The following is a 115343-nucleotide window of genomic DNA, read 5'->3' on the forward strand; positions in this document are numbered from 1 at the left end:
CCAATCGCTGGGCAATGTGAGCGTCAATCGCAAACTGGGGCTGGGCTTCGGCCTGGTGCTGCTGTTGACCCTGGCTATTACCCTGACCGGCTGGCACGGCATGGACAGCATCATCGACCGTGGCGACAAGCTGGGGAACATCTCGGTCATCCAGCAAAACACCCAGGAATTGCGCATCGCCCGCCAGCACTATCAACGCCAGCGTGACGAAGCCTCGGTGGCAGAGCTGGAAAAGGCCCTGACCAGCCTCGACCGCCAGGTGCAGTTGATGCTTGGCCAGATCGAACTCCCCGCCGACCGCCAGCGCCTGGAACAACAGCGCGAAGCTGTGCGCATCTACCAGCAGTCGTTCAACGAGCTGAAGCAGGCCGGCCAGCGCCGCGAAGCCAGCCGTGGCGTGCTTGGCGACAGTGCCGACAAGGCTGCGGACCTGATCGGCCGCGTGCAGCGAGGCCTGCTGCAAGGTGGCGATATCAACCAGTACCAGCATGCGGTGGATGTAAGTGCCCTGCTGCAGCAGGCACGCTTTCAGGTGCGCGGCTACACCTACAGCGGCAACGCCGACTTCCAGCAAACGGCGTTGAAGGCCATCGACCAGGCACTGGTCGAGCTGCGTGCGCTGCCGTCCAAGGTGCCTGCCGAACATGCCGCCAGCCTGGACGATGCCGCCACCGCCATGGGCGGCTATCGCGATGCAGTGACCCAGTTCGGCAATGCCCAGACCGCCAGCGAGCAAGCCCTGCAACACATGGCCGAACAAGGCACGGTACTGCTGCAGACCAGCCAGGCGATGACCACGTCTCAAACCGAGGTGCGCGACGCCGCTGCAGCCCAGGCCAAAACCCTGCTCGCGCTTGCCACCGTGCTGGCCCTCGCCTTCGGCCTGGTGGCCGCCTGGGCCATTACCCGGCAGATCATCATCCCGCTGCGCCAGACCCTGCGCGCCGCCGAGCGTGTGGCCAATGGCGACCTGACCCAGAGCCTGCCAGTACAGCGCCGCGACGAGCTGGGCCAGTTGCAGGCCAGCATGCAGCGCATGACCCAAGGCCTGCGCGAGTTGATCGGCGGCATTGGCGACGGAGTAACGCAGATCGCCAGCGCCGCCGAACAGCTCTCTGCCGTCACCGAGCAAACCAGCGCCGGGGTCAACAACCAGAAAGTCGAAACGGATCAAGTGGCGACCGCCATGAACCAGATGACCGCCACTGTGCATGAAGTGGCGCGCAACGCCGAGCAGGCCTCGGAAGCCGCCCTGATGGCCGATCAGCAAGCCCGCGAAGGTGACCGTGTGGTGGGCGAGGCCGTGGCGCAGATCGAGCGCCTGGCGGGCGAAGTGGTCAACTCCAGTGAAGCGATGAACCAGCTCAAGGCCGAGAGCGACAAGATCGGCAGCGTGCTCGACGTGATCAAGTCGGTGGCTCAACAGACCAACCTGTTGGCCCTGAACGCCGCCATCGAAGCCGCCCGCGCCGGCGAGGCCGGGCGTGGCTTTGCCGTGGTGGCCGACGAAGTACGCAGCCTGGCCCAGCGCACCCAGCAGTCGACCGAAGAGATCGAAGAGCTGATTGCCGGCCTGCAAAGCGGCACCCAACGGGTGGCCACTGTGATGGACAACAGCCGCCAGCTGACCGACAGCAGCGTCGAACTGACCCGCCGCGCCGGCAGTTCGCTGGAAACCATCACCCGTACCGTGTCGTCGATCCAGGCGATGAACCAGCAGATTGCCACGGCTGCAGAAGAACAGACAGCCGTGGCCGAAGAGATCAATCGCAGCGTGATGAATGTGCGGGATATTTCCGACCAGACCTCGGCCGCCAGTGAAGAGACGGCCAGCTCCAGCGTGGAGCTGGCGCGGCTGGGGACCCACCTGCAGGGGTTGGTGGGGCGGTTCAGGCTCTAAACCGAGGGCCGGAGAACCTTCCTACATACAGCAGTGAAATTTCCTACCTGATTATCAGGTCAAGTCCTACAGCTCCGCTGCCGATTGGCAGAGGTGTCATGCCGGCAATACGCCTGCATGCCCTCCCCCAATCGCACGGAGACTTCCCATGCTCGGCTACCTCAACCGCAAGCTCGGCAACCTCAATGTCGCCGCCAAGCTGGCCCTCGGCTTCGCCGTGGTCCTGCTGCTCACCCTGGCCACCACCATCAGCGGCTGGCGTGCTCTGGATGGCGCCATCAACCGCTCGCAGCAGCTCAGTGAAATTGGCCAGATCAACGATCTGGTCAAAGACCTGCGTGCCGAGCGCATCACCTTCCGCGTACTCAGCGACGACACCAGCAAGGCACGTATCCAGCAGGCCATCGAGCAACTGGAGCGCATGCTGAGCACGTTGCAGCAACGCAGCAACGTTGACGAGTCCCGTCAGTTGCTCACGCAGAAACTGCAATTGCTGCAACAGCTGCGCGAAGACTTCACCGAGCTGCAAAGCACCGTCGCCAGCCGCACGACACTGCGCCAGGCCATGCAAGCGCAAGCGCTCAAACTGGACGATGTCATCGACGACTTGCAGACCCAAGCCTTGCTGACGATGTCTGACAGTCAACAAGGCAGCGCGCTGGGCCTGATGGAAAGCCTCAGTCGCCATGTCGAAGGCGCCAACCAGCAAAGCCTTGTACCGGCCTACACCTTCTCGCCCGTCGAGGCGTTCGCCAAGGTCGGCGACGACGCACTGGACGCCGCCGACAAGAGCCTTGAGCAACTGCTAAAGACCCTTGCCCCGCTGAGTTTGCCACGATCACTGACCGAACAGCCCGGCGTCGAGTTGGCCAAGTACCGGGCCAGCCTGGATCAGTACCGCCGTGCAGCGGTGCGCGCCGAGCAGCTGCAGGGCAGCATGGAAAAAATGGGCGACGAACTGGGCGTGGCGAGTGTCGAACTGGCCGGGCGCAAAGTTGAACAACGGGACAGCGAAGCCCTGGCCGCCCGCTCGCTGCTGACCAGCGTGGCATTGCTGGCCATGGTGCTTGGGGTGATAGCCGCCTGGCTGATTACCCTGCAGATCACGCAGCCACTACGCCAGACACTGGCCGTGGCCGCGCGCATCGCCAAGGGTGACCTGAGCCAGGTTGACACCGTGCAACGCCGCGACGAAATGGGCCAACTGCAAACCAGCATGCGCGAGATGACCTTGAGCCTGCGCGAGCTGATCGGGGGCATCGACCAGGGTGTCGGACAGCTGTCGCAGGCCGCCACACAGCTGGCGACCAGCAGCGAGGACACCAAGCTGCGCATCAACCAGCAGCGTGAGGAAACCGACCAGGTGGCCACCGCCATGAACCAGATGAGCGCCACCGTGCAGGAAGTGGCACAGAACGCCGAGCAGGCCTCGCTGGCCGCGACCAACGCCGACCAGCAGGCGCAACTGGGCGACCAGGTGGTAGCCGAAGCCATCGGCCGCATCGAGCAACTGGCCGGGCAGATGGACCATTGCCTGACGGCCATGCAGCATCTGGCGGGCGAAAGCCAGCGGATTGGCAGCATCCTCGATGTGATCAAGTCGGTGTCCGAACAGACCAACCTGCTGGCCCTGAACGCGGCGATCGAAGCGGCGCGGGCCGGTGAAGCCGGGCGTGGCTTTGCCGTGGTGGCCGACGAGGTACGCGGCCTGGCCCAACGGACCTCGACGGCCACCGAAGAAATCGGCCAGCTGATCGACAGCCTGCACAACGGCACCGACGAAGTGACCCGCCTGCTGGACAACAGCAAGCACCTGACCGAGCAGAGCGTGGAACTGAGCCGCCGCGTCGGAGATGCACTGAGCCAGATCACCGACACGGTGTCGAGCATTCAGGGCATGAACCAGCAGATCGCCACGGCCAGTGAGGAACAGAGCGTGGTGGCCGAGCAGATCAACCGAAGCGTCATCAGTGTGCGGGATGCATCAGATCAGACCAGTGCGGCCAGTGAGCAGACGGCGGCTTCGAGTGGGGAGTTGGAGCAGTTGGGGCAGCAGTTGCGGGGGATGGTCGGGCGGTTCAGCATTTGAGACCGAGTCACCCTCTTCGCGGGACAAGCCCGCTCCCACAGGTCGATCACCAGCCTTGAGGGCGGTGCAGCACTTGTGGGAGCGGGCTTGTCCCGCGAAAGGGCCGGTGCGGTTACAGCACCTGGCGCAGAAACGCCTGCGCACGCGGGTCTTTCGGCGCAGCAAAAAACGCGGCCGGGGCCGAGTCTTCCAGCAACTTGCCATGGTCGAAGAACAGCACCCGGTCGGCCACTTCACGGGCGAAGCCCATTTCGTGGGTAACGCAGACCATGGTCATGCCTTCCTGGGCCAGGGTCTTCATCACGTCCAGCACTTCGCCGACCATTTCCGGGTCGAGCGCCGAGGTGGGCTCGTCGAACAGCATCACTTTCGGGTCCATGGCCAAGGCGCGGGCAATCGCTACTCGTTGCTGCTGGCCACCGGACAGGCGCGACGGGAATTCGTTGGCCTTCTGCGCAATGCCCACTTTTTCCAGCAGCGCACGGGCCTTGGCTTCACGCTCGGCCTTGTTGCGCTTGCGCACCACCTTCTGCGCCAGGCACAGGTTTTCCAGCACGGTCATGTGCGGGAACAGGTTGAAGTGCTGGAACACCATGCCCACTTCGCGGCGGTAGGCGTTGATGTCGGTCTTGGGGTCGGCCAGTTGCAGGCCGTCGATGGCCACATGGCCTTCGTCGAAATGCTCCAGGCCGTTGAGGCAGCGCAAGAAGGTCGACTTGCCTGAACCCGATGGGCCAAGCACCACCACCACTTCGCCCTTGGCGACCTGGGTGGTGACGTTATCCACAGCTCGTACCACTTGGCCACGGGTGTCGAAGACTTTCAGCAGGTCACGGACTTCAATCACTTTGCGCAAGCCTCCGCTCGAGCCGGCTGGCAATGTGCGACAGCGGCAGGTTGATCAGCAGGTACAGGCCTGCCACACAGAACCAGATCTCGAAGGTCGAGAACGAGGTGGTGATGGCCTCACGGCCGCTCTTGGTCAGTTCGGTGATGGCAATGACCGACACCAGCGAGGTGTCTTTGACCAGGCTGATGAACTGGCCGGCCAGCGGCGGCAGCACGCGTTTGAACGCCTGCGGCAAGATGACATGCCGCATCGACTGGCCGGCGTTCAGGCCCAGCGAGCGGGCCGCTTCGTTCTGGCCCTTGGCAATGGACTGCACCCCGGCACGGACGATTTCGGCCACATAGGCGCCAGTGAACAGCGCCAGCGCCGCCACCCCGGCAAACTCGCGGGACAGGTTGAGCACGGTGCCGATGAAGAAGTAGAAGATGAAGATCTGTACCAGCAGCGGCGTGCCGCGCACCAGTTCGACATAAACGGTCGACAGGTCGCGCAGGGTCGGGTTATTCGACAACCGGCACAAGCCGGCGAACAGGCCGATCACCAGGCCAAGCGCCCCGGACACCACCGAAATCCACAAGGTGGTCCACAGGCCCCAGGCCAGCGGGCCCGCTGCCCAATGGCGGGTTACGCCTATCGCGTCGCCTTCGGCAACATCGTCGCCACGGCTCAGTTGCAGGCTGTCCTTGGCGACATCGAGTACTTGTTCCGCGCCGCTTTCATCCTTCAGCGTGACGCGGGCGTTATCGCCGGAGATGACGATGTCCTGCACGGTGCCGTAATTGGCAGCGCGCTGCGTTTCCTCGGCCTTGTAGGCAAAATACTGCGGTACGCGGTTCCAGCGCCACTCGTAGGAAATCATCGAGGTGGCCATGTACAGGCTGAACGCCAGGCCCACCAGAACCAGGGCCGTCAGCCCATGCCAGGGCCACTGGGCTTTCTTGTGTTTGATCACGTGGGGTACTTCCGTAAATGCGAACGCGCAGGGTTTGCCTGCGCGTCGGGGTCATAAAGCCGGGCTTGTGGCCTGGGCCTTATTCCATTTCCTTCAGCCAGTCCTTGTTCTTGAACCACTTGTCGTGAATACGATCGTAGGTCCCGTCGTGCTTGATCTGGTGCAGGAAGTTGTTGATGAAGTTGATGCTGTCGTAGTCGCCTTTCTTCAGGCCGAAGGCCAGCGGCTCGTAGGTGAAGGGTTCCTCGAGGAACAGCAGCTTGCCAGCGCCGGCCTTCTCAACGGCCACCACGTTGTACGGTGCGTCGTAGACAAAGGCGTCAGCCTTGCCGTTGACCACGTCCATTACCGCTTCCTGCTCGTTGTCGTAGCCGTGGTACTTGGCTTTGCCGATCAGCTTCTTGGAAACCATTTCGCCGGTGGTGCCGAGCTTGGAGGTGAGGCGGTACTTCTCGTTGTTCAGGTCCTTGTACGACTTGATCTCGCCAGCCAGCTCCTTGCGGATCAGCAGGGTCTGGCCAACCACGATGAAGGGTTCGCTGAAGTTCAGGCGCAGGTTGCGTTCCTGGGTCAGGGTCATGCCGCTGCCGATCATGTCGAACTTGTCGGTCAGCAGGGCCGGGATGATGCCGTCATAGGCGGTGGATACGGCCTCGAACTTGACGCCCATGGACTTGGCCATGGCTTTGAGGATATCGACTTCGAAGCCGATGATTTCGCCACGCTTGTTGGTCATCTGGAACGGCATGTAGGTCGGGTCCATGCCCACCCGCAGGGTGCCGCGCTTGACTGCATCATCGATGGCGCCGGCCTGGGCCGCTGTCACGGCGACCAGGGCGGTAACACCGACCAGCAGTCGCGAAAGGTATTTCTTGATCATCACCAAGTCCCCTAGCAAGAAAAGTAGCGAATCTTATTGTGTTGGCACGGCCGTACTGGCCGAGGCGTCGTATCGGAATGGGATGCTAACGCATGGCGGCTCGGGGACCTAGAGCCGGGGGGGACTTTGTTGGCCAAAATAGGGGGTAGGCTCTAAAAGCTTCGCGGGCAAGCCCGCTCCTACAGGGAAATGTGTATCCCTGTAGGAGCGGGCTTGCCCGCGAAGAGGCCCGATCAGGCGCCGACGAGTGCCGGTTGGCCTTCGTTCTCCGGGTGCAATGGCAGCAACGGCGAATGCGGGTCGTTCTTGATGGAAGCACGCCACACATCGATCCACGCCGCATTGTGCTCGGCCCACACCTGCTCGTGCAGGCGGGTGAGCGCCACCGGGTCGCTGAGCAGGGCCAGGCGGGTATTGAGGTCCAGCCCTTTCGGCCCGACTTCCATCGCCTTGGCCACGCGCTCGGCACGCAGCGCTTCGATCGGCGCCGCCTGGCCATGACGGGCAGTGGCCATGGCGCACGCCAGGGCGTTCTGCCGTGGGTCGACCACGGCCCGCACGAAGCCGTCATGCAGGGCATGCCAGCGGTTCTCGTGGGTGTAGCGGTCGGTGGCCAGCAACTCTTGCGGGGTAGCGTATTCCTCGGGAATGAGGAACAGCTTCTCGTCTTTGGCTGCCAGGCCCAGGCGGGTACGGCTGGAAATCACCGAAACCGGAATCGACAGCACCAGCGAGCCAACGATAGGCGCCAGCCACCACAGGAAGCTCGGGTTCAGCCACGCCACCAGACCAGCCCAGGCGATACCCAGCAGGGTTTGCGGACCATGGCGACGCACAGCCTCGCCCCACGGGGTGGAGTCGTCGTCACGCTGCGGCGAATTCCAGGTCGCGGCCCAGCCGAGGAACGCGGCCAGCACGAAGCGGGTGTGGAAGATCATGCGTACCGGTGCCAGCAGCATGGAGAACAGCATCTCCATCAGCATCGACAAGGTGACCTTGACCCGCCCGCCGAACTCGACGGCACCTTTGGCCCAGATCAGGATGACACTGAGCAGCTTGGGCAGGAACAGCAGCACGATGGTGGTGGAGAACAGCGCCACAGCCTTCTCCGGGTGCCACTGCGGCCACAGCGGGTACAGCTGGTACGGCTCGATGAAGTACTGAGGCTCCATCAGGGTGTTGGTCGCCAGCAGTGCGGTCGACAGCACCAGGAACAGGAACCACAGCGGCGCCGACAGGTACGACATCACCCCGGTGAGGAACACCGCACGGTGCACCGGGTGCATGCCCTTGACCAGGAACAGGCGGAAGTTCATCAGGTTGCCGTGGCACCAGCGGCGGTCGCGCTTGAGCTCGTCCAGCAGGTTTGGCGGCAGCTCTTCATAGCTGCCCGGCAGGTCGTAGGCGATCCACACGCCCCAGCCGGCACGGCGCATCAGCGCGGCTTCGACGAAGTCGTGAGAAAGGATTGCACCGGCGAACGCGCCCTTGCCCGGCAACGGCGCCAGGGCGCAGTGCTCGATGAACGGCTTCATGCGGATGATCGCGTTATGGCCCCAGTAGTGCGACTCGCCCAGCTGCCAGAAGTGCAGGCCGGCGGTGAACAGCGGGCCGTACACGCGGGTGGCGAACTGCTGCATGCGCGCATACAGGGTGTCCATGCCCGAGGCTTTCGGCCCGGTCTGGATGATGCCGGCGTCCGGGTTGGCCTCCATCAGGCGCACCAGGCTGCTCAGGCACTCGCCGCTCATGACGCTGTCGGCGTCGAGCACGACCATGTACTTGTACTCGCCACCCCAGCGACGGCAGAAGTCGTCGAGGTTGCCGCTCTTGCGCTTCACCCGGCGCCGACGGCGGCGGTAGAAGATGCGGCCAAAGCCTTTGGTTTCGCGGCACACGTCCAGCCAGGCCTGTTGCTCGGCCACGGCGATGTCGGTGTCGTTGGTGTCGCTGAGCACGAAGAAGTCGAAACGGTCGAGGTTGCCGCTGGCGGCCACCGACTCGAACGTTGCACGCAGGCCGGCAAACACGCGCGGTACGTCCTCGTTACAGATCGGCATCACCAGTGCGGTACGCGCCTCGGGTGCAATCGGTTCGTTGCCGGCGCTGCTGCCCGAAATCTTGTACTTGTCGCGCCCGGTGAGCAGCTCGAGGAAGCCCATGAGCGCAGTCCAGAAGCCCGCCGACACCCAGCAGAACAGAATGCCGAAGAGGATCAGGATGGAGGTTTGCAAGGCATACGGCCACACCTGCACCACCGTATCCCACAGCGACTGGTTGAGGATTTCGTCAAGGTCGACGAACGACCAGCCCTGGTACGGCAGGATGCCCTTCATGTACCAGCCGGCGACGATGGTCTGGCCGATCATCAGGGCCAACAGGATGTAGCGGCGGATCGAGCCGACCGTGCGCCAGCGCGCCGGCGGCAGCTCGCGCTTGGGTGGCTGCGGGGCGTTGGTGCGACCGGTCATGCGCCGCCACATGCGGATCAGCACGTTGGTGCGCCAAGGCTCTGGCACCACTTTGGTGCGCTTGATCGGCGGGGCGATTTTCAGGCACAGGCGACCGCTGCCGTCGACGCCGAGCATTTCGGCGTCTTCCAGCTCGGCGGCGCTGCCCACGGTCAGGCGCGGGCCCACCGAGGCCTGCACGGCCTCGGCAGCGTCGGCGGCCGGTTTGGCCGCCAAACGTTGGTGCAGCTCACTGAACGACGTGCAATTGGCGAGTTCCGCCCGTTGCTCGTCACTCAGTGGTAGGTGGGCCAGGTACTCGCCAAGCGATACTGGCCTTGCGCTTGAGTTACTCATCGGCAGGCAACTGATAGCTCCAGGTCTCGGTCAACACCTTCTCGGTGGTGGCCGGGGCCCCGTTGGTGGGCGCCGCATCGGCGGCAGGTTGTTCGGCCTTGGCAGTTTGCTCAGCCTTGACGGCTTTCTCGGCCTTGGCATGCTTGGCTGCGGCCTTGTCCTGCTTGGCGTCCTGCGCAGGCTTGGCGGGTTCGACCGGCACATCGCGCACCAGCGCGGCACGCATTTCGGTCGATTTGTTGGCTTCCTTGACCTTCAAACGCAGGGTCAGGCGCCAGCCCTTGGTCTCAGGGTTATAGCGCAGATTGTTCTCGACCACCTCGGCGTTGTCACCCACGCTGATCTGGCTGCGCACGGCGGTGTCTTCCGGCAGTGCGGCCAGGGCCGGGCCGGCGAAGTCGACCAGGAAGGCCACGCTGCCGTCTGGCTGGCGAATCAGATTGGACTGCTTCACGTCACCGGTGGAACGCAGGGTCTGCTTGACCGAGCCCAACTCAGGCGCCTGGAACTTCGCCTCGTTGATGGTCCAGTGCAGGCGGTAGGCGTACTCGAACGGCTTGCCTGGCTCCGGCAGCTTTTCCGGGCTCCAGAAGGCAACGATGTTGTCGTTGGTCTCGTCGGCAGTCGGGATTTCGACCAGGTCGACGGTACCTTTGCCCCAATCACCCTTCGGCTCGATCCAGGCGCTTGGGCGCTTCTGGTAGTTGTCGTCGAGGTCTTCGTAGTCGCTGAAGGCGCGCTGACGCTGCATCAGGCCGAAACCACGCGGGTTCTCGACGCTGAAGTTGCTCACGGCCAGGTGTTTCGGGTTGTTCAGCGGGCGCCAGATCCACTCGCCGTTGCCGGCATGAATCGACAGGCCTTCGGAGTCATGCAAGGCCGGGCGGTAGTTGAGCACCTTGGATGGCTGGTTGGGGCCGAACAGGTACATGCTGGTCAGCGGGGCGATACCCAGGCGGCTGACCTGGTCACGCAGGAAGACCTGGGACTGTACGTCGACCACGGTATCGTTGCCCGGGCGCAGGGTCAGCTTGTAGGCACCGGTGGAGCGTGGCGAATCCAGCAGGGCGTAGATCACCAGGTGCTTGTCGGCCGGTTTGGGTTTTTCGACCCAGAACTCGGTGAAGCGCGGGAATTCCTCGCCCGACGGCAGCGCGGTGTCGATGGCCAGGCCACGGGCCGACAGGCCGTACACATGGCCCTTGCCGACCACGCGGAAATAGCTGGCGCCAAGCAGGGTCATGATCTCGTCCTGCTTGTCGGCCTTGTTGATCGGGTACAGCACGCGGAAACCGGCGTAACCCAGGTTTTTGGTGGTTTCCGGGTCGTGTGGCACGTCACCGAACTCGAAGCGGCTCGGGTCGTACTTGATTTCCTCGACCTTGGTGGCGGTGACCTCGTTGATTTTCACCGGGGTATCGAAGTGCATGCCCTGGTGATAGAACGACAGCTTGAACGGGGTCTTGTCCTTGGCCCACTCGGCCTTTTCCTGCAGGAAATGAATTTTCTGATAGTCCGCAAACTTCATGTCGCGGAATACGGCCGGCAGGTTGCTTTTGGGTGCTTCGTACTTCTGGCCGGCCAGATCCTTTGCCTTGGCTGCAACATCGTCAAGATTGAATGCCCACAGCTGGCCCGCGCTCATCAGGCCGACCAGTGCCACACTGGCCATCAAAGCCTTGCGCAGCCCGGTTCCGGGGATTCTTGATGCTTTTTGGGGACTAACAATCACGAGCAACCCTCGCCGAAAACAGATCATGAAACCAACGGCCAGCGACAAATGCCGGGTTGGCGAGCACTGTTCGGACCCCGTGAGGGCGTAATGATTCCCCAAACGGATCCAGACAATGCTCGAGTCAGAGTGAAACGAACCTGCGAACGCAGGTCCATGCAGCGCGCGATTATCCAGCAGGTCGCGTGACAACGCATCAGGCTGGAACAACTATTTATCGTACAAAACCCCTTGTTTTCCTATAAACAAAGGGTTTTTTGAGCTCACATTTGTAACATAAATGTTACGGGGCCATCATTGACCAGGTGCACCTGCATGTCCGCACCGAAGCGGCCACTGGCCACGTCGGTGTGCTGCGCGTTTGCCTGCTGCAAAAGATAGTCGAACAACTCGGCGCCGAGGGCCGGTGGCGCTGCCGTCGAAAAGCTCGGGCGCATGCCGTTGCGGGTGTCAGCCGCCAAGGTGAACTGCGACACCAGCAACAAACCGCCACCGACATCCTTGAGCGACAGGTTCATCTTGCCCTGCTCGTCGCTGAACACACGGTAGTTCAACAGCTTGTGCAACAGCTTATCGGCCTGTTCACGGGAATCTTCAGGCTCGACGGCCACCAGCACCAGCAAACCCTGGTCGATGGCGCCGACCACCTCGCCCGCAACTTCAACCCGCGCACCGCGCACGCGCTGGAGCAAGCCCCTCATGCTTCTTCCAGAGGCAGGTCGAGCAGGCGCCGGGCCATCTGGTCGGCCGCACGCACCAAGGCATCGGTAATACCCGGTTCGGAAGCCGCGTGGCCGGCGTCGCGGATGACTTTCAGCTCGCTGTTCGGCCACGCCTGGTGCAGTGCCCAGGCGTTGTCCAGCGGGCAGATCACGTCGTAGCGGCCGTGCACGATAACCGCCGGCAGGTGGGCGATTTTCGGCAGGTCGCGGATCAGCTGGTCCGGCTCGAGGAACGCATTGTTCATGAAGTAGTGGCATTCGATGCGGGCGATCGACAGCGCACGTTGTGGCTCGGAGAAGCGATCGACCACCAGCGGGTTGGGGCGCAGGGTGGCAGTGCGGCCTTCCCAGGTGGACCAGGCCTTGGCGGCGTGCATCTGGGCAATCTGGTCATTGCCGGTCAGGCGTTTGTGGAAGGCCTTGACCAGGTCGCCGCGCTCTTCCGGCGGAATTGGCGCGATGTAGTCCTGCCAGTAGTCCGGGAACATTCGGCTGGCGCCTTCCTGGTAGAACCACTCGATCTCCTGCGGCCGGCACAGGAAGATGCCGCGCAGGATCAAGCCATGCACGCGCTCGGGGTGGGTCTGGGCATAGGCCAGGGCCAGGGTGGAGCCCCAGGAACCGCCGAACAGCACCCACTTGTCGATACCCAGGTGCTCACGAATGCGCTCCAGGTCCTCGACCAGGTGCCAGGTGGTGTTGTTCTCCAGGCTCGCGTGTGGCGTGGAACGGCCACAGCCGCGCTGGTCGAAGGTGATGATGCGGTACAGCGTGGGGTCGAAGTAGCAACGGCTCTGTGCGTCACAACCGGCGCCCGGGCCACCGTGGATGAACACCACCGGCAGACCTTCTGGCGAGCCGCTTTCGTCGACATACAGCACATGCGGCGCTTCCACGGCCAGATCGTGCCGGGCGTAGGGTTTGATCTGCGGGTAGAGGGTCTGCATTGCGCACTCCGTGTGAGGATTATTCGGCCGTGGGCCATCATAAACCTGAATTGCACTTTCAGCACCGTCCTCGCTGACACGGCCAACCTTGCGGGCACACATATCTACCCCCAGCCGGCCAAGCGGCCCGGCGATAGTCCCTTGCCTCCTATCCTGCAAGGGCTCCTTCCATGCCAACGCCACTCACTGCACCGCCCAGCATTCATTACACCACCATCGAACGCAGGCTCCCTGCCTGGCTCAGGCAAGCCCCTGCCGAAACCCACCGTGCGATGCGTAACTGGCAGCAGGCCCCTGCCTGGCTGGCGACAGCGACCCGGCAACACCCGGAAATTGCCAAGGCATGGCAGGCGGAGCATGCCCGCCACCGTGAACACCAGGCACAGGTGCAGAAACTGTTCGAACAGCTACCCGACCTGGAAACTTACGCGACCACCGCCCTGACCGACGCCATCACGCAACGGTTCGGGCTGAACCTGGATGTTCGCAACACGTACCTGGTCGATGCCCGCCTGATCGACACACCCAACGCAAGCGACGCTCGCCTGGCGATCAACCAGGCCACCCGCTCGCTGCTTCACAGCGCCTTGCACAACTTCGACCTGGCCGCCTGCGCAGAGCACGGCATGGATGCACCCAAGGCCTTGTTGAAGAAATCCGTCATCCTCGATCACCGGCGCTTCATGGGCACCGTCCCGATCACCAATGCGGTCGGGATCCGCGCCGAAGACTTCGCCGACCTGTGCCGTACCCTGGACATCGGCGGTAAGTACCATGCGTTGGTGCATGCCATCTATTACCCTGCGGCCACAGCACTGCACAGCGCCGATGAAGCTGCCCTGGCCGTTTATGAGACCCTGGGGCGGGCCGAAGTCTCGGCCTACAGGCAGTCCCTGCATTTCGCCCGTTTGAAGGGCGACATCAGCGAGGCGCTTTACACCGCCGCCCTTGCCACGCCGCTCGATCAAGCGCCACAGGCCCGCTCGCCCGTGACGTTCAGCCTGCTCAACCTGTGGGAGGCCGAACTGACCGGCGTTGCGCTCATCAGCCTGCAAACTGCAGGGCACTCAGCCATGGCCCTGTACATCCCCGAGGACAGCACAACGCCGCTAAAAGAGTTCGCCACCTGGGACGCCTTGCAGGACGCATTGCGCGACAAGCTCCACGCCAACCTCCACTACCTGGACAAGCACCTCGCCGACCGCGACAAAGCGCCGATACTCGCCCGCCTAAAGGAACGGCTCACACCGCTCGGCTGGAGCACGCGCGGCTTGCATGAGCCGGTCCCGGACCCAAATGCCACCTTGCGCCCGGTCCCACAGCCCTTCACCCATGCCTTCCAGGGCGTGATGGCGTTCCAGAAAGCCCAACGCCACGAGAAGGATGTGCTGTACCACGCCATACCGACCGAAATCGTCGACCGGCGTACTGCCCAGGCGCACCGGGAACTGATTGCCGGCCGCGTGCTGACGGCGTTGAACATCGCCGGCTTCTTCGTGCCAGGGCTGGGTGAGCTGATGCTCGCCGTGTGCGTGACCCAACTGGCCCATGAGGTGTATGAGGGTATCGAAGCCTGGGAGAACGACGAACGTGATATCGCCTATCGATACCTCGTCGATGTGGTTGAGAACGTGGCGATCATGGCCGCCCTTAGCGCTGCGGCCAAAGCCTTGAAAGGCGGCGACGGTGGCAGCCTTGCGCAAGAAGCGGAAATCGAAGCGTACGAGGCAGACCGTATCCCGGTTGAAACACCCTCCTTCATCGAAGAGCTGGACGACATCGAGACACCGGATGGCCAACGCCGCCTGTGGAAGCCCGACCTTACGCCGTACCGCAACCCCCAAGTGCTACCCGACGACCTGATGCCGGACGAACACGGCCTGCTGCACCACCAGGGCAAGCGCTGGCTGGTGCTGGAGGGCAACCGGTACCTCGTCGAGCAGGCGCCCGCGACAGGCGAGTACCGCCTGCAACACCCGGAAAACCCTCGCCGCTACCGGCCACCCGTACGGCATAACGGTGCCGGGGCCTGGCTGCAGATTACGGACAAACCGCTGAGCTGGTCGGGAATGGCACTGTTGCGCCGCATCGGTCACTTGAATGCGCATTTCGACGACCCGACGTTGCAGCGCATTATCGCCGTCAGCGACACCCACGAAGATGTGCTGCGCAGGGCCTTGGCCGAAAACCAGCGGCTACCGGCCTTGCTGGAAGACACGCTGCAACGCTTCAAGCTGGACGAAACAGTCAGCCAACTGCCCGATGCCAGTACCTGGCAAGCCGGGTTTGCCAGCGCCTACGCCCGCCTTCCTGCCAGCCCGGCGCCGGGTGCCGCCGCCCTCCAGCGGGCGTACCCTGCCCTACCGGCCGCGGTCATCGATGAACTGGCACGCAGCGCCAGCACCCGCGAACTGCACATGCTCGACACCGGCAAGGTGCCCTTGCGCCTTGGCGAGGAGATCCGCATTTACCAGCAACATATCCGCCTGGCCCGCGCGTACGAAGGGTTGTACCTGTCCTGTGTGCCAAGCTGGGACAGCGACCGCCTGATCATGCATACGCTCCAGCACCTGCCGGGCTGGCCCGCCGAGACAAAACTGCAAGTGTTCCAACGCCTGTCCTGGCCGGCCCAGGAACATGCCATTGGCCCGCTGGATGCGCGCCCGTACACAACCATCACCCATGCCAGGGCTGGGTATATCGTCCACGATGAGCGCCAGCTGAGCACGGTAGTGACGGCCTACCCAAACCTTTTTGCCGCGTTGCATGAGGCGCTGCCAGCAGCCATGGCGCAGCTGGGTGCCACCGATCAACAGGCGTTGCAGCGCCTGGTACAGCAAAGCCCCCTGCTGCCCCGCCCATCCTTGAGGGCCGTACTGGGCATGCAACCCGTACGCCCCGGCTACCGTTCGCCCATGCGCCTTGCCAATGGCCGCCTGGGTTATCCGCTCAGTGGTGGAGGCCAAGCCGCGCAGGGCGTCACCCGCCAACAGTTGCTCGACGCTATCGAAGCAATAGGCCTGCCGACGCGAACCGGGCGGGCGGCGGAGCAAATTCTGCTGGCACTCGCCAGTCGCGAGCGTACGCAGTTGCAACTGTTCGAGCACCTGCAGGCGTTGCTGGAGCAGCGTAACGAGCTGCAAAGCAGGCTGGCCGACTGGAGCGAAGCCATCACGCCAACGACAGAACAGGCGGCACGCGATCATGAAAGCCTTGGCGATGCCATCTTGCAGCACTGGTACGACACGGCTCTGGAAGGGCCTCTGCACTCGGCCGAGTTACAAATAGCGCGTGTTCCGCTGGCGGACATTCCGCTTAACCTGCCCGACTTTTTCAACACGCGCGTTCATCGCCTGAGTTTGCTCGATCTCTCCTCGCAAGCCCTCGCCGGCTGGGCGCAGAACGAGCGCTTGCTGCAACGCCTGCTCAGGCTGATGCCGCAGCTGCAATCGGTGGAAATCAGCCGGCCTTACGACCCCGGTGCAACCCCTTCGTCCTTCCTTTTCAGCATCCCTACCCTCACCGCTAACCTGCCCGAGCTGCAGCGGCTGGTATTGACCAACCAGAACATCGCACTGTCCGAAAACGATCTGAACCTGCTGGCCGGCCTTGGCCAGTTGAGGCACCTGGACCTGAGTGGTAACCGGCTGGCACAACACAACAGCCCGAGCTTCCACGAACTGACGCTGGACTACCTTGGGCTGGACCGCATGCAGCTGGCTCAATGGCCTATCGGGATTGGCAGCGATGCCCTGAGCCGTATCGCCCACCTGTCGCTGCGCAACAACAATCTCAGGTCGCTACCCACGTTCTTGCTCAATGACACGGACGTCTTGCTCAACACGCCGCAGATCGCGCTGCAAGGCAACAGCATCAGTGAAAGCCACCTGCAACGCTTGCTGCTTAGCGAGCAGGCCGAGCGGGCCAACATTGCCGTTGATGTGCCGGCAGAGCTCACCGCAAGGCTTGCGCGCATTCGCAGTGAACGCCAGCAAATGCGCGACGCGATCGATGGCTGGGCGCAGGCCTCCAGCTCGAGCAACCCGCTGACCCAGGCCGCATTGGCCGACCGGCACAGCATCGAAACCGCCATCAGCCAATTCTGGGAGCACCAGGAGCAGGGCCAGTTGTACCTGCGCCTGCAACTCGAAGATGTAGCGATCGAGCATTTCCCCCGGCGGCTTCCATCCTTTTTTGCCGAGCGCGTGCAAGCCATGAGCCTGACACGCTTGCGCGGTACCGCCTCACAGCTCGATGACCTGCTCAGCCGCTTCCCCAATATCACCCGGTTGACCATCGATGCCCACGAGGTCGCCACGCCGTCGCTGGCCTATGCCTTGGCACGTCTCCCTCAGCTCTCTTACCTTGAATTTCGCAACATGGGCCTGGAAGTCGATCAGGCCATGCTGGAAACGCTTGCCGGCCTGGAGCACCTGACATCGCTGGACCTGTCGGGCAACCGCATGGGCACCATCAACAGGGTGCCGGCACGGTTGGCCAGCAACCTGCAGTCACTCGCGCTGACCAACATGAACCTGCAAGCCTGGCCAAGCTGGTGCGACAGCCTGCTGCCGCTGGAGCTTCTGGATTTGAGCTCCAACAGCATCACCCAGTTGCCCGAACACATCCTCACGAACCTGAACAACCCCATGCCGATCTCATCGATCGCCTTGTTCGACAACCCTTTGCCGCTTGAAACGATCCTGCGCGTACGCACCTTCTCGGACAGCCAGCACAGCTATTCCTTCGCTCTGGATATTCCGAACAACCTGATATCTGCCGATACATCGAGCGAGGGGTCACTGGACTTCGATCACCCGCACTTCCCGCTGCTGGGCGACGACAGGCCAAGGCTGGAAGACTGGATGTTGGGCAACCCACTGCAGAACGAGGCTCTGCAGGACTGCTGGCAAACGCTGGAAGGCAGCGACCTGTTGCGCCTGGTGGGCCGCTTGCACAATGCCGCGCCGTACGTCGACCCGAATACCCGGGCCAGCTTCTGCGAGCGGGTACGCATGATGCTGGTAGTGGCGGCGAGTAACGATACCGAGCGCCCGGTGATGGAAAGCATTGCCGCAGCCGCATTGCCAGACCCGGAAACCGGCTCGCAAACCTGCCACGATGGTGCCTTGCAGGAGTTCAACAATATCGAGCTGTACCTGATGGGCCAGCGATTGCTGGTCGATGCGGGAGATACGTTGCAAACGCTGCGTCAGCGCCTGTTGCAGCTATTCCGGATCGACCAGCTGGAGTTACTGGCCAACAAGCGCTCCGGCTCGGGTGACCTGGTGTCGGTACGCCTGGCCTACCGCCGCGAACTGGCCAAAGAACTGGACCTGCCGATCGCCGACAGCATGCGTTTTCGTGGCGCGGCGAACCTGGCGCGCAATGAGCTTTCCAGTGTGCTGGAAAAGGTTCGGAAAATTGAACGCAGTGATGCCCTTGTCGACTACATGCTGGCAAATACAGATTGGACGGCACGCCTGCGAGCCGAGTATGCGGACCGTTTCGACGAAATAGAGGCTCGCTTGCGCCTGCGTGTACTCGAACTGGCCGGCGCCGACTATCCGCTTGCGCAAGAGCTGGAGTTGCAAAAGGGCTTGCAACGCGACAAGGAACAGGAGGAAGCGGAGCTGCTGCGCGAACTGACCATTGCGCAGGTAGCCAACGACTGACCCCCCATGAAGCGGGGCGACGCCGATGGCGTCGCCCCTTCCACTCAACGCTTGTAACGCTCCGCGCCCCAAGCCAGCAGCGCCTGCAGAAGCTGCTTCAGTACGTCTTGCGTCGGCCTGGCCAAGTCTTCCCGGTAGGCAAACGGCTCGGTTTCGTCCATGTACGTGCTTTGTGCCAGCTCCAGTTGCACAGCATGGATATGGTTGGCCGGGTCACCGTAATGCCGGGTGATGTGCCCGCCTTTGAAGCGGCCATTAAGCACATGGCTGTACCCTTGCGCCTTGGCGCACACACCTTGCAGCCGCTCAGCCAATGCCGGATCACAACTGGCGCCGTTGAAAGTGCCCAGGTTGAAGTCCGGCAGCTTACCGTCGAACAAGTGCGGGATCAGCGAACGAATGGAATGGGCATCCCACAGCAGGGCGTAACCAAACTGCTCGCGCAACCGGTCCAGCTCGCTGCGGATCGTGCCGTGGTAGGGACGCCAGATCTGCTCCAGATAACCTTTGCGTTCTTCGCCTGAGGGCGCCAGCCCATCCTTGAACAGCGGCTCGCCATCGAACAACGTGGCCGGATACAGGCCAGTGGTAGCGCCGGCATACAGCGGCTTGTCGTCATCCGGGCGGTTGAGGTCGATGACGAAACGCGAATACTCCGCCGCGACCACGCTGGCCCCCATGTCGCGGGCAAAGTCGTACAACCGGGGGATGTGCCAGTCGGTGTCAGGCAAGCTGCGCGCCTCATCGACCAGGCCGTCGCGCACCGCGTTGCTCAGGCCCAGGCCGGCGTGCGGCATGCTGATCAGCAGCGGCAGGTGGCCTTGGTGAAAACTCAGTACCTTGTCCATCGTGCCTCGCTCAATTGGAGATTTCGTTGCCCTTGCGCACCACGCGCTTGGGCAGGTCGCCGCCCAGCCAGTAGGCCAGGTCGGCAGGGCGTTCGATGTGCCAGGCGACGAAGTCGGCCACCTTGCCCACTTCCAGCGAGCCGTGGCTGTCGCCCAGGCCCAGTGCCGTGGCGGCATGTACCGTCACGCCAGCCAACGCTTCTTCCGGGGTCATGCGGAAACAGGTGCAGCCCATGTTCAGCATCAGTCGCAGCGACAGCCCTGGTGACGTGCCGGGGTTGAGGTCGCTGGCCAGGGCAATTTTCACCCCGTGGCGACGCAGTGCATCCATGGGCGGCAACTGGGTTTCACGCAGGAAGTAGAAGGCGCCCGGCAGCAGCACAGCAACAGTGCCGGCTGCGGCCATGGCGATGGCGTCTTCCTCGGTCATGAACTCCAGATGATCCGCCGACAGCGCCTGGTAACGCGCTGCCAGGCTGGAGCCGTGCAGCGACGACAACTGTTCGGCGTGCAGCTTCACCGGCAAGCCCAGCTCACGCGCCTTGATGAAGAGCCGCTCGACCTGGGCCGGGGAAAACGCCAGGTGTTCGCAGAAGGCATCCACGGCGTCCACCAGGCCCTCGGCAGCCAAGGCTGGCAGCATCTCGTCGCAGATGTGCGCGATATAGTCGTCGGGCCGGCCTGCGTACTCCGGTGGCAGGGCGTGCGCGGCCAGGCAGGTGGCCCGCACCGCCAGCGGCAGTTCGTCGGCCAGGCGCCGGGCCACGCGCAGCATCTTGCGTTCGTTGGCCAGGTCCAGGCCGTAGCCGGACTTGACCTCGATCGTGGTCACGCCATCGCGCATCAGCGCCTGAACCCGCTGGCGAGCACTGGCGAACAGTTCGTCCTCGCTGGCCGCGCGGGTGGCCCGCACGGTGCTGGCGATACCGCCGCCCTGGGCAGCGATTTCGGCATAGCTCACGCCCTGCAGGCGCTGCTCGAACTCACCGCTGCGGTTGCCACCGAACACCGCGTGGGTGTGGCAGTCGATCAGCCCCGGGGTGACCCAGGCACCGCCCAGGTCCACCGTGCGGTCAGCGTCGACCGGCGCCAGCTCGGCGCGTGGGCCAATCCACTCGATCAGCCCGGCGCTGGTGACGATTGCCGCGTCCTCGATGGTCGAGTAACGGCCCTCGGCCATGGTTGCCACATGGCAATGCTGCCAGAGGGTTCTCATGCACAATCTCCTTTACTAACGGTGCAGCTCGACGGGTTCTGCGGCCGGCTTGCCCTGCCCTGCACGCGGCTTGCACCACAGCAGGTAGGACGCCACCAGGAACACCACCCAGACCACGCCGACGATCAGTGCCGCCTGGGTGTCCGGGAAGTAGCCAAGCACACCAAAGATGAACACCATGAACGCAATGGCCATGGCCGGGCCGTACGGCCAGAACGGTACCGGGAACTTGAGTTGGGCCACTTCCTCACGGCTCATGCTGCGGCGCATGGCCACCTGGGTGAGCAGGATCATCAGCCACACCCACACGGTGGCGAAGGTGGCAATGGAAGCGATGAGCAGGAACACGTTTTCCGGGATCAGGTAGTTGAGCAGCACACCGATCAGCAGTGCAGCGCCCATCACCACCACGGTCATCCACGGCACGCCATGCTTCGACAGTTTGCCGAAGCTGCGTGGCGCATGGCCTTGGTGGGCCAGGCCGTACATCATGCGGCCGGCGCCGAAGATGTCGCTGTTGATGGCCGAGATGGCGGCAGAAATCACCACGATGTTCAGCACGGCGGCGGCAGAGCCAATGCCCAGGTTGCTGAAGATCTGCACGAACGGGCTGCCCTGGCTGCCGATCTGCGGCCATGGGTACAGGCACATCAGCACGAACAGGGTGAGTACGTAGAACAGCAGGATGCGCAGCGGCACGGCATTGATCGCCTTGGGGATGACGCGCTGCGGGTCTTTGGCTTCCCCGGCGGTGACGCCAATGATCTCGATGCCGCCGAAGGCGAACATCACCACGGCAAAGGACGCGATCAGGCCACCCACGCCGTTAGGCATGAAGCCGCCGTGGTCGAACAGGTTGCTGACGCCGACGGCATGCGCGGTACCCACCTGGCTGAAGCCGAAGGCCATGATGCCGAGGCCGGCCAGGATCATCGCCACGATGGCGCCGACCTTGAGCAGCGACAGCCAGAATTCCATCTCGCCGAACACCTTGACGTTGCACAGGTTGAGGCCGCCGATCAGGAAGACGATGCCCAGCACCCAGATCCAGCGGGCCACTTCGGGGAACCAGAAGCCCATGTAGATACCGAAGGCGGTGACGTCGGCGATGGCGACGATGACCATTTCGAAGGCGTAGGTCCAGCCGAGGATGAAGCCGGCCATGGGGCCGAGGTAGGTGCTGGCGTAGTGGCCGAAGGAGCCGGCCACCGGGTTGTGCACGGCCATTTCGCCGAGGGCACGCATGACCATGAACACGGCAGCGCCGCCGATCAGGTAGGCCAGCAGCACGGCCGGGCCGGCCATCTGGATGGCCGAGGCGGAGCCGTAGAACAGCCCGGTGCCGATGGCGGAACCGAGGGCCATGAAACGGATGTGGCGGGCACTTAGCCCGCGCTTGAGACCTTGAGCTTGTTGCATGTCACGTCCTTAAATTGTTTTTGTGGTCGTGAGATCAGGGGGGCCGCCATGCAACCCAATCGCGAGCAAGCTCGCGCCTACAAGGGAACGCGTTGCCTTTGTAGGAGCGAGCTTGCTCGCGATGGGCCGCAACGCGGCCCTAGGGGCATTACAGGCTTGGCAGCACGCCCGCCGGCAGCAAACCGGTCAGGCTACCCTTGGCCAACAGTTCCACGGCCTTTTCGATGTCTGGCGCGAAGAAACGGTCACGGTCGTAGTGCGGCACTTCGCTGCGCAGCGCCTTGCGCGCCTGCTCCAGCTTGGCGGAAGTCTTCAGGCCTTTGCGCAGGTCCAGGCCCTGGCAGGCGCCCAGCCATTCGATGGCCAGCACGCCACGGGTGTTTTCAGCCATTTCCCACAGGCGCTTGCCGGCAGCCGGGGCCATCGACACGTGGTCTTCCTGGTTGGCCGAAGTCGGCAAGCTGTCGACGCTGTGCGGGTGCGACAGGGCCTTGTTTTCGCTGGCCAGGGCGGCAGCGGTCACCTGGGCGATCATGAAGCCGGAGTTGACCCCGCCGTTTTCCACCAGGAATGGCGGCAGCTGGGACATGTGCTTGTCCATCATCAGCGAGATGCGGCGCTCGCTGAGCGAGCCGATTTCGGCGATGGCCAGGGCAATGTTGTCGGCAGCCATGGCCACCGGCTCGGCGTGGAAGTTACCACCGGAAATCACATCACCTTCGGCAGCGAACACCAGCGGGTTGTCGGACACGGCGTTGGCTTCGATGCCCAGCACTTCGGCAGCCTGGCGCAGCTGGGTGAGGCAGGCGCCCATGACCTGCGGCTGGCAGCGCAGGGAGTACGGGTCCTGGACCTTGTCGCAGTTCTTGTGCGACAGCGACACTTCACTGGAATCGCCCAGCAGGTCGCGGAAGCAGGCGGCGGTGTCGATCTGGCCGCGCTGGCCACGTACTTCGTGGATCCGCGCATCGAACGGCGAACGCGAGCCCAATGCCGCTTCGACGCTCAGGCCACCGCAGGCAATGGCAGCAGCGTACAGGTCTTCACCCTGGAACAGGCCGCGCAGGGCGTAGGCGGTGGAAGCCTGGGTACCGTTGAGCAGGGCCAGGCCCTCTTTGGCAGCCAGGGTCAGCGGTTCGAGGCCGGCAACTGCCAGGGCTTCGGTGGCCGACAGCCACTGGCCTTTGTAGCGGGCCTTGCCTTCGCCCAGCAGCACCAGCGACATGTGCGCCAGCGGCGCCAGGTCACCGGATGCGCCCACCGAGCCTTTCAGCGGGATGTGCGGGTAGACTTCGGCGTTGACCAGGGCGATCAGCGCGTCGATGACCTTGCGGCGAATGCCGGAGAAGCCACGGCTGAGGCTGTTGATTTTCAGCACCATGATCAGGCGCACCAGGTCGTCATCCAGCGGCGCGCCGACACCGGCGGCATGGGACAGCACCAGCGAGCGCTGCAGGTTTTCCAGGTCGTGGCTGGCGATGCGGGTCGAGGCCAGCAGGCCGAAACCGGTGTTGATGCCGTAGGCGGTGCGGTCTTCGGCAATGATCTGCTCGACACAGGCAACGCTGACGTCGATGGCCGGCGCGGCGCTGGCATCCAATTGCAGGCGCACGGGCGCGGCGTGGATCGCGCGCAGCTGGGCCAGGGTCAGGGTGCCAGGCTTGAGGGTGAGTTCGGTCACGTTGCTACTCCAAATCGCGTGGAGCCGCAGGCCCGTTTTTCGGTGCCTGCGCGCTCCTTCTTGTTGTTCAGTATCACCCCTTGTGGGGTGTGATCCAAAGCGTGGCGATCAGCCAGTGATCATCGGCAGGTCCAGGCCCTGCTCCTTGGCACAGTCGATGGCGATGTCGTAACCGGCATCGGCGTGGCGCATCACACCAGTCCCCGGGTCGTTGGTCAGCACGCGGGCGATACGCTCGGCGGCTTCGTCGGTACCGTCGCAGACGATGACCATACCCGAGTGCTGCGAGAAGCCCATGCCCACGCCACCGCCGTGGTGCAGCGACACCCAGGTGGCGCCGCCTGCGGTGTTCAGCAGGGCGTTGAGCAGCGGCCAGTCGGAAACAGCGTCCGAGCCATCACGCATGGCTTCGGTTTCGCGGTTAGGGCTGGAGACCGAACCCGAGTCCAGGTGGTCACGGCCGATCACCACCGGTGCCGACAGCTCGCCGCTGCGGACCATTTCGTTGAACGCCAGGCCCAGCTTGGCGCGCAGGCCCAGGCCAACCCAGCAGATACGTGCCGGCAGGCCCTGGAAGCTGATGCGCTCGCGGGCCATGTCCAGCCAGCGGTGCAGGTGGGCGTCGTCGGGGATCAGTTCCTTGACCTTGGCGTCGGTCTTGTAGATGTCCTCGGCCTCGCCAGACAGCGCCGCCCAGCGGAACGGGCCGATGCCACGGCAGAACAGCGGGCGGATGTAGGCCGGCACGAAGCCCGGGAAGTCGAAGGCATTGGCCACGCCCTCTTCCTTGGCCATCTGACGGATGTTGTTGCCGTAGTCGAAGGTCGGGATGCCTTGCTTCTGGAAGTCCAGCATGGCTTGTACGTGCACGGCCATCGACTGCTTGGCGGCCTTGACCACGGCAGCCGGTTCGGTCTGCGCACGGTCGCGGTACTGTTCCCAGGTCCAGCCGGCTGGCAGGTAGCCGTTCAGTGGGTCGTGGGCGCTGGTCTGGTCGGTGACCATGTCCGGGCGCACGCCACGCTTGACCAGCTCAGGCAGGATTTCGGCAGCATTGCCGTGCAGGGCGATGGAGATGGCCTTGCCTTCGGCAGTGTACTTGGCGATGCGCGCCAGGGCGTCGTCGAGGTCGGTGGCCTGCTCGTCGACGTAGCGGGTTTCCAGGCGGAAGTCGATGCGGCTCTGCTGGCATTCGATGTTCAGCGAGCAGGCGCCGGCCAGGGTAGCGGCCAGTGGCTGGGCGCCGCCCATGCCGCCCAGGCCTGCGGTGAGTACCCACTTGCCTTTCAGGCTGCCGCCGTAGTGCTGGCGACCGGCTTCGACGAAGGTTTCATAGGTGCCCTGGACGATGCCCTGGCTGCCGATGTAGATCCAGCTGCCGGCGGTCATCTGGCCGTACATGGCCAGGCCTTTGGCGTCCAGTTCGTTGAAGTGTTCCCAGTTGGCCCAGTGTGGCACCAGGTTGGAGTTGGCAATCAGCACGCGCGGGGCGTTGCTGTGGGTCTTGAACACGCCGACCGGCTTGCCCGACTGCACCAGCAGGGTTTCGTCGTCTTCCAGGCGGGTGAGGGTTTCGACGATCTTGTCGTAGCATTCCCAGTTACGGGCAGCGCGGCCGATACCGCCGTACACCACCAGTTCTTTCGGGTTTTCCGCAACCTGTGGGTCGAGGTTGTTCATCAGCATGCGCAGTGGCGCTTCGGTCAGCCAGCTTTTGGCGGTCAGCTTGTTGCCACGTGGGGCACGGATTTCAACGTCACGGTATTTGTTGTTGTCGGTCACGGGAAAGGTCCTCTGCGGTCGTCCGCGGGCGGGTATGTCGTGGTCAATATACAAACACACCTTTACTTGTATGTACAAGCATGGACAACCAAAATTTTTGGACCTGTGCGTTCCTGGCTTGAGTTTTGTGGTGATGCACAGATCGAGCGCCGCCCGCGCGGCGCATCGCGAGCAAGCTCGCTCCTACATCTGTTTAGGGCCAATTATTCCTATGGGATTTGCGCGCGAACGCCTTGGCGCATGGCTCGATTCTCCGTCGTACAAACAAGACGATCGCGTACGTTGGCGCAGGCCTCACTGGCCCGAAACAGATGTAGGAGCGAGCTTGCTCGCGATGCGCCGCGCGGGCGGCGCTCGATTTCACAGGCGATGAAAATGTATTGCCATGCCCATCAGTGTGAAATGAGTTCGATCAGGCAGAACCGCCCCTGAACCTCCAGCCCAAGCAATTCGTCATTGCCCTCCAGCCGCAGGCAGTCATGCAACCCCAACCGCTGCGTTTCACGCCCCGCCATGGTCACCTCAACCTGGCTACTGGCCGCAAACAGCAACACCGTCGACGCCGAGCTGTACAACCGGCTGGTGCCATCGAACCACTGCAACCGCGCCCGATACCGCTGCGGCGCATAGATCAGGTTGAAATCGCGAATCGGCCCGCCCAGCAGCTTGCAACTGACCTGGCTTTCGCCACTGAAGGCAAAGGCATCCAACGGCAACAACGGTCGGCTGGCCTGACCATCGACCAGCAGTCGCATGCCATCGCCCTGCAGCACAGTGATGATCCGCTGGTAGCCGGCGAACGTGGAGAAGCCGCCCGACTCCTCGATATCGGCAATCGACAGGCGCCAGCCAAAGCCGTCCAGCCCTTCGCCACTGTCGCGGGTAATTTCTTCGGTGAAACCGCCACCGTTCTTCCACGGCATGCGCGGGTAATCCTGCGCACGCAACAACTGCAGTTGGCTCATTTACTGAAACGTCCTTCCAGGCGATGACGGGAACCGGGGTGTATCAACCGTGCAGCGGTCACCGGCTGGCGGCCGGACCAGGTGCGACGGCGGATCAGCAGGCAAGGCTCGCCCCGCTCGATCTGCAACAGGGTGCACTCGTCCGGCTCGGCCAGGATGGCCTCGACCACGTGCTCGCCCTCGGTCAGCGGCGCCACTTGGGACAGGTAGGCGTAAGGCGTCTGCCGGGTGAAGTCCTGCTTGAGGTAATCAGGGGCAATGGCCGCGTTGACGTAGCGGTCCTCGATCTGCACCGGCACGCCGTTCTCGAAATGCACGATCAGCGAGTGGAACACCCGCTGGCCTTCACGCATGTCCAAGGCCAGGGCCCGTTCGGAGCCGGCGGCCTCTTCGGCAAGGGTAATGACCTGGCAGCTATGCTGATGGCCGCGCGCGGCAATTTCGTCGGCAATGTTGTTGACCTCGAACAACGCCGATCGGCCCTTGGGCTCAGCCACGAAGGTACCCACGCCTTGCATGCGCACCAGCAGCCCTTCGGCCGTTAGCTCGCGCAGGGCGCGGTTGATGGTCATGCGGCTGAAACCCAGCTCGCTGACCAGTTCGCTCTCGGAGGGAACCCGGTGGTGTGGCGGCCAGCTGCCGTTGTCGATCTGCTGGACGATCATTTGTTTGACCCGGGCATACAGCGGCGCCGGGCCCTCGCCCATCTGGGCAACCAGCGCGGAGACAGGAGGTGTCGGCACGGCGTTGAGTCCTTTGCAATGGAATGAGCGGTAGCTTGCCGCAGTTTACCCGGCAGGCAAACGCCTGTATATGTATATACAAGTTAACAATAACAGGATTTCACCGATGTCCGCCTACTTCGCCGAACGCGCCCTGCTGCCAACGGGCTGGGCCAGCCATGTCCGTATCGAGGTCGCCAGCGATGGCCATGTAGCCAGCATCGAGCCGGGCGGTTCGGCCGAAGGGGCTGAACGCCTGGCCGGCCCGTTGCTGCCCGGCATGCCCAACCTGCACTCGCATGCCTTCCAGCGCGCCATGGCAGGCCTGGCGGAAGTCGCCGGCAACCCCAACGACAGTTTCTGGACATGGCGCGACCTGATGTACCGCCTGGTCGGGCAGATCACCCCGGACCAGCTGCAGGTCATCGCCCGTCAGCTGTACATCGAGATGCTCAAGGCCGGCTACACCTCGGTAGCCGAGTTTCATTACGTGCACCATGACAATGCTGGCAAGGCCTACGCCGACCCGGCCGAGCTTTCCCGACGCATCAGCGCGGCTGCGGCCGACAGCGGCATTGGCCTGACCTTGCTGCCGGTGCTGTACAGCCACGCCGGGTTCGGCGGCCAGGCACCGAACGACGGGCAGCGGCGCTTCATCAATTCCACCGAAGGGTACCTGCAACTGCAGGCGCAACTGTCCCCGATCCTGGCCGCGCAGCCTGCACAGCAGCTGGGCCTGTGCTTCCACTCGCTGCGAGCGGTAACGCCTGGGCAGATCGCCGACGTGCTGGCGGCCAGCGACAAGCAATGCCCGGTGCATATCCATATCGCCGAGCAGCAGAAGGAAGTGGACGACTGCCTGGCCTGGAGCGGCCTGCGCCCGCTGCAATGGTTGTACGAACATGTGGATGTCGCCCCCCGCTGGTGCCTGGTGCATGCCACCCATGCCGAGCCGGATGAAGTCACCGCCATGGCCCGCAGCGGTGCCGTGGCCGGGCTGTGCCTCACCACCGAGGCCAACCTGGGTGACGGGATTTTCCCGGCGGTGGACTACCTGGCGCAGGGCGGGCGCATGGGCATTGGTTCCGACAGCCATGTGTCGCTGAGCGTGGTGGAAGAACTGCGCTGGCTGGAATATGGCCAGCGCCTGCGTGACCAGCGGCGAAACCGCCTGTACCGCAGCGACCAGCCGATGGTTGGGCGCACGTTGTATGACGCGGCACTGGCGGGCGGTGCACAGGCGCTGGGGCAAGGGGTTGGAGATCTGGCCGTGGGCAAGCGTGCCGACTGGCTGGTGCTGGATGGGCAAGACCCTTACATCGCCCTGGCGGATGGCGATGCCATTCTCAACCGCTGGCTGTTTGCGGGTAGGGATCGCCAGGTGCGGGATGTGATGGTGAATGGGCAGTGGGTGGTGCGCCAGGGGCGGCATGCACAGGAAGAGGAAAGCGCGCGGGCGTTTGCCGGGGTGTTGCGACAGCTTCTGGGGTAAATGTCGCGGGGCCGCAAAGCGGCCCCAATCATTCAATGCATCTTGACGATCTGCTGGTCCGAAGCCCGCCAGATCAGTCGGCTGGTGTCATACCCCTGCTGTCGTGCCTTGGACAGCAGGTTCTCGCGCTCCCACGCCGGCAATGTCGGCGTACGCGACAGAATCCAAAGGTGCTTGCGATCCGGGCTGCCGACCACCGCCGTGCGGTAACGGTCATCCACATACAAAATCCAGTACTCGCCCCGAGCCACGCCCGGCACCAGCTTGGTAAACCAGTTGTCGAACTCTACCCACAGCTTGTCGGTATGCCCCGGCTCCTGAATGCTGGCGTGCCCCTCGGCACGCAGCCACTCATCCCCCATGGTGCGGCAGCGGTTGAGCACGCCAAAGGTGCCATCCGGCTTGAGGTTGTAGTGCGCCTCGGACTGCTCGCAGCCGGTCTGGTAGCGCATAGGCAGGCGTGCCAGCTCGAACCATTTGCCCTGATAGCGCTTGAGGTCGACATTGCCGGCGGTTTTCGGCGCCAGCGGGTCGTGCACGGAGCCTGCACAACCGCCCAGCAGCAACGCCAGGCATACCCCCATCAGCAGGTACGCACGCCTCATTTGAGACCCTGCCCTGAATACATCAGCACCTTGTCAGCTGCGTACTGCACGCTGATGAAGCTCTTCTCGTCCCCCCAGGTGCAGCTGCTCATGCCCAGCGCGCCAGAGCACTCGGTCGGCGTGCCGAGCAACTGCTCGACCTCGGCCTTGTTCATACCGGCCTTGATCTTGGAATAGTTTTCCTGGTTGATCTTGCTGCAGGCAGTCAGGACGACGCACAGCGACAACAGGGCGAGGGAACGCAACGACATGAAGGACACTCCTGGAGAGGGGATACAGGCGAGTGGCCTGCAGTGACCTTCGACGGAAAAAACCCTCCCGGGTTCCCTACCCCACCCCATTTACCCCTACACCATTGGTCGGGTGGCCACTACCGTGCGATTAATCACAAAGTAATAGCCATCTCCCAATAAAAAAGGCCGCCCCTTGCAGGAGCGGCCTTGCGTCGCGACAGCCTGCGCAGCAGGCCCAATGCCTCAGAACCTGGACCCGGGCTCCAGCAAAAAGTCCATCTCTTCACTGGTACTCGGCCGCTCCAGCACCAGATTGCGGTGCGGGAAGCGCCCGAACCGGGCAATCACGCGCTGATGCTGCTCGGCATAGTCGAGGAAGCCTTCAAACAGCCGGCGATGGGCCTCTGGCTGCTCGTCGAGCAATACCTGATAACGCTCGACACACAGGTTCTGCCAGTCCAGCACCTCGGCATGCTCCAGCACCAGCAGCACGAACACCCGCTGGATGGGCAGCAACTGGTAGTCCCAGCCCTTCTGCAGGCCCTGCATGGCCACCACCTGGGCACGCCGGTCGCCCTCGAAGGCGCGCGGCGTGTCGCGGTAGATCATGCGCGGCAGCTGGTCCAGCAGAATCAGCAGGCCCAGCCAGCCCTGCGGGCTTTGCTGCCACTCGTCGAGCCCGCCGGCCAAGGCCTGCTCGGTCAGGTCGCCAAACAGCGCATGGGCATCGGCATCGTGATGCTTGCCGAACCACAGCGTGCTCTTCTCGTCAGCCACGGCCTGGGGACTGGTGCCCCAACCGAACCACCATTCCAGCAACGGCTGCCAAGGTGCGAGCATGACTTACTCCTTGTGGTAGGCGGTAACGCGCTCGACCTCTTCCTTCGAGCCGAGGATCACCGACACGCGCTGGTGCAGGCTTTCTGGCTTGATGTCGAGGATGCGATCGTAACCGTTGGTGGAGGCGCCGCCGGCCTGTTCGATGATGAAGGACATCGGGTTGGCTTCGTACATCAGGCGCAGCTTGCCCGGCTTGCTTGGCTCACGGGCGTCACGTGGGTACATGAACAGGCCGCCACGGGTCAGGATGCGGTGCACGTCGGCCACCATCGAGGCGATCCAGCGCATGTTGTAGTTCTTCTTCAGCGGGCCGGTCTCGCCTGCCAGCAGCTCGCCCACGTAGCGTTGTACCGGGGCTTCCCAGTGGCGCTGGTTGGACATGTTGATGGCGAATTCGGCGGTGCTTTCCGGCACACGGATGTTTTCGTGAGTCAGAACGAAGCTGCCCAGCTCGCGGTCCAGGGTGAAACCCTTCACCCCATTGCCCAGGGTGAGGATCAGCATGGTCTGCGGGCCGTAGATGGCGTAACCGGCGGCGACCTGCTGGGTGCCTGGCTGCAGGAAGGCGTTTTCGTTCAGGGTTTCGTTCTGGCTCAGGTATTCGTTAGGGCAACGCAGTACCGAGAAGATGGTGCCGACCGACACGTTGACGTCGATGTTCGACGAACCGTCCAGCGGGTCGAAGACCAGCAGGTAGGCGCCTTTCGGGTATTTGCCCGGGATCTGGTAGGCGTTGTCCATTTCTTCGGACGCCATGCCGGCCAGGTGACCGCCCCACTCGTTGGCTTCCAGCAGGATATCGTTGGAAATCACGTCCAGTTTCTTCTGGACTTCGCCCTGCACGTTTTCAGTGCCCATGCTGCCCAGCACACCACCCAGGGCGCCTTTGGACACGTGATGGCTGATTTCCTTGCACGCACGCGCCACCACTTCGATCAGGAAGCGCAGATCGGCAGGGGTATTGTTGCTGCGGGTCTGCTCAATCAGATAGCGACTCAGGGTAACGCGGGACATGTATGGCTCCGAACGGATTGGGGGGGATGAAAAACCCCCGCAGTTTACAGGGAGAGTTGCAGGCTAGCGAGTGATGAGACTCGCCACGGCTCTCTGACGGCACAATAGGTCGCTAGTTCAGCCTTCGCCAGGCCGGTGGTCTGGTTGTGGGCCCATTCGCGGGCACGCCCGCGAATGGCCTCACATCAATCCAAAGCCTTCCAGATCTCGGTGGCATACTCCCGAATGGTCCGGTCCGACGAGAACCATCCCATCCGCGCCGTGTTCAGCACCGCCATGCGCCACCACTCCTGCGGCGTGTGCCACAGTTCCTCGACCCGCCGCTGGGCATCCCAGTAGGCATCGAAGTCGGCGCACACCAGGAAGCGGTCATACGCCACCAGCCCGTCGATCAACCCGGCGTAGCGCGAAGGGTCGTCCGGCGAGAACACACCGCTGCGGATCGCCTGCAGCACGTCATTCAGGCGGTTGGACGCGGCAATCGCCGCACTGGCACCAAAATCACCCGCCTTCTTGCGCGCCTCGACCTGCTGGGCGGTCAGGCCAAAGATGAACATGTTGTCAGCACCCACCTGTTCGCACATCTCCACGTTGGCGCCATCCAGCGTGCCGATGGTCAACGCGCCGTTCAGCCCGAACTTCATGTTGCTGGTACCGGAGGCTTCATAGCCGGCCGTGGAAATCTGCTCGGAAAGGTCTGCCGCCGGGATGATGCTTTCAGCCAGGCTGACGTTGTAGTTGGGCAGGAACACCACCTTCAGCAGGCCACGGACGGTCGGGTCGTTGTTCACCACCCGGGCAATGTCGTTGGCCAGCTTGATGATCAACTTGGCCTGGTGATAACTGGCTGCCGCCTTGCCGGCGAAAATCTTCACCCGCGGCACCCAGTTGGTGCCCGGGTCGTTGCGTATGGCCTGGTACAGCGCCACGGTGTGCAGCAGGTTGAGCAACTGGCGCTTGTACTCGTGGATGCGCTTGACCTGCACGTCGAACAACGCCTCGGGGTTTACCGTGACGCCGATGCGGTCCTGGATGATGCTGGCCAGGGCGCGCTTGCTGTGCAGGCGCTGGGCGGCGAACTGCTTGCGAAAACCGGGTTTGTCGGCAAACGGCACCAGGCCGGCCAGGCGCCCTTCAGGGTCGTCCTTGAGCTCTGGCCCGAGCGCCTCGACCAGCATGTCGGTCAACTGAGGATTGGACTGGTACAACCAGCGGCGGAAGGTAATGCCGTTGGTCTTGTTGTTGATGCGCTGCGGGTAAAGCTTGTGCAGCTCGGAGAACACGGTGCTCTTCATCAACTTGCTGTGCAGCGCCGACACGCCGTTGACGCTGTGCGAGCCAAGAAACGCCAGGTTGCCCATGCGCACGCGGCGGCCGTTGTCTTCCTCGATCAGCGACACGGCGCGCAGCACGTCGAAATCGTGCAGGCCTTTGGCGCGCAGCGAGTCGATATGGTAAGCATTGATGAGGTAGATGATCTGCATGTGCCGGGGCAGCATGCGCTCCATCAGCGCGACTGGCCAGGTTTCCAGGGCTTCGGGCAGCAGCGTGTGGTTGGTGTAGGCGAGCGTGCCGACAGTCAGCTCCCAGGCCTTCTCCCACGGCACTTCATGCTGATCCACCAACAACCGCATCAACTCCGCCACGGCAATCGATGGGTGGGTGTCGTTGAGCTGGATGGCTGCCGCATCGGGCAGGTTGAGCAGGTCTTTGTGCATGTTCAGGTGACGGCGGAGCAAATCCTGCAACGAAGCCGACACGAAGAAGTACTCCTGACGCAGGCGCAGTTCCTGGCCCGCCTCGGTGCTATCCGCCGGGTACAGCACGCGAGAAATGCTCTCGGCCCGCGCCACTTCGGCCACGGCACCCAGGTGGTCGCCCGCATTGAAGCGTTCAAGGTGCAGCTCTTCCAGCGCGCGCGCACGCCACAAGCGCAAGGTATTGACGCTGGACCCACGCCAGCCGACCACGGGCGTGTCATAGGCTACCGCCCGCACTGTCTCACCCGGCGACCAGACCTGGCGCTGCGCACCGTTGCCATCGTGCACCGTTTCGACGCTACCGCCGAAACTGATCGGGTAGATCACCTCGGCACGCTCGAACTCCCAGGGGTTGCCGAAATCCAGCCAGTTTTCGGTCTGCTCCTGCTGCCAGCCATCGACCACGGCCTGACGGAACAGCCCATGCTCGTAACGGATGCCGTAACCATGGGCGGCAATGCCCAAGGTGGACATACTTTCCATGAAGCACGCTGCCAGTCGGCCAAGGCCTCCGTTACCCAGCGCGGCATCGGGTTCGAGCAGGCGGATGCGCTCCAGGTCCACGTCCAACCCTTCCAGTGCATCGCGGGCGATGTCCAGCAGCCCCAGATTGCTCAGGCTGTCGTACAGCAGGCGCCCGATAAGGAATTCCAGGGAGAGGTAGTAGACCCGCTTCTGGCTGCGTCGATAGGCCTGGCGGGTATGGTCCATCCAGTGGTCGACCATGTGATCGCGCGCAGCCAGGGCAATGGCTTCGAACCAGTCGTGGTCGAAGGCGTGCTCCGGGTCCTTGCCGACCGCATAGGTCAGCTTGTTCAGTACGGTGGCGCGAAAATCCGCGACTTCGGCGTCACGTGCTTTGGGTTCCTGGGACATGCGACATCCTCGGGCAAGTTGACGAAAGCGGAGGGAGATTGTTGAGACTAGACCCTTCGACCGGGAGTGACAGTTACGGTTCGCAGTTTTCATGCCGACTCTGCGATTCCGGCAAAAGGTTGTTCATAAATTGAACAATTCCGGTATCATCGCGCGCCCCAAGACCGTGATCCACCCTATAACGATGAAAACGACCCTGATCGCCGCTGCCGAAGTCGACCGCCTGGAGACTTGGCAGCGCTATGCCAGCCACATGTGCGGTGGCTGCCACTCGACCTGTTGCACCCTGCCGGTGGAGGTGAAGATCAAGGATCTGATCCGTATCGGCGTGGTAGACGAGTTCGAAAAAGACGAGCCGCCGAAAAACGTGGCCAAACGCTTGCAGAAGGAAGGCATCATCGAGCGCTTCAACCAGAAGTCGGGCATCTTCACCCTGACCCGGATGAGCAACGATGACTGCATGTATCTGGATCGTAAGAGCCGGCTGTGCACCATTTATGACAAGCGCCCGGATACCTGCCGCAACCACCCCAAGGTCGGGCCGCGGCCGGGGTATTGTGCGTACAAGCCCAAGGTGGTTGGGCGCTGATCGTTAGCCTTTAAGTGCCTCTTCGCGGGCAAGCCCGCGAAGAGGCAGCACAATTCCTGAAGGCATAAAAAAACGCCCCCGGCCTTTCGACCGGGGGCGTTTTCATTCAGCCTGAGCTAACTCAGTTCTTGGCTTTCTTGGCAGCGCGGGTACGCTCGCCTTCGTCCAGGATCTTCTTGCGCAGACGGATCGACTTAGGAGTCACTTCGCACAGCTCGTCATCCTGGATGAATTCCAGGGCCTGTTCCAGGGTGTGGCGAACTGGCGGTACCAGGGCGATGACTTCGTCTTTGCCCGAAGCACGCATGTTGTCGAGCTTCTTGCCTTTGGTCGGGTTCACGCCCAGGTCGTTGTCACGGCTGTTCAGGCCGATGATCTGACCGTTGTAGATCTCCTGACCGTGCTCGACGAACAGCTTGCCGCGCGCCTGCAGGGTTTCCAGCGAGTAGGTCAGCGCCTTGCCGGTTTCGACCGAAACCAGTACGCCGTTCAGGCGGCCGGACATCTGGCCCGACTTCATGGTGTCGTAACGATCGAAGATCGAGGTCAGGATGCCTGCACCGTTGGTCAGGGTCAGGAACTGGTTACGGAAACCGATCAGACCACGGGCTGGAATGTTGTACTCCAGGCGCACACGGCCCTTGCCATCCGGAACCATGTTGGTCAGGTCGCCTTTACGCAGACCCATCTCTTCCATCACCTTGCCCTGGGATTCTTCAGGGATGTCGATGGTGACGTTCTCGAACGGCTCCTGCTTCACGCCGTCCACTTCGCGGATGATGACTTCAGGACGGCCTACAGCCATCTCGAAGCCTTCACGGCGCATGGTTTCGATCAGTACCGACAGGTGCAGCTCACCACGGCCCGATACCTTGAACTTGTCAGGGGAATCGGTTTCCTGAACGCGCAGAGCAACGTTGTACAGCAGCTCCTTGTCCAGACGGTCCTTGATGTTACGGCTGGTGACGAACTTGCCTTCTTTACCGCAGAACGGCGAGTCGTTGACCTGGAAGGTCATGGAAACGGTCGGCTCGTCAACGGTCAGCGGCTTCATCGCTTCTACCGCATCCGGGGCGCACAGGGTGTCGGAGATGAACAGCTCGTCGAAACCGCTGATGCAGACGATGTCGCCAGCCTGGGCTTCTTCAACGTCTACACGGTGCAGGCCGTGGTGGCCCATCAGCTTCAGGATACGGCCGTTACGCTTCTTGCCGTTGGTGTCGATGGCGACAACCGGGGTGTTCGGCTTGACGCGACCACGGGCGATACGGCCAACGCCGATAACGCCGAGGAAGCTGTTGTAGTCCAGAGCGGAGATCTGCATCTGGAACGGGCCGTCACGGTCAACCGACGGTGCAGGTACGTTGTCGACGATCGACTGGTACAGGGCGGTCATGTCTTCGCCCATTTCGGTGTGGTCCAGGCCGGCGATGCCGTTCAGGGCCGAGGCGTAGACGACTTTGAAGTCCAGCTGTTCGTCGGTAGCACCGAGGTTGTCGAACAGGTCGAAGATCTGGTCCAGAACCCAGTCAGGACGCGCGCCCGGGCGGTCAACCTTGTTGATCACGACGATTGGCTTCAGACCGGCTTCGAAGGCCTTCTTGGTCACGAAGCGGGTTTGCGGCATCGGGCCGTCCTGGGCGTCGACCAGCAGCAGCACGGAGTCGACCATCGACATTACACGCTCAACCTCGCCACCGAAGTCGGCGTGGCCGGGGGTGTCGACGATGTTGATGTGGTAGCCGTTCCAGTTGATGGCGGTGTTTTTCGCCAGAATGGTAATACCGCGCTCTTTTTCCTGGTCGTTGGAGTCCATGACGCGCTCGTCGTTGAGCTCGTTACGCTCCAGGGTGCCGGACTGACGCAGGAGTTTGTCGACCAGGGTGGTTTTACCATGGTCAACGTGGGCGATGATGGCGATGTTACGCAGATTTTCGATCACAAGTGTATCTCGATCAGAGGATTCGGTTGCCGCCCAGTGTAGGCGGCCAATATGTACTGTTTAAGGCTCAGCGGGCCCGGCGGTCGGGAGGGCGATGGCGGATACTGCCGCCATACAGCCCCGGCGTCTTATGTCGGACGATAAACACGCACATTGGCATGTCCCTCACTGAGCAGGTGGTGTGCGTGCAAACGGCTCATCACACCCTTGTCGCAATACAGCAAGTACTGGCGCGTAGGGTCCAGGTGCTTGAACTTGCTGTTGATGGCGTAGAACGGCATGGCCTGGACTTCGATACCTTCGAGCGCCAGGGGTTCGTCTTCCTGGGCATCGGGGTGACGAATGTCGATGACGATCTGGCCTGGCAGCGCCTCGGCCACTTCCTCGATTTCGATGTCCTTGCCCAGCTCGTCGATCACATGGTCGATGGAAATGAACTTGGCGCGCTCCAGGGCGCGCTCCAGCACGGCCATGTCGAACTGCTTTTCTTCATGCTCCATGCGGTGACGCTTGGCATGGGTGGTCGGGTTCACCGAGATCACGCCGCAGTATTCTGGCATGTGCTTGGCGAAGTCGGCGGTGCCGATTTCGGTGGCCTGGTCGATGATGTCCTGCTTGTGGCTGGCCAGCAACGGGCGCAGCACCAACTTATCGGTGGCCGAGTCGATGATCGACAGGTTCGGCAGCGTCTGGCTGGACACCTGGGAAATCGCCTCGCCGGTGACCAGCGCGTCGATCTGCAGGCGGTCGGCCATGTGTGCGGCACCGCGCAGCATCATGCGCTTGAGGGTGACGCCCATGTAGCTGTTGTCGACCTTGTTGAGGATCTCGCCGACCACTTCTTCGAACGGCACGCTGATGAACAGCACGCGCTGGCTGCTGCCGTACTTTTTCCACAGGAAGTGGGCCACTTCCATCACGCCCAGCTCGTGGGCACGGCCGCCGAGGTTGAAGAAGCAGAAGTGGGTCATCAGGCCACGGCGCATCATCTGGTAGGCCGCCACGGTGGAGTCGAAGCCACCGGACATCAGCACCAGGGTCTGCTCCAGGGCGCCCAGCGGGTAACCGCCGATGCCGTTGTGCTGGTTGTGGATCACGTACAGGCGCTGGTCGCGGATTTCGATGCGCACCAGTACTTCAGGGTGCTTCAGCTCGATGCCGGCGGCGCCGCATTGCTGGCGCAGCTGGCTGCCGACGTAGCGGTCGACGTCCATCGAGGTGAAGTCATGGTGGCCACCGCGCTTGCAGCGCACGGCGAAGTGCTTGCCGGCCAGCAAGTGGCCGAAGTGGTGCTTGCACTTGGCGACGATGTCGTCGAAGTCACCCAGCGGGTATTCCTCTACCTGCAGGAAGTGGGTGATACCCGGCGTGCAGGTGAGGCGCTCGATCATCTCGCGCTGGACTTTCTCGTCTTCGACGCGGGTGACCACTTCGAGATTGTCCCAGACACCATCGACCGCGAGCTCAGGGTCGAGGTCCTTGAGCACGTTGCGGATGTTCTTGCCGAGCTGGCGGATGAAGCGCTTGCGCACCGGCCGGCTCTTGATGGTGATTTCTGGGAAGACTTTGACGATAAGTTTCATTGGTTAACAGCGCGCGCAGGGCCTGCCGAAAATGAGGGGCGCGAATTATAGCGGAAATTGCTCAGGATTTGACCAACTTTTGATCAGAAGCTTTGAGATAAATGCAAGGCGGGGGTTTTGCGGTGCCCGTGAGATCGAGCGCCGCCCGCGCGGCGCATCGCGAGCAAGCTCGCTCCTACATTTGTTTCGGGCCAGTAACGCCGGTACCAACGCGCGCGACCGCCTTGTTTGATACACACAATGTCGAGATGGACACCAAGGGGCCGCGCGCCTCTACCTCAGGAATAACTGGCCCGAAACAAATGTAGGAGCGAGCTTGCTCGCGATGCGCCGCGCGGGCGGCGCTCGATCGCCCAAGCGCCACACAAATCAAGCCATGCACTTCTTTGGTGCATCGATACCAAGACCCGCATCTTAAGGGTGCATTTTTCGTCGCCAGCCCCGCGCCAAATGCCCGCAAACGCCCCCTTTTATCCCGCCCTCGCCATTTTCGGGCACTGGCATGCAATTTGCTCCCTTGTGAGGCAGGTAAGCTTGGCCGACTATCCGCGCCCGGCAACACCCTTTTTCCAGGGCAGCGGCCCACCGCGCTCTAGACCATCCGGAGGACAACATGTCGAAGTCGGTTCAACTCATCAAAGATCATGACGTCAAGTGGATTGATCTGCGTTTCACGGACACCAAAGGCATTCAGCACCACGTGACCATGCCGTCGCGTGATGCGCTGGACGAGGACTTCTTCGAAGTCGGCAAGATGTTCGACGGTTCCTCCATCGCTGGCTGGAAAGGCATCGAAGCATCCGACATGATCCTGATGCCGGTTGACGAAACCGCCGTGCTGGACCCGTTCACCGAAGAACCAACCCTGATCATCACCTGCGACATCGTCGACCCGTCGAGCATGCAGGGCTACGATCGTGACCCACGCGCAATCGCCAAGCGCGCCGAAGAGTACCTGAAGAGCACCGGCATCGGTGACACCGTATTCGCAGGCCCGGAGCCTGAGTTCTTCATCTTCGACGAAGTGAAGTTCCAGTCGGACATCTCCGGCTCGATGTTCAAGATCTTCTCCGAGCAAGGCTCGTGGATGACCGGTGCTGACGTGGAAGGCGGCAACAAAGGCCACCGTCCAGGCGTGAAAGGCGGCTACTTCCCGGTTCCGCCGTTTGACCACGACCACGAAATCCGTACTGCCATGTGCAACGCACTGGAAGAAATGGGTCAGACCGTTGAAGTTCACCACCACGAAGTGGCGACTGCCGGCCAGAACGAAATCGGCGTCAAGTTCAACACCCTGGTGAAGAAGGCTGACGAAGTACAAGCCCTGAAATACGTCGTGCACAACGTTGCCGACGCTTACGGCCGTACCGCCACCTTCATGCCGAAGCCACTGTACGGCGACAACGGCTCGGGCATGCACGTACACATGTCGATCTGGAAAGACGGCAAGAACACCTTCTCGGGTGAAGGCTATGCCGGCCTGTCCGACACCGCCCTGTACTTCATCGGCGGTATCATCAAGCACGGTAAGGCCCTGAACGGCTTCACCAACCCGTCGACCAACTCGTACAAGCGTCTGGTACCAGGCTTCGAAGCCCCGGTAATGCTGGCCTACTCGGCTCGCAACCGTTCCGCCTCGATCCGTATTCCTTACGTCGGCAGCCCGAAAGCCCGCCGTATCGAAGCACGCTTCCCGGACCCATCGGCCAACCCGTACCTGGCCTTCGCGGCCCTGCTGATGGCTGGCCTGGACGGCATCCAGAACAAGATCCACCCAGGCGATGCTGCCGACAAGAACCTGTACGACCTGCCACCAGAAGAGGCCAAGGACATTCCGCAAGTGTGCGGCAGCCTGAAAGAAGCCCTGGAAGAGCTGGACAAAGGCCGTGCGTTCCTGACCAAGGGCGGCGTGTTCTCCGACGACTTCATCGATGCCTTCATCGAGCTGAAGTCGGAAGAAGAGATCAAGGTCCGTACCTTCGTGCACCCGCTGGAATACGAGCTGTACTACAGCTGCTGATCTGATCGGCGCCTCGCGCCGATGACGTGATCAGGAACGGCCTCCCTCGGGAGGCCGTTTTCGTTTCTGCGCCACACAGGAATCACCTCACCCACGCTATGCTCTATCTTGGTGCACAACAAAGCGCCTTGCCCCTATTTGCTCCCCAATCTGGTTCAAATGAAACGTTTCATCCAGAGTTTCTGATCCGAATTTGCGCAGATACAGGCCTTTATCGGCAAATCCCGCTTCTTTTCGGAGCTTTGGTTTGTTTCTTGCATTTCTAGCAGGCAGAGAGCCTCGCATCGGCGGGGCCACCGCACCTGGCCCTGGCCAAAGCAGTGCCAGGCAAGCGCCAAAAGAGGTCAACGACGCCTTATGACCATCAGCGATGCACAGCACCGTCTGCTTCTGGACAACCTGACCACCGCCACGTTGCTGCTCAATGCCGAGCTGCGCCTGGAGTACATGAACCCGGCCGCAGAAATGCTGCTGGCCGTCAGCGGCCAGCGTAGCCATGGGCAGTTCATCAGCGAGCTGTTCACCGAGTCGACCGAAGCGCTCAGCTCGTTGCGCCAGGCGGTCGAACAGGCGCACCCGTTCACCAAGCGCGAAGCGCAGCTCACCTCGCTGACCGGGCAGACCATCACCGTCGACTACGCGGTAACCCCCATCCTCAACCAGGGCCAGACCCTGCTGTTGCTGGAGGTGCACCCGCGCGACCGGCTGCTGCGCATCACCAAGGAAGAGGCCCAGCTGAGCAAGCAGGAAACCACCAAGATGCTGGTGCGCGGCCTGGCCCACGAAATCAAGAACCCCCTCGGCGGCATCCGTGGCGCGGCGCAGTTGCTGTCACGCGAATTGCCCGAGGAAGGCCTGCGCGACTACACCAACGTGATCATCGAAGAAGCCGACCGCCTGCGCAACCTGGTAGACCGCATGCTCGGCTCGAACAAGCTGCCGTCGCTGGCCATGACCAACATCCACGAAGTGCTGGAGCGGGTCTGCAGCCTGGTCGAGGCCGAAAGCCAGGGTTGCATCACTTTGGTGCGCGATTACGACCCAAGCCTGCCGGACGTGCTGATCGACCGCGAGCAGATGATCCAGGCCGTCCTCAACATCGTGCGTAACGCCATGCAGGCAATCAGTTCGCAGAACGAGCTGCGCCTGGGCCGTATCACCCTGCGCAGCCGCGCCTTGCGCCAGTTCACCATCGGCCATGTGCGCCATCGTCTGGTGGCGCGGGTGGAGATCATCGACAACGGCCCGGGCATCCCGCCGGAACTGCAAGACACCCTCTTCTATCCCATGGTCAGTGGCCGCCCCGACGGTACCGGGCTGGGCCTGGCCATTACCCAGAACATCATCAGCCAGCACCAGGGCCTGATCGAGTGTGAAAGCCACGCAGGCCACACCGCCTTTTCGATCTACCTGCCTCTGGAACAAGGAGCCACCGCCTCATGAGCCGAAGTGAAACCGTATGGATCGTCGACGATGATCGCTCCATCCGCTGGGTACTGGAAAAAGCCCTGCAACAGGAAGGCATGACCACCCAGAGCTTCGACAGCGCAGATGGTGTGATGGGCCGCCTTGCGCGCCAGCAACCGGACGTGATCATTTCCGACATCCGCATGCCGGGTGCCAGCGGCCTCGACCTGCTGGCACAGATTCGCGAGCAGCACCCACGCCTGCCGGTCATCATCATGACCGCTCATTCCGACCTGGACAGCGCCGTGGCGTCTTACCAGGGGGGGGCCTTCGAATACCTGCCCAAGCCGTTCGACGTGGACGAGGCTGTCTCGCTGGTCAAGCGTGCCAACCAGCATGCCCAGGAACAGCAAGGGCTGGACGTGCCACAGAACCTGGCGCGCACACCGGAAATCATCGGCGAAGCACCGGCCATGCAGGAGGTGTTCCGCGCCATCGGTCGCCTCAGCCACTCCAACATCACCGTATTGATCAACGGTGAGTCGGGTACTGGTAAAGAGCTGGTCGCCCATGCGCTGCACCGCCACAGCCCGCGTGCGGCGTCGCCGTTCATTGCCCTGAACATGGCCGCCATCCCCAAGGACTTGATGGAATCCGAACTGTTCGGCCATGAAAAAGGCGCCTTCACTGGTGCCGCCAACCTGCGCCGGGGCCGCTTCGAGCAGGCCGATGGCGGCACGCTGTTCCTCGACGAAATCGGTGACATGCCTGCCGACACCCAGACCCGCCTGCTGCGGGTGCTGGCCGATGGCGAGTTTTATCGCGTTGGCGGCCATGTGCCGGTCAAGGTCGACGTGCGCATCATTGCCGCGACCCACCAGAACCTGGAGTCGCTGGTGCAGGCCGGCAAGTTCCGCGAGGACTTGTTCCACCGCCTGAACGTGATTCGCATCCATATTCCTCGGCTGGCCGACCGCCGCGAGGACATCCCCGCCCTCGCCCGCCATTTCCTCGCCCGTGCTGCTCAGGAATTGGCAGTCGAGCCGAAGATCCTCAAGCCGGAGACCGAAGAGTTCATCCGCAACCTGCCGTGGCCGGGCAACGTGCGGCAGATGGAGAACACTTGCCGCTGGATCACCGTAATGGCCTCCAGCCGCGAGGTGCTGATCGGCGACCTGCCGCCTGAGCTGCTGAACCTGCCGCAGGATGCCGCACCGGTCACCAACTGGGAGCAGGCCTTGCGCCAGTGGGCCGACCAGGCGTTGGCGCGCGGGCAATCGAACCTGCTGGACAGCGCGGTGCCGAGCTTTGAGCGGATCATGATCGAGACGGCGCTCAAGCACACCGCCGGTCGGCGCCGGGATGCCGCGCTGTTGCTGGGTTGGGGGCGTAATACCTTGACCCGCAAGATCAAGGAGCTGGGGATGAATGTGGCAGGCGGTGATGACGAGGAAGGTGACGACCACTGAGTTCTGGGCTAACCCGTAAGATTTCTGGGGCTGCTGCGCAGCCCATCGCGACACAAGGCCGCTCCTACAGGAGAACGCGATCCCTGTAGGAGCGGCCTTGTGTCGCGATGGGCCGCAAAGCGGCCCCAGCCATTTCAGCCCCCGATGCACCGATCCTGTGCCCGATGCACCTCTCGAAGGCACAAATCCCCTCAAAAACCGGCCAAATACCCCTCAAAGCCCAATATTCACGGGCTTTGCAAAATTGGCACGCCCCCTGCAATACCTAACACATACCCAGTTTCGGGGGCCCTGGTACAGGCAGGCCGGGTGAACCCCTCTTTTATTCGCAACACCGCCCGTTTTGGGGACCTCGGTACAGGCAGGCCGGGACATCCCCCCTTTACACGCAACACGCAGTACCCCTTTTGGGGACCCTGGTACAGGCAGGCCGGGATATCCCCTCTTTTATTCGTGCAGTTTCACCTGCACACGCCAGCGCCCAGCGTCCTCTGCACCGGCCCACTCGCCGTGCAGGGGACGCGCGGCCACCACTGTCAGCAACAACCCTTCCTTGCTCTTCTGCACCCGCCAGCTCACCGGCTTCCCCGCCAGGCTCAATTGCCCTTGCTGGGCCTTGCCCTCGGCCTGGAACAGCAACGCAACCGTCCCTTCCACGTTCTCGCCATGCAGCTGCGGTTCTTCGTTGAACCAAAGGTCCAGGCCGTCCTGCACCACCTCCACCTGCTGCAACACCCGCTCTTCGGGCGTTGTCAGGCGACCAATCATCAGCCCGACCATGACGCCAACGATCGCCAGCGACAGCATCATCCGTGGGAAGGCCTTCGAACGCACGTCCGGTTCAGGGGTAGAATGCCCGTCATCTTCACGCTTGGAGCCGTGCATGTTTCACGTCATCCTTTTTCAACCAGAAATTCCGCCGAATACCGGCAACATCATTCGCCTGTGCGCCAACAGCGGCTGCCACCTGCACCTGATCGAACCCATCAGTTTCGAACTGGATGACAAGCGCCTGCGCCGCGCGGGGCTGGACTACCACGAGTATGCCACGCTCAAGCGCCATGAGAGCCTGGCCGGATGCCTGGAAAGCCTGGGCAATCCAAGGCTGTTCGCCTTCACCACCAAGGGCTCGCACCCGTTCCATGAAGTGGCCTATCAGCCGGGCGATGCCTTCCTGTTCGGGCCAGAGAGCCGCGGGTTGCCAGCCGAGGTGCTGGACAGCCTGCCGGCCGAGCAGCGCCTGCGCCTGCCGATGCGGCCGGGGTGCCGTAGCCTGAACCTGTCCAATACCGTGGCGGTGACGGTGTATGAGGCGTGGCGGCAGAATGGGTTTGCCGGGAGCTGACTCATAGGCCGGAACAGGCAACAAAAAAGCGCCCCGAGAGGCGCTTTCTTGATACCGGCAGCTATTACTGCACAGTCGGCGCAGCGCCCGCTTCCTGCATGCGTTGCAGTTCTTGCGCGTACAGGGCGTCGAAGTTGACCGGCGACAGCATCAGGGCCGGGAACGAACCACGGGTCACCAGGCTGTCCAGGGTCTCACGGGCGTACGGGAACAGGATGTTCGGGCAGAACGCACCCAGGGTGTGGCTCATCGAAGCCGCATCCAGGTTGGCGATCAGGAAGATACCGGCCTGCTGTACTTCAGCGATGAACGCCACTTCGTCACCGTTCTTGACGGTAACCGACAGGGTCAGCACCACCTCGTGGAAGTCGCCTTCCAGGGCTTTCTGCTTGGTGTTCAGGTCCAGCGCGACGCTCGGCTCCCAGCTCTGGCGGAAGATCTGCGGGCTTTTCGGGGCTTCGAACGACAGGTCGCGCACGTAGATGCGCTGCAGGGAGAACTGAGGGCTGTTGTCTTCTGCAGCAGCGCCGTTGGTCTGTTGGTCAGTCATGGCAGATCCTTATCCTAATGTTTTTGAATGCAGTGCAAATCAGGCCGCCAGCAGCGCGTCGAGCTTGCCGGCGCGCTCCAGGGCATAGAGGTCATCGCATCCACCGACATGGGTACTGCCGATCCAGATCTGCGGCACCGAGGTGCGGCCGGCCTTCTGGCTCATCTCGGCGCGAACCTGCGGTTTGCCGTCGACCTTGATTTCCTCGAAGGCCACGCCTTTGCTCTCAAGCAGGTACTTGGCGCGCATGCAGTAGGGGCAGTAGTCGCTGGAATAGACGATGACGGGCTTCATATCACTTCACCAGGGGCAGGTTATCGGCTTTCCAGCTGGAAACGCCACCGCTCAGTTTGGCAGCGGTGTAGCCAGCCTTGAGCAGTTCGCGGCAGTGGGTGCCGGACTGCTGGCCCATTGCGTCGACGACGATCAGGGTCTTCTCTTTGTGCTTGTCCAGCTCGCTCATGCGGGTGGCCAGCTTGTCTTGCGGAATGTTGATCGCACCGACGATGTGGCCGGCGGCGTATTCCTTGGCAGTACGGATGTCGACGACCAGGCCCTTGTCGGCATTGACCAGGGCGGTCAGCTGGCCGTTGCTCAGGCTCTGGCCGCCACGGCGGATTTCATTGAGCAGCAGCAGGACCAGCAGAACAACGAAGATCGCAACCAGGATGTAGTGATCTGTCGCGAATTGAATCAGGTGAGCAACCATCAGCGGTGTTCCAGGCGATTGAAAATGCCGGCCAGTATACACAGCCCCCCAGTGCCACCAAAGCCCGACAGGCCGGAGGGAAAGGTACCTTCATGTTGCTACATCGGGCGCGCTGGTCAGGCAACAGGACGAATATTCGCCGCCGGTGGCGGATTTGCCCTAAAATGCGTGTCTTTATCATCTTTGAACAACCGTGAGTTTGATTGATGACGAGTACGCCCAAACCCCTGGTCCTGATCATCCTGGATGGCTTCGGCCACAGCGAAACCCCCGAACACAACGCCATCTTTGCCGCCAATACGCCGGTCTATGATCGCCTGCGCGCCACCCAGCCGCATGGCCTCATTTCCGGTTCGGGCATGGATGTCGGCCTGCCGGACGGGCAGATGGGCAACTCCGAAGTCGGTCACATGAACCTGGGCGCCGGCCGCGTCGTGTACCAGGACTTCACCCGGGTGACCAAGGCCATCCGTGACGGCGAGTTCTTCGAAAACCCCGTGCTCACTGGTGCCGTGGACAAGGCCGCCAGTGCCGGCAAGGCCGTGCACATCCTTGGCCTGTTGTCCGATGGCGGCGTACACAGCCACCAGGACCACTTGGTGGCCATGGCCGAACTGGCCGCGCAGCGCGGTGCAGAAAAAATCTACCTGCACGCCTTCCTCGATGGCCGCGACACCCCACCACGCAGCGCGCAGTCGTCCATCGAACTGCTCGACGCCACCTTCGCCAAGCTGGGCAAGGGCCGCATCGCCAGCCTGATCGGCCGCTACTTCGCCATGGATCGGGATAACCGCTGGGACCGCGTCAGCGCTGCCTACAACCTGATCGTCGACAGCGCCGCCGAATACACCGCCGACACCGCCCTGGCTGGCCTGGAAGCGGCCTACGCACGCGACGAGAGCGACGAGTTCGTCAAGGCCACGCGCATTGGTGAAGCGGTCAAAGTCGAAGACGGCGATGCCGTGATCTTCATGAACTTCCGCGCCGACCGCGCCCGCGAGCTGTCGCGCGTGTTCGTCGAAGCCGACTTCAACGAGTTCCCGCGTGCCCGCCTGCCAAAACTGGCGGCCTACATCGGCCTGACCCAGTACTCGGCCAAGATTCCGGCACCTGCAGCCTTCGCACCGGCCAGCCTGAACAACGTGCTGGGCGAGTACCTGGCAAAGAACGGCAAAACCCAGCTGCGGATTGCCGAAACCGAGAAGTACGCCCACGTCACCTTCTTCTTCTCGGGTGGCCGTGAAGAGCCGTTCGAAGGCGAAGAGCGCATCCTGATTCCATCGCCAAAGGTCGCCACCTATGACCTGCAGCCGGAAATGAACGCGCCGGAAGTGACCGATCGTATCGTCGAAGCCATTGAGCAGCAGCGCTACGACGTGATCGTGGTCAACTACGCCAACGGCGACATGGTTGGCCACACGGGCGTGTTCGAGGCTGCGGTGAAGGCAGTTGAAGCGCTGGATACCTGCGTCGGCCGCATCGTCGAAGCGCTGGCCAAGGTGGACGGCGAAGCGCTGATCACCGCCGACCACGGCAACGTCGAGCAGATGGAAGACGAATGCACCGGCCAGGCGCACACCGCACACACCACCGAGCCGGTGCCGTTCATCTATGTGGGCAAGCGCAACGTGAAAGTGCGTGATGGCGGCGTGCTGGCCGACGTGGCGCCGACCATGCTGAAGCTGCTGGGGCTGGAGAAACCAGTGGAAATGACCGGTACTTCGATCCTGGTCGACGCCTGATTCTGTGCATTGGGGGCCGCTTTGAGCCCCCATGACACATGAATTCCAGACAAACGCCCCTCTGCACCCGCAGCGAGGCGTTTTTTTTGCCTGCCCGGGCGGGCATACTAGGCCAGTCTCCATCCTTGGTACGCCAAACCCCATGCTTCGCGCCCTGATTCTCCTAGCCCTGTCTTGCCTGCTCAGCCCGGCCTTTGCCGATGAGCGTGCGCAGACCCAGCAGCAACTGGACGCCACCCGCCAGGACATTGCCGAGCTCAAGAAGACGCTGGGCAAGCTCCAGGAAGAAAAGGCCGGTGTGCAAAAGGACCTCAAAGCCACCGAGACCGACATCGGCGACCTCGAAAAACAGGTGGAGGCGCTGCAGCAAGAGCTAAAAAAGACCGAGGGCGATCTGGAGCGCCTTGATACCGAGAAAAAAAAACTCCAGAGCGCCCGCGTTGAACAACAACGGCTGATCGCCATCCAGGCCCGCTCGGCCTACCAGAACAACGGCCGCGAGGAATACCTCAAGCTGCTGCTCAACCAGCAGAACCCTGAGAAGTTCGCCCGCACCCTCACGTATTACGACTACATCAGCAAGGCGCGCCTGGAACAACTGCGTACCTTCAACGAGACCCTGCGCCAGCTGGCCAACGTCGAGCAGGAAATTGCCAGCCAGCAGGAGCAGCTGCTGGCCCAGCGCGCCGACCTCGACAGCCGTCGCCAGGCCCTGGAAGCCGAGCGCGGCAAGCGTCAGCAGGTGCTGGCCAAGCTCAATGGCGACATGAAGGACCGCGACCAGAAGTTGCAGGCCCGCGAGCAGGACCAAGCCGACCTGTCCAAAGTACTCAAGACCATCGAGGAAACCCTGGCCCGTCAGGCCCGCGAGGCTGAAGAAGCACGCAAGAAAGCCTTGCTGGCCCAGCAGGAAGCGGAAAAACGCCGCCAGCAGGAGGCCCTGGCCGCCGCCGCTGCCCGCGAACAGGCCAAGGAGCCGGTGGAGCCACCGAAAAAGGCCCGCACCACCCTCGGCCCGATGGTTTCCACCGACGGCGCAAGCTATGGCGGCGCTTTTTCTGCTGCGCGGGGCAAACTTCCATGGCCCGTCAATGGTCGACTGCTGGCACGCTTTGGTGATGCCCGCGGCAGCGATGCCCGTGCCAAGTGGGACGGGGTGATGATCAGCGCCAACCCAGGCACCCAGGTACGTGCGGTGCACGGCGGGCGTGTCGTGTTCGCCGACTGGTTGCGCGGTGCCGGGCTTCTGGTCATTCTCGACCATGGCAATGGTTACCTGAGCCTGTACGGCCACAACCAGAGCCTGCTCAAGAGCGCCGGTGATATCGTCAAGGCCGGTGAAGCCATTTCCACCGTTGGCGACAGCGGTGGCCAGGACGCGGCAGGCTTGTACTTCGCCATCCGCCAGCAGGGCCGGCCGACCGACCCTTCGCAATGGTGCCGGGGCTAGTCAAATTTCTACGGCGTAGCCTGAGTGCTGCGCCGATGCTCCCCAGGGAGCGCTTACAGGATCAGGAGTTCGTTCGACATGCTGCACTCGCCTCGTCTCACCCAGCTGGCCCTGTCCATCGCCCTGGCGGTCGGTGCGCCCCTGGCCATCGCTGCCGAGCCGGCCAAGGCCGCCGCAGTGCCTGCCACCGAGGTCACGGCCAAGGCGCCACTGCCGCTGGAAGAGCTGCGCACCTTCGCCGAGGTCATGGACCGCATCAAGGCGGCCTATGTAGAGCCAGTGGACGACAAGACCCTGCTGGAAAACGCCATTAAAGGCATGCTCAGCAACCTTGACCCGCACTCGGCCTACCTCGGCCCCGAGGACTTCCAGGAACTGCAGGAAAGTACCAGCGGCGAGTTCGGCGGGCTGGGCATCGAAGTGGGCCAGGAAGACGGCTTCATCAAGGTGGTCTCGCCTATCGATGACACCCCGGCCTCACGGGCTGGCGTGCAGGCCGGCGACCTGATCGTCAAGATCAACGGCGCCCCCACCCGCGGCCAGACCATGACCGAAGCGGTCGACAAAATGCGCGGCAAGGTTGGCGAAAAAATCACCCTGACCCTGGTGCGCGACGGCGGCAACCCGTTTGACGTGACCCTGGCCCGCGCGGTCATTCAGGTCAAGAGCGTGAAGAGCCAGCTGCTGGAAAACGACTACGGCTACATCCGTATCACCCAGTTCCAGGTCAAGACCGGCGACGAAGTGGGCAAAGCCCTGGCCAAGCTGCGCAAGGACAACGGCAAGAAGCTGCGCGGCGTCGTGCTGGACCTGCGCAACAACCCGGGCGGCGTACTGCAATCGGCGGTGGAAGTGGCCGACCACTTCCTGACCAAGGGCCTGATCGTCTACACCAAAGGCCGCATCGCCAACTCCGAACTGCGCTTCTCCGCCGACCCGGCCGACGCCAGCGAAGGCGTGCCACTGGTGGTGCTGATCAACGGCGGCAGCGCCTCGGCCTCCGAGATTGTCGCCGGCGCCCTGCAGGACCAGAAACGCGCTGTGCTGATGGGTACCGACAGCTTCGGCAAAGGCTCGGTACAGACCGTGTTGCCGCTGGCCAACGACCGCGCCCTGAAGCTCACCACCGCGCTGTACTTCACCCCCAATGGCCGCTCGATCCAGGCCCAGGGCATCGTCCCCGATATCGAAGTGCGCCCGGCCAAGCTCACCGCTGAAGTCGACACCGACAACTTCAAGGAAGCCGACCTGCAGGGCCACCTGGGCAACGGCAACGGCGGCGCCGACCGCCCGACCGGCAGCAGCAAGCGCAAAGAGCGCCCACAGGATGACGACTTCCAGTTGAGCCAGGCGCTGAGCCTGCTCAAAGGGCTGAACATCACCTCGGGCAAGTGATTCCCCTATGCGGTATCTGCTGTGTCTGTTGTTCTGCCTGTTGGCCGGGGTCGCGCAAGCGGCACCGGCCAACAAGGCCTACATGAGCATCATCATCGACGACCTGGGCCAGAGCACCGAGCGGGACAGCCGCACCCTCGCCCTGCCAGGCCCGGTGACCATGGCGATCATGCCCGACACCCCGCACGCCAGCGACTTCGCCCGCCAGGCCCACAAGGCCGGCAAGACGGTGATCCTGCACATGCCGATGGACCCGGCCACCGGGCCCTATGCCTGGCACCCGGGTATTGGCATCGAGGAACTGGCACGGCGCCTGGAGGCGGCCTTGGCCAAAGTGCCGTACGCCGCCGGCATCAACAACCACATGGGTAGCCGCATGACGGCACAACGTGAACCCATGGCCTGGTTGATGGGGGCGCTGCAACAACGCCACCTGTTCTTCGTCGACAGCCGCACCAGCGCCGCCACCGTGGCCGCCGCCGAGGCCCAGCGCATTGGCCTGGCCCACGTTTCGCGTGATGTGTTCCTCGACGATGTGCGCACTACCGAGGCCATCAGCGGGCAGTTGCAGCAAGGCATCGCCCTGGCGCGCAAGCAGGGTTCGGCGGTGCTGATCGGGCATCCTTATCCACAGACCCTGGAAGTGCTGGAGCGGGCTCTGCCACAGCTCAAGGGCCAAGGCATCGAACTGATCAAGCTCAGCCAAATGATTGCCGTGCGCAGCAACCTGGCGATGCCGGGGCATGGCAAGAACGGGCGCTACACAAATCGCTGATTTCAGCACCGACCCGCTCCTACAAAGGATCGTGCATCAGGTCATAAAAAAACCCGCTCGGATGAGCGGGTTTTCTTTTACCTCAACAGCAATCAGCTATACACACGCCCCAACAACTGGCGGTGGCTTTCGAACTGGTCCAGCACATCACGCACGATCTGCTCCGGCGCAAAGCCCATCAGGTCGTACTCCTGGCTGCCGTCGTGCAAGTACACCTCGGCACGGTAGAAGCGCTGGCGCACTTCCGGCTCGCCTTCCACCGGCGCTTCGCTCGGCGCGGCCATATAGCCGTCCAGGCTGACTTCGTAAACGAACGGGTTACCCTCGTCCATCATCACCCGCAGGCCCATCATGTTGCGCGACTGGCCAACACGGGTTTCCACTTCGAAGCCCAGGGTTTGCAGCTGCGCCGCCGCTTCTTTCAGCGCCGGGCTGACCTGCTTGTCCATGAAGCGCTGCACCACGGCCTGGGTCGGCTGCAGTTCCAGCTGGGTCAGGCGCTCGCTGAAGCCGCGACGGCCACGGGCGGCCAGCTCGGCGCGCTCGCTTTCCACCGCCACGTCCTGCTTCATGGCCTTGTACAGGCCGAACATGAACAGCACCAGCACCACCGAGAACGGCAGGCCCGCCAGCACCACCATGGTCTGCATGGCTTCGAAGTTACCGGCAAACAGCAGGCCGATGGTAACCAGGGTGATAACCACCGACCAGAACACCACCATCCAGTGCGGGGCGTCTTCGTCGACCTTGCCGCCTTTGCACGACAGGTTGGCCATCATCACCGCGCCGGAGTCGGCCGGGGTGAGGAACAGCACAAAGCCGACGAACACTGCCACACCGATCACGATCTTGGCCGCCGGGAAGTATTCCAGCAACTGGTAGATCGACATCGACGGCTGTTCCAGCGCGGTCTTGCCCAGCTCCACGGCGCCCTGGTTGATCACCAGGTCCAGCGCGGTGTTGCCGAAGATCGACAGCCAGGCCAGGGTAAAGCCCAGCGGGATCAGCAGCACGCCCATCACCAGTTGGCGCACGGTGCGGCCCTTGGAGATACGGGCAATGAACATGCCGACGAACGGGCCCCAGGAAATCCACCAGGCCCAATAGAACACGGTCCACAGGCCCAGCCAGCGCTCGGACTTGCCCGCCTCGCCTTCATACACATACAGGTCGAAGGTTTTCAGCACGATGCCGTTCAGGTAGTCACCGATGTTCTGCACGAAGCCGTTGAGCAGGTGCAGGGTTTCGCCACCCAGCAGTACGAAGATCAGCAGGCCGCTGAACAGCATGATGTTCAGGTTGGACAGGCGGCGAATGCCGTTCTCCACACCCGACACCGCCGCCACGGTGGCCACACCGGCCATGACCAGGATCACAACCAGCAGGTTGGTCTGGCTATGCTCCATGCCGAACAGGTATTCCAGGCCGGACGACACTTGCATCGAGCCAATGCCCAGGTTGGTCACCAGGCCCAGCAGGGTCACGAACATGCCGAAGATGTCCACGGCGTTGCCGGCAGCGCCCTTGACCCAACGCTCACCCACCAGCGGGTACAGCGCCGAGCGCAGTGCCAGCGGCTGGTTGTGGCGGTAGGCGAAGTAACCCACGGCCAGGCCGACCAGGGCATAGATTGCCCAGCCGTGCAGGCCCCAGTGCAGGAAGGTCAGTTGCAGGCCCTGGCGCGCAGCTTCGAGGCTGGCCGGGGTGCCTTCCGGCGGGTTGAAATAGTGGTCCAGCGGCTCGGAAGCGCCGAAGTACAGCAGCGAAATACCGATACCGGACGAGAACAGCATGCCGGCCCAGGCGCCGTAGCTGAAGTCCGGCTGGTCGTCCTTGCCGCCCAGCTTGAGGCTGCCGTAGTCGGAGAAGGCCAGGTAGACGACAAACAGCAGGTAACCGCAGATCACCAGCATGTAGTACCAGCCAAAGGTGCGCGTCAGCCATTTCTGGGCCACGCCCAGCACCTGGCCGGCGGTTTCGGGTACAGCGATCAGCAAGGCAGTCAGAACAAGGATCATCAGCGCGGAGGTGAAGAACACCACGCGGTTGACCCGTACCCTCTCGGCGGGGGGCTTGGTAAGTGAGGCAGAACTCATTGCACGAATGCTCCGGGCAGTACGGCTGTGGAGGCTAATCAGTCTTTCCCGAGCAATTGGTGGAATATCCCCACTGCATCAGGTGTTATAAAAGCACCCTGGAAACCGTGATCCCGAATCGATACGTTGCAAAAAAACAGACAGGTGGCCTGCTGAAAAAGCCACACCTCGGCAGAGGTGCGCGCATTCGTCACAGATCACCCCGCCCGCTCCAAGGGCCTGTCGCAGGGCCAGTGACCGTACGGCAGAATCTGCATTTCGCATCGCTCATGCCCGTCAACGCCTTGTATTCCGGGGGTTACGCGATTTCCTGGGGTGTCAACTCGTGCCTTCTCGACCGCCTGAAAAACTGTCAATGGCACAAATTGTCGCAGAGCTTATTCTTTATTGATTGAACGTTCAATCAAAACAAAATAGACTGGCCTTCGCCGAGTCAGCCGCCCGTCGTCTGCTCGCAGGCCTGAGGAGATAGCAAGATGCCCAAGGTCGGTATGCAACCCATCCGCCGCCAGCAGTTGATCGAAGCCACGTTGCAGGCGGTCGATCAGGTCGGTCTGGGGGACGCCAGCATTGCGCTGATTGCCCGTTTGGCCGGTGTGTCGAACGGCATCATCAGTCACTACTTTCGGGACAAGAACGGCCTGATCGCAGCGACGATGGGTTACATCATGAACATGCTCAACGAAGGTGTTCGAGCACGTCGCCAGGCCCTGACGGACGACAGCCCGCGCGCCCACCTGAAAGTGATCATCGAGGGCAACTTCGATGCCAGCCAGGTGAACGGCCCGGCAATGAAAACCTGGTTGGCCTTCTGGGCTTCCAGCATGCACCAGCCCGATTTGCACAGGTTGCAGCGGATCAACGACCACCGCTTGTATTCCAACCTGTGCTGCCAGTTCCGCCGCGCCTTGCCGCTCTACCATGCGCGCAAGGCAGCCCGCGGCCTGGCTGCTTTGATCGATGGCCTGTGGCTGCGTGGTGCCCTGTCGGGTGATGCATTCGACACCGACCAGGCGATACGGATTGCTTACGAATACATGGATCTACAACTGGCTAAACAGCACACCCTGGCTACAAACGACCAGGCCGCTGAACAACCGCGCACGGCCCTTGCCAACCCGGCTGGAGCGTGACGCGCAAGCCAAACCACACACTGCACTTGCGAGGACACTATGGCCCGTTTCGGAACGCAAAAACTCTACATTGATGGCGCTTACGTCGACGCTGGCAGCGATGCCACCTTCGAAGCCATCAACCCGGCCACCGGCGAAGTCCTCGCCCACGTACAGCGTGCCACCCAGGCTGACGTCGAGAAGGCTGTGGAAAGCGCCGAGCGCGGCCAGAAAGTCTGGGCAGCGATGACCGCCATGCAGCGTTCGCGCATCCTGCGCCGCGCCGTCGACATCCTGCGCGAGCGCAACGACGAGCTGGCCATGCTGGAAACCCTGGACACCGGCAAGTCGTACTCCGAAACCCGCTACGTCGACATCGTCACCGGCGCCGACGTGCTGGAATACTACGCAGGCCTGGTACCGGCCATCGAAGGCGAGCAGATCCCGCTGCGCGAATCGTCCTTCGTCTACACCCGCCGCGAGCCGCTGGGCGTCACCGTGGGTATCGGTGCCTGGAACTACCCGATCCAGATCGCCCTGTGGAAGTCCGCCCCGGCCCTGGCCGCTGGCAACGCGATGATCTTCAAGCCGTCGGAAGTCACCTCGCTGACCACCCTGAAACTGGCCGAGATCTACACCGAAGCCGGCCTGCCAAATGGCGTGTTCAACGTCCTGACCGGCAGCGGCCGCGAAGTCGGCACCTGGCTGACCGAGCACCCACGCATTGAAAAAGTGTCCTTCACCGGCGGCACCACCACCGGCAAGAAAGTCATGGCCAGCGCCTCCAGCTCGTCGCTGAAGGAAGTGACCATGGAGCTGGGCGGCAAGTCGCCACTGATCATCTGCGCCGACGCCGACCTGGACAAGGCCGCCGACATCGCCATGATGGCCAACTTCTACAGCTCGGGCCAGGTGTGCACCAACGGCACCCGCGTGTTCATCCCGGCTGAAATGAAAGCAGCCTTCGAAGCCAAGATCGCCGAGCGCGTTGCCCGCATTCGCGTTGGCAACCCAGAAGACGAAAACACCAACTTCGGCCCGCTGGTCAGCTTCCCGCACATGGAAAACGTGCTGGGCTACATCGCCAAGGGCAAAGAAGAAGGTGCCCGCGTGCTGTGCGGCGGCGAGCGTCTGACTGCCGGTGACTTCGCCAAGGGCGCCTTCGTGGCCCCGACCGTGTTCACCGACTGCACCGACGACATGACCATCGTCAAGGAAGAGATCTTCGGCCCGGTGATGAGCATCCTCACCTACGAAACCGAAGAAGAAGTGATCCGTCGTGCCAACGACACCGAGTACGGCCTGGCCGCCGGTGTGTGCACCAACGACATCACCCGCGCCCACCGCATCATCCACAAGCTGGAAGCCGGTATCTGCTGGATCAACGCCTGGGGCGAATCGCCGGCCGAAATGCCGGTCGGTGGCTACAAGCAGTCGGGCGTCGGCCGTGAGAACGGCGTCAGCTCGCTGGCTCAATACACCCGCATCAAGTCGGTCCAGGTCGAGCTGGGCGGCTACAACTCGGTTTTCTAAACCCTGTCTAGCCACGCCCGTGCCGCTGCGCACGGGCGTTCCCGCTCCCTGATCACCGCCAACACGAGGGTACTTTCATGTCCCAAGAATTCGATTACATCATCGTCGGCGCAGGCTCTGCCGGTAACACCCTGGCTACCCGCCTGACCGAAGACGCCGGCGTTACCGTACTGCTGCTGGAAGCCGGTGGCCCCGACTACCGCTTCGACTTCCGCACCCAGATGCCAGCCGCCCTGGCCTTCCCGCTGCAGGGCCGCCGCTACAACTGGGCCTACGAGACCGACCCGGAGCCGTTCATGGACGGCCGCCGCATGGAATGTGGCCGTGGCAAGGGCCTGGGTGGCTCGTCGCTGATCAACGGCATGTGCTACATCCGCGGCAACGCCATGGACTTCGACGGCTGGGCAGAACTGCCAGGCCTGCAAGACTGGACCTACCTGGACTGCCTGCCATACTTCCGTAAAGCCGAAACCCGCGACATCGGCCCGAACGACTACCACGGTGGCGAAGGCCCGGTCAGCGTGGCCACGCCAAAGGCTGGCAACAACCCGCTGTTCCACGCCATGGTCGAGGCCGGCGTACAGGCTGGCTACCCGCGCACCGAAGACCTGAACGGCTACCAGCAAGAAGGCTTTGGCCCGATGGACCGTTCGGTAACCAAGAACGGCCGCCGCTCCAGCACCGCCCGCGGTTACCTGGACCAGGCCAAGAAGCGCCCGAACCTGACCATCGTCACCCACGCCCTGAGCGACCGCGTGCTGTTCGACGGCAAGCGCGCCGTTGGCGTGACTTACCTGGTTGGTGACAGCGAAGAGCGCGTTGAAGCCCGTGCGCGCAAGGAAGTGATCGTCAGCTCCGGCGCCATCGCTTCGCCACAGCTGCTGCAACGTTCCGGCGTCGGTCCGCGTGCCCTGCTGGAAAGCCTCGACATCCCGGTGGTGCACGACCTGCCAGGCGTAGGCGAAAACCTGCAGGACCACCTGGAACTGTACCTGCAATACGCTTGCACCCAGCCTGTGTCGCTGTACCCCTCGCTGCTGTGGTGGAACCAGCCGGCCATCGGTGCCGAGTGGATGTTCAACGGCACCGGCATCGGCGCCAGCAACCAGTTCGAGGCTGGCGGTTTCATCCGTACCCGCCCTGAGTTCAAGTGGCCGAACATTCAGTACCACTTCCTGCCGGTCGCCATTAACTACAACGGCTCCAATGGCGTGAAGGAACACGGCTTCCAGGCGCACATGGGCTCCATGCGCTCGCCTGCCCGTGGCCGCATCCAGGCCAAGTCGAAGAACCCGCGCCAGCACCCGAGCATCCTGTTCAACTACATGTCCACCGAGCAGGACTGGCAGGAATTCCGTGACGGCATCCGCCTGACCCGTGAAATCATGGCCCAGCCGGCGCTGGACCCGTACCGTGGCCGCGAAATCAGCCCGGGCGCCCACGTGCAAACCGACGAAGAACTGGACAAGTTCATCCGCGAGCACGCCGAAACTGCCTTCCACCCGTCCTGCTCGTGCAAGATGGGCACCGATGACATGGCGGTGGTTGATGGCGAAGGCCGCGTGCATGGCATGAAGGGCCTGCGCGTGGTCGATGCCTCGATCATGCCACTGATCATCACCGGCAACCTCAACGCCACCACGATCATGATCGCCGAGAAAATCTCCGACAAGATCCGTGGCCGCAAGCCGCTGGCGCGCAGCACTGCCAAGTACTACGTGGCGGGCGATGCACCAGTGAAGGGCAAGCCGATGCGTGAAGTGAAGCAGGCCTGACCGCAGCACTAGTGGGGCCGCTTCGCGGCCCCACTTTGCATCAGGTCGGCAGCGCAAAGAACGTACGCATCAACCCGTCATCCTCCACACCCAATCGTTCAGCCATCACCTGACGGTCGAACAACGCCCCCGTGCGCATCTCACGCACCCTCGCCCCCTCCGGCGCCTGCGCCAGTGCCTTCAGGCACACTTCCATGAAACGATGATTGTCTCCCTTCACCGGCGTCAGCTTTTCAACCTGCAAATAACGCCCCGGCATCATCAGCGACTCCGCCTCGTCCGGACGCCTTGAGAACGGCCCGATCGGCGCTGCCTGCACGTCCTCACCCGGCTCCAGCACATACACCAACGCGTTGTCGCCAAACGCCCCCTTGCCGCTTACCTGGGTCTGCGGGTCGTTGAACACCTCCCACAGGGCATAAGGGTTTTCTGTGAACGACGTAAAATCGCTGGTCACCAGCACGTCCCCTACAGCAAGGGCACCCTCGCCTGTCGTCGGTATGCCAGAGCCACGCAGGCCGGACGCCGCACGGTACAGCCGCACTTGATTGTTCACGCCTAATTGCCCAAGCGCATGTGCAAGGTCGTGGCTGCGCCGGATGCTCTCGGCACGCGAGCCTTCCAAAGGCAAACCTTGCCACACGTTGTTGTAGCGCTCCGGCGAGCTGGTGTATTCGGCAATAGCGGCCGAGCCAAAGCCATGCTCATCGCGGTAAACCGGGTAGGGCTCACTGAAAGCATCGAGATAAGCACCGCCGGCACCAACGCTGTCGAGATCGGCCCACGGCACCGCTTCAAGCAAAGCTGCCTGGCGAGCCAAGGCCTGGTCCGACATGGCCAGCAACTCGTCTGCAGCCGGTGCCATGTAGCGCGCCCAATCCACCTTGGTAACGCCGGTTTGCGCCTGGCCAGCCACACGCGGCGGCAGGCGGGCATCGGCGAACAGCTCACTGGCACGCAGCATTGCCCCGTCGAGCAGAATGAACAGCACGTCCACAAGCACCGCCCACCAGGCGGCCGTGCGCCAGGCCGCCTTGCCATCGAGGGCACGGTCCAGGTGCAGGGCCAGGCTCGCAGTGCCAAGCCCGAGCGACGTCAGGATCACTGGCCAACCCAGTGGCGCCATCGGCGCAATCAACATGCTTGCAGCCTGCAACCCAGCCAGCCATTCGGCCTTGCGCAGCTGTGCGTTGGTGGTCAGCCGTTCGTGGGCCTCATGGGTCAGCGCATCCATGAACATCTCACGAACACGAATGAACAGGTCACCCACAACAGCTTGCCGCTGCGTGTCATTCGAAAAAGCATGCGCTGCCATCCAGGCCTTTAGCGCTTGGCGGCCGCCAAATACCAGCAGCACATCCTGCGCATCGGGTAGAAAAACGCACGCTCTACCGGTCTTGAGCGTGTACAGGAACAGTGGCGTGACACCAGGCGCGCGACTGGACAGCGCACACCAGCCACCCCGGGCATTTGCAGGGTAATCCTCGCGCAACGCTTTCAGGCTACTCGGCAGCATCGTCACACGGAGTGTTGCCGCCAGCAGCTCACGCCGCTCGGGTTCGCTCAGCACGGATTGACCGACAGCGGCAAGAAAGCGGGCGCGGGCCAGTACGCAGTAATCTGCGCCACGCTGCTCACGAAAACGGCTCAGTGCCTCGCTGTAGCGCCCCGCAAAATCCATTTGCCAGAACGCCTTCAGCATCGCCTGCGGGTCGAGCCGCACTTCGTTACGCTCGTCATAATCGCTATGGCTGGCATCCACCCGGTAGAAACCGCCGTAGACACTCAACGCATCTGCAGCAGTCTGCTGCTGTGGGCTGAAGCGCTGGATCACCAGTTCGGTCAGGCTCAGCGACCGCCGTGGCGGCCCACGGTGGCGCCAGCCGGTGTAGCTGCGCGAGCTGCTGGCCGCCGACTGGAATTCGTGCCAGTAGAGCGTGTCCGGGTCCAGCCAGTATCCCAGCTGCTGGCGCAGCACATGGCCCGCCGCCTGGCGCGCAAGGCCGTGCATATCAGGAAATTGCCCGAGCAGGCGCTGGGCCACCTGGGCAAGAGGGAGGCGTTGTTTATCGTTCATGCTACTCGGCTGCCTGACTGTGGGGGGCACCACTACATCCGCAAGCCACAGCAACGATGCGGTATCGCTTTACAGCCCGCATTGGCCTCAGGTTAGAATCGATTGGCACGCGACCTGCTAGCTTTTGCTGAAAAATCCGCTACCAAGTCCCTTCCCCCGCTGTTTCGGAGTACCTGCCTTTGGATGCAAGCACCATCAATAGCCTGTTCCTGATCGGCGCATTGCTGGTGGGTGCAAGTATCCTGGTCAGCTCGCTGTCGTCGCGCCTGGGCATCCCTATTCTGGTCATCATCCTCGCCGTCGGCATGGTCGCCGGCGTGGATGGTGGCGGCATCATCTTCAACAACTACCCCACCGCCTACCTGGTGGGCAACCTGGCACTGGCCGTGATCCTGCTCGACGGTGGCCTGCGCACACGGGTGGCAAGCTTTCGCGTGGCACTGTGGCCGGCGCTGTCGCTGGCCACGGTCGGGGTAATGATCACCACCGCCCTCACCGGCCTGGTCGCCGCCTGGCTGTTCAACCTGAGCCTGATCCAGGGCCTGCTGATCGGCGCCATCGTCGGCTCCACCGACGCTGCGGCGGTGTTCTCGCTACTGGGCGGCAAAGGCCTGAACGAGCGGGTTACCGCCACGCTGGAAATCGAGTCGGGCAGCAACGACCCGATGGCGGTGTTCCTCACTGTCACCCTGATCGACATGATCGCCAGTGGCCAGACTGGCCTGCACTGGAGCCTGCTGGGCCACCTGCTGCGCGAGTTCGGCATCGGCGGCCTGCTGGGGCTGGGCGGCGGCTGGCTGATGCTGCAACTGGTCAACCGCATCAACCTGGCCGGCGGCCTGTACCCCATCCTGGTGGTGGCCGGTGGCCTGGTGGTGTTCTCGCTGACCAACGCCCTGCACGGTAGCGGCTTCCTCGCCGTGTACCTGTGCGGCCTGGTGCTGGGCAACAAGCCGATTCGCAGCCGCCACGGCATCCTGCACATGCTCGACGGCATGGCCTGGCTGGCCCAGATCGGCATGTTCCTGGTGCTGGGGCTGCTGGTCACCCCGCACGACCTGCTGCCGATCGCCCTGCCGGCGCTGGGCCTGGCGCTGTGGATGATCCTGGTGGCACGGCCGCTGTCGGTGGTCGCCGCCTTGCTGCCCTTCAAGGCCTTCCATGGCCGCGAGAAAGGCTTCATTTCCTGGGTCGGCCTGCGCGGCGCGGTACCGATCATTCTGGCGGTGTTCCCGCTGATGGCCGGCCTGCCGGACGCCCAGCTGTTCTTCAACCTGGCGTTCTTCATCGTGCTGGTGTCGCTGCTGGTGCAAGGCACCAGCCTGCCGTGGATGGCCAAGCTGCTGAAAGTGACCGTACCGCCAGACCCGGCACCGATTTCCCGCTCTGCCCTGGAAGTGCACATCACCAGCGAGTGGGAGCTGTTCGTGTACCGCCTGGGTGCCGAAAAATGGTGCATCGGCGCCGCCCTGCGCGAGCTGAAAATGCCCGAAGGCACGCGGATCGCCGCCCTGTTCCGTAACGAGCAACTGCTGCACCCGTCGGGCAGTACCGTGCTGGAAGTAGGCGACATGCTCTGCGTGATCGGCCACGAGCACAACCTGCCGGCCCTGGGCAAACTGTTCAGCCAGGCACCACAGCGTGGCCTGGACCTGCGCTTCTTCGGCGATTTCGTGCTCGAAGGCGATGCCGAACTGGGCGCGGTGGCCGCGTTGTACGGCCTGAAACTCGATGGCCTGGACGCGAAAATGCCGTTGGCGCAGTTCATCCGACAGAAGGTCGGAGGCGCTCCAGTAGTAGGTGACCAGGTCGAATGGCATGGCACGATCTGGACCGTGGCGACCATGGACGGGAACAAGATCCAGAAAGTGGGCGTCAGATTCCCCGAAGGAACGCGACCCGGACCAGGATTGTTCCTCTAAACTTCGTTTCTGCCGGATCCACAAGTAGTCTGCCTATGTCCCTGCGCGTGTACCTTCGCACAGCCCTGCTCGGGCTGTGCCTGTTCCTTTCCTTTGCGGCCACTGCCGCAGAGGCCCCGACCACCGCCAGCATCCAGAACAGCCTCGACAAGATCGCCGAGCGCAAGCTGCCTGAGGCTGACCAGAAGGCCCTGCAGCAGGTGCTCGAACAGACCTTGAGCCAGCTCGCCAGCAAGGAAGACAGCGAGAAGAAGCTTGCCGCACTGAAGCAGCAGTTGGCCGGGGCCCCGAAAGAAACCAGCGACAGCCAGAAAGAGCTCGCCAGGCTCAAGGAAAGCAAGCCCCAGCCCGTCGCCCAGCGTTATGCCACGCTGAGCGTGCCGCAGCTTGAGCAGATGCTCAGCGAGCGCAACACCCAACAGGGCGAGCTGCAAAAGGCGCTGTCCGAAGCCAACAGCCTGATCATCAATTCGCAAACCCGCCCGGAACGCGCCCAGGCCGAAATCAGCAACAGCCAGGCCCGTACCCAGCAGATCAACAATATCCTCAAAACCGGCAAGGACGGCGGCAAATCCATCAACGCCGACCAGCGCAACCAGCTCAATGCCGAGCTGGCCTCGCTCAACGCGCTGACCCTGCTGCGCCGCCAGGAACTGGCCGGCAACAGCCTGCTGCAAGACCTGGGCAACGCCCGCCACGACCTGCTGATCGAACGCGCCACGCGCCTGGAGCAGGAAATCCAGGACCTGCAGACCCTGATCAACGACAAGCGCCTGGCCCAGTCCCAGGAGGCGGTAACCCAGCAGTCCATCGAAGCCCAGAAGGCCGGCGGCAGCAGCCTGCTGGCCACCGAAAGCGCGCTTAACCTCAAGCTTTCCGACTACCTGCTGAAAAGTACCGACCGCCTGAACGAACTGACCCAGCAGAACCTGCGCACCAAACAGCAACTGGACAGCCTGACCCAGGCCGACCAGGCGCTGGACGAGCAGATCAACGTGCTCAAGGGCAGCCTGTTGCTGTCCAAGATCCTCTACAAGCAGAAACAGACCCTGCCGCACCTGAAGGTCGACCGCGACCTGGCCGACCAGATCGCCGACACCCGCCTGTACCAGTTCGAGGTCAACCAGCAGCGCGAGCAAATGAGCAGCCCGGTCACCTATGTCGACAAACTGCTGGCCGCCCAACCGCAGGAAGAGGTGACGCCTCAGCTGCGCAAGGCCCTGCTGGAAGTGGCGATCAACCGTAGCGACCTGCTGGAGCGGTTGAACCGCGAGCTGTCGGCACTGCTGAACGAATCGATCACCCTGCAGCTCAATCAGAAGCAGTTGCTGGGCACCGCGCAGAGCCTGCGCACCACCCTCGACGAGCAGATGTTCTGGATCCCCAGCAACAAGCCGCTGGACTGGGACTGGCTGAGCTATGTGCCAGAGCGCCTGGCCGACCAGGTCGCCAACCTGCCGTGGGGCTCGGGCCTGAAAGAACTGGCCGACGGCCTCAGCCAGCGCCCGCTGCTGTTCCTGCCATTGCTGCTGGTGATTGGCGCCTTGCTGTGGCGGCGCAAGTACCTGTACCAACGGCTGGGCAAGGTGCACCAGGACATCGGCCACTTCCGCCGTGACAGCCAGTGGCACACGCCCCAGGCAATCCTCATCAATATCCTGCTGGCGATGCCGGTCAGCCTTGGCCTGGCGCTGTGCAGCTACGCCCTGCAGATCGATGCACGCGGGCAGAACGCCAACCTGGGCGCCGCCCTCTGGCAACTGGCCCAGGCCTGGCTGGTGTTCTACACCGCCTACCGCATCCTCGCCCCCGGTGGCGTGGCCGAAATCCACTTCCGCTGGCACAAGCCGCAGGTCGAGTTCCTGCGCGGCTGGGTGCGTCGCCTGGGCACCGTGGTGCTGGCACTGGTCGGTGTGGTGGCGGTGGCCGAGCACCAGCCCTCGGCGCTGGCCGACGACGTGCTGGGGATCGGCGTGGTGCTGACGTGCTACGCACTGATGGCCTGGCTGCTCAGCCGCCTGCTGCTCAGCAGCCCGGCACACCGCGACACATCCCTGTTCCGCAAAGCAGTGGGTGTGGCCTTCACCGCCCTGCCCATCGCCCTGTTCGTCGCCGTGTGCTTCGGCTACTACTACACCGCGCTGAAGCTTACCGACCGGCTGATCTACACCCTGTACCTGCTGCTGTTCTGGCTGGTGATCGAGGCCGCATTCGTGCGTGGCCTGTCGGTCGCGGCACGGCGCCTGGCCTACCAGCGGGCGCTGAGCAAGCGGGCGGCAGCCAAGGAAGGGCTGGATGGCGAAGTCATCACCGAAGAGCCGACACTGGACATCGAGCAGGTCAACCAGCAATCGCTGCGCCTGATTCGCCTGGCCCTGCTCGGCGGCTTCATCGCCGGCCTGTACTGGGTGTGGGCAGACCTGATTTCAGTGTTCGCCTACCTCAACAACTTCGTCCTCTACGAATACACCAGCGGCACCGGCGCCGCCGCCAGCATGGTACCGATCAGCCTCGGCGACCTGCTGGGTGCGCTGGTGATCGTCGGCATCACCTTCGCCCTGGCCGGCAACTTGCCGGGCCTGCTGGAAGTGCTGGTGCTGTCACGCCTGAACCTGGCCCAGGGCAGCGCCTACGCCACCACCACGCTGTTGTCGTACACCATCGTCGGCGTCGGTATCGTCAGCACCCTGTCCACCCTGGGGGTGAGCTGGGACAAGCTGCAATGGCTGGTGGCTGCACTGTCGGTGGGCCTGGGCTTCGGCATGCAGGAAATCTTCGCCAACTTCATCTCTGGCATCATGATCCTGTTCGAGCGCCCGGTGCGCATTGGCGACACCATCACCATTGGCAACCTGTCCGGCACGGTCAGCAAGATCCGCATCCGCGCCACCACCATCACCGACTTCGACCGCAAGGACATCATCGTCCCCAACAAGACCTTCATCACTGGCCAGCTGATCAACTGGTCGCTGACCGACACGGTCACCCGGGTGACGCTGAAGCTGGGCATCGACTACGGCTCCGACCTGGACCTGGTACGTGACCTGCTGCTCAAAGGTGCGCATGAAAACCCACGGGTGCTCAAGGACCCTGAACCGATCGTGTACTTCCTCAACTTCGGCGAAAGCTCGCTGGACCACGAGCTGCGCATGCACGTACGCGACCTGGGCGACCGCAACCCGACGCTGGACGAGATCAACCGCTACATCAGCCGCGAGTTCAAGGCGCACAACATCAAGATCTCGGTGCGCCAGGTCGAGGTATTCCTGATGGACCCCAACGGCGGCAAACAGCAGTTGATTCCGATGGAGCAGCCCAAACCGGATGGCACTGCACCGGCCTGAGTGGGCTCGAATGCTTTATTCTGTGCTGAATCTCAGGAGCAGCCCGTGAAAGCCCTCGACCAACTCACCTTCGACAACCGCTTCGCCCGCCTGGGCGATGCGTTCTCTACCCAGGTCCTGCCAGAACCCATCGCAGACCCGCGCCTGGTCGTTGCGAGCGAGTCGGCCATGGCGCTGCTCGACCTCGACCCCGCCCAGGCCGACCTGCCGGTGTTCGCCGAGCTGTTCAGCGGCCACAAACTGTGGGAAGAAGCCGACCCACGGGCGATGGTGTATTCCGGCCACCAGTTCGGCGCCTACAACCCGCGCCTGGGCGATGGCCGTGGCCTGCTGCTGGCCGAAGTGCTCAACGACAAAGGCGAACACTGGGACCTGCACCTGAAGGGGGCCGGCCAGACCCCGTATTCGCGCATGGGCGACGGCCGCGCTGTGCTGCGCTCGTCGATCCGCGAGTTCCTCGCCTCCGAAGCCCTGCACGCCCTCGGCATCGCCACCAGCCGAGCGCTGTGCGTAGTCGGCTCCAGCACCCCGGTATGGCGCGAAACCCGCGAAAGCGCTGCCATGCTCACCCGCCTGGCGCAGAGCCATGTGCGCTTCGGCCATTTCGAATACTTCTACTACACCAAACAGCCCGAGCAGCAGCGCATGCTGATCGACCATGTACTGCAGCAGCATTACCCTGAATGCCAGGATGCCGAGCAACCGTACCTGGCCATGTTCCGCACCATCGTCGAGCGCAATGCCGAACTGATCGCCCGCTGGCAGGCCTATGGTTTCTGCCACGGGGTGATGAACACCGACAACATGTCGATCCTGGGCATCACCTTCGACTTCGGCCCCTACGCCTTCCTCGACGACTTCGACGCCAACTTCATCTGCAACCACTCCGACGACCGTGGCCGCTACAGCTACGCCAACCAGGTGCCCATCGCCCACTGGAACCTCAGCGCGCTGGCCCAGGCCCTGACCACGGTGATCGAGGTGGAGCCCCTGAAGGAGGCACTGGGGCTTTTCTTGCCGCTGTACCAGGCCCATTACCTGGACCTCATGCGCCGCCGCCTGGGCCTGACCACTGCCGAGGATGACGACATGGCGCTGGTCGAGCGCCTGTTGCAGTGCATGCAGCGCGGTGGCGTGGACTACAGCCTGTTCTTCCGCAAACTGGGCGAGCAGCCGGTTGCGGAGGCGCTGAACGTGGTGCGCGATGATTTCATCGACCTGGCCGCTTTCGATGCCTGGAGCGCAGATTACCTGGCCCGCTGCCAGCGCGAACCCGGCAATGCCCAAGGGCGCCGTGAACGGATGCATGCGGTGAACCCGCTGTATGTGCTGCGCAATTACCTGGCGCAGAAAGCCATCGAGGCGGCCGAAGCGGGGGATTACAGTGAAGTGCGGCGGTTGCATCAAGTGCTGACCAGACCGTTCGAGGAACAGCCTGGAATGCAGGCCTACGCCGAACGCCCGCCTGAGTGGGGCAAGCACCTGGAAATCAGCTGCTCGTCATGAACCCTGGGGCCGCTGCGCGGCCCTTTCGCGACACAAGGCCGCTCCTACAAAAAGCACGCATTCCCCTGTAGGAGCGGCCTTGTGTCGCGATGGGCTGCACAGCAGCCCCAAAAAAAACCAAGGAGATGAAATGTCCGACCCACTGGTAATCCCCTGCCCCCACTGCAACGGCCTCAACCGCCTGCCCGCCGAGCGTCTGAGCGATGCCCCGAAATGCGGCCGCTGCAAGCAAGACGTGCTGCTGAGCACCCCTTTCGAGCTCACCGAAGCCAGCTACGCCAGCCAGATCAAAGGCGACCTGCCCCTGCTGGTCGACATCTGGGCCGACTGGTGCGGCCCATGCAAGTCCTTCGCCCCCACCTTCGAACAGGCCGCCCGCCAACTGGCCGGCCGTTGCCGACTGGCCAAGCTCGACAGCGAAGCCAACCGCAACCTCGCCGGGCAACTGGGCATCCGCTCGATCCCCAGCCTGCTGCTGTTCAAGAACGGCCGTGAAATCAGCCGCCAGGCCGGGGCATTCCCACTCCAGTCGTTGCTGGAGTGGGTGCATAGCCAAGGGGTTTAAGCGTTCTCTTCGAGCAACGAATGCAACTCGACAAACTGCTGCGTCAGCTTGTGCTTTGGCTCCAGGTGAATCAGCGGCAGGCTGGCATGGTGCGATTCACGCATCTTCACCGAGCTGCCCAGGTACACCGGTAGCACCGGCAGGCCTTCGGCCAGCAGTTCGTCGAGCATCTGCTGCGGCAGGCTGGCGCGGGACTGGAACTGATTGACCACGATGCCTTCGACCATCAGGTCTTCGTTGTGGTCATCCTTGAGGTCTTCGATCTCGGCCAGCAGGCCGTACAGGGCCTGGCGTGAGAAACTGTCGCAGTCGAAGGGAATCAAGACGCGATCGGCGGCGATCAGTGCAGAAACCGCGTAAAAATTCAGCGCTGGTGGAGTGTCGATGTAGATCCGGTCGTAATCCTCATCCAGCTCGTCCAGCAGCTTTCGCAGCTTGTTGATCTTGTGCTTGGCCTCAAGCTTGGGCTGCAAGTCGGCCAGTTCTGCCGTGGCGGTAACCACATGCAGGTTGTCGAACGGGGTTTCGTAGATATCGACCTTGTTCTTCTTGCTGAACGGCCCGCTGGACAGGCTTTGCTTGAAGAAGTCGGCAATCCCCATGGGGATGTCCTCGCCGGTGAGGCCGGTGAGGTACTGGGTCGAGTTGGCCTGGGCATCCAGGTCGATCAACAGGGTCCGATAGCCTTCATTGGCACTGACCGCCGCCAGGTTGCAGGCAATGCTCGACTTGCCCACGCCACCTTTCTGATTGAACACCACGCGCCGCATGATTGACCTCCGTGTTTCAACGAATGCCCGAGTATGTGGCGGCACTGCGGCAATGGCCAGTGCCATTTGACCGGCATCAGCCCTGGCCGACCACCTGCCCGGTCAACAGCTCGGCAAATGCCTTGGCCATCACCGAATGACCGCGCTCGCGCTGCACCAGCCACACCGCCGACATCGCCCCCTCATCCAGCAGCGTGCGATACACCACCCCTTCAATGCGCATGCGCTGGAACGACGCCGGCAACACCGACACCCCGAGCCCTGCCGACACCAGGCCGATGATGGTCATCGCCTCCCCCGCCTCCTGGGCAAAGTGCGGGCTGAAACCCGCCTGTCGTGCCAGGCTCAGCAACTGCGCATGCAGGCCGCTGCCGTAACTGCGCGGGAAGAACACGAACGGCTCATGGGCCAACGCCGCCATGTACACACCCTGGTCAGAGCCCTCCGCCAGCGGATGCGAAGCGTTGATAACCGCCACCAGGGGCTCGCGGAACAACTCCGTGGCCACCAGACCTTCCGGCAACGGCATCGGCCGCATCAACCCGACTTCGATGGACTCGTCGAACACCCCTTCGGCGACATCGCGGCTGCTCATTTCCTTGAGGTTCAGGTGCACCGCCGGGAAACGCTGGCGAAAGGCATGGATGGCCTTGGGGATCTTCGAGGTGAAGGGTGCCGACGAGGTAAAGCCAATCTTCATCTCGCCCAGTTCTCCCAGCTGAGCACGCCGGGCCACATCGGCCGCCTTCTCCACCTGCGCCAGCACCTGACGCGCTTCCTCAAGGAACAACCGCCCCGCCTCGCTCAGCTCCACCCGACGGTTGGTACGCTCGAACAGGCGAGCCCCCAGCTCCTGCTCCAGGGCCTGGATCTGTTGGCTCAGTGGCGGCTGCGAAATGCCCAGCTGCTGCGCGGCACGGCCAAAGTGCAGCTCTTCGGCCACGGCGATGAAGTAACGCAGATGGCGCAGTTCCATGATCGGCTCCAAACAGGTCGTAAAACATCTCAAATAGGTCGAACAATATATTGGATCTAATCATTAGCCAGCTATATGCTTTTTTCATTGCGCCAGAGGTACCCGTCCGTGAAAACTGCTGTAGCCCCCCTTCCCGCAGAGCCAGAACCTGCCCCCCTGAACGAAATGTGGATCGAGAAAGGCACCCCCGCCTTCATGAAGACCGTGCTGGCCCTGTTCAGCGGCGGCTTCGCCACCTTCGCCCTGCTGTACTGCGTACAGCCGATGATGCCGCTGTTGTCCAAGGAATTTGCCATCAACGCGGCGCAAAGCAGCCTGGTGCTGTCGGTGTCCACCGCCATGCTGGCATTCGGCCTGTTGATCACCGGCCCTATCTCTGATCGCATCGGGCGCAAGCCGGTGATGGTCTTTGCATTGGTCTGCGCCGCCCTCTCCACCTTGGCCAGCGCCGTGATGCCGAGCTGGGAACTGGTACTGGCCACCCGCGCATTGGTCGGCCTGTCATTGAGCGGCCTGGCGGCAGTGGCAATGACTTATCTCAGCGAAGAGATTCACCCGCAACACATCGGCCTGGCCATGGGCCTGTACATCGGGGGCAACGCGATTGGCGGCATGAGTGGGCGGCTCATCACGGGCGTATTGATCGACTTCGTCAGCTGGCACACGGCGATGCTGACCATCGGCGGCCTGGCGCTGGTGGCCGCGCTGGTGTTCTGGAAGGTATTGCCCGAATCGCGCAACTTCCGCCCACAGTCGATGAACCCGCGTAGCCTGCTGGACGGCTTTGTCATGCACTTCAAGGATGCCGGCCTGCCTTGGTTGTTCCTTGAAGCCTTCCTGCTGATGGGGGCCTTCGTCACCCTGTTCAACTACATCGGCTACCGCCTGCTGGCTGAGCCCTACCATATGAACCAGGCGCTGGTCGGCCTGCTGTCGGTGGTGTACCTGTCTGGCATCTACAGCTCGGCGCAGGTCGGCGCACTGGCGGACAAGCTGGGCCGGCGCAAGGTGTTCTGGGCCAGTATCGTGGTGATGGCAGGTGGCTTGCTGATGACCCTGGCCAGCCCGCTGGTCATGGTGATCGTCGGAATGCTGGTGTTCACCTTCGGCTTCTTTGGCGCGCACTCGGTGGCCAGCAGCTGGATCGGCCGCCGGGCGCTGAAGGCCAAGGGGCAGGCGTCGTCGCTGTACCTCTTCAGCTATTACGCAGGCTCGAGCGTGGCGGGTACGGCAGGCGGGGTGTTCTGGCACCAGTGGGGCTGGAATGGCATCGGGCTGTTCATTGGCAGCTTGCTGGCGGTGGCGTTGCTGGTGGCCTTGCACTTGAGCAAGCTGCCCCCCAAGGCATAGGCGCCCGTGCTCAGGCTTCGGGCAGCGCCATCAGCAAGCGCGCCTGAAGCAGCTCGCCTTCGGCTTGCAACTGGATGTTCAGCGCTTCGCCACCGTCATGCTCCAGTACGTGCAGCCAGGCCAGCACTGCGGCGGCGGGCCCCTCCAGGCCGACATCTACCTGCCCAGCCTTGGCTTCCAGGCTGACGATGTGAACCCCTGCCGCCTTGGCACGCTCGTTCAGCCCAGCCGGTGTCAGCAACTCGACGGCGCCAGGCGACCGGCGCGGCCCCTGTACAATTCGCTGCAAGGTGGTCGCCAGCTCATGCTCACGCGCCAGCGCTTGTTCCGCTTGCTGCATGCGGGCCTGCCCTGGCAACCAGAGGAGCTGGCAGATCACGATCGACAGCAGGCCCCACAACGCTGCGCTCAACAGCGCACGCCGACCTGCCGGTATCTCTTTCCACTGGCGAACCCATGCATGCTCGTTGAGGTGTTTCATTCTGCCTCCTGCCAGGCAAGGGTTGCCCGCACGCCTTGGGCAGTCTGTCGCCCCTGTTCCATCCGCATGCTGGCAACACGCTCCCCTAGCCGTTCGAGATCGTCAAAGCCTTGAGCGATGACATCGACACGCCAGCCCTGCCCGGCTGTCGTTTCCGCTCGTTCGATCACCAGATTACCGCTGCTGACCAGCTGCTCGGAGAACTTCGCGAGCTGCTCCACAGCAGTCGACTGTTTGGGCATGTGTTCCAGCAACCGGATTTGCGTGGCCAAATCGCCTCCGGCCAGCTGTTCAGGTGCCCAGCGTTGCAGCAGCCGAACATTGTCGGTGTGCTGCAGTGATACCTGACGCATCAACCACTCGGTTCGCCAGTATTCAGCCAGGCAAACCACCAGCAATGCCAGCACCACACTACCTGCCATCGCTTGCCATGCCGGCGCACTGCGCCGTCGGCACAAGGTGCCCTGGCGCAGGTCCACGGCGCCAGCTTTACCCTGCACCAGCAGTTCCACCGCACTGTCGACCTCCTGATCGCAGCAGTGCGCACCCATTGCCCCTGCCTCGGCTATCCAGGGTATCGACGCATGGCTCTGCTTCAGTACCTGAGCAGCCTGGGCACTGACCGCAAGGCGCGCACCTTCGGTGCCTCCCAGCAACCAGCGCCCCTCGAACCACAGGGCACATGCTTGTGCGGCACGCAGCAGATCGGCATCGACGTGCACCGCGACCGGGTCGATACCCTGCTCAAGCAGCAGCGACATCAGCGGGCGCAGGCGTTCCAGCGCTATCACCAGCACCTTTCGCCGCCCCTCATCATCCTCTGGCCCGAACGCCAGGTGCGAGGCCTCCAAAGGGGCTGCCAACTGCTCTTCGGCCGCATAACCCAACACCTCCCGGCTGGGGCGCCTGCCCGGCACTGGCCCGACCCTGCAGTACCCCGCCAGCTCCATCGGCAAGACGAGCACCACGCCAGCATCGGCCAATGCCGGTGGCAGGTTGCCCAACGTCGACCGACAAAGCTGCCCCTGCGCTGTGCGCACAAGCACCGGCCATGTCCCGTCGGCTGCGGCCATACCCTCCGCCAGTAGAAACAGGTAAACATCACTCATCTGGCATTTGCTCCGGCTGTGCAGAAAAAACACGACGCAACACACGCACCTGATGCGTGTTCAGGTCGATCTCAAGGTCGCTGTACAGGTAACCAACATTGCCTGCCAGCGCTGCGCGCACCTCCAAGCGGTACCAGCGGCTGGTCACCGACAGACCATGGCTGTCGATGCCAAGGCCGACCAGACGCGGCTGCGCCAGAAACTGCTGAACGCTGGCAAAACCCTCTTCGGGCCGTTCGCCTATCAAATGCCGGGCCGTGGATGCGTCCACACCTTCAAGGCCTTCGAGCACTTGCGCCAGGGCGGTATTGACGTTGAGCCCCGCATTCGCAGGCAACGCCACAACCCATGGCCGCAGGCGTGTCATCACGTCATCATCAACCCCTGGCAGGGTGCGCAACTGGCTAGGGTCGAGCATGCGTTGGCCTGCCAGAGAATTCAGCACTGGCGCCTCGATCTGCAGCGCACGGCATAACCGCTGCCAACGCTCTAGCAGCACAGGGTCGAGATTTTTCCGCGCGGTCAGCGCAGCGATGTTGAAACGCCCGGAAAGGTCTTCCAGACGCAGGCGAACCTGCCCCTGCTCCAGGTCCAGCAACCGGGCTTTCGCCCAGGGCTGAGCGCCATGGGTCACTTGCAACAGGGTCGCAGCCTGCTGTTTCAGGTGCACCAAGGCCTGTCGTTCCCCCGCATGCGCCAACTGCAGCAGGCGCGAGGCATCGATTTGCTGCCTGACGCTACCCAGCATGCCTTGATGGCTACGCAACATGTTGGCAACCAGCACGGTCAGCAACGCCATGACCAACAGCACGGTGATTAGCGCCACGCCCCGCTGCCGAGAGTTCTTCACAGGCTTGCCCCCGCCATTGGCAGCACGCGGCGTATGCCCTGGAAACGCCGGGTCGAAAGCGTGATTTCGAGCGCCTGTGGCGGCTGCGCAGCCGTCCAGCTGGAAACCCAGCCACCCTCTGCGCCATACATACGCCAGCGCAACGCCACAATACCGTCGAGCACGCGCTGCGGGCGTACCTGCCCATGCTCCAGCGTACGCCGCTGGCGCCACAGCACACCGTCTTCCAGCCAGTATTCAACAACCCTCAGCTCGCTGCGCGGCAGGGGCTGCCGATCACGCTCGGCACCCAACAACCAGCTCACCCGATGCGGCGTCAACAAGATGCCGTGGGCCATGCCTTTCTTGCTGCTCGTGGGCCAGTACCCTTGCAGTGCATCCCGCTGCATCACACTCATGGCCCGCCCCAAGGCGCGCAATTCGTCGGCGTGGGCCTGGCGCGCTGCATCGGCCCGGGTGAATGCAGCCAGCAACTGGCTGGTACCCGCCGCCAACAAGGCGAAGATGGCGACGGCCAGCAACAACTCCAGCAGGGTAAAACCGCGTTGGGTACAGGCTGGCTCACGGCGCGGCATCGACGACCTCCTGCCAGCCCACCGTGTGATGAAGTGGCTGCCGATCCGGCGCCAAACCGACACTCACGTTCACTTCGACGAGGGACGCATCAGCCAGAGGATGCCTCGCCTCGACCAACCACCAGGTACGCTCATCGAACCGGACCTCCAGGGTGCGCCGCTGTGCAGCCACAGGCGCGTGCAGGCGCAGCTCAGCAAGGTGGTTATCGGCAATCCAGCTGGCGAACAGCCGGTCACGCAGGCCCTGCGACTGTTCCAGCACATGCTGGCTGGCGGTCGTCACAGCTGCCGCCAGCACGGCAAAAACAGACAGCGCCACCAGCACTTCCAGCAACGTAAACCCACGTTCAACGTTCGAGCCAGGGGTCATTGAGGCCATCGCTTGATACCTGGGCCAAGCTGACGCCAGCCTCATGGAATGACAACGAAAACGGGGTGTGCTCGTCGCTACGGGAAAACACCAGTTGCGCAGTGCCTTCCAGCTTGCCGGGCATCACTGCCAGCCCGTCGATTTCGAGATGCAGGTCCAGCCCGGTGTCCCGGCGCTGCCCCTGCACTGCCACGCTGAGCCCTTCACCCGTCACTAGCCGATAGCCGCGGGGGTCAACGTGCACAGCCAAATCCCGCCCTTCCAGGACCGCCTGCTGCCTGGCGTACTGGACCAGTTGCAGAAACAGGACGGCTTCCTGCCGCGCCAACCGTTGCGGGCTCTGGCCCACTTGTAGCCCGGCCATGGCCAGGACTACGCCTACCAGCAGCAACACCAGCATGATTTCAAGCAGGGTGAAGCCTCGCGACCGGCGCTGCCTCATTCGACCCAGTTACCGATATCGGCATCCGCGTCTTCACCACCGGGCTGGCCGTCGGCCCCCAAAGAGAACAAGTCGTATCCCTGGCCTGATCGCGTACCTGGGTTGGCGTACTGATAAGGCGCCCCCCACGGGTCCATCGCCTGACGCTTGAGGTAGCCTTGCACGCTCCACTGCCGGGGCAGTGGCGCCAGGGTTGGGCGCCGGACGAGCGCCTCCAGGCCTTGAGCCGTGGTGGGGTAGCGCCCATTGTCCAGGCGGTAGATTTCCAGCGCCGTGGCAATGGACTGAATATCGGTACGCGCTGCGGTGAGCTTGGCATGGTCCGGGCGGCTCATCACATTGGGCAGCACCAAGGCACCGAGTACCCCCAGGATGATCACCACCACCATGATTTCAATAAGCGTGAAACCGCGTTGCGCGCGACGTGCAAAGCCGTAGGACATATCAGTTGACCAGTTGGTTGAGGTTGAGAATGGGCAGCAGGATGGCCAGCACGATGAACAGCACGATGCCGCCCATCACCAACAGCATCAGGGGTTCACACAGGCTCACCAGGAGGGTTATACGACCTGCCAGTTGCCTGGCCTGAAGATCGGCGGCACGCTCCAGCATGCCGTCCAGCTCTCCGGCACGCTCGCCACTGGCGATCATGTGCAGCATTAGGGCGGGCATGGTCTCGCTGCGTGCCAGGCTATGGGCCAGCGTTGCGCCTTCGCCCACTTCACGCACAGCGGCCTGCAAGCGTTCGCGAAGAACCAGGTTGCCCACCACACCTGCCGCGATGTTCATGGCATCGACCAGCACGACGCCGCTGCGCCCCAGAATTGCCAGGGTGCTGATGAAACGCGCGGCTTCACTGGCCAGCACAAAACCGGCGTAACCGGGTATGCGCAGGACCATGGCATGCCATTGCCTTCGTCTGGCGGGTTTGCGTAACAGCAAGACGACCGCTGTAGCGCCTGTCAGCATCACCAGCAAGGCCAACAGCCCAAAGCGGCCGAAGGCATCGCTGAGTGCGATCAGCACCTGCGTTGCCAGCGGCAACTGCGCCTGGTCGCGGGCAAACGCCTGCACCACGTCCGGCACCACATAGCCAAGCAGAAACCCCACCACCAGCAGTGCCACGACCGTCAGGATCAAGGGGTAAAGCATCGCCAACTGCACTTTCTGGCGCAGTGCCCGCTGTTCCTCGCCATGCTCAGCCAGCCGTTCCAGTACGCCGGCCAGGTGCCCTGAACGCTCCGCCGCCTCGACCGTGGCGCGGTAGACCAACGGGAATGCGGATGGGTAATGTGCCAACGCATCGGCAAAGGTATTACCTTCGGCGACCCGCTCAGCCACGCCAAGCAACACCTGCCTGACCAAACGCTGGCCGCTTTGCGCAGCCACAGCCTGCAATGCTTCAGTCAGCGGTATGCCGGCCTGCAACAGCGTTGCCAGTTGCCGGGTCAGCAGGCAGCGATGCACGAGGGAAAGGCGATTGCGTGCAACCCGCGCGGCAAAGGGCGAAGGCTGTAATTCTTCGATCATCAATACCGACCAGCCCTGCTCGCGCAACTGCTGTCGGGCCTGGCGTGCACTGGCTGCCTCTAGCGTGCCGCGCTGACGCGTGCCTTCGATGCGCTGAGCCTGATACCGGAAAACCGCCATGCTCAGTCCTGGCCTGTGACGCGCAGCAGTTCCTCGACACTGGTCTGCCCTTGGCAGACACGCTCGATACCGTGCTGAAACAAGCTGGTCGAGTGCGGGCACAGCAATGCCCGCATCTGTGCCAGGGATGCGCGGCCGTGAATAGCCTGTGCCAGCTGCGGGGTGATCACGACCATTTCGTGCAACGCCACACGCCCGCTGTAGCCCAACTGGCACAGCTCACAACCAACAGCGTGGTAAAGCTGCCGCGGTAAGTCATCGGGATTGCCCAAGGCAGCGGCCATGGCGTCATCCACCTCGCACGCGACCTTGCAATGCGGGCACAACACGCGCACCAGGCGCTGAGCCATGACACCGGCGAGCGATGAGGCGAGCAGGCAGGTATCCACCCCCATGTCCGCCAACCGCATGATGGCGCCCAGTGCACTGTTGGTATGCAAGGTCGACAGCACCAGATGGCCCGTCAGCGATGCCTGCACGGCAATTTCGGCCGTTTCCCTGTCACGGATCTCACCCACCATCACGACATCCGGGTCCTGCCGCAGGATCGCCCGCAGCCCGCGTGCAAAGGTCATCTCCACCTTGCTGTTGACCTGAGTCTGGCCGATGCCCGGCAAGTGATATTCAACCGGGTCTTCGACGGTGAGAATGTTGCGCGACTCTCGGTTCAGTACCGACAACGCCGTATACAACGTGGTGGTCTTGCCAGAGCCGGTAGGGCCGGTCACCAGGAAAATGCCGTGGGGTTTGTCCAGCAATGCCAGGAACGCCTTCTGCACAGAGGGCTGCATCTGCATGTGTTGTATGTCCAGGCGGACCGCCTGCTTATCCAGCAAGCGCATCACCACCCGCTCCCCATGGGCCGCAGGCAAGGTGGACACACGCACATCCACCTCATGGCCTGCCAGCCGCAAGCTGATGCGGCCATCCTGTGGCACACGTTTTTCGGCAATGTCCAGGCGCGCCATAACCTTGATGCGCGATACCAGCAGTGCCGAGAGCGCCCTGGGCGGCGTGAGCACTTCGCGCATGACACCGTCGATGCGCATGCGAACACGTAACTGCTGCTCGAAGGTTTCCAGGTGGATATCGGAAGCGCGAGACCTGACCGCTTCGCTGAGCAACGCATTGAGCAACCGGATGATCGGCGCATCGTCCTGTTGATCGAGCAGGTCACTGGCCTGCGGCAAGCCCTCAGCCAAGCGTGACAGGTCGATGTGGTCATCCAGCTCCTGGATAACCGACTGTGCCGCATCCTGGGCGCCGCCATAGCAACCGGCCAGGTGGATGGCAAACGCGTCATCGTCCACCACCCGCAGCGGAAAATGCTGCCCGACCACGCGCAACGCTTCGGAAAGCGACTCCAGCGAGGCGCCGTTACGCATCAGCAACGTGTGGCGGTCTAGCAAAATGCCAAAACGCCGGGCAAAGCCGAATGGAATCAGATCGCTCACCGGCCAGGTTCCTCGCCCATCGGTGCAGGGCGCGCCTCGAACATTTGGCGGGGGTCTTTCGGTACTCGTGCCGGGTCGGACGCCTGTACGTCGCCATAGGCGCGGCGGCCGGACTCGATCAGGTCTTCCTGGGTACGCAGGACGGTAGGCCTCAGGAACACCATCAGGTTGGTCTTTTCCTGAGTGTCCCTGGTCCAGCGAAACAAGCCACCGAGCAGCGGGATGCGGCTTAGCAACGGCACTGCGCGCTGCTCTGTCCGCACGCTGTCCTTGATCAGGCCGCCGATCACGATGATCTCGCCGTCCGCAGCCAGGATGGTGCTCTTGAGCGTCCGCTTGCTGGTGATCAGGTCACCCTCGACCGTGCCAGGTGCCAGTTCGGAGCTTTCCTGTTCGACTTCCAGGCGCAAACTCCTGCCCTCATTGATGTGCGGGCGCACCTTCAGGCTAATACCGATGTCCTTGCGTTCCACGGTCGTGAACGGGTTGTCGGCGCCACTGCCTGAGGTGGTGTACGAGCCGGTCTTGAAGGGCACGTTCTGCCCCACCAGGATCTGCGCCTCCTGGTTGTCTAACGTGAGCAGGCTGGGGGTGGACAGCAAATTGCTGCGGGTATTGCTGGCCAACGCGGAAACCAGCAGGCCAAAACGGTCAGAACCCAATGCCAGTGCCGCGCCGCTCGGCAGTGCCTTGTCTGCGCCCAGCAGGTCAGCCCACGCCACACCGCTGTCGGGGAATGTCACGCCGCCCTTGAGGCTGCCTGTATCTATTCCCCACTGCAGCCCCAAGGCCTCATTGATATCCCCGCTGACCTCGACGATGGCCGCATGTATCAGCACTTGCGCACGCGGCTGGTCAAGTTGCTCGATGATCTGTACCACATTACCCAATGTCTGGGGCTCGCCCAGAAGCACCAGCGCATTCTGGCTGACATCGGCCTTGACCATGGCCCCTGCCGCAAGCGGCTGGCCCAAGGTTTCAGTACCTGCCTTGCCATCCAGCCGTTTGCCCACTTCACTGAGCACCTCGGCCAGTTGCTCGGCATTGCCATGCTGAAGGCGTACCACTCGCCAGTTCTGCGAACTGGCAGGCGCGGGCACATCCAGCTCGCGGGCCAGGCGGGCAAGGCGTTGCCGGGACTTTTCCGGGCCGAGTATCAGCAGGCGGTTGCTGCGCGAGTCGGACAGCACCCGCACACCACTGTCCGGGCCGCCCGCCGAAGCCTCTACCACAGGCAACACATCCACGGCCTGTGCGGTACGCAAGGTCACCAGCTCATAGTCATGCCGTTGACCGCTGTCCAGTTGCGCCACCAGGCTTTGCAGGCGCTCCAGGTTTGCAGCCGAATCGGTAACGACCAAGGCATTGGCCGAACTGGACGGGCCAATGTAACCATTGCTGGACACCAACGGCCTCAGCAAGCCCGCCAGGTCAGCGGCAGTGCTACCGGACAAGCTGAACACGCGCGTGGTGAATGCGGCAGGAATGGCATCGACTTGCTGGTTGGCCCAGGCTTTTGCCTCACTCGCCGGCAGCACCAGCAAGCGATCACCATCGTTTACCGCGGCGAACCCTTGCGCATTCAGCACCGAGTAGAACAGCCGGCGCACGCCCTCACGATCGTGCGCTTCATTGGACAAGACGGTAATCCGGCCCTGCACACGCGGGTCGAGCACAATCGTCTGGTCAAGAATGGCCCCGACTTCGCGCACCACATCGCGCACATCGGCATCGCTCATCGCCAGTTGCCAGGTCGGCGCATCAGCCAGGGCCAGCGGGCAGGTCAAAGTCAGACAGGCCCCGAACGAGGCCCCCCGTAGAAAGCGTTGAAATGTCATTGCACCTCCCGCAGCAGACGGGGTGAATTGGCAGAGGCAGGACCACGCGCGGGAGTACTGCCCGATTGAACGAAGACGTTGGCGCGGCTGCCGGGCAACGCCAGCCTTTGCTCGCGCTCACCGTCCCAAAGGGTGATGGACCGCACGTCGATACGACGCAACACGCTGCCGCCCGGCATACGGTCGCCAACCCGGTACAGGCTTTCACCCTCGCGGCTTGCAACCAGCGCACCGGCATGGCCCAGGCTCGGGACGAAACACGCCTTGAGAACCAGTTCGGCCTGGCTGGCAGCCTGGCCGACAGGCGCGCTGTAACCAAACGCCAGTGCCAAGGTTGCCGTGGGTAATGGCTTCTGGGCTGTCGGTGCGGGGGCGACCTGCTCCTGCCCGACACGCTCAGCCATGGGGCGAGTTGTTTCCCGCACGACCAGAAAGGCAATCGCCAACAGGGGGGCAGCCACCCAGGACAGGATCGAAAACGGCTTCATTGGCTCAGGGCAACATCCGGCGAAGCACCTGCCGCCCAGAACACTCGTGCAGAATGACGGCCCCGACATGCAGCGCCACAACCAGGGTCAGCACCACGTTGGCTGCAACATGCAGCTTCAGCCAGGCACTGAGCCATGACGGGTCGCTGATCAACGGCGAGATGGCAAACCATCCAAACACGTCGATTGCGCGGTCCATCATCAGTACGCCAGATAACAGCACCAGCGCGGTCAGCCAGTACATACCCTCGTGTACAGCATGGGCAGCCCGACGCGCCCGAGGGTTCTCATTCAGCGCACCCGGCCTTGCCTTGAACAATCGCACCAGCCAACGCAGCAAGAAAACCGGGATGAACAGCGTGGTCAGCCCGACATTCACGAAACCGACCAGATGGGCAGTGGCGGGTTCGACATCAAAGCCGGCAACATAAAAGCCACTGACCAGCGCCCAGCCGATCACCAAGGCAGAGACCCAGTGCAACAGGATCTGCTGCCAGCAATATTTGTGTATTTGCATCGAAAATACCGTGTTGTGCCCTGGCCGCTACTCCGGCTGCCAGGGCACATTCCTTCAGCGCTTGATCCAGGCGTCTTGCCAGTGGCTGCCTACACCCGGCTCATATTGGGTGGCACTTGCCGAATAGCTCTTGCACCAGCCCTCGAACGGGAACGGCTTGCACTCGAACACTTCACCCGTCTTCGGTTGCAGGACACGTGTACCGGCCTTGTAGCTTGCAATCGATTGAGGGAAGACAAAGTCGTGGCCTTCGCCACCCGCAGCCTTCAGCTGAACCGTGCGCTCTTCCTGCAGCAGGATGCGCCCGGCCTTGTTCACACCGACCACCTTGAGCAGGTGCTCGCCTGCCACAGTGTCCGCCTGCAGCATCATTGGACGGGTGGTGGCGTCCACGTCCTGGCGAGTGAAGCCGACTTGCTGGTTGGCACTGTCGAACAGCCGCGCACTGACCTGCAAATTACGGTTGGTCATCACCGTGAAGTCCAGGTTCGCCTTACCGTCTGTCAGTGTGTACTCAGGCTTCAGGTCATGCAGGTGCAGGTAACTGTCATCGACAGGCACGCCTTCGATGTCCAGCTGATAACTGCTGATGCCCGCCTCGTGTTTGGCGAAGATCGTGTTGCTGCCCTGAACGGGCTTGATGTTGCCGTCGCCATCAAGGAGGCCTGCCTGGACCAGGGATTGGGTTTCATTGATGCGCTTGGCGAGCTTGTAGGACCAATTGGGCGCAAGGCCTTCTTCGGCGCTTTCGATGACGATGGAAACACTGAACTGAGCGCTTTCCGAACCCGCCACGAAGGCGCGCGCTTTAACTTTGTCGCCAACTTGCAGGTCACGGTGCGGATTGATACTGCCAACTCGCGGCCACTCCGGGGCAGGACCACCTTCCGCCTGAATGTCCACGTCCATCACATCGTGGAACGCCATTGCGGTATCGGCTACTGTCCACACACCCAGTATGGCGTGATGCCCGGAACGGTCTGCTGGCAGCGTGCAATGATGCTTTTCAATGGCTGGGCCACTGGTGGGTTGCCCCTCTCCACGAGCCGGCTGCCCATGCCCATCGACGGTACAGAATGGCGCCGACTCGAACGCATCGCGCCCCAAAGGCGCATTCGGGTTCCACCCCGCTTTGGTGATGAAGTACTCCCAACCCGTCGTCTTGTGCCCTTCCGTGTAATACCACTCGAAGGCGACCTCACGCTGCTTGATAGGCGTCAGTGACCAGCGGTTGGCAGACTGTTCATCCAACGGAGCAAAGTCGGACTTTACGCCACCACTGGCGAGCTTGCCATCGGCCGGGCCACGGGCTGGAAAGCCTTTCTCGGCCTCCCCGACACTCTGTGGCTCGTACATCGCTTGGCCACACCCGGTATTCGACCCAAGTTGGCACGCATACGCCCTGGACGGCGGTTCACTGGTGTAACCATGCGCACTGGCCATTTGGGCATGCATGCCCACCCCGGCAATCGCCAACCATGCGCTGCTGGCAACAACCCTTCGTAGATGCTTTCGTGTACTCATGACGCACTCCAAACTGCTGAGTTTGCGTCGGGGGCTCCCGACAGGAGTGCGTCATTCTAAAAATGCGAAAGGCTGCAAAACATAGGAAAATTCCTGCCAATCAGCAGGCATCTTCATGAATCAGTTGATGATCTCGACAATATCCACGTCAACCTCGCGGCTCATCAGGTGCTTTTCCACTTCACCGGTCAGCTTGACCTTGGTCTTGTCGTTGAACGGCGTCGGCGGCAGGTCTTCGTCATCGATCTCGACGGTGATGGTGCCGGTGTTGTCCTTGAATTCGTACTTGTCGTCGTTGTTGATCTTCTTGGTCACGAAGCCTTGCAGCACAACCGGGGTGTCATCGGCAGCGTCGTTGGCAGCGGCAACAGTAGTGACCGACTGAGCGCCGGGGCCGGTATAGCTCGCAGCCAGTGCGGCGGTGCTAAACAGAGGGGCGAGGATCAGGGCGAGGTAACGTGCTTTCATGAGGATCGGGTCCTGTTTGGGTTTCGATGGGACCAGATTAGCGACAATCGCTGAATTAAAACTTAATGCGACAAAAAGCCCGGCACAGGGCCGGGCTTGAGTGTTCAGCCTTCAGATCACTGATGATACTGCGCCGACAGCTCATGCACGGCGTTGATGAACACACCCGCGTGCTCCGGGTCGACTTCCGGAGTAATGCCGTGGCCCAGGTTGAACACATGGCCCGTGCCGTGCCCGTAGCTGGCCAGGATGCGCGCCACTTCCTGGCGGATGGCTTGCGGCTTGGCGTACAGCACGGTCGGGTCCATGTTGCCTTGCAGGGCCACCTTGTCACCCACGCGGCGGCGTGCGTCGCCGATCTCGCAGGTCCAGTCCAGGCCCAGCGCATCGGCGCCGGCTTCAGCGATGCTTTCCAGCCACAGACCACCGTTCTTGGTGAACAGGATCACCGGCACCTTGCGCCCTTCGTGCTCACGGATCAGCCCGCTGACGATCTTGCGCATGTAGGCCAGGGAGAATTCCTGGTAGGCCGCCGCCGACAGATTGCCGCCCCAGGTGTCGAAAATTTGCACAGCCTGGGCACCGGCCAGAATCTGGCCATTCAGGTAGCTGGTCACCGACTGGGCCAGCTTGTCCAGCAGCAGGTGCAGGGCTTGCGGGTTGTCGTAGGCCATGGCCTTGGTCTTGCGGAAGTCTTTCGACGAGCCGCCTTCGACCATGTAGGTGGCCAGGGTCCACGGGCTGCCGGAGAAACCGATCAGCGGCACACGGCCGTTGAGTTCGCGGCGAATGGTGCTGACCGCGTCCATCACATAGCCCAGGTCTTTCTGTGGGTCGGGGATTGGCAGCGCTTCGATGTCGGCCGGGGTGCTGATGACCTTCTTGAAACGCGGGCCTTCGCCGGTTTCGAAGTACAGGCCCAGGCCCATGGCGTCGGGGATGGTGAGGATGTCCGAGAACAGGATCGCCGCGTCCAGCGGGTAGCGGTCCAGCGGCTGCAGGGTGACCTCGCAGGCGAACTGCGGGTTCATGCACAGGCTCATGAAGTCACCGGCCTTGGCGCGGCTGGCGCGGTACTCCGGCAGGTAGCGGCCGGCCTGGCGCATCATCCACACCGGGGTGACGTCTACGGGTTGCTTGAGCAGTGCACGCAGGAAACGATCGTTCTTCAGGGCAGTCATGTCGGCATCCGGAAAAATAGTGCGGGCATTTTCTCAGACGCACAAAGAAAAGGCACGGCTCATTGCCGTGCCTTTTCTCTATGGGTATGTCCTGGATCAATAGATTTTGTATACAAAATCTAAATGATTTCAGACTTCGAGGTAGTCCAGGATGCCTTCAGCAGCCGTACGCCCTTCGAAGATGGCCGTTACCACCAGGTCCGAACCGCGCACCATGTCGCCACCGGCAAACACTTTCGGGTTGCTGGTCTGGTGCTTGAACTTGCCTTTCTCCGGCGCCACCACGCGACCTTGGCTGTCCAGCTGGATACCATGCTGCTCGAACCACGGCGCCGGGCTTGGACGGAAGCCGAAGGCGATCACCACGGCATCGGCCGGCAGGATCTCTTCAGAACCCGGGATCGGCTCGGGGCTGCGGCGGCCACGGGCATCCGGCTCGCCGAGACGGGTTTCGACCACTTTCACGCCTTCCACCTTGTCTTCGCCAACGATGGCGATTGGCTGGCGGTTATAGAGGAACTTCACGCCCTCTTCCTTGGCGTTCTTCACCTCTTTGCGCGAACCCGGCATGTTGGCCTCGTCACGGCGATAGGCACAGGTCACCGACTTGGCGCCCTGACGGATCGACGTGCGGTTGCAGTCCATCGCGGTGTCACCACCGCCCAGCACCACGACCTTCTTGCCCTGCATGTCGACGAAGTCTTCCGGCGATTTCTCGAAGCCCAGGTTACGGTTGACGTTGGCGATCAGGAAATCCAGCGCGTCATGCACGCCTGGCAGGTCCTCGCCCGGGAAGCCACCCTTCATGTAGGTATACGTACCCATGCCCATGAATACGGCGTCGTACTCGGCGAGCAGCTGTTCCATGGTGACGTCCTTGCCCACCTCGGTGTTCAGGCGGAACTCGATGCCCATGCCGGTGAAGACTTCGCGGCGGTTGCTGAGCACGGTCTTTTCCAGCTTGAACTCGGGGATGCCGAAGGTCAGCAGGCCACCGATTTCCGGGTTCTTGTCGAACACCACCGGGGTCACGCCGGCACGCACCAGTACGTCGGCGCAGCCCAGGCCAGCAGGGCCGGCACCGATGATGGCGACGCGCTTGCCGGTTGGCTTGACCTTGGACATGTCCGGACGCCAGCCCATGGCGAAGGCGGTGTCGGTGATGTACTTCTCCACCGAACCGATGGTCACCGCACCAAAGCCGTCGTTCAGGGTGCAGGCACCCTCGCACAGGCGGTCTTGCGGGCACACGCGGCCGCACACTTCCGGCAGGGTGTTGGTCTGGTGCGACAGCTCGGCGGCGGCCAGGATGTTGCCTTCGGAAACCAGCTTCAACCAGTTGGGGATGAAGTTGTGTACCGGGCACTTCCATTCGCAATACGGGTTACCGCAGCCCAGGCAGCGGTGCGCCTGGTCCACGGACTGCTGCGGCTTGAACGGTTCGTAGATTTCCACGAACTCTTTCTTGCGCTGGCGCAGCAGCTTTTTCTTCGGGTCCTTGCGGCCCACTTCGATGAACTGGAAGTCGTTGTTCAGACGTTCAGCCATTTTTCAAAACCTCTTTACAGCAGCTGCAAGCTACACGCTGCAAGCCGCAAGACGATCACTTAAGCCGGGCAAACCTCGTACTGCCTTTACGTGCAGCTTGAGGCTTGCCACTTGCAGCTGTTTTTACTGCGGGTTGGCACGGGTGCTGGACAGCAGTTGCTTCAGGTTGGCTGCCTTCGGCTTCACCAGCCAGAAGCGCCGCACGTAGTCGTCCAGGTTCTCCGAGAGCTCACGCCCCCACTCGCTGCCGGTTTCTTCCACATACTCGGCAAGGACGCGCGCCAGGTGGCTGCGGTAGGCCTCCATCGCTTCACCACTGATACGCTGGATTTCCACCAGTTCGTGGTTGAGCTTGTCGACGAAGCTATTGTCCATGTCGAGCACGTAGGCGAAGCCGCCAGTCATGCCAGAACCGAAGTTGTAACCGGTCTTGCCCAACACGCAGACAAAGCCGCCGGTCATGTATTCACAGCAGTGATCGCCAGTGCCCTCGACAACAGCGTGGGCGCCGGAGTTACGCACAGCGAAGCGCTCGCCCGCAGTACCCGCAGCAAACAGCTTGCCGCCAGTGGCACCGTACAGGCAGGTGTTGCCGACGATGGCGCTGTGCTGGGTTTCGAACGGGCTGCCGGCTGGCGGCACGATGGTGAGCTTGCCACCGGTCATGCCCTTGCCGACGTAGTCGTTGGCGTCGCCTTCCAGGTGCAGGTTCAGGCCACCGGCGTTCCACACACCGAAGCTCTGGCCCGCAGTACCCTTGAAGCGGAAGGTGATCGGCGCCGCAGCCATGCCCTGGTTGCCGTGCAGGCGGGCGATTTCGCCCGATACACGCGCACCGATGGAACGGTCGCAGTTGCAGATGTCGAGGTTGAACTCGCCACCGGCCTGGTCACGGATGGCCGGCATGGCCATGTCCACCATTTTCTCGGCCAGCTCGCCCTGATCGAACGGCGGGTTCTTGTCCACTTCGCAGAACTGCGGCTTGTCAGCCGGGATGTGCGAGCTGCCCAGCAGTGGCGACAGGTCCAGGTACTGCTGGCGCTCGGTGTCGCCTGGCAGTACGTCGAGCAGGTCGGTACGGCCGATCAGTTCGCCCAGGCTGCGCACGCCCAGCTTGGCCAGCCACTCACGGGTTTCTTCGGCGACGAAGGTGAAGAAGTTGATCACCATGTCGACGGTGCCGATGTAGTGGTCCTTGCGCAGCTTGTCGTTCTGGGTGGCTACGCCGGTGGCGCAGTTGTTCAGGTGGCAGATGCGCAGGTACTTGCAGCCCAGGGCGATCATTGGCGCGGTACCGAAGCCGAAGCTTTCGGCGCCGAGGATGGCCGCCTTGATCACATCCAGGCCGGTTTTCAGGCCGCCGTCGGTCTGTACCCGCACCTTGCCGCGCAGGTCGTTGCCACGCAGGGTCTGGTGGGTTTCGGCCAGGCCCAGTTCCCACGGGGCGCCGGCGTACTTGATCGAGGTCAGCGGCGAAGCACCGGTACCCCCGTCGTAACCCGAGATGGTGATCAGGTCGGCATAGGCCTTGGCCACGCCAGCGGCGATGGTGCCCACGCCGGCTTCCGCCACCAGCTTGACCGAAACCAGCGCCTGCGGGTTGACCTGCTTGAGGTCGTAGATCAGCTGGGCCAGGTCTTCGATCGAGTAGATATCGTGGTGCGGCGGTGGCGAAATCAGGGTCACGCCCGGTACCGCATAGCGCAGCTTGGCGATCAGGCCGTTGACCTTGCCGCCTGGCAGCTGGCCGCCCTCACCGGGCTTGGCGCCCTGGGCAACCTTGATCTGCAGCACTTCGGCGTTCACCAGGTATTCCGGGGTCACGCCAAAGCGGCCGGTAGCCACCTGCTTGATCTTGGAGCTGCGGACGGTGCCGTAGCGCGATGGGTCTTCACCGCCTTCACCGGAGTTGGAGCGCGCGCCCAGGCGGTTCATGGCCTCGGCCAGCGCCTCGTGGGCTTCCGGCGACAGGGCACCCAGCGAGATACCGGCGGAGTCGAAACGCTTGAGGATGGCCTCCAGCGGTTCGATCTGCTCCAGCGGCAGCGGCTGGTCAGCCACTTTCACTTTCAGCAGGTCGCGGATCATCGACACCGGGCGGGTGTCGACCAGCGTGGTGTATTCCTTGAACTTGGCGTAGTCGCCCTGCTGCACGGCGGCTTGCAGGGTGTTGACCACGTCTGGGTTGTAGGCGTGGTACTCGCCACCGTGAACGAACTTCAGCAGGCCGCCTTGCTGGATCGGCTTGCGCGCACTCCAGGCTTCGGCCGCCAGCAGCTTCTGGTCGCTTTCCAGGTCTTCGAAGCGCGCGCCCTTGATGCGGCTGGACACGCCCTTGAAGCTCAGGCCGACCACTTCCTCGGCCAGGCCGATGGCTTCGAACAGCTGCGCACCACGGTACGAGGCGATGGTGGAGATGCCCATCTTCGACAGGATCTTCAGCAGGCCCTTGGAGATGCCCTTGCGGTAATACTTGAAGACTTCGTCCAGGTCACCCAGCACTTCGCCGGTGCGGATCAGGTCGGCCAGCACTTCATAAGCCAGGTACGGGTAAACAGCCGAGGCACCGAAGCCCAGCAGCACGGCAAAGTGGTGCGGGTCGCGGGCGGTGGCGGTTTCCACCAGGATGTTGCTGTCGCAACGCAGGCCTTGTTCAGTCAAGCGGTGGTGCACTGCACCCACGGCCAGCGAAGCGTGCACCGGCAGTTTGCCCGGGGCGATGTAGCGGTCGCTCAGCACCAGCTGGGTCTTGCCAGCGCGCACGGCTTCTTCAGCCTGGTCAGCGATATTGCGGATGGCCGCTTCCAGGCCGACGCCCTCTTCATAGTTGAGGTCGATCAGCTGGCGGTCGAAACCTTCGCGCTCCAGGCTCATCAGCGAACGCCACTTGGCGGGCGAAATGACCGGCGAGCTGAGGATCACCCGCGAAGCGTGCTCCGGGGACTCCTGGAAAATGTTGCGCTCGGCGCCCAGACAGATTTCCAGCGACATCACGATCGCTTCGCGCAGCGGGTCGATCGGCGGGTTGGTCACCTGGGCGAACTGCTGGCGGAAGAAGTCGTACGGCGAACGCACGCGCTGCGACAGCACGGCCATCGGCGTGTCGTCACCCATCGAGCCGACGGCTTCCTGGCCCTGCTCGCCCAGCGGCCGCAGCACCTGATCACGCTCTTCGAAGGTGACCTGGAACATCTTCATGTATTGCTTGAGCTGGTCAGCGTCATAGCTGGCCACGCCCTGGTCGTCGGTCAGCGTCGCCTGGATACGGGTGGCGTGCTGACGCAGCCAGCGCTTGTACGGGTGACGCGACTTCAGGCGGTTGTCGATGGCGTCGGTGTCGAGGATCTGGCCGGTTTCGGTGTCCACGGCCAGGATCTGACCCGGGCCGACACGGCCTTTGGCCAGTACTTCCTCAGGCTGGTAGCCCCATACGCCGATTTCCGAGGCGATGGTGATGTAGCCATTGGTGGTGGTCACCCAGCGCGCCGGGCGCAGGCCGTTACGGTCCAACAGGCACACCGCGTGGCGGCCTTCGGTCATGACGATACCGGCCGGGCCGTCCCACGGCTCCATGTGCATGGAATTGTATTCGTAGAAGGCGCGCAGGTCGGCGTCCATGGTCTCGACGTTCTGCCAGGCTGGCGGTACCAGCATGCGCACACCACGGAACAGGTCGATGCCACCGGTCACCATCAGTTCCAGCATGTTGTCCATGCTCGACGAGTCGGAACCCACGCGGTTGACCAGCGGGCCGAGCTCTTCGAGGTCGGGGATCAGGTCGTTGGCGAACTTGGTGCGACGGGCCATGGCCCAGTTGCGGTTGCCGGTGATGGTGTTGATCTCGCCGTTGTGTGCGAGGAAGCGGAACGGCTGCGCCAGCGGCCATTTCGGCAGGGTGTTGGTGGAGAAGCGCTGGTGGAACACGCAGATCGCGGTTTGCAGGCGCTCGTCACCCAGGTCTGGGTAAAACGCCGCGAGATCGCGCGGCATCATCAGGCCTTTGTAGATGATGGTCTTGTGCGAGAAGCTGCAGATGTAGTGGTCGGCGTCGTGGGCGTTGGCCACCGACGAACGGCGACGGGCACTGAACAGCTTGATCGCGAATTCCTGATCGCTCAGGCCTTCACCGCCGATGAACACCTGCTCGATCTGCGGCAGGCGCTCCAGAGCCAGGCGGCCGAGCACGCTGGTGTCGATCGGCACCTTGCGCCAGCCGACCAGCTTCAGGCCGGCTGCGAGGATTTCGCGGTCCATGTTGGCGCGGGCTGCTTCAGCTTTGACCGGGTCCTGGTTGAAGAACACCATGCCGACGGCGTACTGCTTGGGCAGCTCGACGGCAAAGTGTTCCTGGGCCACGGCACGCAGGAATTGATCGGGCTTCTGCATGAGCAGACCGCAACCGTCACCGGTCTTGCCGTCGGCGTTGATGCCGCCGCGGTGGGTCATGCAGGTCAGCGCCTGCATGGCGGTTTGCAGAAGGTGGTGGCTCGGTTCGCCCGTCATATGGGCGATCAGGCCAAAACCACAGTTGTCCTTGAATTCTTCGGGATGGTACAGACCTGTTTTCATAGACACATTCTCACCAGGTTCACCTCTCAACGGAGGCAAATCTCTTTTTTAACAACCACTTACCATCCACGCCGATCAAACGCCAGCTTTTTTGCGGTGGCCATGGAAAACCATTGTTGCACAGCGACAGCGATGCCCACAAATTTTCATGTCTCACCATTGAAAATTTATGTCGCAATTTTGAATGTTTTTGCGCCATGCGCCGTGATAGCGGCTTGGCTCGAGTCTGAAGCGTTTCAGCCATGACTGCAAGTAAGGCTTGTGGCCGGCAGTCTGGGACAGAAAAGCCTGCCGCGTTAAAACGCAGCAGGCTAGTCGAAAGCTAGAATTCGCTTAGCTACTGGGCGGCGGGGTGATGCCGCCCGGAAGGTATCAGCGGGCCGAGGCCAGCTCTTGTTGGACGCTGGCGACGGTACGTGGCCAAGGTTTACCAGCCTGGACCTTCGCTGGCAAGTTCTTGATTGCCGCAACCGCTGCATCGCGGTTGGCGAAGCTGCCATAAGTCACGACGTACAACGGCTTGCCCTGCAGGTTTTTCTTGAAGTAGCGATAGTCGCCACCCTGGGCCTTGACGTACGCCTGGGCCGAGGCCTCGGAGCTGGTGCCGAGGATCTGCACCACATAGTTACCCGGCTTTTGCCCGGCGTACCAACCACCGCTGCCACCACCGGATGCCGCTGGTTTTTCAGCCGGCTTGGCGGCTGGCTTGGCCACGGCAACCTGGGTCGGTGCTGGCGCGGGCTTGGCAGGTGCAACCGGTTTGGCCGGCTGGGTTGCGACGGGTTTCGGCGCAGGTGCTACCGGCTGCACAGGCTGGGCAGGCACACTGGCGACGGGCTGGGCAGGCGCAGGTGCCGGGCCGGCCGGCACGCCTTGCGGCGGGGCAATGGTGGTCACGGTTGGCGGTGGATTGCCAGGCTGCAGGGCGGTGTCGCCTGCCGGGCTGCCTTCTTCACCTTCACCCATGCCTGCGGCCTGGGCCAGCGGTTCGCGCATCACCGGCTGGGACTGGCCCACCAAAGGCAGTGGCATCGGCTGGGACGAGCCAGAGAATTCGATGGCAGCACCTTGCTTGCCTTCGCCAAGCGGCAACTGGGCTTGGGCGGCTGGCGCATCGGCCGGCGCCTTGTCGCCTTTCTTGGGCATCAACACCGCGGCGCCAACGGCGACCACGACCACAGCGGACAGCGCGAGCACATGTTTTTTAGGCATCTTGAACCCCATGGATGGTCGCTTGGCCGTCGAGCGGCTGGCGATCATGGCTTCGATCAAAGTGTCACGGGCGACCTGGTTGATGTTGCCAGGCCAACCGTCGGAGTTTTCATGGATATCGACGATCTGTTCACGGCTGAACACCTCGATGCCCCGGCCAGCGCCTTCCAGACGCTGCTCCAGGTACTCGCGGGTTTCCTCTTCACTGTAGGGGGCGAGCTCAATGATGTGGAAGCGTTCTTCCTCGATATTGAGCTCATCCAACCCGGCAATCAGTGACGGTTCACCGAACAGGAACACATGCGGGCGCCCTTCCGGTACACCGGCCGCCAATTCCAGCAACGCTTGGAGTGCCGACTCGTCGAGTTGTTCCGCATCGTCTACCAGCAAATACACTTCCTGCCCGGTGAGTGCCAGCTGCACCACCTTGGACAGAATCGCCTGCACTTCAGCCTGGTCCACCCCCAGATCCTGGGCGACCTGAGCCAGCATGCCGGAAGCATCGCTTGCACTGCGGGCAGACACCACCACGCTCTGCACCGCCTGTTTGTTGGTACTGGCCACCAGGGCCTGGCGCAGCAGCGACTTGCCGCTGCCCAGCGGGCCGCTGACTACCAGCATCAACTGGCTGTAGCGCGCCAGGTGGTGCAACTGGCCAAGCACGGGCTTGCGCTGGGCCGGGAAAAACTTGAAGCCGGGCACGCGGGGTGCGAACGGATCGTGGCTCAACTGGTAATGGTCGAGAAAGGCCTCATCGGCATGCAAACTGGTCATTGCGCTGTCACAACCTCAAAGCTGGGCCACGATCGCGCGGTAATCCGCCGACAGCGTGGCCTGTAGAATCTCTTTCGGATAGTCGTCGGTCACCACGGCCTCGCCCATCTGGCGCAGCAGCACCAGACGCAGACGACCGTCGAGCACCTTCTTGTCGACCGCCATGTGCTCCATGAAATGCGCCGGGGTCATTTCCTGTGGTGGCACCACCGGCAAACCTGCGTCCTGCAACAGGCGGATTCCGCGATCGCGCTCGGCCTGGTCGATCCAGCCAAGGCGCATGGACATTTCCAGGGCCATCACCGTGCCCGCTGCCACGGCTTCGCCGTGCAGCCACACGCCGTAGCCCATGTGGGTCTCGATGGCATGCCCGAAGGTATGCCCCAGGTTTAGCGTGGCCCGTACGCCGGACTCGCGCTCATCCGCCCCGACCACAGCAGCCTTTGCTGCGCAGGAACGACGAATGGCTTCGGTCAGGGCTACGGGGTCCAGGCCGCGCAGGGCCTGCATATTGTCTTCGAGCCAGGCGAGAAACGGCTTGTCGCAGATCAGGCCGTACTTGATCACTTCGGCCAGGCCAGCCGAGAGCTCGCGCGCGGGCAGCGTTTTCAGGCTGGTGGTGTCGATCAGCACTGCATTGGGCTGATAGAAGGCGCCGACCATGTTCTTGCCCAGCGGGTGGTTGATACCGGTCTTGCCGCCCACCGAGGAGTCGACCTGCGACAGCAGGGTGGTCGGCACCTGGATGAAATCGACACCACGCTGGTAGCAGGCGGCCGCGAAGCCGGCCATGTCACCGATCACACCGCCGCCCAGAGCGACCACGGTGGTGCGGCGATCATGGCGGGCGGTCAGCAGGCCATCGAAAATCAGCTGCAGGGTTTCCCAGTTCTTGTAGGCTTCGCCATCGGGCAGCACCACTGGCAGCACCGAATAGGCGCCCAGGGTCTTGGTCAGGCGTTCGAGATACAGGGGCGCGACGGTCTCGTTGGAAACGATGGCGACTTGCCGGCCGGCAATGTGCGGCGCCAGCAACTCGGGCTGGTCCAGCAAGCCTTCGCCAATGTAGATCGGGTAGCTACGCTCGCCCAGGTCGACCTTAAGTGTCTGCATGTATCCCCACAATGTACTTGGGCGCGGCGCCGTTCGGGCAACCTGCGCGGTAACGTTGAACCTCGCCTCGGCGCTGGTGGCCGAGAATAGTCCCGGGTTAACGGGGCGGCAACTGCTGCAAGCGCTCGAGAATGTCGATCACCACCATGCGTGGCGGCCGCTCGTCGGTTTCGACCACCAGGTCGGCGATCTCGCGGTAGAGCGGGTCGCGCGCTTCTAGCAGGGCGCGCAAGGTCGCCTCGGGGTTGGCGGTGCGCAGCAGCGGGCGATTGCGGTCGCGCGCGGTACGGCCAACCTGCTGCTCCACCGAGGCGTGCAGGTAGATCACCCGCCCCCCCTGGTGCAATGCCTGGCGGTTGGCTTCGCGCATCACCGCGCCGCCGCCGGTGGCCAGGACCACGCCGTCAAGCGCGCACAGTTCGGCGATCATCGCTTGCTCGCGATCACGAAAACCCGGCTCGCCTTCCTTGTCGAAAATCCACGGGATATTGGCGCCGCATCGCAGTTCGATTTCCTTGTCGGAATCCTTGAACAGCAGGCGCAGCTCTTTGGCCAAAAGGCGTCCAATGGTGCTTTTACCAGCGCCCATGGGCCCCACAAGTATCAAATTTCGCACAGAATCAACGACTCACAGCAATCGCCTGGTCACTCATGATACGCGGAGTCAGGAAGACCAGCAGCTCGGATTTTTTCTCTTGTAATGCATCGCGTCGAAACAGCCGCCCAACATACGGCAGATCGCCGAAAAATGGCACCTTGTCGACCACATTGTTTTGCGAAGTCGAGTACACGCCACCAATCACGATCGTTTCACCGTCCGCCACGCGAACCTTGGCATTGACCTCGTTCTTGCGAATCGGCGGTACGTTGTTCAAGGCATTGACGTAATCCGGCTCGTCCTTGGTCACCCTGACGGTCATGATCACCTTGTTGTCCGGGGTGATTTGCGGTGTCACCTCCAGCGACAGCGAGGCTTCACGAAACGACACCGAGGTGGCGCCGCTCTGACTGGTTTCCTGGTAGGGCACCTCGGTGCCTTTGAGAATCCTGGCCGTTTCCTTGTCGGCCGTTACCACTTTGGGCTGCGAAATGATCTCGCCGTTGCCGCTTTTTTCCATGGCGCTGAGCTCCAGGTCGAGCAACACGTCGCCACGCAGCAGGCCCAGGCCGAGACTACTGCCCGCACGCTCCACGCCAAGATCGACAAACAGCTCCTGGCCCGGCCGCAAGTTTTCGCTATACAGCGGCCCGCCCCAGCGCACCCCGAGACTTTTCTCGTAATCGACGTTGGCTTCGACGATACGCGCCTCGATCGCCACCTGACGCACCGGCACGTCCAGTTGCGCAACCAGCTGCCGCAGTTCCGCCAGGCGGTCGGCGGGCTGGTACGCCACCAGTGTATTGGTGCGCTCGTCGACAGCCAGGCTGCCTCTGACAGTGAGGGTGCCGTCATCCGCCAGGCTGGTCAGCAATAGCTCAACCAGCTCGGCAGCCTTGGCATGATGGATCGGTATCAGCTCACGGCGTAGCGGCTGCACCTGAACATCCGGCTCCAGCCCCACCGGGGCATCGAACGGCTGCGCGGCAAACGCTGCCGCAGGTGCCACCAGCAGTACATTACCCTCCTGCCGCCGGGCCAGGCCCTTGCTTCGCAACACCAGGTCGAGTGCCTGATCCCAAGGTACATCCTGTAAGCGCAACGTGACGTTACCTTGTACGTCGTCACCCGCAACCAGGTTGACGCCCGCATAATCAGCCAGCACCTGCAGCACCGAGCGCACTTCCACATCCTGGAAGTTCAACGACAGGGGCTCACCCTGGTAAGGCATCGCCGACGCCAGCGGGATCGGCAGCAGGGCTGCCAACACCCATTTCATCAACATTTTCATTCCGGTCCGGGGCCTCCTTGCCCAGGCGCTTTGCAAGGGTGATGAACGCTGTGCGCTCGTGCCACACCCCCGCCATGAATAGCCGTTCGCGTACCTCGACCTGGTCTTGGTCGACCCGCTCCACCACACCGTGGTTACGCCCCAAACGCTCGCCTGCCCGAACCCTATAGAGCCTGCCAGCCGCCATCAGCAGCGCCTCGTGCGACATCCCGCGCGACAGGCTGCCGACCATTTCCAGTTGCGCCAACGGCACACTGCCCAGCCCGAAGCCTGCCATTCGTCTCGCTGCTGGTGTGAAGGGGTCGACCACGGGCTCTGGTGTGGCGGCCCTGGCCGAGGTGTGTGTAAACACCTCGGGTGCCGGCACAGGTGCGGCTGCCTCGAAGGCTTCTACACGCAGTTGCAGGCGCAAAAGCCTTGGCTGCCCCTCGACAATAGAAAGGTTGATGTCGCCACTGCGCAGCAGGCGCGCCTGGCCCAGCCAGGCGTGCAGCCATTGACGCAAGGCCATGTAAGGCCCCACCACCTGCACCTGCAGGGGTGTTTTGCGATAGCCTGCCTGCTGCTCGCTTTCATGCACATCGAGCCGCTCGACCAGTAGGCCATGGGCATGCCCCGACGAAGCCAGGCTGCCGAGCAAGTCGCTCATGTCCTCCCCGCTGGCCAGGTGCCAGTGAGCCTCCAGCAACGCCTGCTCGGCAACAACCCGCGCTGCCTGCAGTTGCTCCAGCTCGACCAGCTTCGCCGCGCTGGCTGACTGCTGTTCACCTAATGAGGCTTGCCTGGACGCCTCTTGCGCCTGTTGCTGGAGCGCTGCCGGCAGGCGCAACGCGCAACCCAGACCGAACACCAGCACAGCGACCATGGCTGGGGCCAGCCACCTGATACGCCTGGAGTGCTCGGCGACCGCCAGCCAGGCAAAGATCGGCGCCACATTCACGACCAGAACGCCGAAACGCGCGCGGCCAACAGAAACTCATCGCCACCCGGCACGCTCCTGATGCGCTTGAGTTCCAGGTCGAGCAGAACAGACGAATGCTCCAGGTCACGCATGAACTGCGCAACCACGGCGCCGGAGGTAGCCAGCCCGGCCAGCAGCAAGTGGCCGTTTTCCAGGCTGAGGTCAAGGAGCTGCACGCCCATCGGCAGCGCCCCTTCGAGGTCAGTGAACACATCACCCAGAATGCCCTGCTGAGCGCGCAAACGCTCGAGTGCAGTCAGACGCTCCAGCAGCGCCTGATGCTGTGCACGCACATCATCCAACGGCCGCAATTGCTCGGCCAGGCGATCGAGCGCGGCCTGTTGCCGGGTGTTGGACAGCGCCTGCTGCTGCCCGCGCTGACGGGCCAACTGGTCGACCAGCATCACCGCGCACAGCGCCAGAATGGCGCCAGCGACCAACCGGGAGCGAAAACGCCGAAGCGTGGCCTGGCGCTGCCGCTCACGCCAAGGCAGCAGGTTCAGTCGCATCATGGCCGCAATCCTCCATAAGCGAGGGCGCAAGCCAGCAGCATCGACCCGTCGACATGCTCAAGCCCGGCCTGGCCAGGCAAATGCCGGCACGTCGTTTTCAGTTGACGGCCCAGGCTTTGCAGCCAGTCAGGATCCAGCGAACAACTGCTGGTTACCCACAGGCCTGCAGGCAAATGCTCATCGGCAAGCAGCGCATGCAGCGCCTCCGACAGCGGCCCCATCCCCTTCTGCCCCTGCGTTTGCAATTCACGACGCTGGCTGGGCCGACCGGGATGCCAGTCATACAGAACCGCACCATGTGCCTCTACACGCAGTAATGCCGAGCCCTCGAAGCACCCCTGAGGCAACATGCGGCACAGGGCGATGTTATCGACCTCGACGGCTTCCAGCTGCAACCCTGCCTCGTCGACGATGGCCTCCAGTGACGCCAACGCACTTTGCCGGCATGCGGCCACCATCACCTCGGCGCATCCCGGTTGCACGCGAGACGCCCCCAACACCTGAAAATCCAGGGCCAGGTCCTCCAGCGGAAACGGAAACAGTCGCTCGGCATCGGCCAGCAACTGCGCCTCCAGTTCTACACCAGCCTGCTCCATCGGCAGATGACACAACTTGAAGATCACCTGGTTGGCGGGTAACGCCAACGCTACCCGCCGTTGCCTGAGACCACTGCGCCGGTAGGCACGACGCAAGGCTGCCACCACCGCAGCGGGCTCCATAGTCCAATCCTTGCCCGCCGCTGACTCGAACGGTTCCTGAGCCGAGGCAAGCACCCGACAACGCCGGCTGCGCCGCTGAAGCTGCACAACCCGAACAGCGTCCGGTGCAATTTCTACCCCCACCAGTGAACCGGCATCCTTGCCGAAGCGTCCTAACATCGCGGCTTCCTTGCTGCGTGTCGCAGCGATCTGTCGCAACCCCGCGGCAACACTGGGCCGGGGCTGCTCATCGGGACGACGGGCAGCCTGGCCGGTAACCCGGAGAGGCGAAAAAATGCTTATAATGCCCAGCGTTTTCTGGTCCGCCGGACCTGCGTGCAATCCACTCTCAACCTGGACACCGAAAAGCCTTGATACGTCTGCTGAAGTTCTTCTGGTGGTCTTCCGTCGCAGTCATCTGCGCGCTCGTACTCGGTGTGAGCGGTGCGTTTCTGTATCTTAGCCCCAGCCTGCCCTCGGTCGAGTCGCTCAGAAGCATCCAGTTGCAGATCCCCCTCAGGGTGTACAGCAGTGATGGCAAGCTGATTGCCGAGTTTGGCGAGATGCGCCGCTCGCCGATCCGCTTCGCGGAAATTCCGCCACAGTTCATTCAGGCACTTCTGTCAGCCGAGGACGACAATTTCCTCAACCACTACGGTGTCGACCCCAGCAGCCTGATGCGCGCGGCGACCCAGCTGGTAAAAACCGGGCATATCCAGACCGGCGGCAGCACCATCACCATGCAGGTGGCGAAAAACTTCTTCCTCACCAGCGAACGCAGCTTCTCGCGCAAGACCAACGAGATCCTGCTGGCCCTGCAGATCGAGCGCGAGCTGACCAAGGACGAGATCCTCGAGCTGTACGTGAACAAGATCTACCTGGGCAACCGCGCCTACGGCATCGACGCTGCCGCGCAGGTGTATTACGGCAAGTCGATCCGCGACGTGAGCCTGGCGCAGATGGCCATGATCGCCGGCCTGCCCAAAGCACCGTCACGCTTCAACCCGCTGGCCAACCCCGTGCGCGCCAAGGAGCGCCGCGACTGGATCCTTGGCCGCATGTACAAGCTGGGCAAGATCGACGAAGCCAGCTACCAGGCTGCCCTGGCCGAGCCGCTCAATGCCAGCTACCACGTGCCGACGCCTGAGGTGAATGCCCCTTACATCGCTGAAATGGCCCGCGCGGAAATGGTCGGCCGTTATGGCAGCGACGCCTACACCGAAGGCTTCCGCGTCACCACCACGGTGCCCAGCGACATGCAGGAAATGGCCAACAAGGCCATCCTCAACGGCCTCTCCGACTACGACGAGCGCCACGGCTATCGCGGCCCCGAAGCCCGCTTCCCGGGCCGCACCCAGGCTGCCTGGCTGCAGGAACTGGGCAAGCAGCGCATCCTTGGGGGCCTGGAGCCGGCCATTGTCACCCATGTCGAAAAAACCGGCCTCAAGGTGCTGACCCGCGACGGCCAGCAAGCCGAGGTTGCCTGGGACACCATGAAGTGGGCGCGCCCGTTCATCAACAGCAACGCCCAGGGCCGTACACCGCAGTCGCCAGCCGACGTGGCCCAGGTCGGCGACCTGGTGCGCCTGCAGCGTCTGGACGACGGCAAGTTCAAGTTCAGCCAGGTGCCTGGTGCACAAAGCGCCCTGGTCACCCTCGACCCTTACAACGGCGCCATTCGTGCACTGGTTGGCGGCTTCTCGTTCGAGCAGAGCAACTACAACCGCGCCATGCAGGCCAAGCGCCAACCGGGTTCGAGCTTCAAGCCGTTCATCTACAGTGCCGCACTGGACAGCGGCTACACGGCAGCCACCCTGGTCAACGATGCGCCGATCGTGTTCGTCGACGAGTCGGTGGATAAAGTGTGGCGACCGAAGAACGATACCAACACCTTCCTCGGCCCGATCCGCATGCGCGAAGCGCTGTACAAGTCGCGTAACCTGGTGTCGATCCGCTTGCTGCAGGCCATGGGTGTAGACCGCACCATCGACTACATTGCCAAGTTCGGTTTCAACAAGCAGGACCTGCCGCGCAACCTGTCGCTGGCCCTGGGCACCGCCACCCTGACCCCGATGGAAATCGCCACCGGCTGGAGCACATTCGCCAACGGCGGCTACAAGATCACCCCGTACCTGATCGACCGCATCGAAAGCCGCAGCGGCGAGACGCTGTTCACCGCCAACCCGGCCCGCGTACCGCAGGGTGCTGAAGACCAGGCGGGCCTGGCCGCACCTGAACAACCCATCAGCACCGCCGCCATGCCAGGTGAGGCGCCGCCGGCCTTCAGCCAGGTTGCGAATGCACCTCAAGCACCTGCGGTGGCCGAGCAGATCATCGACGGGCGCACCACCTACATCCTCACCAGCATGCTGCAGGACGTGATCAAGCGCGGCACCGGCCGCCGGGCGCTGGCACTGGGCCGTACCGACCTGGCGGGCAAGACCGGTACCACCAACGAATCCAAGGACGCCTGGTTCTCCGGCTACAACGCCGATTACGTGACCACCGTGTGGGTCGGTTTCGACCAGCCGGAAACCCTCGGCCGTCGCGAATACGGCGGTACGGCGGCCTTGCCGATCTGGATGAGCTTCATGGGCGCGGCGCTGAAGGACAAACCGAATCACGCACCGGCAGAACCGGAAGGCATCCTTAGCCTGCGGGTCGACCCGGTCAGTGGCCGCGCTGCCTCGCCGAGTACGCCGAATGCGTACTTCGAGCTGTTCAAGGCCGAAGATTCGCCACCGTCGGTGGATGAGCTGGGCAATGGCGCAGCACCGGGCAGCCCGCTGCCAGCGGATGAAGCGGCGCCGATGGATCTGTTCTGAAGCAGGGCACCTGACTCAAGCTTTGCGTGGGCGCGTGAATCGAGCGCCGCCCGCGCGGCGCATCGCGAGCAAGCTCGCTCCTACATTTGTTTCAGGCCAGTATCGCCTGAGCCAACGCGCGCGACCGCCTTGTTTGCCCGACACGATGTCGAGGTGGACGCCAAGGGGCCGCGCACCTCTGCCTCAGGAATAACTGGCCCGAAACAAATGTAGGAGCGAGCTTGCTCGCGATGCGCCGCGCGGGCGGCGCTCGATCTCATAGGCACCATAATTGCCTCGGCGAACACCTTGCAGCCCTAACACATTCCCAAATCCCCAATAAAAAGCCCCGACTCATACGAGCCGGGGCTTTTTCATGTCGCTACAGCGGCAATCAGCCGTTGAACACGTCATCCACGCTGGTCAGCGGGTAGTGTTTCGGATACGGCAGGGTAGCTACGCCGGATTCGATGGCGGCCTTGGCCACAGCGTCGGAAACGACGGTGATCAGGCGTGCATCCAGCGGCTTCGGAATGATGTACTCACGGCCGAACTCCAGACCTTCGACGCCGTAGGCTTCGCACACTTCCTTCGGCACTGGCAGCTTGGCCAGGTCTTTCAGGGCGATAGCGGCAGCGATCTTCATTTCTTCGTTGATGCGCTTGGCGCGAACGTCCAGAGCACCACGGAAGATGAACGGGAAGCCCAGTACGTTGTTGACCTGGTTCGGGTAGTCGGAACGACCGGTCGCCATGATCACGTCGCTGCGAGTGGCGTGCGCCAGCTCTGGCGAGATTTCCGGGTCCGGGTTCGAGCAGGCGAAGACGATCGGGTTGGCAGCCATCGACTTCAGGCCTTCCGCGCTCAGCAGGTTCGGGCCGGACAGGCCCACGAACACGTCTGCACCGTTCAGGGCATCAGCCAGGGTACGTTTGTCGGTAGCGTGGGCGAACTGCGCCTTGTACTGGTTCAGGTCGTCGCGGCCAGCGTGAATCACGCCGCTGCGGTCGATCATGTAGATGTTCTCGACCTTGGCACCCATGCTCACCAGCAGCTTCATGCAGGAGATGGCGGCTGCACCAGCACCCAGGCAGACGATCTTGGCGTCTTCCAGCTTCTTGCCGGCGATTTCCAGGGCGTTGATCATGCCGGCAGCGGTCACGATGGCGGTACCGTGCTGGTCATCGTGGAATACCGGAATGTCGCACTGTTCGATCAGGGTGCGCTCGATTTCGAAGCACTCAGGCGCCTTGATGTCTTCGAGGTTGATGCCACCGAAGGTGATCGAGATGCGGCGAACGGTGTCGATGAACGCTTGCGGGCTTTCCGATTCGACTTCGATGTCGAACACGTCGATACCGGCGAAACGCTTGAACAGAACGCCCTTGCCTTCCATGACCGGCTTGGAAGCCAGTGGGCCGAGGTCGCCCAGACCGAGGATGGCGGTGCCATCGGAAATCACCGCAACCAGGTTGCCTTTGCCGGTGTACTTGTAAGCCAGCTCTGGATCACGGCCGATTTCACGCACGGGTTCTGCAACACCTGGGCTGTAGGCCAGGGCGAGGTCACGGGCGGTGGCAGTGGGCTTGGAGAGCTCGACGCTCAGTTTCCCCGGACGAGGTTGAGCGTGGTATTCGAGAGCGGCGGTTTTCAGGTCTGACATGGTGGGCATTCCGCTATTTACTGTTCTGACGGACCGCCGAGGATACGCAAAGAGCCGGGGAGTCACAAGACTGGTCGGTCACTTGTGTCAAGGCCTTTAGCCTACGACTTTACGCTATAACCCACGGGGGCATACGGCTCACAGTGTGTACAATCCAATAGCGAAATGTCTACATCTTTTAGCCTGAAATACGCTCCAACATGCTCGGATCGGTCAATGGCAACACCCAGCGTCGCTGCCCGGGCTTCAGGCCGCCCTTGCGGGAACGATCCAGCACCCAGCCACGCGCCTCGACCTGGCGTCCCTTGAGGTTATCGAAGAAGCTGGCGGGGAAGTTGCGTTGCAGACGAGCGGGAACCTGCAGCACCACGGCGTCGTCCAGGGTTAGCCAGACGCCGCCACGGTTGCGTTCGATACCCTTGACGCGGCCACCGACCACCGCGAAACCCGGCTGCCTGACTTCCCCTGCCGGCACCACGGGCGAACGGCGCCACAAGCCGCTGCCTGCCTTGCGCGCCGCTTGCTCGGCAAGTTGCTGGCAACCGCTGAGACGTACATTCGGGGCAACTGCCACGCGGTAGCCCAAACCCTCGCTGAGTAACTGTGCTTCCAGATTGTCGCCATTACGGCCGTAGATATGCGCCAGTGTGCGGCCATATTTGTCTTTGGCCTCAACGCCGGGCACCAACCCGACACGCCCATCACTGGCCTTGACCAGCGCCTGCAAGCGCCGCTTCGCGGCCTCGGCATAAGGCTCGCTGGTGCGCCCGTTGCGGCCAATTTCCGGGGCGTTGATGCCAATCAGGCGTACGCTGCGGCCATCGGCCAGGCGCACGGTATCGCCATCCACCACCTGGCGCACCAGCACCTGCTGTGGTTGCTGGGGTAGCGGGCAGAATGCCATGGCGGGAAAGGCCCAGATGACGCCCATAAAAAAAGCGCCCACAAGGGGCGCCTTTTTTTGCAGCACTGCGAAACCCGAGGGGTTCGCCATGCGCATGATTACTTCTTGGTACCGAACATACCGAAGCGATCGGCGAACTTCTGTACGCGGCCGCCGGTGTCCAGGACTTTCTGCTTACCGGTGTAGAACGGGTGGCACAGGTTGCAAACGTCGATCGACAGGACATTGCCCAGGGTCGAACGGGTTTCGAACTTGTTGCCGCAGCTGCAGGTGACTGCAACTACTTCGTAGTTCGGGTGGATACCTTCTTTCATGGTCACTTCCTCGAGCTGCGTGCCGCCACCCAACACCAATTGTTGAATACCGCACGTAATTAGGCGGCGAATAATACCAGAGCACAGCGTCAGTGCAAGATGTCGCTTGCACCGACCGTCGTCTGCTAGGCTCGCCAGTTCTTGTAACGCCCTCCGAGACTTTTTGCGTGTCCGACGTCATCCTGCGCCTTGCCCTGCCCTCCCCGCTGCGCCGCCTGTTCGACTACAAGGCGCCGGCGAGCATGGCGCGCCAGGCCTTGACCCCGGGCATGCGCATCCGTGTGCCCTTTGGCCGCCGCGAAATGATCGGTGTGCTGGTGGAGGTATGCGCACAGAGCGAAGTGCCTGCCGACAAGCTGAAACCGGCCAGCGCCCTGCTCGACCCGGTGTCCCCCATCCCGGCGTCGCTGTTCAAGCTGTGCCTGTGGACCGCCCAGTACTACCAGCACAGCCTGGGCGATACCCTGAGCTGGGCCTTGCCCACGCTGCTGCGCCAGGGCGAACCCGCCGAAATGCGCCAGGAGCGCTTCTGGCACATTGCCCCCGGCGCGCGCCTGGAAGACCCGCGCATTGCCCGCGCGCCGCGCCAGCGCGATGCCCTGAAAACCCTGGCCCAGCACCCGCATGGCGTGGCCCACACCCTGTTGGCCAAGCTCAACCTGAACAAGGACAGCCTCGACCTGCTACTGGCCAAGGAACTGGTACAGGTCGAGGTCCGTCGCCACTTGCCGGCACTGCGCCACGAACACTGGCTGGCACAACCGGAACTGCCGCTCAACGAAGAACAACGCGATGCCTTCGACGCCGTACGCGAGGGCTTTGGCGGCTTCGGCGCGTTCCTGCTGGCCGGCGTCACCGGCAGCGGCAAGACCGAGGTCTACCTGCAACTGATCCGCGAAACCCTGGAAGCCGGCAAGCAGGCGCTGGTGCTGATCCCCGAAATCAACCTCGGCCCGCAAACCCTGGCGCGCTTCGAACAACGCTTCAACGCCCGCATCGCCCTGCTGCATTCGGCGGTGAACGACCGCGAACGCCTGGACGCTTGGCTGGCGGCGCGTGACGGCGAGGCCGACATCATCATCGGCACCCGCTCGGCGCTGTTCACGCCAATGAAAAACCCCGGCCTGATCATCATCGACGAGGAGCACGACGGCTCCTATAAACAGCAGGAGGGCCTGCGCTACCACGCCCGCGACCTGGCACTGGTGCGTGCCCACCAGGAAAACATCCCGATCCTGCTCGGCTCCGCCACGCCGTCGCTGGAAACCCTGCACAACGCCCTGACCGGCCGCTACCGCCTGCTGCGCATGAACCAGCGCGCCGGCGGCGCCCGCCCGCCACGCATGCTGCGCCTGGACGTGAAAAGCCTGCCTCTGGACAGCGGTATCAGCGGCCCGTTGCAACAGGCCATCCGCCAGACCCTGGAAGCCGGCCAGCAAGTGCTGGTGTTCCTCAACCGCCGCGGCTTCGCCCCGACCCTGCTGTGCCACGATTGCGGCTGGCTGTCCGAATGCCCGCGTTGCGACGCGCGCATGACCGTGCATCAGCGCTCCGGCGTGCTGCGCTGCCACCACTGCGGCTATGACGAGCGCTTGCCGCACCAGTGCCCAACCTGCAACCACGTCGACCTGCGCCCGGTCGGTGCAGGCACCGAGCGCGCCGAAGAACGCCTGAAGGTGCTGTTCCCGGACTACCCGATCCTGCGGGTGGACCGCGACAGCACAGCGCGCAAGGACGCCATGCACAACCTGTTCAGCACCATCCAGCGTGGCCAGCCGAGCATCCTTGTCGGCACGCAGATGCTTGCCAAGGGTCACCATTTCCCACGGGTTACCCTGGTGGCCATCCTCGACGCCGATGGCGGGCTGTTCTCGGGTGACTTCCGCGCCAGCGAACGCATGGCGCAGTTGATCGTACAGGTGGCCGGGCGTGCCGGGCGTGCCGAAGAGCCCGGCAAGGTCATCATCCAGACCCACCTGGCCGACCACCCGCTGCTGGTGCAGCTTACCGAGCAGGGCTACTTCGCCTTTGCCGAACAGGCCCTGGACGAACGCCGCGCCGCCGGCTTGCCGCCTTATTCTCATTTGGCGCTGTTGCGCGCCGAAGCCCACAAGCCGGGGCAGGCCGAAGGCTTCCTCGACGAAGCCTGCGCCGCCGCCGAGCGTCTGGTGGCCGAACAGCGCCTGCCGGGTATCGAACTGCTAGGCCCAGTACCGGCGCCCATGGAGCGCCGCGCCGGGCGCTTCCGGGCGCAACTGTTGATACAGGCCAATACCCGGGCGCCTTTGCATCGACTGATCAGCGCCTGGTTGCTAGTGTTGGAGCAGATGCCGAGCGGGCGCCAGGTGCGTTGGTCACTGGATGTCGACCCGGTCGACCTGTACTGACGTCCGGGCTGCTTTGCAGCCCCAAAGGTTGGCAACCCGCTCCCAGCCACGGATAATGCCCAGTTTTTCCACCTGCGCATCCAGGCGCTCACCGCGCTTGCGGTCGAAAAGAGATCCCCATGAAAGACACCATTCGCCAGCTGATCCAGCAAGCCCTCACCCAACTCGTCACCGACGGTGTGCTGCCTGAAGGGCTGTCGCCGGCGATCCAGGTGGAAAACGCCCGGGACAAGACCCACGGCGATTTCGCCAGCAACATCGCCATGATGCTGGCCAAGCAGGCGGGCATGAAGCCGCGTGACCTGGCCGAAAAGCTGATCAACGCCCTGCCGGCCAGCGCCGACATCAGCAAGGTCGAGATTGCCGGCCCTGGCTTCCTCAACTTCTTCCAGAACACCGACGCCCTGGCCAACCGCCTGGACGCCGCCCTGGCCGATGCCCACCTGGGCGTGCGCAAGGCCGGCCCGAGCGAGAAAGTCGTCATCGACATGTCGGCGCCGAACCTGGCCAAAGAGATGCACGTCGGCCACCTGCGCTCGACCATCATCGGTGACAGCGTCGCTCGCGTACTGGAATTCCTGGGTGACAACGTCATTCGCCAGAACCATGTGGGCGACTGGGGTACCCAGTTCGGCATGCTGATGGCCTACCTGCAGGAAAACCCGATCACCAGCGACGAGCTGTCGGACCTGGAAAACTTCTACCGCGCCGCCAAGAAGCGCTTTGACGAGTCGGAAGAGTTCGCCACCCGCGCCCGCGGCCTGGTGGTCAAGCTGCAAGCCGGCGACCCGGACTGCCTGGCCCTGTGGACGCGCTTCAAGGACATCTCGCTGTCGCACTGCCAGAAGACTTACGAGCTGCTCAACGTCAAGCTGACCATGGCCGACGTGATGGGCGAAAGCGCCTACAACGACGACCTGGCCAACGTGGTGGCCGACCTCAAGGCCAAAGGCCTGCTGGTCGAAGACCAGGGTGCCCAGTGCGTGTTCCTCGAAGAGTTCAAGAACAGCGAAGGCGAGCCACTGCCGGTCATCGTGCAGAAGGCCGATGGCGGCTACCTGTACGCCACCACCGACCTGGCCGCCGTGCGCTACCGCAGCAACGTGCTCAAGGCTGACCGCGCGCTGTACTTCGTCGACCAGCGCCAGGCCCTGCACTTCAACCAGGTGTTCGAAGTGGCACGCCGTGCAGGCTTTGTCGGCCACCCGATGCAAATGGAACACATGGGCTTCGGCACCATGAACGGCGCCGACGGCCGCCCGTTCAAGACCCGTGACGGCGGCACCGTGAAGCTGATCGACCTGCTTACCGAGGCCAAGGAACGCGCCTATGCGCTGGTCAAGGAAAAGAACCCGAGCCTGGCCGACGAGGACCTGCGCCACATCGGTGAAGTGGTAGGCATCGGCGCGGTGAAATACGCCGACCTGTCCAAGCACCGCACCAGCGACTACAGCTTCAACTTCGAGCTGATGCTCAACTTCGAAGGCAACACCGCCCCTTACCTGCTGTACGCCTACACCCGCGTGGCTGGCGTGTTCCGCAAGCTGGGCAAGGGCTTTGACGAAGTCGACGGCAACATCGTGCTGCAGGCTGCCCATGAGCAGGACCTGGCCGCACGCCTGGCGCAGTTTGGCGAAATCCTCAACAACGTCGCTGAAAAGGGCACACCGCACGTACTGTGCAGCTACCTGTACGACCTGGCCGGCCTGTTCTCCAGCTTCTACGAGAACTGCCCGATCCTCGCAGCGGACACCCCAGAGCAGCAGCAAAGCCGCCTGCGCCTGGCTGCCCTGACCGGCCGCACCCTCAAACAAGGTCTGGAACTGCTCGGCCTGGAAACCCTGGAGCGCATGTAAGTTGGCTGCCAAGAAAAAACCCGCACCCAAGCGCGGCGCCAGCCGCCAGACGGCGCCGGCCAAACAGCCGATCCCCGGCTGGGTATGGCTGGCCGTCGGCCTGACCGTAGGCGCATTCATCGTGTTCCTGATGAAGCTCGAACCTGGTAGCGAAGACATCAAGCGCGCCAAGCCCGAGCAGCAAAAGCCCGAGAAAGTGGCCGAAGCGAGCAAGGCAGCGCAGCCCTCCCCGCAGCAGCCGGTGAAGCCGAAATACGACTTCTACACCCTGCTGCCGGAGTCCGAGGTGATCGTGCCGCCAGAGGCCGTGCCGGAGAAAACGCCACCGGTGCCGGCCCAGCCGGTCACCCCGGTGACGCCAGCAGAAGCGGCGAAAATCGACACCGCACGGGCCCAGGCGGCCTTGCTTGGCCAGACCCCGCCACCGGCACCACCGGTGATCAAGCCCGCAGCCACCACCCAATACTTCCTGCAGGCTGGTTCGTTCCGCAAGCAGGCCGATGCCGACAAAGTGCGCGCGCAGATCATCCTGCTGGGCCAGTCGGTGAAGGTGGAGTCGGGTACGGTCAAGGACGAAACCTGGTACCGCGTGCTGGTGGGTCCGTTCAGCAACCGCGAGCAGCTGACCGGGGCGCAAAAGCAATTGTCCGGGGCAGGGTTCAGCAACCTGTTGCTGCAGCAGCGACAAACCCGCCAGTAACGAAAAAGGCCTTGCCGCTTCTACGCGACAAGGCCTTTTTTGTGGGCGCTTTCGGCCTCTTCGCGGGTTCACCCGCGAAGCCTTTCAACGCAAAGCATTCCTCTCGGAAACCTGGCTGTTCAACGTCCAGAAGTCATACAGCACCCCCACCAGGAACAGCCCGCCGGTAAAGAAGTAGATGATCGCGGTGATCCACTTGCCCTGATACAGCCGGTGCAGGCCAAACACCCCGAGGAAGGTCAGCAGGATCCAGGCGATGTTGTAGTCGATACGCCCGGACTGGAACCTCAGATCGGCTTCACGGTCCATGGACGGGATCAAAAACAGGTCGATCAACCAGCCAATGCCTAGCAGCCCGAAGGTGAAGAACCAGATCGTCCCGGTAATCGGCTTGCCGTAGTAGAAGCGATGTGAGCCGGTGAAGCCGAAAATCCACAGCAGGTAGCCGATGGTCTTGCTGTGAGTGTCGTGGTAGGGCACACCCTGTTGATAACTGTTCATTCATAGCCCTCGTGGGTTATCTGAAAATTTTCTAAAAAAAAATGTGACTTTCTCGTCGCAGGCCGACGTACGGCAGCCGGGCAATCGACCAACGGATCAAAGATTGATCAAAAAGCTGTTATAAAGTTGCGCGCCCAACACATAACTATTCATAAGAGCTTCATCTATGCCGCCTTTACTCAAGACATGGCTGACCCTCTGTCTATTATTGCCCCTGGCCGCCCACGCCACCAATCGTGAGCAACGTCTTCCCAATGGTTTCACCGGCTACACCACCAATGCCTCGGTGAGACACGCGCCAACCAAGCAGGCCACCCTGCGCGCGCGCCCGAGCAACGCTGCCAGCAGTCGCGGTGCGCCTGTTGCTGCCATGTCGCCGAAGCAGAGCAGCGATGTGCTCAGCCGTGCGGTGAATGTGCTCGGCACCCCTTACGTTTGGGGTGGCAGCAGCCCGAAAAAAGGCTTCGACTGCAGTGGCCTGGTCAAATACGCCTTCAACGATGTTGCCGACGTCGACCTGCCGCGTACCTCCAATGCCATGGCCCAAGGCCACGGCGTGAAGGTGGCCAAGGGTGACCTGAAGCCTGGTGACCTGATCTTCTTCAACATCAAGAGCCGCCGGGTGAACCATGTTGCCATCTACCTGGGCAACGACCGCTTCATCCATGCGCCACGGCGTGGCAAGCGGGTGAGCATCGACACCCTGAGCAAGCCTTACTGGCAGAAGCACTATGTCGTGGCCAAGCGGGTGCTGCCGAAAGAACAGCAACAGCTGAGCCTGGCCAAGCGCTGATCCCTACTCTGCCTGATCGGCTGGCGCGGTCAGTGTAGGAGCGGCCTTGTGTCGCGAAAGGGCTGCGAAGCAGCCCCAGAGTATTAGAGCAGATGCAAAATTTTCGGGGCTGCTTCGCAGCCCTTTCGCGACACAAGGCCGCTCCTACAAGGGCCTATTGCCAGCGACAGATTCCGGACAAACACTACAAATCGCTGATCAGCCTCTTCTCCACCAACCCCCGCATTGCCCCCTCCATCGTCCGCATCCCTTCTGCACCACCCGCCTGCATCACCGAACACAACTGCGCCATCCGCCCCTCCCGCACCAAATTACGCACCGCCGTCGTCGCCACCAGCACTTCCCGCGCCGCAACCCGCCCGCCACCTACGCGCCTGACCAGTACCTGCGCCACCACCAGGCGTAGCGACTCGGCCAGCATCGCGCGTACCAACGGCTTTTCCTCGGCAGCAAATACCTCCACCAACCGATCGATGCTGTTTACGGCCGAACGCGTATGCACCGTCGCCAGCACCAGGTGCCCGGTCTCTGCCGCGCGCAAGGCCAGGCGAACGGTCTCCAGGTCGCGCAATTCGCCAATCATGATCACATCCGGGTCCTGTCGCAGGGCACTGCGCAGCCCCTGGGCAAAGCCGCCGCTGTGGCGGCCAATCTCACGCTGATTGACCAGGCTGCGTTGGCTGCTGTGGATAACTTCGACCGGGTCTTCCAGGGTAATGATGTGCAGCGCCCGCTCCCGGTTCAGCTGGTCAAGCAGCGACGCCAGGGTGCTGGACTTGCCACTGCCGGTCGGCCCACCCACCAGGATCAAGCCATCACGGCAGTGCGCAACAGCTTGATACACATCCTCCAGGCCCAGTTCATCCAGCGTGGCGATCCGCCCGGGGATCAGCCGAAAGGTTGCCCCAGGGCCATTCAGTTGGCGAAACAGGTTCAGCCGAAAGCGGCCGAGCGCGGGCAACGCCAGCGCCAGGTCCAGTTCATCACCCTCGGCCCATTGCCGCCTTTGCTGCTCTGCCAACAAGGGCGCCATGCCCTCGGCCAGGTCCGCCGCCACCAGCGGCGGCAAGTTCATGCGCTGCAACTCACCGTCCAGACGCAGCATTGGTATCTGGCCCGCCGCCAGGTGCAGGTCCGAAGCCCCCGCCTCCACGGCCCGGGCCAACAGGTCGGTCACATCCATGAGACTCCCCAAAGGCCTTCAAGTAGGTAGAATGCCGCAAACCCAACAGCTGCCGGCATTCATCCATGTCCACCCTAGCAGACAACCTTTCCGCGATTTCCGCCCGTATCGCCAGTGCTGCCCAGGCAGCCGGGCGTGATCCGGCCAGCGTCCAGCTGCTGGCTGTGAGCAAGACCAAGCCCGCCAGCGCCATCCGCGAGGTCCACGCTGCCGGCGTGCGTGACTTCGGGGAAAACTACCTACAGGAAGCGCTGACAAAGCAGCAGGCGCTCAGCGACTTGCCCTTGATCTGGCACTTCATCGGCCCCATTCAGTCGAACAAGACCAAAGCCATCGCCGAGCATTTCGACTGGGTGCATTCCGTGGACCGCCTGAAAATTGCCCAACGCCTGTCCGAGCAGCGCCCTGCCGGGCTGGCACCACTGAACATCTGCCTGCAGGTGAACGTCAGCGGCGAAGACAGCAAATCCGGCTGCGCCCCCGCCGACCTGCCGGCCCTGGCCAAGGCCGTGGCCGCATTGCCCAACCTGCGCCTGCGCGGGCTGATGGCAATCCCCGAACCCACCGATGATCGCGCTGCCCAGGAGGCTGCCTTCGCCAGCCTGCGCGCGTTGCAGGAAGGGCTGGACCTTGGCCTGGACACCCTGTCCATGGGCATGAGCCACGACCTGGAAGCGGCGATCGCTCAGGGTGCGACCTGGGTGCGTATCGGTACCGCCCTGTTCGGGGCACGCGACTACGGCAACACCTGATTCCATGCTTCACTCACTCTTTTCCACAAGGACCTGACATGAGCAAGACTCGTATTGCCTTTATCGGCGCCGGCAACATGGCCGCCAGCCTGATCGGTGGTCTGCGTGCCCAGGGCCTGGACGCCTCGCAGATCCGCGCCAGCGACCCGGGCGCCGAGACCCGCAGCCGCATCCAGGCCGAGCACGGCATCGAAACCTTCGAGCACAACGCCCAGGCCATCGACGGCGCCGACGTCATCGTGCTGGCAGTCAAGCCGCAGGTCATGAAAGCCGTGTGCCAGGCCCTGCAACCCAACCTGCAGGATGGCCAACTGATCGTTTCCATCGCCGCCGGTATCACCTGCGCCAGCCTGCAAAGCTGGGTGGGCGCTCGCCCGGTCGTGCGTTGCATGCCCAACACCCCGGCGCTGCTGCGTCAGGGCGTGAGCGGCCTGTACGCCACCGCCGAGGTGTCCGGCGAACAGCGCCAGCAGGCCGAACAACTGCTGTCGGCCGTGGGCACTGCCCTGTGGCTGGAGCAGGAGCAGCAACTGGACGCTGTGACCGCCGTGTCCGGCAGTGGCCCGGCGTACTTCTTCCTGCTGATCGAGGCCATGACAGCGGCAGGCGAAAAACTCGGCCTGCCACGCGAAACCGCCTCGCAGCTGACCTTGCAGACGGCCCTGGGCGCCGCGCGCATGGCGGTTGCCAGCGATGTCGATGCCGCCGAACTGCGCCGCCGCGTCACCTCGCCCGCCGGCACCACGGAAGCGGCGATCAAGTCGTTCCAGGCCAGCGGCTTCGAAGCCATCGTCGAGCAGGCACTGCAGGCTGCGGCCACGCGCTCTGCCGAGCTGGCCGAACAACTGGGCAAATAAGGAGCTTTAGATGAATGCACTGTCCGGTGCCGCGATCTTCGTGGTGCAAACCTTGGTCAGCCTGTACCTGGTGATCGTCCTGCTGCGCTTCGTGCTGCAGCTGGTCAAGGCCAACTTCTACAACCCGCTTTGCCAGTTCGCGGTGCGCGCCACCCAGCCGCTGCTCAAGCCGATCCGCCGGGTCATCCCGAGTGTCGGCGGGCTGGACACCTCGTCGCTGCTGTTGGCCATCGTTATCCAGGCCCTGCTGATGGGCTTCGTGCTGATGGTCACCTACGGCACGTTCGGCGACATCCTGCACTTGCTGATGTGGGCGATCATCGGCATCACCTCGCTGTTCCTGAAGATTTTCTGGGTGGCGATGATCGTGATGGTGATCGTTTCGTGGGTCGCCCCCAACAGCCATAACCCCGCAGCCGAGCTGGCCTACCAGATCAGCGAGCCGGTACTGGCACCGTTCCGCCGCCTCGTGCCTAACCTGGGCGGCATGGATATCTCGCCGATCTTCGCCTTCCTGGCGATCCAGGTGATCCAGTCGTTCGTCATGCCCCCGCTGGCCGCCTACGCCGGCATGCCACAGGAACTGTGGCGCATGATCTGACCCTGGTTGCCCCCAGCGGCAAGCCTTTGCTTGCCGCTGGGGGTAGCGCTCTTTAGACTTACGCCTCCGTCAAGCGTGAGCAGGGTCGATGTCCACTGTCTTTCCCGAAGATTCCGTCGGTCTGGTAGTACCGCAAACCGCCCGGTTCGATGAACCGCTGGCCCTGGCCTGTGGCCGTTCCCTGGCCAGTTACGAGCTGGTCTACGAGACCTATGGCACCCTGAACGCCAGCGCGAGCAACGCCGTGCTGATCTGCCATGCCCTTTCCGGTCACCACCATGCCGCTGGCTACCATGCCGACACCGACCGCAAGCCGGGTTGGTGGGACAGCTGCATTGGCCCTGGCAAGCCCATCGACACCAACCGCTTCTTCGTGGTCAGCCTGAACAACCTGGGTGGCTGCAACGGCAGCACCGGCCCCAGCAGCATCAACCCGGCCACCGGCAAGCCTTATGGCGCCGATTTCCCGGTGCTGACTGTCGAAGACTGGGTACACAGCCAGGCACGCCTGGCAGACCGCCTGGGCATTGCGCAATGGGCGGCAATCGTCGGCGGCAGCCTGGGTGGCATGCAGGCACTGCAATGGACCATGACCTACCCCGAGCGAGTGCGCCATTGTGTCGACATCGCCTCGGCGCCCAAGCTGTCAGCACAGAACATTGCCTTCAACGAAGTGGCACGCCAGGCCATCCTTACCGACCCCGAATTCCACGGCGGTTCGTTCCAGGACCAGGGCGTGATCCCCAAGCGCGGTCTGATGCTGGCGCGCATGGTCGGCCACATCACCTACCTGTCGGACGACTCGATGGGTGAAAAATTCGGCCGTGAGCTCAAGAGCGACAAGCTCAACTACGACTTCCACAGTGTCGAGTTCCAGGTCGAAAGCTACCTGCGCTACCAGGGCGAGGAGTTTTCTGGCCGTTTCGACGCCAATACCTATCTGCTGATGACCAAGGCGCTGGACTATTTCGACCCGGCCGCCGCCCAGGGCGGTGACCTGGCTGCCACGCTGGCCCACGTCAAGGCGGACTACTGCATCATGTCGTTCACGACCGACTGGCGCTTCTCGCCGGCCCGTTCGCGCGAAATCGTCGACGCCCTGATGGCCGCGCGCAAGAACGTCTGCTACCTGGAGATCGACTCGCCTTACGGGCACGATGCCTTCCTGATCCCCACACCTCGCTACATGCAGGGTTTCTCGAACTACATGAACCGCATTGCCATCTGAGGACAGCATGAGAGCCGATCTGGAAATCATCCACGACTGGATCCCCGCCGGCAGCCGGGTACTCGACCTGGGCTGCGGCAGCGGCGAACTGCTGGCCTCGCTGCGTGACCGCAAGCAGGTCACCGGCTATGGCCTGGAGATCGACGCCGACAACATTGCCGCCTGTGTGGCCAAGGGCGTCAACGTCATCGAGCAGGACCTGGACAAAGGTCTGGGCAACTTCGCCAGCAACAGTTTCGACGTAGTGATCATGACCCAGGCCCTGCAGGCCGTGGAGTACCCCGACCGCATCCTCGACGAGATGCTGCGCGTGGGCCGCCAGTGCATCATCACCTTCCCGAACTTCGGCCACTGGCGCTGCCGCTGGTACCTGGCCACCAAGGGCCGCATGCCGGTATCGGACTTCATGCCGTATACCTGGTACAACACGCCGAACATCCACTTCTGCACCTTCGCCGACTTCGAAGAGCTGGTGCACGAGCGCCGAGCGAAGGTGCTCGACCGCCTGGCCGTCGACCACTTGCACCGCAACGGGTGGGGTGGCCGGCTTTGGCCTAATCTTCTAGGTGAGATCGGCATCTATCGCGTCAGCAGCCCGGGCCTGCAAGAGCACCAGCTCGCGGTCTGACGCCCACCGGAGGAATCGCCCCATGCGTCGCCTAGCCCTGTTCCTGATCAGCCTGTGCCTGGCCTTGCCGGTACTGGCTGCCGATGCCGCCCGGCCCGAGCGCAAGGAAGTGTTTGGCGACGTGACGGTGCACTACAGCGCGTTCACGTCGAGCATGCTCACGCCCGAGGTGGCCGCAGCCACCGGCCTGGTGCGCAGCAAGAACCAGGGCGTGCTCAACATTGCCGTACTCAAGGCCAACAAACCTGCCACAGCGGTGGTCAGCGGCACGGTCAAGGACCTGACCGGGCGCAGCAGCCCGCTGTCGTTCAAACAGATTACCGAACAGGGCGCGGTGTACTACATCGCCCAGTTCAAGATCGAACAGCCAGAAACCGTCACCTTCGACCTGAATATCGAAACCGGCGGTATCAGCAATTCCCTTAGCTTCAACCAGGAAGTGTTCCCAGGCGAATGATGAATTTCCAGCAACTCGTATTGGCCAGCCACAACGCCGGCAAACTCAAGGAACTGCAGGCCATGCTCGGCCAGTCCGTGCAACTGCGTTCGATTGGCGAATTCAGCCAGGTAGAGCCAGAAGAAACCGGCCTGTCGTTCGTTGAAAACGCCATTCTCAAGGCGCGTAACGCCGCACGTATCTCCGGCCTGCCGGCCTTGGCTGACGATTCCGGCCTGGCGGTGGACTTCCTCGGTGGTGCGCCGGGCATCTACTCGGCGCGCTACGCCGACGGCAAGGGTGACGCGGCCAACAATGCCAAGCTGCTCGAAGCCTTGAAGGACGTGCCCGAAGCCGAGCGCGGTGCGCAGTTCGTTTGCGTGCTGGCGCTGGTGCGGCATGCCGACGACCCGCTGCCGATCCTGTGCGAAGGCCTGTGGCACGGCAGTATCCTGTTCGAGGCCAGCGGCGAGCATGGCTTTGGCTATGACCCGCTGTTCTGGGTGCCGGAACGCAACTGCTCCAGCGCCGACCTGGCCCCGGCGGACAAGAACCAGCTCAGCCACCGCGCCCGTGCCATGGCCCTGCTGCGCCAACGTCTGGGCCTGGCATGATCGCAACGCTGTCCACCCCCGGCGCGGCGGGTTTCACCAGCCTGCCGCCGCTGGCGCTGTACATCCACATTCCGTGGTGCGTACGCAAGTGCCCCTACTGCGACTTCAATTCCCACGCTGCCGGGCCTGAACTGCCGGAAGATGCCTACGTCACAGCGCTGCTGGACGACCTCGATCAGGAGCTGGCCGCCGTACAGGGCCGCCCGATCAGTTCGATCTTCTTCGGTGGCGGTACGCCCAGCCTGTTCAGTGCCAACGCCCTGGGCCGGCTGCTGCGCGGCGTGGAGCAACGCATCCCGTTCGCACCAGACATCGAAATCACCCTGGAAGCCAACCCTGGCACCTTCGAGCAGGACAAATTCAAGGCCTACCGGCAAACCGGCATCAACCGCCTGTCCATCGGCGTGCAAAGTTTCCAGCCCGCCAAACTGGAGGCGCTGGGGCGCATCCACAATGGCGATGAAGCGGTCCGTGCTGCCGGCATGGCGCGTGCGGCCGGCTTCGACAACTTCAACATGGACCTGATGCACGGCCTGCCCGACCAGTCGCTGGATGATGCGCTGGGCGACCTGCGCCAGGCCATCGACCTGGGGCCGACACACCTGTCGTGGTACCAGCTGACCGTGGAACCGAACACGGTGTTCTGGAACCAGCCGCCTGAGCTGCCCGAGGACGACATCCTCTGGGATATTCAGGAAGCCGGCCAGGCACTGATGGCCGAGCACGGTTTCCGCCAGTACGAGGTATCGGCCTACGCCCAGGCGGGCCGCGTTGCCCGGCACAACCTGAATTACTGGCGCTTCGGCGACTTCATCGGCATCGGCGCCGGCGCCCACGGCAAGCTGACTTTCGCCGACGAGCGCATCCTGCGTACCTGGAAGACCCGCCTG

At 62.9% G+C, this 115343-nt stretch carries 92 protein-coding genes and 1 pseudogene (1 of these 93 cut by a window edge); 35 read left to right on the forward strand and 58 right to left on the reverse strand.

Going from position 1 to position 115343, the window contains the following annotated elements:
• Positions 1–100: 100 nt before the first annotated feature.
• The 3 genes and pseudogenes from QQ992_RS28205 to QQ992_RS26050 all read left to right on the forward strand — a co-directional run.
• Positions 101–997: pseudogene (locus QQ992_RS28205) on the forward strand (methyl-accepting chemotaxis protein); the annotation flags it as partial.
• A 198-nt stretch (positions 998–1195) separates the two neighbouring features.
• Complete coding sequence (locus tag QQ992_RS28210) at positions 1196–1900, forward strand: methyl-accepting chemotaxis protein (protein ID WP_411828584.1); 705 nt, start codon at positions 1196–1198, stop codon at positions 1898–1900.
• A 148-nt stretch (positions 1901–2048) separates the two neighbouring features.
• The gene (locus QQ992_RS26050) at positions 2049–3989 is read left to right on the forward strand and encodes a methyl-accepting chemotaxis protein (protein ID WP_286111588.1); all 1941 of its coding nucleotides are present in this window, start codon (positions 2049–2051) and stop codon (positions 3987–3989) included.
• Between the two features lie 112 nt (positions 3990–4101).
• On the opposite strand, the gene QQ992_RS26055 is transcribed toward QQ992_RS26050, so the two are convergent.
• The 7 genes from QQ992_RS26055 to pip all read right to left on the reverse strand — a co-directional run bounded on the left by QQ992_RS26055 (position 4102) and on the right by pip (position 12879).
• Positions 4102–4836: an amino acid ABC transporter ATP-binding protein gene (locus QQ992_RS26055; RefSeq protein ID WP_025752329.1), complete on the reverse strand. Its 735-nt coding sequence runs from the start codon at positions 4834–4836 to the stop codon at positions 4102–4104.
• Complete coding sequence (locus QQ992_RS26060) at positions 4829–5791, reverse strand: amino acid ABC transporter permease (protein ID WP_105946395.1); 963 nt, start codon at positions 5789–5791, stop codon at positions 4829–4831. The genes QQ992_RS26055 and QQ992_RS26060 overlap by 8 nt, the downstream gene beginning before the upstream one ends.
• Positions 5792–5870: 79 nt before the next feature.
• Positions 5871–6668, reverse strand: a complete 798-nt coding sequence (locus QQ992_RS26065; RefSeq protein WP_025752328.1) for a transporter substrate-binding domain-containing protein — start codon at positions 6666–6668, stop codon at positions 5871–5873.
• Positions 6669–6904: 236 nt separating this feature from the next.
• The gene (gene mdoH / locus QQ992_RS26070) at positions 6905–9478 is read right to left on the reverse strand and encodes a glucans biosynthesis glucosyltransferase MdoH (protein ID WP_105946396.1); all 2574 of its coding nucleotides are present in this window, start codon (positions 9476–9478) and stop codon (positions 6905–6907) included.
• Positions 9471–11210 carry a glucan biosynthesis protein G gene (locus QQ992_RS26075; protein ID WP_201296075.1) on the reverse strand — a complete coding sequence of 580 codons (1740 nt, stop codon included), beginning with the start codon at positions 11208–11210 and terminating at the stop codon, positions 9471–9473. The genes mdoH and QQ992_RS26075 overlap by 8 nt, the downstream gene beginning before the upstream one ends.
• Positions 11211–11473: 263 nt before the next feature.
• Positions 11474–11911: a D-aminoacyl-tRNA deacylase gene (gene dtd, locus QQ992_RS26080; RefSeq protein WP_019098637.1), complete on the reverse strand. Its 438-nt coding sequence runs from the start codon at positions 11909–11911 to the stop codon at positions 11474–11476.
• Entirely contained in the window at positions 11908–12879 is a 972-nt protein-coding gene (pip, locus tag QQ992_RS26085; protein ID WP_060500625.1) for a prolyl aminopeptidase, read from the reverse strand. The genes dtd and pip overlap by 4 nt, the downstream gene beginning before the upstream one ends.
• Positions 12880–13049: 170 nt before the next feature.
• On the opposite strand from pip, the gene QQ992_RS26090 reads away from it, so the two are divergent.
• Positions 13050–18554 (forward strand): dermonecrotic toxin domain-containing protein, encoded by a 5505-nt coding sequence (locus QQ992_RS26090; protein WP_286111591.1) that lies wholly within the window; start codon positions 13050–13052, stop codon positions 18552–18554.
• A gap of 44 nt (positions 18555–18598) precedes the next feature.
• On the opposite strand, the gene hutG is transcribed toward QQ992_RS26090, so the two are convergent.
• From hutG to hutC, 7 genes are all read right to left on the reverse strand, one after another.
• A complete protein-coding gene (gene hutG / locus QQ992_RS26095) occupies positions 18599–19402 on the reverse strand; it encodes an N-formylglutamate deformylase (RefSeq protein WP_119371684.1) in 804 nt (267 codons plus the stop codon).
• Positions 19403–19412: 10 nt separating this feature from the next.
• On the reverse strand, positions 19413–20618 hold the full coding sequence (gene hutI / locus QQ992_RS26100) for an imidazolonepropionase (RefSeq protein WP_286111593.1): 1206 nt from the start codon (positions 20616–20618) through the stop codon (positions 19413–19415).
• A 15-nt stretch (positions 20619–20633) separates the two neighbouring features.
• Positions 20634–22037, reverse strand: a complete 1404-nt coding sequence (locus QQ992_RS26105) for an amino acid permease (protein ID WP_286111594.1) — start codon at positions 22035–22037, stop codon at positions 20634–20636.
• Positions 22038–22185: 148 nt separating this feature from the next.
• Positions 22186–23718, reverse strand: coding sequence for a histidine ammonia-lyase (gene hutH / locus QQ992_RS26110; protein WP_286111595.1), 1533 nt, complete (start codon positions 23716–23718; stop codon positions 22186–22188).
• 108 nt (positions 23719–23826) lie between these two features.
• Positions 23827–25500 carry a urocanate hydratase gene (gene hutU, locus QQ992_RS26115; protein ID WP_012274589.1) on the reverse strand — a complete coding sequence of 558 codons (1674 nt, stop codon included), beginning with the start codon at positions 25498–25500 and terminating at the stop codon, positions 23827–23829.
• 392 nt (positions 25501–25892) lie between these two features.
• Positions 25893–26465: a HutD/Ves family protein gene (locus QQ992_RS26120; RefSeq protein WP_286111597.1), complete on the reverse strand. Its 573-nt coding sequence runs from the start codon at positions 26463–26465 to the stop codon at positions 25893–25895.
• Positions 26462–27172, reverse strand: coding sequence for a histidine utilization transcriptional repressor HutC (hutC, locus tag QQ992_RS26125; protein ID WP_156866887.1), 711 nt, complete (start codon positions 27170–27172; stop codon positions 26462–26464). Before hutC ends, QQ992_RS26120 begins: the two co-directional genes overlap by 4 nt.
• Positions 27173–27314: 142 nt before the next feature.
• Between hutC and QQ992_RS26130 the strand changes: the two genes are divergently transcribed.
• Positions 27315–28679: a formimidoylglutamate deiminase gene (locus QQ992_RS26130; RefSeq protein WP_286111598.1), complete on the forward strand. Its 1365-nt coding sequence runs from the start codon at positions 27315–27317 to the stop codon at positions 28677–28679.
• Positions 28680–28711: 32 nt separating this feature from the next.
• On the opposite strand, the gene QQ992_RS26135 is transcribed toward QQ992_RS26130, so the two are convergent.
• The 5 genes from QQ992_RS26135 to QQ992_RS26155 all read right to left on the reverse strand — a co-directional run bounded on the left by QQ992_RS26135 (position 28712) and on the right by QQ992_RS26155 (position 34007).
• A complete protein-coding gene (locus QQ992_RS26135) occupies positions 28712–29284 on the reverse strand; it encodes a lipocalin family protein (RefSeq protein WP_286111599.1) in 573 nt (190 codons plus the stop codon).
• Positions 29281–29535 (reverse strand): outer membrane protein assembly factor BamE domain-containing protein, encoded by a 255-nt coding sequence (gene bamE, locus QQ992_RS26140; protein ID WP_003249234.1) that lies wholly within the window; start codon positions 29533–29535, stop codon positions 29281–29283. The genes QQ992_RS26135 and bamE overlap by 4 nt, the downstream gene beginning before the upstream one ends.
• A gap of 225 nt (positions 29536–29760) precedes the next feature.
• A complete protein-coding gene (locus QQ992_RS26145) occupies positions 29761–30357 on the reverse strand; it encodes a DUF924 family protein (protein WP_019098301.1) in 597 nt (198 codons plus the stop codon).
• A gap of 3 nt (positions 30358–30360) precedes the next feature.
• Positions 30361–31371 (reverse strand): class 1 fructose-bisphosphatase, encoded by a 1011-nt coding sequence (locus tag QQ992_RS26150; protein ID WP_016712457.1) that lies wholly within the window; start codon positions 31369–31371, stop codon positions 30361–30363.
• A 185-nt stretch (positions 31372–31556) separates the two neighbouring features.
• Positions 31557–34007: a glycogen/starch/alpha-glucan phosphorylase gene (locus tag QQ992_RS26155; RefSeq protein WP_286111601.1), complete on the reverse strand. Its 2451-nt coding sequence runs from the start codon at positions 34005–34007 to the stop codon at positions 31557–31559.
• Between the two features lie 184 nt (positions 34008–34191).
• On the opposite strand from QQ992_RS26155, the gene QQ992_RS26160 reads away from it, so the two are divergent.
• Complete coding sequence (locus QQ992_RS26160) at positions 34192–34596, forward strand: YkgJ family cysteine cluster protein (protein ID WP_016712459.1); 405 nt, start codon at positions 34192–34194, stop codon at positions 34594–34596.
• A gap of 121 nt (positions 34597–34717) precedes the next feature.
• Here the strand turns inward: QQ992_RS26160 and typA are convergent, their stop codons facing one another.
• Entirely contained in the window at positions 34718–36538 is a 1821-nt protein-coding gene (typA, locus tag QQ992_RS26165; RefSeq protein ID WP_016712460.1) for a translational GTPase TypA, read from the reverse strand.
• Between the two features lie 128 nt (positions 36539–36666).
• Positions 36667–38121 (reverse strand): tRNA uracil 4-sulfurtransferase ThiI, encoded by a 1455-nt coding sequence (thiI, locus tag QQ992_RS26170; protein ID WP_286111602.1) that lies wholly within the window; start codon positions 38119–38121, stop codon positions 36667–36669.
• Between the two features lie 613 nt (positions 38122–38734).
• On the opposite strand from thiI, the gene glnA reads away from it, so the two are divergent.
• From glnA to ntrC, 3 genes are all read left to right on the forward strand, one after another.
• Positions 38735–40141, forward strand: coding sequence for a type I glutamate--ammonia ligase (glnA, locus tag QQ992_RS26175; protein ID WP_016712462.1), 1407 nt, complete (start codon positions 38735–38737; stop codon positions 40139–40141).
• A 357-nt stretch (positions 40142–40498) separates the two neighbouring features.
• Positions 40499–41584, forward strand: a complete 1086-nt coding sequence (gene glnL, locus QQ992_RS26180; RefSeq protein WP_016712463.1) for a nitrogen regulation protein NR(II) — start codon at positions 40499–40501, stop codon at positions 41582–41584.
• Positions 41581–43017 carry a nitrogen regulation protein NR(I) gene (ntrC, locus tag QQ992_RS26185; protein WP_016712464.1) on the forward strand — a complete coding sequence of 479 codons (1437 nt, stop codon included), beginning with the start codon at positions 41581–41583 and terminating at the stop codon, positions 43015–43017. Before glnL ends, ntrC begins: the two co-directional genes overlap by 4 nt.
• Positions 43018–43464: 447 nt before the next feature.
• Here the strand turns inward: ntrC and QQ992_RS26190 are convergent, their stop codons facing one another.
• Positions 43465–43902 carry a hypothetical protein gene (locus QQ992_RS26190; RefSeq protein WP_119371694.1) on the reverse strand — a complete coding sequence of 146 codons (438 nt, stop codon included), beginning with the start codon at positions 43900–43902 and terminating at the stop codon, positions 43465–43467.
• Here QQ992_RS26190 and trmL point away from each other — a divergent pair.
• On the forward strand, positions 43901–44362 hold the full coding sequence (trmL, locus tag QQ992_RS26195) for a tRNA (uridine(34)/cytosine(34)/5-carboxymethylaminomethyluridine(34)-2'-O)-methyltransferase TrmL (protein WP_012274606.1): 462 nt from the start codon (positions 43901–43903) through the stop codon (positions 44360–44362). The genes QQ992_RS26190 and trmL overlap by 2 nt on opposite strands.
• A 64-nt stretch (positions 44363–44426) precedes the next feature.
• Here trmL and secB read toward each other — a convergent pair whose 3' ends face one another.
• Genes secB through QQ992_RS26210 form a run of 3 tightly spaced genes read right to left on the reverse strand, consistent with a single transcriptional unit; the run spans position 44427 to position 45621 of the window.
• The gene (gene secB / locus QQ992_RS26200; RefSeq protein ID WP_016712467.1) at positions 44427–44912 is read right to left on the reverse strand and encodes a protein-export chaperone SecB; all 486 of its coding nucleotides are present in this window, start codon (positions 44910–44912) and stop codon (positions 44427–44429) included.
• 39 nt (positions 44913–44951) lie between these two features.
• A complete protein-coding gene (gene grxC, locus QQ992_RS26205; protein ID WP_003249204.1) occupies positions 44952–45206 on the reverse strand; it encodes a glutaredoxin 3 in 255 nt (84 codons plus the stop codon).
• Between the two features lies 1 nt (position 45207).
• On the reverse strand, positions 45208–45621 hold the full coding sequence (locus QQ992_RS26210; RefSeq protein ID WP_019098297.1) for a rhodanese-like domain-containing protein: 414 nt from the start codon (positions 45619–45621) through the stop codon (positions 45208–45210).
• A gap of 206 nt (positions 45622–45827) precedes the next feature.
• On the opposite strand from QQ992_RS26210, the gene gpmI reads away from it, so the two are divergent.
• From gpmI to QQ992_RS26230, 4 genes are all read left to right on the forward strand, one after another.
• Positions 45828–47363, forward strand: coding sequence for a 2,3-bisphosphoglycerate-independent phosphoglycerate mutase (gene gpmI / locus QQ992_RS26215; RefSeq protein WP_286111603.1), 1536 nt, complete (start codon positions 45828–45830; stop codon positions 47361–47363).
• A gap of 142 nt (positions 47364–47505) precedes the next feature.
• Entirely contained in the window at positions 47506–48813 is a 1308-nt protein-coding gene (locus QQ992_RS26220; protein ID WP_286111604.1) for a murein hydrolase activator EnvC family protein, read from the forward strand.
• 78 nt (positions 48814–48891) lie between these two features.
• Complete coding sequence (locus QQ992_RS26225) at positions 48892–50208, forward strand: S41 family peptidase (RefSeq protein WP_016712472.1); 1317 nt, start codon at positions 48892–48894, stop codon at positions 50206–50208.
• A 7-nt stretch (positions 50209–50215) separates the two neighbouring features.
• Positions 50216–50983: a divergent polysaccharide deacetylase family protein gene (locus QQ992_RS26230; RefSeq protein ID WP_286111606.1), complete on the forward strand. Its 768-nt coding sequence runs from the start codon at positions 50216–50218 to the stop codon at positions 50981–50983.
• Between the two features lie 92 nt (positions 50984–51075).
• Here the strand turns inward: QQ992_RS26230 and QQ992_RS26235 are convergent, their stop codons facing one another.
• A complete protein-coding gene (locus QQ992_RS26235; protein WP_286114005.1) occupies positions 51076–53022 on the reverse strand; it encodes a BCCT family transporter in 1947 nt (648 codons plus the stop codon).
• Between the two features lie 533 nt (positions 53023–53555).
• On the opposite strand from QQ992_RS26235, the gene betI reads away from it, so the two are divergent.
• The 3 genes from betI to betA all read left to right on the forward strand — a co-directional run bounded on the left by betI (position 53556) and on the right by betA (position 57499).
• Entirely contained in the window at positions 53556–54212 is a 657-nt protein-coding gene (betI, locus tag QQ992_RS26240) for a transcriptional regulator BetI (RefSeq protein WP_286111607.1), read from the forward strand.
• A gap of 39 nt (positions 54213–54251) precedes the next feature.
• Positions 54252–55724 (forward strand): betaine-aldehyde dehydrogenase, encoded by a 1473-nt coding sequence (gene betB / locus QQ992_RS26245; RefSeq protein ID WP_027614845.1) that lies wholly within the window; start codon positions 54252–54254, stop codon positions 55722–55724.
• A 77-nt stretch (positions 55725–55801) separates the two neighbouring features.
• Positions 55802–57499, forward strand: coding sequence for a choline dehydrogenase (betA, locus tag QQ992_RS26250; RefSeq protein ID WP_105946419.1), 1698 nt, complete (start codon positions 55802–55804; stop codon positions 57497–57499).
• Between the two features lie 40 nt (positions 57500–57539).
• Here the strand turns inward: betA and QQ992_RS26255 are convergent, their stop codons facing one another.
• On the reverse strand, positions 57540–59576 hold the full coding sequence (locus QQ992_RS26255) for a dermonecrotic toxin domain-containing protein (protein ID WP_286111609.1): 2037 nt from the start codon (positions 59574–59576) through the stop codon (positions 57540–57542).
• A gap of 179 nt (positions 59577–59755) precedes the next feature.
• On the opposite strand from QQ992_RS26255, the gene QQ992_RS26260 reads away from it, so the two are divergent.
• From QQ992_RS26260 to trxC, 4 genes are all read left to right on the forward strand, one after another.
• Positions 59756–61498, forward strand: a complete 1743-nt coding sequence (locus QQ992_RS26260) for a potassium/proton antiporter (protein WP_016712480.1) — start codon at positions 59756–59758, stop codon at positions 61496–61498.
• 35 nt (positions 61499–61533) lie between these two features.
• Entirely contained in the window at positions 61534–64842 is a 3309-nt protein-coding gene (gene mscK / locus QQ992_RS26265; protein ID WP_286111610.1) for a mechanosensitive channel MscK, read from the forward strand.
• A gap of 45 nt (positions 64843–64887) precedes the next feature.
• Entirely contained in the window at positions 64888–66348 is a 1461-nt protein-coding gene (selO, locus tag QQ992_RS26270) for a protein adenylyltransferase SelO (protein WP_286111611.1), read from the forward strand.
• Between the two features lie 130 nt (positions 66349–66478).
• A complete protein-coding gene (gene trxC / locus QQ992_RS26275; protein WP_286111612.1) occupies positions 66479–66913 on the forward strand; it encodes a thioredoxin TrxC in 435 nt (144 codons plus the stop codon).
• On the opposite strand, the gene QQ992_RS26280 is transcribed toward trxC, so the two are convergent.
• Complete coding sequence (locus tag QQ992_RS26280; RefSeq protein WP_286111613.1) at positions 66910–67683, reverse strand: ParA family protein; 774 nt, start codon at positions 67681–67683, stop codon at positions 66910–66912. The genes trxC and QQ992_RS26280 overlap by 4 nt on opposite strands.
• Before the next feature lie 76 nt (positions 67684–67759).
• Positions 67760–68659, reverse strand: coding sequence for a LysR family transcriptional regulator (locus QQ992_RS26285; RefSeq protein WP_060498030.1), 900 nt, complete (start codon positions 68657–68659; stop codon positions 67760–67762).
• A 165-nt stretch (positions 68660–68824) separates the two neighbouring features.
• On the opposite strand from QQ992_RS26285, the gene QQ992_RS26290 reads away from it, so the two are divergent.
• Positions 68825–70009, forward strand: a complete 1185-nt coding sequence (locus QQ992_RS26290; protein WP_286114006.1) for an MFS transporter — start codon at positions 68825–68827, stop codon at positions 70007–70009.
• A 10-nt stretch (positions 70010–70019) separates the two neighbouring features.
• On the opposite strand, the gene QQ992_RS26295 is transcribed toward QQ992_RS26290, so the two are convergent.
• From QQ992_RS26295 to pilM, 24 genes are all read right to left on the reverse strand, one after another.
• Positions 70020–70490 carry a type II secretion system protein M gene (locus QQ992_RS26295; protein WP_286111615.1) on the reverse strand — a complete coding sequence of 157 codons (471 nt, stop codon included), beginning with the start codon at positions 70488–70490 and terminating at the stop codon, positions 70020–70022.
• Positions 70487–71599 (reverse strand): type II secretion system protein GspL, encoded by a 1113-nt coding sequence (gspL, locus tag QQ992_RS26300; RefSeq protein WP_286111616.1) that lies wholly within the window; start codon positions 71597–71599, stop codon positions 70487–70489. The genes QQ992_RS26295 and gspL overlap by 4 nt, the downstream gene beginning before the upstream one ends.
• A complete protein-coding gene (locus QQ992_RS26305) occupies positions 71592–72425 on the reverse strand; it encodes a type II secretion system minor pseudopilin (RefSeq protein ID WP_286111618.1) in 834 nt (277 codons plus the stop codon). The genes gspL and QQ992_RS26305 overlap by 8 nt, the downstream gene beginning before the upstream one ends.
• A gap of 20 nt (positions 72426–72445) precedes the next feature.
• A complete protein-coding gene (gene gspJ / locus QQ992_RS26310) occupies positions 72446–73024 on the reverse strand; it encodes a type II secretion system minor pseudopilin GspJ (RefSeq protein ID WP_286111619.1) in 579 nt (192 codons plus the stop codon).
• The gene (gene gspI, locus QQ992_RS26315) at positions 73011–73403 is read right to left on the reverse strand and encodes a type II secretion system minor pseudopilin GspI (protein WP_286111621.1); all 393 of its coding nucleotides are present in this window, start codon (positions 73401–73403) and stop codon (positions 73011–73013) included. Before gspI ends, gspJ begins: the two co-directional genes overlap by 14 nt.
• Positions 73372–73836 carry a GspH/FimT family protein gene (locus QQ992_RS26320; RefSeq protein ID WP_286111623.1) on the reverse strand — a complete coding sequence of 155 codons (465 nt, stop codon included), beginning with the start codon at positions 73834–73836 and terminating at the stop codon, positions 73372–73374. The genes gspI and QQ992_RS26320 overlap by 32 nt, the downstream gene beginning before the upstream one ends.
• Complete coding sequence (gene gspG / locus QQ992_RS26325; protein WP_286111624.1) at positions 73833–74279, reverse strand: type II secretion system major pseudopilin GspG; 447 nt, start codon at positions 74277–74279, stop codon at positions 73833–73835. The genes QQ992_RS26320 and gspG overlap by 4 nt, the downstream gene beginning before the upstream one ends.
• A gap of 1 nt (position 74280) precedes the next feature.
• Positions 74281–75486 (reverse strand): type II secretion system inner membrane protein GspF, encoded by a 1206-nt coding sequence (gene gspF / locus QQ992_RS26330; RefSeq protein ID WP_286111625.1) that lies wholly within the window; start codon positions 75484–75486, stop codon positions 74281–74283.
• Between the two features lie 2 nt (positions 75487–75488).
• On the reverse strand, positions 75489–76940 hold the full coding sequence (gene gspE, locus QQ992_RS26335; protein WP_286111626.1) for a type II secretion system ATPase GspE: 1452 nt from the start codon (positions 76938–76940) through the stop codon (positions 75489–75491).
• Positions 76937–78778 (reverse strand): type II secretion system secretin GspD, encoded by a 1842-nt coding sequence (gene gspD / locus QQ992_RS26340; RefSeq protein ID WP_286111627.1) that lies wholly within the window; start codon positions 78776–78778, stop codon positions 76937–76939. Before gspD ends, gspE begins: the two co-directional genes overlap by 4 nt.
• Positions 78775–79182, reverse strand: a complete 408-nt coding sequence (locus tag QQ992_RS26345; RefSeq protein ID WP_286111628.1) for a hypothetical protein — start codon at positions 79180–79182, stop codon at positions 78775–78777. Before QQ992_RS26345 ends, gspD begins: the two co-directional genes overlap by 4 nt.
• 88 nt (positions 79183–79270) lie before the next feature.
• Positions 79271–79783 carry a cytochrome b gene (locus QQ992_RS26350; protein WP_286111629.1) on the reverse strand — a complete coding sequence of 171 codons (513 nt, stop codon included), beginning with the start codon at positions 79781–79783 and terminating at the stop codon, positions 79271–79273.
• A gap of 54 nt (positions 79784–79837) precedes the next feature.
• Entirely contained in the window at positions 79838–81307 is a 1470-nt protein-coding gene (gene gbpA, locus QQ992_RS26355; RefSeq protein ID WP_286111630.1) for an N-acetylglucosamine-binding protein GbpA, read from the reverse strand.
• Between the two features lie 120 nt (positions 81308–81427).
• The gene (locus tag QQ992_RS26360) at positions 81428–81775 is read right to left on the reverse strand and encodes a YgiW/YdeI family stress tolerance OB fold protein (protein WP_019098288.1); all 348 of its coding nucleotides are present in this window, start codon (positions 81773–81775) and stop codon (positions 81428–81430) included.
• A 116-nt stretch (positions 81776–81891) separates the two neighbouring features.
• A complete protein-coding gene (gene hemE, locus QQ992_RS26365; protein ID WP_060498045.1) occupies positions 81892–82956 on the reverse strand; it encodes a uroporphyrinogen decarboxylase in 1065 nt (354 codons plus the stop codon).
• Positions 82957–83085: 129 nt separating this feature from the next.
• Complete coding sequence (locus QQ992_RS26370; protein ID WP_016712489.1) at positions 83086–84504, reverse strand: FAD-dependent oxidoreductase; 1419 nt, start codon at positions 84502–84504, stop codon at positions 83086–83088.
• 123 nt (positions 84505–84627) lie between these two features.
• Entirely contained in the window at positions 84628–89073 is a 4446-nt protein-coding gene (gltB, locus tag QQ992_RS26375; protein ID WP_286111631.1) for a glutamate synthase large subunit, read from the reverse strand.
• A gap of 372 nt (positions 89074–89445) precedes the next feature.
• The gene (locus QQ992_RS26380) at positions 89446–91059 is read right to left on the reverse strand and encodes an SPOR domain-containing protein (protein WP_105946441.1); all 1614 of its coding nucleotides are present in this window, start codon (positions 91057–91059) and stop codon (positions 89446–89448) included.
• A gap of 15 nt (positions 91060–91074) precedes the next feature.
• Positions 91075–92172 (reverse strand): 3-dehydroquinate synthase, encoded by a 1098-nt coding sequence (gene aroB / locus QQ992_RS26385; protein WP_028698446.1) that lies wholly within the window; start codon positions 92170–92172, stop codon positions 91075–91077.
• Between the two features lie 97 nt (positions 92173–92269).
• Positions 92270–92788: a shikimate kinase AroK gene (aroK, locus tag QQ992_RS26390; protein WP_028698445.1), complete on the reverse strand. Its 519-nt coding sequence runs from the start codon at positions 92786–92788 to the stop codon at positions 92270–92272.
• Positions 92789–92792: 4 nt separating this feature from the next.
• Entirely contained in the window at positions 92793–94061 is a 1269-nt protein-coding gene (locus tag QQ992_RS26395) for a type IV pilus secretin PilQ (RefSeq protein ID WP_286111632.1), read from the reverse strand.
• Positions 93985–94986: a pilus assembly protein PilP gene (locus QQ992_RS26400; protein WP_286114007.1), complete on the reverse strand. Its 1002-nt coding sequence runs from the start codon at positions 94984–94986 to the stop codon at positions 93985–93987. Before QQ992_RS26400 ends, QQ992_RS26395 begins: the two co-directional genes overlap by 77 nt.
• 11 nt (positions 94987–94997) lie before the next feature.
• The gene (locus QQ992_RS26405; protein ID WP_286111633.1) at positions 94998–95534 is read right to left on the reverse strand and encodes a PilN domain-containing protein; all 537 of its coding nucleotides are present in this window, start codon (positions 95532–95534) and stop codon (positions 94998–95000) included.
• Entirely contained in the window at positions 95531–96412 is an 882-nt protein-coding gene (pilM, locus tag QQ992_RS26410) for a type IV pilus biogenesis protein PilM (protein ID WP_286111634.1), read from the reverse strand. Before pilM ends, QQ992_RS26405 begins: the two co-directional genes overlap by 4 nt.
• A gap of 191 nt (positions 96413–96603) precedes the next feature.
• On the opposite strand from pilM, the gene QQ992_RS26415 reads away from it, so the two are divergent.
• Complete coding sequence (locus tag QQ992_RS26415; protein ID WP_119371724.1) at positions 96604–99057, forward strand: penicillin-binding protein 1A; 2454 nt, start codon at positions 96604–96606, stop codon at positions 99055–99057.
• Between the two features lie 373 nt (positions 99058–99430).
• On the opposite strand, the gene QQ992_RS26420 is transcribed toward QQ992_RS26415, so the two are convergent.
• From QQ992_RS26420 to rpmE, 3 genes are all read right to left on the reverse strand, one after another.
• A complete protein-coding gene (locus tag QQ992_RS26420; protein ID WP_119371725.1) occupies positions 99431–100699 on the reverse strand; it encodes a malic enzyme-like NAD(P)-binding protein in 1269 nt (422 codons plus the stop codon).
• A gap of 178 nt (positions 100700–100877) precedes the next feature.
• A complete protein-coding gene (locus QQ992_RS26425; protein WP_286111635.1) occupies positions 100878–101699 on the reverse strand; it encodes a thermonuclease family protein in 822 nt (273 codons plus the stop codon).
• A gap of 2 nt (positions 101700–101701) precedes the next feature.
• Entirely contained in the window at positions 101702–101917 is a 216-nt protein-coding gene (gene rpmE, locus QQ992_RS26430; protein WP_012274639.1) for a 50S ribosomal protein L31, read from the reverse strand.
• 167 nt (positions 101918–102084) lie between these two features.
• Between rpmE and QQ992_RS26435 the strand changes: the two genes are divergently transcribed.
• The 3 genes from QQ992_RS26435 (at position 102085) to QQ992_RS26445 (ending at position 106860) form a co-directional block, all read left to right on the forward strand.
• On the forward strand, positions 102085–104304 hold the full coding sequence (locus QQ992_RS26435; RefSeq protein ID WP_016712502.1) for a primosomal protein N': 2220 nt from the start codon (positions 102085–102087) through the stop codon (positions 104302–104304).
• 119 nt (positions 104305–104423) lie between these two features.
• On the forward strand, positions 104424–106160 hold the full coding sequence (gene argS / locus QQ992_RS26440) for an arginine--tRNA ligase (RefSeq protein ID WP_286111638.1): 1737 nt from the start codon (positions 104424–104426) through the stop codon (positions 106158–106160).
• A 1-nt stretch (position 106161) separates the two neighbouring features.
• Positions 106162–106860, forward strand: coding sequence for an SPOR domain-containing protein (locus tag QQ992_RS26445; RefSeq protein WP_016712504.1), 699 nt, complete (start codon positions 106162–106164; stop codon positions 106858–106860).
• 84 nt (positions 106861–106944) lie between these two features.
• Here the strand turns inward: QQ992_RS26445 and QQ992_RS26450 are convergent, their stop codons facing one another.
• Positions 106945–107361 carry an NINE protein gene (locus tag QQ992_RS26450; RefSeq protein ID WP_016712505.1) on the reverse strand — a complete coding sequence of 139 codons (417 nt, stop codon included), beginning with the start codon at positions 107359–107361 and terminating at the stop codon, positions 106945–106947.
• Positions 107362–107527: 166 nt separating this feature from the next.
• On the opposite strand from QQ992_RS26450, the gene QQ992_RS26455 reads away from it, so the two are divergent.
• Positions 107528–108154 carry a C40 family peptidase gene (locus QQ992_RS26455; protein ID WP_016712506.1) on the forward strand — a complete coding sequence of 209 codons (627 nt, stop codon included), beginning with the start codon at positions 107528–107530 and terminating at the stop codon, positions 108152–108154.
• Positions 108155–108338: 184 nt separating this feature from the next.
• Here the strand turns inward: QQ992_RS26455 and QQ992_RS26460 are convergent, their stop codons facing one another.
• The gene (locus tag QQ992_RS26460; RefSeq protein ID WP_286111640.1) at positions 108339–109337 is read right to left on the reverse strand and encodes a type IV pilus twitching motility protein PilT; all 999 of its coding nucleotides are present in this window, start codon (positions 109335–109337) and stop codon (positions 108339–108341) included.
• Between the two features lie 65 nt (positions 109338–109402).
• On the opposite strand from QQ992_RS26460, the gene QQ992_RS26465 reads away from it, so the two are divergent.
• From QQ992_RS26465 to hemW, 8 genes are all read left to right on the forward strand, one after another.
• Positions 109403–110089, forward strand: a complete 687-nt coding sequence (locus QQ992_RS26465) for a YggS family pyridoxal phosphate-dependent enzyme (RefSeq protein WP_016712508.1) — start codon at positions 109403–109405, stop codon at positions 110087–110089.
• A gap of 38 nt (positions 110090–110127) precedes the next feature.
• Entirely contained in the window at positions 110128–110946 is an 819-nt protein-coding gene (proC, locus tag QQ992_RS26470; protein ID WP_025752259.1) for a pyrroline-5-carboxylate reductase, read from the forward strand.
• A gap of 10 nt (positions 110947–110956) precedes the next feature.
• Entirely contained in the window at positions 110957–111547 is a 591-nt protein-coding gene (locus QQ992_RS26475; protein ID WP_012274648.1) for a YggT family protein, read from the forward strand.
• A gap of 88 nt (positions 111548–111635) precedes the next feature.
• Positions 111636–112775 carry a homoserine O-succinyltransferase MetX gene (metX, locus tag QQ992_RS26480; protein WP_028698440.1) on the forward strand — a complete coding sequence of 380 codons (1140 nt, stop codon included), beginning with the start codon at positions 111636–111638 and terminating at the stop codon, positions 112773–112775.
• Between the two features lie 7 nt (positions 112776–112782).
• Complete coding sequence (gene metW / locus QQ992_RS26485; RefSeq protein WP_003249106.1) at positions 112783–113403, forward strand: methionine biosynthesis protein MetW; 621 nt, start codon at positions 112783–112785, stop codon at positions 113401–113403.
• 22 nt (positions 113404–113425) lie between these two features.
• Complete coding sequence (locus tag QQ992_RS26490; protein WP_028698439.1) at positions 113426–113860, forward strand: DUF4426 domain-containing protein; 435 nt, start codon at positions 113426–113428, stop codon at positions 113858–113860.
• Positions 113857–114453, forward strand: coding sequence for an RdgB/HAM1 family non-canonical purine NTP pyrophosphatase (rdgB, locus tag QQ992_RS26495; protein WP_016502062.1), 597 nt, complete (start codon positions 113857–113859; stop codon positions 114451–114453). Before QQ992_RS26490 ends, rdgB begins: the two co-directional genes overlap by 4 nt.
• Positions 114450–115343: the 5' portion of a radical SAM family heme chaperone HemW gene (gene hemW / locus QQ992_RS26500; protein WP_286111642.1), read on the forward strand. 282 nt of this gene lie beyond the right edge of the window; the window shows 894 of its 1176 coding nt (coding positions 1–894); the start codon lies at positions 114450–114452; its stop codon lies beyond the right edge, outside the window. Before rdgB ends, hemW begins: the two co-directional genes overlap by 4 nt.

The organism is Pseudomonas kurunegalensis (genome assembly GCF_030291635.1).
Classification (GTDB): domain Bacteria; phylum Pseudomonadota; class Gammaproteobacteria; order Pseudomonadales; family Pseudomonadaceae; genus Aquipseudomonas; species Aquipseudomonas monteilii.

Excerpts from the sequence above, each read along its gene's own strand:
- gbpA (WP_286111630.1), bottom strand. The coding sequence starts at position 81,307 with ATGAGTACACGAAAGCATCTACGAAGGGTTGTTGCCAGCAGCGCATGG.
- QQ992_RS26155 (WP_286111601.1), bottom strand. The coding sequence starts at position 34,007 with ATGTCCCAGGAACCCAAAGCACGTGACGCCGAAGTCGCGGATTTTCGC.
- glnA (WP_016712462.1), top strand. The coding sequence starts at position 38,735 with ATGTCGAAGTCGGTTCAACTCATCAAAGATCATGACGTCAAGTGGATT.
- hutG (WP_119371684.1), bottom strand. The coding sequence starts at position 19,402 with ATGGACAAGGTACTGAGTTTTCACCAAGGCCACCTGCCGCTGCTGATC.
- QQ992_RS26210 (WP_019098297.1), bottom strand. The coding sequence starts at position 45,621 with ATGGTTGCTCACCTGATTCAATTCGCGACAGATCACTACATCCTGGTT.
- QQ992_RS26350 (WP_286111629.1), bottom strand. The coding sequence starts at position 79,783 with ATGCAAATACACAAATATTGCTGGCAGCAGATCCTGTTGCACTGGGTC.
- QQ992_RS26490 (WP_028698439.1), top strand. The coding sequence starts at position 113,426 with ATGCGTCGCCTAGCCCTGTTCCTGATCAGCCTGTGCCTGGCCTTGCCG.
- QQ992_RS26090 (WP_286111591.1), top strand. The coding sequence starts at position 13,050 with ATGCCAACGCCACTCACTGCACCGCCCAGCATTCATTACACCACCATC.
- hutI (WP_286111593.1), bottom strand. The coding sequence starts at position 20,618 with ATGAGAACCCTCTGGCAGCATTGCCATGTGGCAACCATGGCCGAGGGC.
- gspG (WP_286111624.1), bottom strand. The coding sequence starts at position 74,279 with ATGTCCTACGGCTTTGCACGTCGCGCGCAACGCGGTTTCACGCTTATT.
- QQ992_RS26160 (WP_016712459.1), top strand. The coding sequence starts at position 34,192 with ATGAAAACGACCCTGATCGCCGCTGCCGAAGTCGACCGCCTGGAGACT.
- hutC (WP_156866887.1), bottom strand. The coding sequence starts at position 27,172 with ATGGGCGAGGGCCCGGCGCCGCTGTATGCCCGGGTCAAACAAATGATC.
- mscK (WP_286111610.1), top strand. The coding sequence starts at position 61,534 with ATGTCCCTGCGCGTGTACCTTCGCACAGCCCTGCTCGGGCTGTGCCTG.
- secB (WP_016712467.1), bottom strand. The coding sequence starts at position 44,912 with ATGACTGACCAACAGACCAACGGCGCTGCTGCAGAAGACAACAGCCCT.
- QQ992_RS26105 (WP_286111594.1), bottom strand. The coding sequence starts at position 22,037 with ATGCAACAAGCTCAAGGTCTCAAGCGCGGGCTAAGTGCCCGCCACATC.
- QQ992_RS26255 (WP_286111609.1), bottom strand. The coding sequence starts at position 59,576 with ATGAACGATAAACAACGCCTCCCTCTTGCCCAGGTGGCCCAGCGCCTG.
- QQ992_RS26405 (WP_286111633.1), bottom strand. The coding sequence starts at position 95,534 with ATGATGCGACTGAACCTGCTGCCTTGGCGTGAGCGGCAGCGCCAGGCC.
- QQ992_RS26370 (WP_016712489.1), bottom strand. The coding sequence starts at position 84,504 with ATGGCTGAACGTCTGAACAACGACTTCCAGTTCATCGAAGTGGGCCGC.
- QQ992_RS26285 (WP_060498030.1), bottom strand. The coding sequence starts at position 68,659 with ATGGAACTGCGCCATCTGCGTTACTTCATCGCCGTGGCCGAAGAGCTG.
- QQ992_RS26380 (WP_105946441.1), bottom strand. The coding sequence starts at position 91,059 with ATGACCAGTTTGCATGCCGATGAGGCCTTTCTCGACCATTACCAGTTG.
- QQ992_RS26460 (WP_286111640.1), bottom strand. The coding sequence starts at position 109,337 with ATGGATGTGACCGACCTGTTGGCCCGGGCCGTGGAGGCGGGGGCTTCG.
- QQ992_RS26420 (WP_119371725.1), bottom strand. The coding sequence starts at position 100,699 with ATGTCAGACCTGAAAACCGCCGCTCTCGAATACCACGCTCAACCTCGT.
- gspI (WP_286111621.1), bottom strand. The coding sequence starts at position 73,403 with ATGGCCTCAATGACCCCTGGCTCGAACGTTGAACGTGGGTTTACGTTG.
- QQ992_RS26225 (WP_016712472.1), top strand. The coding sequence starts at position 48,892 with ATGCTGCACTCGCCTCGTCTCACCCAGCTGGCCCTGTCCATCGCCCTG.
- grxC (WP_003249204.1), bottom strand. The coding sequence starts at position 45,206 with ATGAAGCCCGTCATCGTCTATTCCAGCGACTACTGCCCCTACTGCATG.
- proC (WP_025752259.1), top strand. The coding sequence starts at position 110,128 with ATGAGCAAGACTCGTATTGCCTTTATCGGCGCCGGCAACATGGCCGCC.
- dtd (WP_019098637.1), bottom strand. The coding sequence starts at position 11,911 with ATGAGGGGCTTGCTCCAGCGCGTGCGCGGTGCGCGGGTTGAAGTTGCG.
- pilM (WP_286111634.1), bottom strand. The coding sequence starts at position 96,412 with ATGTTAGGACGCTTCGGCAAGGATGCCGGTTCACTGGTGGGGGTAGAA.
- QQ992_RS26220 (WP_286111604.1), top strand. The coding sequence starts at position 47,506 with ATGCTTCGCGCCCTGATTCTCCTAGCCCTGTCTTGCCTGCTCAGCCCG.
- QQ992_RS26360 (WP_019098288.1), bottom strand. The coding sequence starts at position 81,775 with ATGAAAGCACGTTACCTCGCCCTGATCCTCGCCCCTCTGTTTAGCACC.
- QQ992_RS26465 (WP_016712508.1), top strand. The coding sequence starts at position 109,403 with ATGTCCACCCTAGCAGACAACCTTTCCGCGATTTCCGCCCGTATCGCC.
- QQ992_RS26320 (WP_286111623.1), bottom strand. The coding sequence starts at position 73,836 with ATGAGGCAGCGCCGGTCGCGAGGCTTCACCCTGCTTGAAATCATGCTG.
- QQ992_RS26475 (WP_012274648.1), top strand. The coding sequence starts at position 110,957 with ATGAATGCACTGTCCGGTGCCGCGATCTTCGTGGTGCAAACCTTGGTC.
- mdoH (WP_105946396.1), bottom strand. The coding sequence starts at position 9,478 with ATGAGTAACTCAAGCGCAAGGCCAGTATCGCTTGGCGAGTACCTGGCC.
- gltB (WP_286111631.1), bottom strand. The coding sequence starts at position 89,073 with ATGAAAACAGGTCTGTACCATCCCGAAGAATTCAAGGACAACTGTGGT.
- QQ992_RS26395 (WP_286111632.1), bottom strand. The coding sequence starts at position 94,061 with ATGAAAATGTTGATGAAATGGGTGTTGGCAGCCCTGCTGCCGATCCCG.
- metW (WP_003249106.1), top strand. The coding sequence starts at position 112,783 with ATGAGAGCCGATCTGGAAATCATCCACGACTGGATCCCCGCCGGCAGC.
- QQ992_RS26450 (WP_016712505.1), bottom strand. The coding sequence starts at position 107,361 with ATGAACAGTTATCAACAGGGTGTGCCCTACCACGACACTCACAGCAAG.
- QQ992_RS26345 (WP_286111628.1), bottom strand. The coding sequence starts at position 79,182 with ATGGCTGAGCGTGTCGGGCAGGAGCAGGTCGCCCCCGCACCGACAGCC.
- betI (WP_286111607.1), top strand. The coding sequence starts at position 53,556 with ATGCCCAAGGTCGGTATGCAACCCATCCGCCGCCAGCAGTTGATCGAA.
- bamE (WP_003249234.1), bottom strand. The coding sequence starts at position 29,535 with ATGTCGTTGCGTTCCCTCGCCCTGTTGTCGCTGTGCGTCGTCCTGACT.
- trxC (WP_286111612.1), top strand. The coding sequence starts at position 66,479 with ATGTCCGACCCACTGGTAATCCCCTGCCCCCACTGCAACGGCCTCAAC.
- ntrC (WP_016712464.1), top strand. The coding sequence starts at position 41,581 with ATGAGCCGAAGTGAAACCGTATGGATCGTCGACGATGATCGCTCCATC.
- QQ992_RS26230 (WP_286111606.1), top strand. The coding sequence starts at position 50,216 with ATGCGGTATCTGCTGTGTCTGTTGTTCTGCCTGTTGGCCGGGGTCGCG.
- hemE (WP_060498045.1), bottom strand. The coding sequence starts at position 82,956 with ATGACTGCCCTGAAGAACGATCGTTTCCTGCGTGCACTGCTCAAGCAA.
- QQ992_RS26290 (WP_286114006.1), top strand. The coding sequence starts at position 68,825 with ATGTGGATCGAGAAAGGCACCCCCGCCTTCATGAAGACCGTGCTGGCC.
- QQ992_RS28210 (WP_411828584.1), top strand. The coding sequence starts at position 1,196 with ATGACCGCCACTGTGCATGAAGTGGCGCGCAACGCCGAGCAGGCCTCG.
- QQ992_RS26135 (WP_286111599.1), bottom strand. The coding sequence starts at position 29,284 with ATGAGGCGTGCGTACCTGCTGATGGGGGTATGCCTGGCGTTGCTGCTG.
- metX (WP_028698440.1), top strand. The coding sequence starts at position 111,636 with ATGTCCACTGTCTTTCCCGAAGATTCCGTCGGTCTGGTAGTACCGCAA.
- QQ992_RS26120 (WP_286111597.1), bottom strand. The coding sequence starts at position 26,465 with ATGAGCCAACTGCAGTTGTTGCGTGCGCAGGATTACCCGCGCATGCCG.
- aroB (WP_028698446.1), bottom strand. The coding sequence starts at position 92,172 with ATGCAGACACTTAAGGTCGACCTGGGCGAGCGTAGCTACCCGATCTAC.
- trmL (WP_012274606.1), top strand. The coding sequence starts at position 43,901 with ATGTTTCACGTCATCCTTTTTCAACCAGAAATTCCGCCGAATACCGGC.
- glnL (WP_016712463.1), top strand. The coding sequence starts at position 40,499 with ATGACCATCAGCGATGCACAGCACCGTCTGCTTCTGGACAACCTGACC.
- QQ992_RS26295 (WP_286111615.1), bottom strand. The coding sequence starts at position 70,490 with ATGAAACACCTCAACGAGCATGCATGGGTTCGCCAGTGGAAAGAGATA.
- QQ992_RS26190 (WP_119371694.1), bottom strand. The coding sequence starts at position 43,902 with ATGCACGGCTCCAAGCGTGAAGATGACGGGCATTCTACCCCTGAACCG.
- QQ992_RS26425 (WP_286111635.1), bottom strand. The coding sequence starts at position 101,699 with ATGCGCATGGCGAACCCCTCGGGTTTCGCAGTGCTGCAAAAAAAGGCG.
- QQ992_RS26050 (WP_286111588.1), top strand. The coding sequence starts at position 2,049 with ATGCTCGGCTACCTCAACCGCAAGCTCGGCAACCTCAATGTCGCCGCC.
- gspJ (WP_286111619.1), bottom strand. The coding sequence starts at position 73,024 with ATGCCGCGCCGTGAGCCAGCCTGTACCCAACGCGGTTTTACCCTGCTG.
- thiI (WP_286111602.1), bottom strand. The coding sequence starts at position 38,121 with ATGAAACTTATCGTCAAAGTCTTCCCAGAAATCACCATCAAGAGCCGG.
- rpmE (WP_012274639.1), bottom strand. The coding sequence starts at position 101,917 with ATGAAAGAAGGTATCCACCCGAACTACGAAGTAGTTGCAGTCACCTGC.
- pip (WP_060500625.1), bottom strand. The coding sequence starts at position 12,879 with ATGCAGACCCTCTACCCGCAGATCAAACCCTACGCCCGGCACGATCTG.
- QQ992_RS26145 (WP_019098301.1), bottom strand. The coding sequence starts at position 30,357 with ATGCTCGCACCTTGGCAGCCGTTGCTGGAATGGTGGTTCGGTTGGGGC.
- gspF (WP_286111625.1), bottom strand. The coding sequence starts at position 75,486 with ATGGCGGTTTTCCGGTATCAGGCTCAGCGCATCGAAGGCACGCGTCAG.
- gspD (WP_286111627.1), bottom strand. The coding sequence starts at position 78,778 with ATGACATTTCAACGCTTTCTACGGGGGGCCTCGTTCGGGGCCTGTCTG.
- QQ992_RS26455 (WP_016712506.1), top strand. The coding sequence starts at position 107,528 with ATGCCGCCTTTACTCAAGACATGGCTGACCCTCTGTCTATTATTGCCC.
- gspL (WP_286111616.1), bottom strand. The coding sequence starts at position 71,599 with ATGAGTGATGTTTACCTGTTTCTACTGGCGGAGGGTATGGCCGCAGCC.
- QQ992_RS26280 (WP_286111613.1), bottom strand. The coding sequence starts at position 67,683 with ATGCGGCGCGTGGTGTTCAATCAGAAAGGTGGCGTGGGCAAGTCGAGC.
- argS (WP_286111638.1), top strand. The coding sequence starts at position 104,424 with ATGAAAGACACCATTCGCCAGCTGATCCAGCAAGCCCTCACCCAACTC.
- rdgB (WP_016502062.1), top strand. The coding sequence starts at position 113,857 with ATGATGAATTTCCAGCAACTCGTATTGGCCAGCCACAACGCCGGCAAA.
- QQ992_RS26130 (WP_286111598.1), top strand. The coding sequence starts at position 27,315 with ATGTCCGCCTACTTCGCCGAACGCGCCCTGCTGCCAACGGGCTGGGCC.
- QQ992_RS26150 (WP_016712457.1), bottom strand. The coding sequence starts at position 31,371 with ATGTCCCGCGTTACCCTGAGTCGCTATCTGATTGAGCAGACCCGCAGC.
- betA (WP_105946419.1), top strand. The coding sequence starts at position 55,802 with ATGTCCCAAGAATTCGATTACATCATCGTCGGCGCAGGCTCTGCCGGT.
- betB (WP_027614845.1), top strand. The coding sequence starts at position 54,252 with ATGGCCCGTTTCGGAACGCAAAAACTCTACATTGATGGCGCTTACGTC.
- gpmI (WP_286111603.1), top strand. The coding sequence starts at position 45,828 with ATGACGAGTACGCCCAAACCCCTGGTCCTGATCATCCTGGATGGCTTC.